Genomic DNA, 115,343 nt, shown 5'->3' on the forward strand with positions numbered 1-115,343 from the left:
TGAAATCATTAATAAAATCCATAATTTTTTCATTATTAATTCTCCTTAACTTTTGAGATTAAAGTTTCATCTGACAAATTTAAATTTAGTAAATGTTCGTATAAACCCATATTTACACGTTCACCATACGAACCATGATAATCTGAACCACCAGTAAGTAATAAGTTGTGTCGTTCAGCAATAGTAAGCACTTTTTTTATATCTTCTAATGTATGATCTGGATGATAAAGTTCAATGCCATCTACCCCTAACGCTATAGCTTCTTCGATTGCATCATAACTATCTAATTGTCCAGGATGTGCAATGACAGCAATGCCTTGATCTTGTTTAATTGCTCGAATTGCATCTTTGTAATCGATATATTCAATATCACCTGCAGCAGGTCCATCATTTTTGAATAATTTTCTATATAATTGTTTATATTCTGTCGAATTGTAATCAAAACCCGTGATTGCATCCATAATATGTTGCTTGTAGATGACAGTAGAATCTTGTGCAATATTGTTAACTTCCTCTAATTGAATATTTATGCCTGCACTCTGAAGTGCCTCAATTTGCTTGATAGAGTGTTCATGTCTCTTTTCTTGCAAAGGTTGCGTAATGGCACGTATATGAGGTGCATCCAAGTGATAATTGTAGCCAAGAACATGTACTTTCCTATTGCGTTTGAAATCAAAGGACGATATTTCAATGCCTGGTATTAAATTAATATTCAGTTCTTGTGCTTTTGCTTGTGCCAATGAATATGAATCTGTCGTGTCATGATCCACAATACTTAGCGTTTGAATGCGTTGTTCATGTGCTTTGTGAAGTAGTTCATTAATACTATCTGAACCGTCTGAAATGTGACTATGTACATGTAAATCTACTAATGCTTTAGCTGTCATTATACGAGCTCCCCTACTTCTTTCGTAGACATATCATAGACTTGATCACATAAATTTTCCATAAATTCTAAATCATGGAAGATACCAATCAATGTTGTACCATCCTGTTTTAATTTAGTGATTGCTTCTTTAACTTTTAACTTCGAAGCGTGGTCTAACGATGCTGTAGGTTCATCTAACAATAACAACCTTGGTGATTTTACAATGGCGCAAGCGATATTAAGTCTTAATTTTTCGCCTCCACTAAATGTATTGGGATAGTTATCCCAAAGTGCTTCAGGGATATCAAAATGACGTAACGTCTCTTTTGCTTTTTCAACTGCCTTGTCATAAGGTACAGACATTTCTAATAGCGATTGAACAACAAGTTCTAACGTTGTCGTCCTTGGCATTACTTTTAAAAATTGAGAAACATAACCAATTTCATATTTTCTTAATTGAATTAATTGGCGATCCGGAATTTGATGTAAATCTACTTCACCATCATCTTTGGACTGGTATAATATTTGACCAACTTGTGGTTGGTACGTTCCATATATACATTTCAATATCGTAGACTTCCCGCTACCACTTTTTCCTACGATGCCTAAGAATCCACCTTTTTCTACTTTGAAATTTATATTTTCAATCGCTTTTCGACGTTGATTTAAATGATGTATCTCAAAATATTTACCTAGGTTATTCACAGTTAACATTTACTGCACTCCTTCCATTCTATAATGATATTGACTAATTATTTTTCCATCGACAATACATTCTGTAATGACAGGATAATCTTCGTTGAATTGAATAATGTTTAAGTCGGCCTTCTTGCCAACTTCTATAGATCCAATCTCATCATCCATGTTCACTGCTTTTGCTGGATTAATCGTAATAAGTTTCATCACTTGTGGCAATGGATAACCTTCCACTCTATGCAATTTAAAAACAGAATATAATAATGATGCAGGATAGTAATCACTACAAAGGATAGAGGCACACCCTTCTTGTATTGCTTCTAGTGCACTTAAATTCCCTGAATGTGACCCACCTAATAACACGTTAGGTGCACCAACAGCAGTATACATACCCTTTTGATAGGCGTGTTTAGCAACCTCTAAAGTGATTGGAAATTCACATATTTGCATACCTAATTGATGATTGAAGTCCACCTTGTCAATTTGGTCATCATCATGTGAAGCAATACCAACGCCTTTTTCATGTGCTTTATTTATGAGTTCTTTCATATCTTCTTGCGTGATATGTGCTGTCGCTTGTTTTTCTTTTATTTTCACGTGTACTTCATCTGTACTCAATTTTTGATAACCCTTAATTGTGTCCACATATCCTTGAATATCACGGTATTGACCCTGTCCTGGTGTATGGTCCATAAAGCTTAATAAGTGGATGCTATCTTTTTTTAAATAATTAAGTAAACTAGACACTTGAGTTACAGATTCCACTTCAAAACGCGCATGTAATCTATGACGTATGAGTCGTTGCTCATTCCTTGTTTGATTAATTTCATCAATTAAACGACTTACATTTTCTGGGCGTCTAATTGGCTTATACTCTAAAATGTCTTCGTTATATATGGATAAAGAATGAAACATTGTCGTAATGCCTTGTGAACTTAAGATGCGCTCCGCTTCTCTGATACCTAATTTGATATCCATAAGTGATGTAGGTCTAGGCGCTGTTAAATTTTCAATGTAATCTGAATGAATATCTATAAATCCTGGTGTAACATAACCACCTTTAGCATCGATAACTTCGAATGTATCAGGTAAACTCGTAATATTTTCAATAGGAATGATGTCAGCAATACGTTGACCTTGAATTACTAATGCTGAATCACTCACAATTTTATTTTCACACACTAAATGACAATTTTTGATAACTCGCACAATTTTTCACCTCTTATAAAATTGAATACACAAGTTGTTGCGTATATTCGTGTTTTGGATCTTCTAATATTTGATCAGTCACACCATGTTCAATGACTTCGCCATTCAGCATGACTAATGTCCGATCACACAACATTCTTATAATCGCTAGGTCATGTGATACCACAATCATGCTTACTTGCATTTCCCTTTGAATCGCTTTAATCAATTCAAGAACATCTGCTTGCACTGACAAATCAAGACCAGTTGTCACTTCATCTAACAATAAAATAGGTGGATAATTAGATAATGCTTTAGCTATTTGTACACGTTGTTGCATACCTCCTGAAAAGTGAATCGGCGGATCATATTTACGGTTTAGTGGTATCTTCACTTTTCCCAGGAAATAATCTCCGCGCTCTGTCATCTCTTTAACATTCCTAGAGCCGCTAGCAATTAACTTTTCTGCTATATTACTGATTGACGAAAAATTAATTTTCAAACCATGAATTGGGTTTTGGTATACCATACCGAGCATTTCGTTTTTGATTTGTCCTTGCTTCTGGCTAGATACTGAAAAAACATCTTGCTCACCCTCTTCAAAGTTCGAGATATAACACTGACCTTGTGTTTGATGCTGATCAAAGTACAACATTTTCATCACCGTACTTTTACCACTACCACTTTCACCAACAATACCCAGTATTTCTCCTTTGTTCACATCGAAAGAAACATCTCTACACGCATATACGGATTGGCACGAGGGGCATACATTTTTATGTAAATGCTCTGTATGACCGATACAATCATCGCAACCATCACCAAAGACTTTCGTTAAATTTTCAACTTGCATCACAACATCTTTATTTTTTATCATTTAGATATTGCCTCCTCTTTGTTTAACTGCTCTAACATATAACTTGTATCGTTAGTGATGTAATATGTTTCGTCTGTATCTTCATCAACCAATTCATCCATATAAACTTCTGTGAGACCTGAAGTACGGCACTCCTTATCTTCAAATGACTCTATTTCAAATGGATAATCATCAAACGCTAATGATTCTACTTTGGTAAATGGTGGCACAGCGTATATTTTCTTTTCACGGCCTGCCCCAAGTAAAATCAATCCTTCATTTTGATTCATTTTTGGGTTATCAAAACGGGGAATCGGACTTGGTGCCATAACGTAACGATCTTCAACTAGGACCGGATAGTCTGCGTTCCCTGTTACATGACCATGTTTCATGATTTCTTCAAAAAGTTTTAGCCAAGCACCACTGTATTCTTTATTAGCATGTAATAATTTAGTTTTACGTTCTGATGGCTCTACAGGTCGTAACGGTTCAGGTAGCGGGACTTGTAATACAAGTATTTGTCCTTCTTTTAATGGTACTTCTGGTATACGATGTCGAGACTGTATGACAGTCGCCTCAGCAGTATGTATCGTATCAGTAACCTGCGTGGTATTTTGAATTAATTTTTTAATATTTACTGCGTTCACCGAATCATCTGATCCTTGGTCAATGACTTTCAATATATCTTCACGACCGATAAGAGAAAGTGTTAATTGTAGGCCGCCTGTGCCCCAACCTCTTGCAATAGGGAGTTCTCTAGAAGCAAAAGTAACTTGGTATCCTGGAATGGCAACAGCTTTCAATGTTTTTCTTCTAATTTCTTTTTTGGAATGCTCGTCTAAAAATGCAAAGTTTTGTTTCACGATCCTCCACCCCTTTTTGTTTGTCTCACTCTGTCTAATACAGATTGGAATGTCACATAATGTGGTAACTTCAAATGTGAAATAAAGCCTGTAGACTCTACTGAATCGATATGTAACAATACAAATTCATCATCACATGTAGCAGCGTCACCTTCTGGATGACTTAAACTATAATCTAATACACTCATAGCAATCGCCTTTGTCTCATTTTGACCAAAAGTAATACCATAACCAATATTAAATTCTTGCTCTACATGCCCATCTTCGTTTTTTTGTGACTTAGATACAGGCATAAATGCTTCGACTTCCGTTAACTCAATGTCACCGACAAAGTACGCATCTTCATCTTCAAATGGTTGAATATAAACAGGTTGTTGGCCTACTCTACATTCTCCAATATTAGGATGTGCCGTATTACCGTACCCTCGTATTTCTGCATAGCCAAGTGATGTCACTGCACCCGTTTGCCCACGAGTTAAAGCTTGTAGTCTCTCACTTCTCGAACTTGGAAATTCTATGGTTTTTTTAGTAATATCATCAGGTTCGTCATTACATTCCGGTTCTTTAGTGAATAATCCTTCATCTTCTAAATAATCAATGACTTTAGGTAAAGCATTTAATGGGTAATTTATTGTGTTTGTCGTTGTATGTTGTTTGTATTGATTTGGCTTACCTTCCGTATCTGCCACCGCTATAGAGTCATCAAGTAAACGATGAGTGAAGTCAGGAGAAGCGCCAAGAATCTGCCCACCTGGGATATCTTTGAAACTTGCTGAAACTCTGCGTTCCACAAACATATTTCTCGTATTAGTCACTGTTGAATAATGTAATCTTGGCAATGTAGATCGATGTGCACGTAATAAAAACACCGCTTCTTCCATATTGCCACTTGATTGTTTAATGGCTAGTGCTGCAAGCTTTCTATCATATAGGCTTGCCTCAGACATAATCTGGTTAATATGTTGTGACATCGTTAGTAGAATATCTTCCACAGTTAAGCGGTCACTATCATAATTTGTTTTTTGTTTGTATTGTTCAATAGAAGCTTCAATTGCTTGTTGTCCACCTTTTACCGCAACGTAACCCATTACTTCAGCACCTCCACATTTGTAGTTCTCGGAATAAATACAATATGATTATCTTTATCACAAATAATGAAGTCTACACCCATCGGAAATTCTTCGCACATTTGCGTTCTTTGTTCGATTATTTCAGGGCTAATAGATAATTGTAAGTCCGTGTGATGTTTTATACCTGGACCAGTTAACCTATATAAATATCCAGATCCAATACTTTCTATTTCAATCATCAATGTAGATGATTTTTCAGGAGATAATAACGTACCTTTATTCAATTGTAATAATTGTGCTGTAGATAACAATGTTTCTGTCGTAATCACAAAATCACTCTCAGCGATGATATTTGTTCTATGCGCACCAGTAATCGCACTGATTACTTTGCTTTCTTGATCATTTTCCAAGTAAAATGCGATTTCGTTATCAAATAATGTGTTCGTTGTAGCTATCAAAGCATCACTATATGATGTCTCGTTAATCGTTTCATCACGAAATGTTTCTATTTTTCCTGGATGACTGCTCAAATCTAATAACATTCTATACATTTGCTGGGTAGCTAATATTGTGTCGCTTATCACGTGTATGTCCTCCTATTCGTTCATCATGCTGAAATCCACTTTAGTTTCAAGCAGTGCTTGTGTTTTGATTTGTTCAACTTCTGTTTGAATATTTTCTAATTCCGTTAAAATATCTGCTAACTCTTGTTGGAAATATTCTTTTTTCATACATAAATCAATAAAGCTCATCGCTTCACTGAATTGCATATCTTCACCTTTTACTACACCTAACCCAATATGTTCATCTTTTTTTATTTTCGTTTCTGTAATTAATACTTCACCTAGGTAAAACAAACTATTTTCAGCATGTTCTCTCACTTTCACCATTGTTAAACCTGTTTTTGCTTCTGAAATGATTTGAAAGTCGAAAGAATCTTGATGCTTGTTATAAAATGACACTGCTTCTGCTCTGCCATATCTAATAAATAATGATGTCCATATTTTTTTATTCATCTGTCTGCCTCCCTTACATATTTAATGTTAACTTGTTGCCAAGCCAGTGAACTTTAAGTGTTTGTAAAAATTGTAAAAAAAATAAACCAATTAAAAATTGGTTTATTCGTTATTTAATGATATTTTGTGTTTAAATAAGTCGCTTCTATATTTAATTTTTATTTTTTCTAATGTAATTCCTGTGTCTTGATCCACCGTTTCCGTGTCATACATAATCAATGGCACAAGTTCATTACATTCTAAATACGCTTGTTCACTTATAGTTGGAAAGTTTGTATGTAAAACCATTTCCTCTGCTTTTAAATTTACATGGCCTTTACTTTTAAAATATTTGAATACAGATTGTATTGTTTGGGCCTTTTCACTGATATCTGGAAAAAGATCTGTACGAATATAAGAAATATGAATTGCAGAAGGCAAACCATATACCACTCTTACTCTAGCGATAACAAATATTCTAGTATCTTCTGAACAATTAAGTGCTACTTGATATTTCTTTTGCGTTATTTCATCTGCATAATCTGCAAAAATAACTCTCGTCTCATAAGGTATGCCTTGCAAAGCCATTTTTTCCGAAAAACTTTTTTTATCAAAAATTTCTAATTCAATTGCCGGTAAGCTATCTTTCATAAATCTGCCGACGCCTTGTTTACTATTTAATTGGCCCATTTTTTCCATTTGGACTAATGCAGCACGAATATCTATACGCTTGATGTTAAATTGATCTGCTAATTCATTTTCACTAGGTATTTTTTCTCCCGCTTTTAATCCTAGTTTCAAAAATTCTTTGTGAATTAAACCTCTAATTTCCGCCTCTTTAGATACTTTAAATTCATCAAAATTCATAACGTTCCCCCTAACTGTAAAATACATATTAATACAGTTATAAAATCCTATATTTTAATATCAATAATTGGTATGATTTTACTACAAAAATAAGGCACTTCGTATAATAAAATTACTTCGCTATAATATAAAATACGCTGTGCCTTATATATAAAAATTATATCATGCCTCAATTACCGCTTCCAATAGAATCAGATGGGCGGTCTACAATAAAAATTCCTCTACTTTTCATTTTGACTAGTTACTGTATTTTCATAAAGCCATTCCCTAAGACGTCTCGCACATCATGAATAACAAGAAAAGCATTTTCGTCATGAGCGTTAACGATTTTCTTAATTCTTGATAATTGGTTTTGCGGTACGACGACGTAAAGCACATTCGTCTCTTTTCGTTCATAGCCACCGACACCATTTAATAATGTTGAACCTCTACCTGTTTCTTTATTAATATCCGTACTAATTTCATTATTATAATTCGAAATAATTGTAATTGCTTTTTTAGGATTAAAACCTTCTATTACAAATGCCATACTTTTCTCAACTATAAAGAGCATAACAATGGTATATAGAACATTTTGCACGGGAAGAACGATCAAGAAAGATAACACAATGATTGAATCAAGAATAAACAACGCTTGAGAAGTTTTGATTTCAGTGTATTTATTTATAATTTTAGCAATAACGGAAGTGCCACCTAATGTACTGCGCGCTGATATTACAAGTCCACTGCCGACACCAATTAGCACGCCAGAAAACACTGTATTTATAAAATCAGATTCAAGATGCATATTAAACGCTTCAGTTAGTCCTAAAAATGCTGAACTCGAAATTACTGTAATCAATGTATAAACTGCGGTCGTTTTACTTAAATACTTCCAACCTACCGCAATTAATATCATATTTATAATTAGAGAGGTAATTGCCGGTGATAAACCTAACGTATATTTTAGGTTTAGCGAAATACCTACTGTACCGCCTTCTCCCAAATTAGCAGCTATTACAAACGCATTGATTCCTATACCTATAAGAAATGTTCCTAAAATACAGAAACATATATTTTTAAAATGGATTTTGTATAACATCCCAATAACACCTCTTTCTTTTAATTTGAAAACCACTCATTCCTACTGTTTTATTTCATTTATATTGATCGACTAGACAGCACGACATAAAAAGAAACTTTTCAGTTATTAACCAAAAAGTTTCGAAAGATATAATTTTTATTATTTTTTTAGCACAAGTATATATAATAGTAGAAAAGGTCATTTATTTCAATTGAATAAGGTTAATTTGTTTTATAAATTGTAATTGGATCCGTTGCTTTTATTATTTATTAGAACTAGCGTTGAATTAAAAAGACAAATCAAACAATGTCACTCGTCAGATTTGTCTTTTATATACATATATAAACTGCGAATTGCTTAAAACGCATTCTGATTGAGCCATTGTCCGCCATCCATAGTCATGCAAGCGCCATTGATATAGTCAGCATCATCTGAGAATAAAAATTTAGCCAATCCTGCAATTTCTTCAGGTTGACCCATTCTACCGACTGGCACACTGTCAAGTGTTTGTTGACGTGCCTCTTCAGATAGACTTAATTTTCCTGCACCACCCGTATTTTCAATTGGTCCAGGCGCAATGGCATTAACTGTAATACCGTATTTAGAGCCCCATTCCACTGCAAGTGTTCTCGTCATTGCAAGGACGCCAGCTTTCGCACTTGCAGAATGAATAACGCCCGGTCCAGATCTCCAAGCATACGTCGCAACCATGTTCAAAATACGTCCTTTCTGACCCTTTTCAATCCATTCTTTACCTACTGCTTGTGTGCAATACCACGTACCATTTAATACAATATCTACAACTGAATTCCACGCATTAATTGATAAATCTTCTGCAGGGCAAATAAAATTCCCCGCTGCATTATTCACAAGACCGTCTATCTGTCCAAATGTTTTTATCGTCTCATCTACTGTATATTGCACGCGCTCTGGATCACGCACATCCATGTCTATACATAGTACTTGACCTTCATATTGTTCAATTTCCTTTTTAGCAACTTCAAGTCGTTCTATTGAGCGACCAGTTATGACTACTTTGGCCCCTTCTTCAGCAAATCGTTTAGCCATTGCTTTGCCCATGCCACTACTACCGCCCGTTATCATCATCACTTTGTCCTTCATTTACATTCTCCTTTAAAAAGCTTGATATAATACGATTCAAATAAATTAGTAAGCGCTTACATATTATTGTACATTAATTTTACTGTTTTAGTAAATTATCTTATTTTTGTTTTAAAATGAGTAATTAATAATATTAGAATGTAGTCTGTTGAAAATTTGAAAAGGAGTGAGACAGAAATCTAAAATTATTAAAAAATGTATATAGTTATCAGTCAGTTCCTGCCAATATAACAATTGAGCCCGAGACATGCATGTCTCAGACTCTTCAAAATGTTATTATTTATATTGTACAAAATAATAGTATAAATATTTTACTATAGCCACAAACATTAATAGTGTCCCTAGTGCCACAAAAAACAATCCAAATTCGACTAAAAACCATGGTTCCCGTAATATGCCATCTTGATTGACATGACTAGATAAAACAGTAAATAAACCTCCCATTAAAATTCCAAAAATCATGCAGAAAACACTTGAAAAAAATAATTTTTTACTCATAATCTGTAGATAACCTCCTAAATTTATTAGACAATTAACTGCCTTCTTTCAAGTTTTTATTATCAAATATAGAATTAATTAATAAAAGAAAGCATCACTAGACATTTCTATTTAGAGTGACAGTATGTCTTGCATGAGGTGTAAAGTGTTGCTAGCAATCGCATAACAACAACTTCCATGAAGAAGATCACTATATAGAGATTGGAGGAAAGGTTGTATGGATTTTGGAAATCAAATTAAAACGATTAGAAAAGAACGTCAACTCACACAAGAACAACTTTCCAAACAGCTTAATGTATCCAGACAAACAGTATCAGCTTGGGAAAACAATAGATATTTACCAGATATAGAAATGATTGTGCATATCGCTAAAACATTCCATTTGTCACTTGATGATTTAATCTTAGGCGATGACATTATTAAAGATAAACTCGTTAATGATGGAAAAAGTATCAAACGCATACGTCTAAGTATTGTAAGTATGATTCTATTATTGATTGGTATTACCTGTGCGATACTTTTCTTAGTCATACCCTCTTACGTTTTACAAGACGGTATACTCCATGAGCCTTGGTTCCTTGTACCACTTGGGTTGTATACGCTGATAGGCGGCCTCATCGTAGGACTTATCAATTTAATTTTAATATTCATGAGTCACTACAAACATTCTCGTTGTTAATCATAGCGAGAGTGACACTTTATATTTAAATCAAGGTTACGCTGAGATATCGAATATATAAATGTATCTACTTTTATATATTCGATTAACCTATTTTCATAACAACATATAAAAGAACGGCAAACAATTTTTGTTTGCCGTTCTTTTAGGGTACAGACAGAGTCTGTGACTCTTTGGGCAGTTTTTTGTGCACGCTTTACGCGGGCGCTGCCTCAGCCTGTAGTCTTCAGCTAGTGCTTTTCCCGCAAGCGTCGGCACAAAACACTACTATTTTTATAATAATATAATACCATCAATTATTTATTATCATTCATTGTTTCAACTTATATAAAGGGAAATATTTTCTATAAAAACAACAACTATTTCACTTTAAACGCAGTCATTGATTTCTCTAAATGAGATTTCATAGCATTTACAATAGCTTTCTCATCTTTGTGTGAAAGTGCATTCATTATCTCATTATGTTCATCAATAACTTCAATCATTCTTCCTTGGCTTTTTAATCCTTGCGTTCCAATAAGAATCGATAAGTCATGTTGTACATTATAACTCTTCAGAAATAACTCAAACTGTATAATTTCCATTAAATAGGTATGGAAACTTTTGTCTAATGACATAAATGTATAATAATCATCATTTTGAGCTGCTTTAATTTGTTTTTCAATAATAGCTTTTAAATCACGGATGTGGTCTTCATCTATTATTTGTACAATAAAAGGTACACAAGCAATCTCCAGTGATTCTCTTAACAAGAAAATTTGATCAATTTCATGGTTAGTAAATGTATTTACTTTATAACCTTTTCTCGGTTTAAAAATCATAAGTTGTTCCAACACTAGTTCATTTATTGCTTCCCTAACCGGTGTACGAGAGACATCTAGTAAATTAGATAATTCAACTTCAGTAATAAATTGGTCAAGTGGTAATTCATTATTAAATAATGAACGCTTAACTTGATCATATATTTCTTGTTTTATTGAATTTCTATTAACTTTTTTTAAAGAATCATACATCCTTGAACCTCCTAGAGAATTTATTTAAATAACGAAACTGGGTAAGTAATTAACCATGGCATGTAAGTAACAATTATTAATATTACAATTAGAATAGCTAATTGTGGTGTAACTGATTTAATAATTTTTTTAATATGCACTTTACTTATAGATGATACTACAAATAAACAAACTCCTACTGGTGGCGTTATCATCCCTATAGATAAATTCACAGCCATTACTACACCGAAATGGATAGGGTCTATATCTGTTGCCAGAATTAATGGTAAGAATATAGGCGTAAAAATAGTAACTGCACTTATCGTATCTATAAATGTACCTGCTATTAATAATACAATATTTATTACGAGTAATAGTAAGATTGGATTATCTGCAAAAACGCCTAACATGGACTGTAGTTGTTCTGGAACATTATTGAAGGAAACAAACCAAATAAATATTGCGGCACTTCCTATTAAGAATATGATACCAACAGAAGTCTTAGTACTACTAATTAATGCTTCATACAATTTCTTGAAATTCAACTCTCTATAGACAACACTACTTATTATTATGGCATATAAAACTGCAATCACACCAGATTCTGTAGCGGTAAATAAACCACTAACAATACCACCTATAATAATTGCTGGCATTAATAATGCCAAAATAGCATCTTTAAATCCTAAGAGTATATCTTTTAAAGGTGGAAAACTATCCATAGATTTATATCCTTCTTTTTTACCTACAAAGTAACTATAAATCATTAATCCAATCCCCATTAAAATACCAGGAACAACTCCTCCAATAAATAAATCACTTATAGATTGGTTTGCCATAACACCAAATAAAATAAATATAATACTGGGAGGTATAATTGGCCCCACAGTTGCAGCCGAAGCAACTAATGATGCAGAAAAACCTTCATCATATCCTTCTTTTTTCATTAAGGGTAACAACATGCCACCTATTGCAGCTGCTGCAGCTATCGCTGTACCTGTTAACGCAGCAAAAAACACGCTCGAAATTATAACAACCATTGCTAAACCACCAGGCAATGGTCCAATAAGCAGTTTAGAGAATTCAACGATTCTTTTAGACATACCGCCTTTTGACATTATTTCTCCAGCTAATACAAATAGAGGTATAGCTAAAAGTGAGAAATTATTTATACCAAAATACATTTTCCTAGGTATAATTTCTAAAAATTCTACGCCGGTCCATCCAATTCCTATAATAGATACAGTCATTAAAGAAAATGCAATTGGCATTCTGATAATTATAAGTATAAATAACAATATAATTAGAAGTAATATCATGATTTATCACCTGTCTTCCAAGTAAAATAAATCATCAATATGAAACATATTGGCATTGGTATATACATAATCCATCTGCCAATTGGCATAGACGTCATAACTTGCCCCGCGCTTATACTTAAATATACTTGTAAAATACTATAATAAAAAATTATTAATAGTACGATTGTAATAACACTTTTCACAAAATAATCTAGTGCTTTTTCTAATTTTTCAGGTAACTTTTCAAATAAATCAACTTGTAAATGCTCTTGATTATACATTAATACTACTGCTCCAAATAAAATACTGTACACAAAAAACAACATTAAAAGTTCTTGTGACCAAAAAATTGAAGTTTTAAAAACAAAACGTGTAAGAAGCTGCAAGAATATAGTCAAGATCGATAAAATCATAAAAACGGTCATTAGGTGAGTAAGAACGGTTATAAATTTCTTTTCTATTATATTTAATTTATTCATATTTATCCCCCTTATTCGCTAAATTGGTGAATTATGGATTTAGGTACTTGATCATTGATTTCTGACTGTACATCACTAGTATTCTTTTTAAACTCATCTCGATTTACTTCAGTAATAACCATGCCCTCGTCTTTTAGTTGTTTTTTTATTTTTTGTTCTTGGTCCGCAATATATTTACGTTGATATTTCGTTGATTCATCAATACTTTCATTAACTATTTTCTTCTCTTGCTCAGAAAGGTTCTTATAATAATCTTGATTCATTAGTACAACTGCAGGTGTGTAAGTATGATTTGTTAAAGAAATATATTTTTGTACTTCAAATAGTTTTTGAGATGCAATTGTTGGTAACGGGTTTTCTTGTCCATCTACAACGCCTTGATCTAATGCTGAATATAATTCACTAAAGCTAATCGGTGTGGGTATTGCATCTAAAGCTTTTAAATGCTCATTCCATACTTTTGCAGATTGCACTCTTAGCTTAAGATTTTTCATATCTTCAGGCTGCTTTATTTCCCTTTTATTATTCGTAAAATGCCTAAACCCAACTTCCCAATACCCGAGACCTTTCATATCTTTAGATTGCGCTAATTTCAGTAAATCTTTTCCTGGTTTGCCATCGAGTTTAGAATACACATCTTCTTTATTTTCAAATAAATAAGGTATACCAAATATGTTCATTTCTGGCATTGTATTTGACAAGCTACTATCAGCTGCCACAGTAGTCATTTGGATTGAGCCAGTCATGGTTTGATCTACTAACTCATCTTCATTACCCAAGCTTCCATTTCCATAGACATTAACTTTTAACTCACCTTGAGATTTCTTTTCAACTAATTCTTTGAATTTTTGTGAAGCTATATTATATTGGTGTGTATCTGCACCAGTGTGTGCTAAACGTATCGTTTTTACTTCTTCATCTTTAGTTTTATCCTCACCACTTTGACAACCGCTTAATATTAAAACTATTAATAAAGAAAATGAAATAAATCTTTTCATAAAATATCATCCCCTTAAAGGCTCATTAAGAATATAAATCTATTCTTCTATTTCTAAATACGGGTATACTTTCACGTATTTCATGAACGAGCTCCACATCTACTTCTGCAAAAATTGTACTTTCACTTTCTCCTACTTCTCTAATAACGTTTCCTCTCGGATCCACGATCATAGAGTGTCCCGCATATGTCGTTTTGCCGTCACTTCCACATGAATTACAAGCTATAACATATACCGCATTCTCAATTGCTCTAGCAATATTTAAGTGCCTCCACTGATATAATCTTGAATCTGGCCATTCTGCAACAACAAATATCACTTTAGCTCCATTTACTGCCATTTGGCGTGTTGATTCAGGAAATCTTAAATCGTAGCAAATAATGCCTCCCATATCTATATCCGTTAATTTGAAAGGTTGTGGTAAAAATTGTCCCCCCGCCATGAATTTTGGCTCGTCTAGCATTGGAACCAAATGAATTTTATCGTAATCATAAATGAGTTCACCGTTCTTATTAAAAACAACCAATGTATTATAAACTTCACCTTGTTTTTTATTCGAAACTGATCCTGCAACAATGTTCACATTATATTCTTTAGCTAAATTTGAGATGAATTTTATAGTTAATTTAAGATTATCGTCAGCTTTATCATTTAAATTTTCTAAATCGTAGCCGTTATTCCACATTTCTGGTAGTACAACAATGCTTGTAGTTTTTAGCAATTCCTCACTAAATAATTGCGCTATTTTATTTTTGTTTTTTTCGAAATTACCTAAAGCAACATTAAATTGAAATAATTGGACGTTGATCATAGTTTTTTCACCTCATATTCTAATCTAATAGATTTGTTATTAGATGGATCTACTAACTCAGCTTTAAACGCATTAGGATATTTAAATCCTCTAACCAATGGAACTGTACCGCAATAAACAACAGCATTTTTTAAATGAGCACCATCTTTATTTAACGAATCTATTAAATCTTTATAAGGTAAAATACTGCTCACTTTATCTTCTTGATATAATTCCCAATCCCCATCTACGAATACGAATGACCTTAGCTCTAATTCATCCCAGTGTTCGTGCACATCAGCAAAATTCCATACAGTGCTTGCAATTGGCTTTGCACACAATTGTTTAGACTTATGAATACTCACAGTTTCTAGTTCACGATCAGTGTGATCACTACCAAGCGTCACATAGCGCTTATCACCATTAAATATAATAACAATTTCTGCTTCTCCACTAGATTTATCACCAATAATTGAAATGGAATTATTTTGTCTAAATAGTAAAGGATCTAAAGGATAAATTTCAGGTACTGAATTAGGTTCAGGTACCCCTAGTTCTTTTAATTCAGCTATATGCTCCTTTGTCTTTTCAATATTTCTTCCTGAATATCCAATGCAGTAAGCATTCTCAAAACTTAAATCTACTTCTTCATAACCTAATTTAAATTTCATATTCACACCCCTTTTAATGTATACATTATACAGTGTACATTAAAAGAGTGAATATTTACAATATTTTTATAATTTTAATCTCAAAAATATTATCTAGTCATCACTAAATAAACAAAATTTCTTCTTACTTACGAAAATTAGCTATAAAAACATTACAAAATATGATAAGTTCTTAAATTTTATGTAAATATAGCCTCAAGCAAAAATATAAATGATACATTGATATCGAAATACGATATCGATTTCCGATATATTGATTAGAGAGGATGGATAAATGTGGAATCAAAATTAGAAAGACGTATGTTTTTAGGATTTATTTATATTCACATATTGCATCATGCGAGTGAACATCCTGTCTATGGCAGTTGGATGATTGAGGAGCTTCAAGAACATGGTTATACGATGAGTGCTGGTACGTTGTATCCCCTCCTACATAGCATGGAAGACGAAGGATTACTCGTTAGTGAGAAAAATGTTGTAGCAGGCAAACAACGCAAGAACTATACCATCACTTCTTTTGGCAAAGAAATGTTAGCAAAAAGCCAACAAAAATTAAAAGAGCTTGTTGGCGAAGTATAATTTATAAACTGGGAGGTTACGCTAATGAAATATCTTGAAGTCTTTTTGGTCGCGCTAAGATTAGGTTGTACGTCTTTTGGTGGGCCAACAGCACATCTCGGTTACTTCTACGATGAATACGTCAAACGTAGGAAGTGGCTCACAGAACAGCAATATACAAATTTAGTCGCGTTGTGTCAGTTTTTACCTGGTCCTGCAAGTAGCCAAGTAGGTTTTGGTATCGGTATAACGAAGGCAGGTTTACTTGGTGGTGTCATTTCATTTATTGGCTTTACATTGCCTTCAGTTATTGTATTAATGCTATGTGCCACGCTGCTCCTTGCTTACAGCAATGATTTAGGTTGGACGCATGGCTTGAAATTAGTCGCAGTGGCCATCGTGCTGAATGCCATTATTGGCATGGGTAAGAAGCTTTTGCCTGATGTAAAAACAAAGCTCCTTGCGCTATTCACTTTAGTTATGGCAATCACAGTAATTCATCCTATGTCACAATTAGGTGCATTAATTATCGTGGCGTTGGCTGGATTATTACTCTTTAAAGAAAATGATGAAAGTAAGCCCTCAATAAAAATATTCAATATTCCTAAAATAATTGGTGTCATTGCACTTACACTGTTTTTCAGTTTTTTATTAATTTTACCTATTATTAATTACTTCACAGCTAATTCATGGGTAAGTATGATTGATCATTTTTATCGTTCAGGTGCACTTGTTTTTGGCGGTGGCCATGTTGTTTTACCATTATTAGAACAGGCATTTGTCGCAACGGATATGATCAGTGCGAACGACTTTTTAACAGGATACGCTTTAACACAGGCAGTGCCGGGTCCATTATTTACCTTTGCCACATATATCGGTACCGTAATGTCTGGCATTCCAGGTGGTATTGTCGCAACAATCGCTATTTTCTTACCTGCCTTTTTACTATTAATTGGCGTTTTACCATTTTGGGAACACGTGCAGGCGAATCGCTATGCTAAATCAATGTTAAAAGCGGTCAGTGCGGGTGTAGTTGGTATTCTAATCGCAGCACTGTATGATCCTATTTTTACATCATCCGTAAATTCACATATGGATTTCGCATTTGCTGCTATATTATTTGTATTGCTAGCCTACTGTAAAGCTCCGTCATGGTTAATTGTAATTTTAGGTTTAGTGCTTGGCATAACGTTTTATTAAATTGATACTTTGTACTGTGTATGGCCAAAGTACAGCATATTCATCATCTCGAAAATGAAATCTTAAGAAACATCGATGTTCGCGATTATAAAGCAATTATTTTAGACAAAGAACAGTCATAAGATATAAAAAACTGAGGTGCGTCGTATAATACGCATCTCAGTTTTTCATTCTATATTCATAATTATTTCCTAGGACATAATTATGGTATTATTCTTCGCTACCAAAAGGCACATACTTAACTTTTATATCTTCTGGCAAACCTTCATATTTATTGAATAGAGTTTTATATTTATCGCTGGTTGGTGTTGCATGATGTAAATAATGTTCAAACGGTAGTTTCTCCATCGTATAGAAATCCTTATCTGGATCTGTTTTTACTTCTTGTTTCAAATTTGAGATTCGCGTCTCATTTTGATAAAAAACGTAGCAAAAACCACTTAAATAAACAAAACCAAACATGATCGCCATCCCCACAACTATATTACGCCACAACGTCTGTATGACGTTGAGCTGAACAAACAATATAAGCAAAATGATGCTATAGATTACATACACCGTATAAAAATTTCTTGGACCGAGTGGTGATACAATGACTAAAGGTGCACATACAAGTAGAGTTGAGGCTAGGAGTAGATATAATGTATAACGTATTTCCTTTTGCCCTATCACTATATGTATTGCATAAATCATTGCACTTAAAAATACAATACAAATCAAAGTATTGAGCAGATTTGCTATTGCGATTGAATGGAAATTTTGTAATGCGAATTGTTTATATATGAAAAAGTAATAAATAGGCAAGATCAATAAACCAGTAACTGTCAGCCATATTTTTATCTTGGATAAGCTATGTAGTGCTGTACTTCGATATAACATAACTAACACAACAGCAATAATCATAGATATAATCACAATTTGATTGAAAAAGACCCAATCTGGGATTGTCGTAGTCACCGTATGGAATATTTTATCGAATAATCCTGTTTCACTCGATATATTCTGATAACTGCTGCCCTCAAAAAATATTTTACGATAATTTGGGTTTAAAAACATGATTACTGTGCCAGACACAGATAATAATAAACCAACTATAAATTTAGGGTTTATTTGTCGATAAAGTAATAAGTTCAAACCTAGAGCTATCACTAAAATCATACTATTAAAGAGCGTTGTATTTTCCATAAAAAACTGCCCAATAAAACAAATAATATAAAACACAATATTATTTACAGGTGTAAGCCCTCTTCGTTCGAATAAAACTGTAACAATGAACCATAAAATGTATAGTACACACAATGTTGCTGGGACATAATTATAAAAGCCTGCAAACCATCCATAAGTTTGTTTGTATATCTCACTTGGTATCGTAACCATAAGTATGAAAGCTATTAAATAATATATTGGTTGTTTCGTATTATGAGTAAAACGAACAATGATATATATCATTACCGTGCTAATCAACGCGTAAGATATCCATCTAAACCAATCTAAACGGACTGCTATCGTTTCTAAAATATTACCCAAATAGCGACCATTTAAATTCGCATATTTTTCCTGCCACATTTGCACACCATATTGACTATACCAATCCCAATCATCATGAGTTAACGGTAAAAAGAACGCCATAAAATAGTAAAATAAAAATAGTACAGTAACTATCAGGTACATCTTGTTCAAATTAAATGATTTCATATTAATTTACCTCATGTTTGTTTAAATTCGTCTTATGTATAATAAATAACGGTCTCTGTTTCACTTCATAATAAATTCTACCTATATATTCTCCAATAATACCTAAAGAAGTCAGTTGCACACCACCTAGGAACAACACTGCAAAAATAGTAGTGAAATAGCCAGGCGTGGACACACCATAACTCAATGTATAAATTAAATTGAAAGCAATATAGAGAAAGCTCATCAAACAACTGGACATTCCTAAATAAATAATAATACGTAACGGTCTATTATTAAAGGAAATCAATCCATCTATACCATAATTTAACAATGAACTAAATGACCATTTAGACTCTCCTTCTTCACGTTGAACATTTTGATATTCAATGACTTTAGGCTCAAAGCCAATCCATGCAAATAATCCTTTTGAAAATCGATTGTATTCCCCTAATTTCACAACTTCTTTAACGGCACGCTGACTCAGTAACCTGAAATCTCCTATGCCATCCTTTAAGGTAACATCTACCATTTTATTAATCATTAAATAATACATTTTAGACAGATGCTTACGTAACCAACGTTCCCCAGTTCTATCCCTTTTAGCCACCACTTGATCTTCACCATTCCTAAAATCTACAATCATTTGTGGAATTAATGACGGCGGGTGCTGTAAATCTCCGTCTATGATTATTAACGCCTCAGCTTCCGTACTTGCTTCCAACCCTGCATACATCGCAGACTCTTTACCAAAATTTCGTGAAAAAGAAATGTATTTCACTCTACTATCCAATTCAGATAACTGTTGAATTATTGCTAATGTTTCGTCTCTACTGCCATCATCTACAAAAAGCAGTTCATATGTATAACCGTTAATATAACTATCATGTTGCATAATTTCTGTTAATTTATCATAGGTTTGTTTAATTACAAACTCTTCATTAAAGCATGGTATCAATATTCTAATCATTAAAACAGCGCACCTCTTTGAAATATATTTATATAAAATATCTTATATACAGTATTATACAATATAACAAATCAGAATGTATCAACTATTTTCTACATTCTGATTTTATCGAGTGCGCTATGTGTATTACAGTGCTCATTTCATTTGCAATATCATTGATACTTTATATATTTAACCATCGTAAAATCAAATAACTTCTTGTGTAATAATTTGATATTCAATTTATTTATGTCATTTTAAGGGTAAATGTTAATATAAAATATTCGTGAATCAGAAAAGGAGGATCTTTTTGTCACATATAACAATTAAACCTGCCTACCCTGAATTACAAGAAGGTGGGTATTTTAACCTATTAGCAATTGATGATATGGCCAAAGTCTTTTTCAATACAGAGGATGAATCTAAACTTGAACAAGGCATGCAAAGTTTATGGCGTCAAAATAGCAGTCGCTTTAGCTATAACAACACGATGATTGCTTTTGTAGATGGTCAACCCGCTGGTGCTATCTCTTGTCTACCTTACGATACACTTGAAAGTCAGACACTATCCACTGTCGAACAGATAGTAAAAATACAGAAACTGCAAATTGTGCCACAGTTCATCAATAACTTTAAAGCAATAGTCGCTTTGGTTAATTTAGATGAAGGTAGTTCTGGAGAATATCATGTAAGCATGCTTGCTACACTCTCTCAATTTAGAGTTATGGGTATAGGCAAAAAACTGCTCGCTTACGCTGAACAACTTGCTCTAAATAAAGGCTATAATACTATTTCACTAACGGTAGAAATTAATAATACTTCTGCTCAACGCTTGTACGAGAAACAAGGTTACGATTATGTGGGTGAAACTGGCGAAGGCGGTATTAAGGTATATAAAATGCGTAAATATCTTGGTTAATAATTACCTGGTAAAATATGAAAAACACGCACTTCTTTTACATACGAAGCGCGTGCTTTATTGTTATTTCTAGACGCCCGGCATTGTTCCGACAGACAACCCGATGACTAACCCTACTAATGTATACGGTTTTAGTATGAATGTTTCATGTAAAACATTTATGGTTTTGTAGTGTCTTCTTTATTAATACGTACACTATCAATGGGTTCTCCTAGCTCTTCTGAACCTTGAGGCACATGGTATGTTAGGACTTCAATATATGAATCTTTTATATTTACTTTACTAAATGTAGGCTTGTTGTCTTGAATCGATTTCGCAGCATAATCTTTTTCACCATCGAGCTCATAAAATTTACTGCCACTCGAAGAATTTAAAGTAATGTAAACTGTGCCATCTGGATTTGTATAAGATTGCGGTGCTCCACCATTTTCATCCCACTGTACTTGTGGGTCTTTACCTTTCATGATATGCGAACGACTATAAGAATGATCATGACCACCTAAGACAAGATCAACATTATATTTTTCCATCAAAGGCGCAATGTGATTACGTCTATTTTTAGTTGCTAGCGTGTCTGAATGTTTACCTGCAGAATATGGATTGCGGTGTGTTAAACCAACAATCCATTTAGGATCCTGATCCTTTGTATCTTTGATTGCGCGTTGTAACGTTTCTTCATGACCTTTAAAATCTAAGCTTTCCGAATTCAAACTTACAAACAAAGTATCATTATGAGTGTAGTAAAAATTGGAACTTGCTAAGTTTTTTCCATCATCTTGTAAATTTGGTAAATTGAAATGTTGCGAAAAGGCTTTGTTCGCTCTATCGTGATTTCCTAATGTAGGTACAACTGTAAAATTCTCCATACCTTGTGCTTCAATAAAGCCACTATAAGCCTTTTCATCCCAAGGTTCATTAACTTGATCACCTAAACTCAATAAGAAGTCAGGATCTTTGTTTAATTTATCCATTTGATTTACTGTGTTTTGCCATCCTGCATTATCTTCTTCCAAATTACCTGAAGCACCTAACTGTGAATCAGCTACTGCAATAAAGTTAGTTTCGCCATTGTTATTAGTATCAAATCGACGTATTGCTGATTTCTCTCCAGTGTCACCGTTATAAAAACGATACATATATTCTCTATTTTCTTCTAAATTGGATAGTGTAGCTTGTGTATAATTCATATCTGGTACATCTTTATTTAAAAATAAGTCCGTATTATCCCCCTGATGCGTTTGTCCTTCAATACGTCTCGAATTAGAAAAGTCTCCCGCTTTGTTTGCTTCTGCAATTTCCACATAACCTTGTTCATCTGATTCATGGTGCCAAGTGAGATTTTTTTCTGAATTATCTGCGCCAATTGTTAAAATTGGATAGCGATGTTTATTTGATTGTTGCATTTGAGCCTCTTGTTGAGATTCGTTAGCTGATTTTTCAGTATTGTTTTGAGATGGCTGTGCCGTTTCATCTAATGATTGTTCAGTTTCTTCCGTTTCAGTATTTGTTGCTTTCGCTGATTGGTCCATCTTTGTATTAGTCTTTTGAGAATCCTGTTGTTCTGTAGATTTATTAGGTGATTGATCTAAACTTTTTTCTATAGTTGTATTATTAGTATTTTAATTTATTACTTTTGTTTCTTCTTGTTCAGTATTTCCTGGGTTATGATTTGATGCTATATACTCATTGGAATCAGTTGTGTTTTCAGTATGCTTTTTGTTTATTTTCTGGCCTTGTTCTTCATTTTGAGTCTCTTGATCAGTAATATTTTGCTCATTTTGTTTTTGCTGTGCTTGATTTTCATCTGATGGATTTATGCTCGTCTGTCCATTTTGTTTTACTGCATCTATGTTATTTTTAGATTCATCATTTGTTTTTGTTGTGTCTTCAGAAGGAATGTTTTTATCTTCTGTCGACGTTATATTTTGTTGTATGTTGTCATCTTTATTTACCGATTGTTCAACATTATGTATTTGCTCGTTTGTCTCTCCTGAGGTGTTAGCATGTGCATTTGAAGATGCAATTATAAATCCTGCAACTGATAGACTAAATAATATACCCGATGACTTTTTCTTCATAAAACCTATCCACTCCCAGTTTAGTTATGTGTTTATTAATACTATTCACTCCCTTCAATTTATCAAAATAGTATTAATTCAAAATTAAATAGAAGTAAATGTTTATGTGGAATGCTTATTTAGACCAGGTTATTTGCTATTCTTTTAAATTTTGGTTATAGTATTTTTAAATAGAATAGTTCTCTTATTAAGAGCGAGTGGAGGGATTTGGCCCTGTGAAACTCCAGCAACAGCTCTAACGAGCGATGTGCTAACTCCAACAGTTCCTTTTATGGACTGAAAGATGAGAAGATGTGCGGAAGCTCTTCTTATCTAAGAAGGGCTATTTTATTTGTAAAAAATGAAAAGGTGGTATTTTTTATGAAATCATTGCACGAATTATTCACGGAACTCGACTATTGGGAAAACTACAAACCAGTCAATATGCCTAGTAGTATGAACAAAGCACAACATGTTCAATTACTCAAAAGACAGATTGTTAACCGTATCGATATTTATAAGTATAAAGACGTTATATTAGAAAATGAAAGCTAATATTCACTTCACAAAAAGCCCCTCGTCATAAATAATGAGGGGCTTTATATATACTAAACAAAGCATTAGATGATTCTAATATTACTAAACCACAAGTAAGCAACATTTTTATTTTGTGATTGTCATATAGTAAACATAAAATACAATAAGAACTATAAAACACATGACACATAATCTATATGCCACCCATTCATTATAATCGATCGTTAATCTCGCTAACACACTGAACATTGTGGCTAACACCAATCACACCACAAATAAATACACTATGTTATTAATCTTATTTTTAGAAACTTTGTGAGATTCTATTGACGCTATAATTTTAATGTTTTTCGTTTTTATAATATAAAAAGATAAAATCAACGACGTTACAAAACAAAGTAAACTAATAATAATGTCTAAATTCATTAATTAAATTAACCTCCTTGCTATTAATTTGATTATCAATTTGCAGGGATGATAAATTCACCAACATCAGTCCTCTGTTAATCTAAATATAGCATTCAATTGACAACACGTTAATGTTCATTTATTAATCTTACACGTACAATTATTATAATTTATTTTCAAAATAAAAAAGAGATTAAACAACTTATGGTTGCTTAACCTCAAATATATTTCTTTTCCACTTTCACTTTAAAACTGCATTTATTTATATTCTTCTATCAAGTTCTTATAATGCTCACTCAACGCTTTGTTTTCGGTTTCTTTAAATTGTTGGTCTGGGCGTAAGTTGGGATCTTTACCAGTATGGTCTTTCGGTGCGAAGCCTGATGCTAAAGTGACATCTTCTTGACCTTCAAATTCGTATTCGTAGACCTTACCCTCTTCTGTGAAAATGTATTTTGTCACTGGCTTACTTAAATCTGCAACTTCCTTATAACCTTCTACATTAGAAAGGTCTTCCGCTTCTTCATCAAAGCCTGATTCGCCATCTTTAGGTGTATAGGCAACAGCGCCAGTTACAGCATGTAAATCGAATGCTTCAGGTCCAGGTTTGCCTGTATTATTGATTTGAATTTCTCCCTTTTCCGTACCCGCATACCAATCACCATCAGAAATACTACTTGTACTAAAATAACGATTGGAGACTGCCTTACCGTCTTCTTTTTTATCTTCAGCTAACCAATCTATCATTTCTTCTTTTATTTTCTTCTGCTCTTTATCAGAAATTTGAGTCTTATTTGATGCTTCTTTTTTACTAGACTCTTGCGCTACTGCTTCTTTTCCAGTCGATTTATCTGTCTCAGCTTTTTCATTACTACAACCTATAAGTAATGCTGTACAAATAGATATTATTGATAAAGCTTTAATATATTGTTTCATAAAACAAGTCTCCTTTTTCAAAGGAAAACCGATATACCTAAGCTATAAAATTAATTACAGCTTAGGTATCGGTTTTAATTATATTTAATCTTTTTGAATACCAAATTCATCTACTAATTCTACGCTACGTTGTTCACCTTTACTGATGTCACCGCGCAGTTGATAAATTTTAACTTTCAATTGATCGCCTTCAACTTCATATACTGAGAAGTTCTGAGCTGATGAATCTCTGTTATTTTCGTGTTTATCTTCAAATGCATCTGTTTCTTGTGGTTGTTCACCTAGTTTGAATAGACTGTTGTAATGATCTAAATCTTTCTGAGTTAACCAGCTTAATTCTGGTCTTACTTTTTTAATATGCTCTAATGAGCGATCATAAATGCTGTCATATTCTTTCGTACCGCCAGTGTTAGGTAATACATAAACTGAACCATCTGGATCGTCATAATATTTCACGCCATCTTCGCCAACAAATTGTTCTGTATCTTCTTTCTTCGCATTCACAAAACTATTTTTCGTTGATGTGTGTTCTAATGGATGTGTACGTGATAACACGTGGTCGTGACCTTGTAATACTAAGTCAACGTCAAGATCATCAATTTCTTTTGTTAATTCATCTCTTACTTTCTTCACATCTTCATCTGAAAGTGCATGATATGATTTAGAATACATTGGTTTGTGTAAGTTTAAAACAACCCATTTTGCCCCATTGTCTCGCGCCTGTTTAATATCTTTCTTAATCCATTCCATCTGTTCATCACCGATGGCTTTTTCATCTGGATTGTCTTTTGATTTCTTATTGTCGTTCGTATTCGCTACTACCATGTGTGCCCCATTATAATCAAATGAATAGTACGAACCGCCATTAACAGCGTCATTTTCTTTTGGTACGTTCATGTGTTCATTGAATTTATTCAATAATTTTTTGTCTTCTTCATTCAATGCATACTCATCATGGTTACCTGGTGCTGCAGCAACTGGTAATGACATAAATGATGGTCTAGATTGTTTATATAAATCTTTCCATTCATCTTCAACTTCAGCAGTTTCTACAAAGTCCCCTGTATGCAGTGCGAAGTTAGGATCACCTGCTGTTTGAATTGCATTTTTCAATGTATCAGCCCCAAATGCTGCTTCATTTCTTACGTTCTCATTCCAAAAAGCATTTTGTGTATCTGTATATTGTACAAAGCTAAATGGATCGCCTTTATCACCGGAAGTCTTGAATTTACCTATTTCACTTTTCTTCCCGCTTTCACTACCAACTTTGTAGTAATATTGCGTATTCGGTTTTAAATCTTTAGCGTGTGCTTTGTATGTATATTCTTTTTCTTTAATTAAATCTGTTTTGCCATGCTTGTCGCCACTCGTCCATTCAGGGCCACCTGCATTTTCATCAGTATAATAACCATTTACTTTAGATTTACCATTTTTTTCAATAGGTTCGCCTTCATCATCTTTGGCAACATCTTTATAGATGATATTGCCATCTTTATCTCTTTCAAGATACTTAGAGTCTACTTTTTTAGGTTTAGCATCAAATGATTTTGCGTCTTTAAAATCTTTAGATTCTGAAACCCATACTTTAGAATCTTTGAACTTATCTGTGGTATACCAACTAAAACCCATTTCTGATTTGGTGTCACCTTTAAAATTTGTGATTACACGGTTAGGGTTGTTGTTCTCTGGAACCTCGGCTACTTTAGGTTTTTTATCCAGTAATTCAATATCACCGCTTTTTTCGCCTTCTGTTGCACTACCTGAACCACTTGCTTCAGCTGTTGGTGTTGAAACTGTAGTAAATACTAAAGCTAGACTCATTACAGTACTTACAGCAATAGAACGATACTTATATGCCATCACACGTACCCCCCAATAGGAATTTTTAATGTTTCATTCACTATTTTAGCAATGTAGTATTAATTTAAAGTTAATGCTATATGGATTTTGTAAATTTTAAATTACTATTTGAAATCATTAAAATATAAAATCCAATATTTTTAAGATTATTTAAATTTCCGGATAAATATTTTGGATTGCTGTATATAATGCGTCAGAAAAATCATACATGGTAGATGTCCAATTGTCAGTATTTGTTCTAGAAACAGCACTCAGGTCTCCATTCTTGAAAAATGCTTCTCTTAAAGCTCTCGTTAATTCGAGTTGAATACCTGTGCTATTCTCTTCACTATTTATAAAATTGTTGTCACTCAACCCTCCTATATTTTCTGGAGGCGTTTCTACCACAAAACCGTATCTTTCAAGTTGATTTTGAATTTCATCTTTTAATGTAGATTTTAACCCGCCTAAATAAACAATTTCTTCATCACCTTGAGCACCATGAATTGCAATTGTTGCTTTACGATCTTTAATCATATGATTCAATGTTGGGTCATCATAACGTGTGGAAGTAACGTGTAATTGTGAATTATTAGATGGTCGAATACCTTCAAAAGAGAAGTAGTCGTAATCACCTTCATTAGCTAATAATTTTGTTAATTCTGAAGTACCTTGTTCTATACCACCACCATGAGCTGCTACCACAAGCACTTCACTGCCATTATCTTTAGTCTCTTTTTTCCAATCTACGTTTTCTACTGTGTCATTTTCCAATTCGGTCATTGAATTATAATAGTCAGTGGTGTTTGTCTCAACTGCTACATTACTAGAATATTTAACTTCGTTTGTTAATGATGCCGACATTTTATTAATTGTTGTTTTAGATTGGTTTGTGGACAATGTTACGGTATTGGGTGTAGTTGTATTTGTTTTCATAGATGCTGACTCAGTTGGTGAGACAGATGATATGGGCGCTCTTCTCGTTTTAATTGCTGTTGCGTTTTGAGTTGATGATTCCGCTGTAGCCCTTGTGTTGTTTGTTTCTGTTGTTGTTTGTGCAGTTGACGCTGACGATTTAGATTTTGGGCTTACAGTTTCTGAGCTTGAGTGAGATTGTTTTATCGGTTTGGGTGGTATTTTAGTTTTTGATGTCATGGGAGCATTTGTAGTTTTAAAATTTAATGTGTCCTCTGGTTTTTTCGCAGTTGTTTCATCATAATCTAATCCGCTCATTATAGGTTGATTAGATGTAGAAGTTAATTTTTTTGTAGTCTCTTGGGGTTGTTCTGTTGGTTTTTCGATTCCTGTTTGTTTTTTGATCTCTATTGGATTTTCGATTTCAGTTTGGTTTTTGGCCTCTGTTGGGTTTTCAATTTCAGTTTGGTTTTTGGCCTCTGTTGCGTTTTCGATTTCTGCTTGCGTTGCTGTAGTCTGGATTTCGCTCTTCGTTGATCTACTCGCATGTGCCTGTTCATTTTTTAAATTGATTACGCTTAAAGTTATTGCCACAGTCACAATTCCAAAAGTCACTTTACTTACTGAAAAGGTACGAAATCTAAAAACATTGTTCATGTGTATTCCCCTTAATAAATATTTATTTTAGTATAATCATAACCAATAATTCTATAAAAGCAATATTTTATTATATACCATGCAACACTTGTGTTTATCATTAGAATTTAAAAATTAAATATATATAATACCAACCACACAATATTGGTATGCGTCTATATTACTTTGTCTTTCTCTCAACATCCAACTCAATCGTGAATTGTGGTTTTTTCTTTTTTAAATAAATAATCACCATTTCTAACAGAAGCTAGGCAATCAACCCGGCGACGTTGAGCTTCGAATACGTTGGGTGCATCAAGCACGATAAAGTTAGCTGGCTTACCTTCATTTAAACCATAAACTCCCTCAATCTGCATTAATTTGGCGCCATTATAAGTAATTAAATCAAAATTACGTGGGAAATCTTCCTCACGCATTAATTGAGTAGCATGTAGACCATTGTCTAAAATATTCATTAAGTTACCTGAACCTGCTGGGTACCATAAATCAACAATCGAGTCTTGACCAAATGCTACGTTAATATTGTTATCTACGAATTCCTTAACGCGTGTTAAGCCACGACGTTTAGGATAGCCATCTTGTCTGCCTTGTAAGTATAAATTTTCAGTAGGACAAGATACAAAGTTCAAGCCAGATTGATGAAATAACCCCATCATACGGAATGCATAAGCATCATCTGTTGAACCAAATGAGCATGTATGAGAGGCAGTCGTTGATTGACCATAGCCTTGTTTCATCGCTTCAGCATTTAATATCTCTAAATAACGTGCTTCAACATCATCTGTTTCATCACAGTGCACATCAATTAATTTATTGTATTTAATAGCTAGACGTACGATTTCTTTAACCGCCTTTGTGCCATCTTCAGGGCTCCATTCATTATGAGGTATGCCTCCGACACAATCTGCACCTAATTGTAATGCTGCTTCCACCAAGTCACGACCTGTTTGGCCTTTTTCTTCAAAAGAGTACATACCATTTTGTGGAAAGGCAACAACTTGTATCGTGATATTATCTTTGAGTTCATCGCGTACTTCAATCGCTGCTTTAATACCTGTTAAATTAGGATCTGTACAGTCCGTTTGAGCTCGAATATATTGTGTACCATAGCCTGCCACATCGTTAACTGCCTGTCGCATGCGTGATTTCATTTCTTCTTTAGTTGTACCTTTTTTATAATCATTCCATAAATCAATCGCTTCGAATAATGTACCTGATTCGTTTTTTATTTGTGGATCTTGACCAGTAAAATAATAATCTAAGTGTAAATGAGCGTCTACATATGGGGGTAATACTAGCGCACCCTCTAAATCAATTACTTCATCGGCTTCGCCAAAGTTGTTTCCAAAAGATGAAAACTTGCCGTCTTCTACTAAAATCTCGGATGCATAATCGTGTTTATATATTGTTGCATTAATAAATTTTTTAAACATTTATAAAACCTCCTCCATCTATATTTACCATAACTACAAAATGAAATGTTAATCGACCCATTGCAAATGAGATTAAATCGAAATCAGTCACAAAAAGCACTTCCATATATTTGTTTATGGAAGTGCTTTATTTTTAAATTCGTTTCACTTTAATCTCATATTGTACTTACAAGATATAACTATCTGTCACCTTTTAATTCTCTTTCTTTTAATACATAACTTAATAAATCTAACATGACACGTGCTGCAGTTTGACCTGTCATGCCAGTTTGGTCATACATCGGAGCTACTTCAACTAAATCAAATCCAATAACTTCATTATGTTTAGCTACTGCTTTTAACAGCTCGTTCACTTCATCATATAATAAACCTCCAGGAGAAGGAGTCCCTGTTCCGGGAGCTATTGATGGATCTATACCATCTATATCAATTGTGATATACAACTTCTCTCCTTTAGGAATGAGTTCTGCCAATTTTTCTGGTCCTTTTTCTCGCATTTTTTTAGGAGATAAAATTGTTGCACCATATTCATGTGCTGCATCAACATCTTCTTTTAAACTACTACTAATACCACGAATACCAAATTGATAAATATTTTTCACATGGTCCATTTCAGATAATCTTCTAATACAACTACCATGACCATATCTTTGGCCAGATCTGTGATCAGCCCAGTCTAAGTGTGCATCAATTTGTAAAACATGGAAAGGTCCCAATGCTTCAAGTCCTTTACCTGTTGCAGCTGTTATTGAATGATCTCCTCCAATAATTACAGGCATAGCATCTTGTTCAACAATTTTACTTAAAGTTGCTTCTGTATTTTCATGACTTTGCATAAGATCGCCATGTACAATATCTACATCACCTACGTCAAAGACTTTCCACTTTGGTCCTAAATAAGTAATGTCATTTTCGATATCGTAAGCTCCGTCTAATCCAAAACTATATAAAGTTGAACCTTCCCTAACTCCTCTTGGTCCCATTCTTGCGCCTGATTTCCATTGCGTTCCCATATCATTAGGTACGCCGATAACTGCGACATCAGCTTTAAGCTCTTTTAATTTTTCAATACTCTCACAAACTGGATATTTTCCAAAAGTGCAAATACCTGTAAACGGTAGATTAAGAGTTTGTTTTTCTTCTGGATTCATCATATTAAATTCCCCCTGTTTTTAATTATTAAGTCCATCTCGTTTTCAATGATTTTTCACACATTGTTAACATCAAAATGATAATTGAAACTATTCCAAATAATAATGGTGTTAGCATGCCAAGTGCTCCTGCTAAATGCTCATTATTAAATAATACTGAAAATGAACTATAGATAGCTGTAGATATTGCAATTCCAAAAGAATAACCTAATGAACTGGCCATTTTATAAATACCTGAACCAATACCGACTTTATCATCACTCACATGTTCTAATAGCGTATCTATAGAAGGCGTTGCATATAATCCAATACCAATACCTGCAATTAGAAATCCTATAAATACAACAATGAGGTAAGGAAGATTAGGTAAAAATGTTAATGCTCCAAAACTCATACCAACACTTGCAATAATAATCGAGAAAAACATCGGTTTACTTGGCCCCATTTTCTGATGCATTTTTTCTCCTACTCTAATCATTAATAGGAGTGCAACAATATTACCAAGTGTTAACAATCCTGTTTCAAAAGCAGTAAATCCTCTACCAATTTGAATATAAGTATTAGCAACAACAATTGTTCCTGCTATACCATTCTGTAAAAAATTGGTTAAAACTGCACCAGTAAATGGTTTTGATTTAAACAATTCAAAATCAATAAATTGATGCGATTTTGTTTTTTCGTAAAATATAAATACTAACGTTAATAGGATAGAACCAATAAATAATGTAACTATAGTAAAACTTGTCCAACCCAAATCTTGCCCTTGCGTCACGATGACATTAATAGCGAGCAAGGTAAACACGAAAATTACAAAACCGACAATATCAAATTTTTCTTTGTTTACTTTTGATACTTTTGTTTCTTCAATATTTTTCAATAAAAACATGGCGATCATAGCAACGACAATTGATAGTATAAATATCATACGCCAATCATAGTAAGTTGCTATTAATCCTCCAACAAATGTCGTTACGCCGCCCCCACCCCACGAGCCAAATGACCAATAACTTAAAGCTCTTTGACGCTCACTTTTTTCAAATGTTGTTTTAATTAAAGCTAGAGTCGCCGGCATGATTAAAGCAGCTGACAGGCCTTGAAGCGCTCTTGCAAAAATTAATAAGATAGGTTCTCTAGCAACTATGACTAATAATGAGCCAATGATGCTGATAATCAAACCAACATAAGTTATTTTCTTTCTCCCAATTCTGTCTGCTATACCGCCACCAACTACAATGAATAATCCACAAAACAATGAAGTTAGACTCGTGGAAATATTCAAAACACCTGTTGAAACTTTTAGGTCTTTTTGCATGGTTGGAATGATATTAATCATTGATTGTGCAAAAAGCCAAAAAGTCAATATTGCCAAAACCATTCCTAAAATATACATATCGGTCTGTCTTTTAGTTTTCATGGCAATCCCCCTTTATTTGAAGGTAACTTCAAATTAGTTGAAGTTTAGCACCATGATTAGAGCTCCGCAAATATATTTCTGAATAATCTGATAAATTAAAAATGAAATGAATTCACAATAAATAGCACTACAATAACCTTTATGTTCCTCGAATAACTTTAAGATGTTACCCTGTATAAAATTTATTTATGAGTTCATTTATTTTTTTATATCCTTTCAAAAAATAAAGCGATAAGTAGATAACTACTTATCGCTACTTTCATCTAATGTAAAATAACACTTACAAAAATTAATGAAGTTAATAATATCAGAATTTAATGCTTCTTCTCGATATAACAACCAAGTACTTCTTGTAATACACTCACCATTTTTAAACTTCAAATCTTTTGTGTAAAAAGTATCTTCATCTAAGATACAAGATCGTGGAACAATTGAATATCCCATACCTATTTGAACAAATTTTTTACATATTTCAATCTTATCAACTTGGGAAATATTCCTAGCATATGTATCATAACGTTCCTCCCACCATTCATTAATTGATTTAGAAATAGAGTTTTCTAATTCTATGTAGGTATTATAATTTTGGTGTGATTTATAAACTATACGATACTGTTCATGTAATTTTTTTAGGTTTATTGGTTTTTTACTAATAATTGTTAATGGATCTTGCTTTAACAACATTTTCTTTCCATGCCAATCGTATTCACCAGTTAATATCCCAATATCTATATCATGATTTTCCAATTGTTCTAGTATCTCAATACTCCATCCGCTCGTCATATTCATATATACTTCTGGATGATCTTGAGAATACTGCTTTATTAATTCTGGCATGGTATAAATTGCAAAGTTTGTATTTGCGCCTAATTTTAAATTACCTTTTAATTCTTCATGTATTTCATTAATACTTGATTTTAAATTTTGAATCTCAGATAATACTTTATTTGAAAATTTAACTAAGTGCTCACCTTCAGCTGTAAAATTAAATTCATTTCCCACTTTATTAATAATTTTAATACCAAACTCTTTCTCAATTTTCTTTATTCTATACGATAATGATGGTTGGGACATAAATAATTTATTTGCTGCTTTAGTAAAACTTTGTTCTTCGTTGAGTAACGACAATATTTTATAATCATCATCTTGCACATGAAAACCTCCCATTTTCAAATCATTACACATCATTCTACAGTATTATTACACTATTTTCTCTTGCTAGATAACTCACTAAAATCATTAATCCTAATTCAAGATATTCAAAAAGAATTTATTTGGTATTTTCCATTACCATTATCCAGATTAAACTTAATATTAATTTACCCTATCTTAACAGTCCCTTTGAATTAGCTTTGTTACAATATAATTAAAATTGAAATTTAAAGGGGAATGGTTTTGAAGAAATTAACTTGGTCATTTATCACATCTATGGCATTAGCAACTACAGTCATAGCACCTAGCACGCTTCACGCAACAACGACAGAAAAGGATGCACAAGAAACTAAAGATGATTCAACAAAAAGTTTAGCGATTCACGATATCCAAGGCGAAGGTCATCAATCACCTTATGATGGCAAAAAAGTAAATAACATAGAAGGCATTGTTACATATCAATATGAATTAAATGGTGGCAAGTATTTACATATTGAAACACCTGACGATAAAAAGGATAATAATCCAAATACATCTGAAGGTCTTATCATTTATACTGGGAATCAAAATTATGATGCTCAAAAAGGTGACTTAGTTAAAGTTACAGGCACTGTCGATGAATATTACATCGATGGTTATGGGGATAAACAAGAAACTGACTTACCAGTAACTCAAATAAATGCACGTGACGATAAAGGTGGCAACATAGCTATTGAAGAAAGTAACCAAAAATTGCCCGACCCGTATGTGATTGATAAAGTACCAAGCAATATTTCCGCAAATGATCACTTTCAGACATTTGATCGTGAGCAATATGCAATTGACTACTGGGAATCACTAGAAGGTATGCGTGTTGAAGTTGGCGACGTCAGAAGTGTTGGTCCACAAGAACACGGCGACCTTTTCACTGTCTTAGACGACGAACCTGCTGAAACAAACAATAGCGGTGTACGTTTAAAAGAAAATGATCAGCATGGTGAACGTATTCCTTTTAAAATGTATGATAATAATGAAGCACGTGATTTTGATGTAGCAACAGGTGATAAATTTAAAGGTCCGATTATTGGTCATGTGAATTATGGATTTCAAAACTACAAATTAAATGTAGATTTAGATGACATGAAAAAAGCACATGTCGAGGGCGACACTGAGCCAAAACCAACTTCCATTGAACCAAGTAATCAAAAGCTCAATGTTGCATCTTATAATTTAGAAAATTTCTCTAATAATTCATCATCTACCACAGAGGATAAAGCAGATAAAATTGCAAATGGTATCACAGAACATATGAAGAATCCTGATATTATTGGGGTGACTGAAGTACAAGATAATGACGGACCAAAAGAAGGCGGACCAGAAGCTAATAAGTCTTATGAACGTTTAATTAAAGATATTGAAGAAGCTGGCGGGCCAAAGTATAAATATTTAAATATCGACCCTTCAATGAATGAAGACGGCGGACAGCCTGATGCGAATATCCGTGTTGGTTTCTTATATAATCCTAAGCGTGTTCAATTTGATAAATCTATTGAGTCTGGGGACGCCGACACAGCAATCTCATATAAAGATGGCGACTTAACATTAAATCCAGGTCGCATTGATCCGAATAATCCTGCCTTTGATGATTCAAGAAAACCATTGGCTGCTCAATTTAAATTCCATGGAGAACAAGTCATCGTATTAGCGAATCATTGGAATTCTAAAAACGGTGATACGCCCCTATTCGGTAGTCAACAACCACCCGTATTAGAAAGTGAAAATCAGCGTGTGGAAATTGCGAAATCAGTCGGACGATTTGTAGAACAAGTCCAAAAAGACAATCCTAATGCGAATATTGTATCCGTTGGCGATTACAATGATTTCCAATGGTCAAAACCATTAAAAGCATTGGAAAGCTTTAATATGAGCAATATGATTTACGATTTACCTGAAAGCGAACGTTATTCATATAACTATCAAGGTAATTCACAGGCACTTGATCATATATTCGTTTCAAATAATTTGAAAAACCATACAGAACTGGATCCAATTCATGTAAACAGTGATTTCACTGATATGTCAGGCCGTGCAAGTGACCACGATCCACTATTAGCTCAAATTGATTTAAAACAAGCAAAGAAAGATAAAAAAACTAAATAGGCACAAAAAATCGACAAAATCATAAGACTTTGTCGACAGAATGGAACGAGGATGCCATGCATCACTCGTTCTTTTTCTATTTATAATAAGACGTCATTGCTCAACTAAATATACTTTTTCAGAGTAACAACGTACGCTATCCATTTTTTCATCTAAAAATTTATTCCATTTTACATTTCTGTTTAGCTCACTGTGTTCATTTAAAATTGCTAATGGCACTTGCAAGTTAAGACAACGACCAGAAATATTAAAACGCGTGACACCTGCTGGGACAGTTTCTCCTCTATTGACGATTGTTTCGATTTCTTGAAAATGAAGCGGCTGGTATTTCATCAAAATATGTTGGCTAGGTACGCAAGTATTATCACTCTGTGCCATACGTTCCACATCATAAGTTTGACTATAACTCGCCACGACTTTAGCCCATGCGTCTAATTTCTGTTCTCTTAAATCTTCTACATATAAATATTGTTCGTCATAGCCTTTGCACATTGTAATAAATGGTGTGGTATTTTTAATTTCAGTCGTCCATGGCAAACTTTTATCTTGTTGCAAATGTTCCCACCACTGACCAATAGGCACTTTATGGTTCCATGTACTAATTGAGTATTGTGTCTCATTAATATCTTGCACTGGTACAACATAACATCCAAGAGCCTTAAGACTCGTAAAACGATGCACACCATCGATTACCATATATCTACCTGATTGTGTTTGTGTAACTAACACTGGATGTCTCATAATTTGATCCGCTTCAATGCTCTGCTTTGTTTTTTCTAAACGCTTCGGCTCAAATGTTTCATGTAAGTCTATTTGTTCAACTGGTACAAGTTTTAGTGCTTTATACATATGTTCCATTTTAGTCCTCCTTATTGATCAGATAAATAGATAAATGTCGGATGTGGATGACTTAAAAAATCATGGTGAGAAATAGACCAACCATAAGCGCCAGCGTAATTAAATATTACGACATCCCCAGTTCTTACAGATTTTACTGGTGTTTCTTTTGAGAAAAGATCTTTGGGCGTACAGAGTTGACCAACGAATGTCACCTTTTCATTTGCAACTTCCATACGTTCAAAATGATAAGGATTATGGTCAATATGACATATTTCACAAGGATGATTGTGTTGCCATGATACTGGCAGTCTGAATTGCTGCGTGCCCCCTTTTAAAATAGCGTAATAGGCACTATGCACTTGCTTGATATCAATGACTTCAGTCGCATAGTAACCAATATGCGCAACTAAATAACGACCACACTCAAAGTTCAGCGTAACGTCATTCATCTCTTCTTCATTAATCACGTCTTTAAAGCCCTCAACAAATTTCTGCCATTCAAATTGTTGGTTTAAGTCTGCATAATTGACTCCGATACCTCCACCGATATTGATATGTTTCAGTGGAAATTGAAAAGCCTCTGCCCATACTTTGGCTTTGTGAAAATAGAGTCGCATGACATCTAAATGTAACTCTGCATCTAAGTTATTTGAAATAGAGTGAAAATGAAATCCTTCTAAGTTGATATGAGGTAGTTCAAGTGCCACTTTGATTGCTTGTTCGACTTCATTTTCTGATATACCAAATTGTGTTGGTCGTCCTGCCATGTGTAACGTCGCATTGGGAAAAGGTCCTGATAAATTCACACGTAATAAGACATCCATCTGTTCGTTTTTGGTATCTAGGATAGCGTTTAACCTTTTTAATTCATATATACTTTCCACATGAATACGTTGAATGCCTTGCTCGATTGCAAATGCTAATTCTTCGTCAGTTTTTCCTGGACCACCAAAAATAATACGTTTCGCTTTTTTATGTGTTAACGCTTTTTGTATTTCACCTTGAGAAGCGACTTCAAATCCAGCAACAGATTCGCTCATCGTTGCTAAAATTTCATCTTCACTATTGGCTTTCATCGCATAATACATCTCACAGTTCTCTGGTAAGGACGAAACGATTTTATGCACATGCTGACGTAATGCGTTTAAATCATAAATATAATGACAAACAGGTACGCCACTTTGCTTTATCTCTTTAATTTTGTCGGATATTTGTGTCACGTTCTGCCCCTCCTTTAAATGAGGTTAGTTCTGATTTTAAATTTCGGTATAACTTGCCACGATCGTCTCCGAGTACAAACGTATTAACACCACGTTGTGCCCATTTATCTTGTTGTTCTTTATTTCTTGGCAAAGCACAAAAGTGTTTATGATATGTGTTTGTCACATCATGTATATAACCTAATGCTGATTGTACGACCTCACTGCTCGTTTCCCATGGCATGCCAAACGATTGAGATAAATCGGCAGCACCTTCAATAATCATGTCTAAGCCTTCAACTTGTACAATTTCTTCTATGGCACTGATGCCTTCTTGATCTTCAATCATAGCCATGACAATAATTTTGTCGTTTGCGTCCGCCATATAATCCGTTAAAGGAATTTCACCAAACTTGGCCATACGTCCACCATTTAAACTGCGCATGCCTTGAGGATAATAACGACTTAATTCCACAATATGTTCTACTGTCGCTTTATCTTTAACGTGTGGGATAATAATACCTCTTGCGCCCATGTCCAACACTTTGATAATATCTCGATCAATCGCTTGTGTGACCCTGACAATGGGGGTGATTTGCGCTGCTTCAGCTGCACGAATTAAATGTTCTAACTTTTCATCGTTAATGGCAGCATGTTCAGTATCTATAATTACAAAATCGTAACCACTTGCTGCGATAATTTCAATAACAAGTGGATTCGGAATCGAATTGAAAATGCCATAGACTTGCGCCTCTTGTGCTAATTTATCTTTGAGGGATAACGTCATCATGATGAATCACTCCTAACGGGTTACTTACGTGATGTATTCTTATTTCCGTATCCTCTAATAATCTTCTTGTCGTTAATTTTTCTACTTGTATCGTTTTTTCAAACAAATCAAAGTGTTCATAATTAGGTAAGTTAGGATGCATTTGACGATACTGTTCAATTTCTTCGTATATATACATCCATTGTTCGTGTTCGCTCAAATGATAGTGACGTTCAAAGAACATAATAATTTCAGAAATGTTAATAAAGAAAAATGCGTCTAAAGCAAAATCTCTAACTAGCTCCACGTCTTCTGTTTCAATAAATGAATTACGATTTATTTTCTTATGTTCTTCTGGAGTGTCTTTTAATTGAGGATTTTGTGCATCGGTACTCAGTAATGAACGTTTAAAGCGAACACCGTCATGGAAATCTTTAATTGCTACACGAGTTGGCCAACCATCATCATGAATGAGCATCATGTTTTGCGCATGTGATTCAAGCGCAATCCCATGGTAATAAAGCATATGGATAATCGGTTGCACTGCTACTTTGATAAATTGTCGAACCCAAGCTTCTACACCATATTGTGTAATCCATCGCTGAATAAGTGGATTTTGTTGTTGGTCCAAACTATAAATCGCATTAAATGGTATCGCATCTTCCGTTTCAGTTAAATAACTGTGTAAGTTCTCTCGCCATATAACAGATACTGCACCATAAATGGCTTCACGTTTTGATTCAGATAAATTGTCATTAAGATATGACATACCTAATATTTCACCTAAAAATACAGTTTTTAAATTTTCATTTAGATAGCTATCTTGTTCATGAATATACTTTAACCAATCTGTAATTTGCGCTGCGTTTTCAATCGTATGTGGCGCTAATACGCGTTTAGTGGACGTATTCGTAATGCTTAAAGGCACTTTAATATAATATTTAGACGTGTCTACAGGTGATAAAGTACGAATCGATTGTTGCGGTGTATAGTATTCTTCCGATTCACCTAGTAATATAAGCTCACCATTCATCCATTGTTCAGCAAGTTCATTCGCAATAATGTGATCAAATTGCCAAGGATGCACAGGCAACCATTCATAGTCATCTAATGATTTGTCTAACGCTATTAGCACTTTTTTAAACTGCTGCACAACTTCCTCACCTAATTGTTGTTGAAGTAAGTGCTGCAATTCAATATTTTTAGAGACAGTCTGTTCAATATATTGTTTTGGAATTGCGAGCCACTTCAGTGTGAATGTTGGCTGAAAATCAGGACCATATTGCAGGTTATCTACAAGCGTAAAGCCGAGACGTGATTTATAACTTGGGTGATAGGGATGGCCTTCCATCGCATAAGATTCAAGTGCATCGAACGTTAATTTAACACTACCCGCAGTCATCTCTTTATGTCGCATAGCTTGTCTATCTTTTAGTTCCGTTTGTAGTAATTCATTAATAAACGCCTCAACTTTTTCACTATTTTTATCAAATGTATATATGACTTCTCGTAACATTGTGGCGTAATCAACCGTTATGTCCATATCACCATCGTCTGTAATTCGCCATATAGGTGACGTGAGCTCTAGCCTTTGAAAGCTGTCTAATTCTCTCACTTCAGTACGATAGGTGACGTTGTCCGCTTCAATCGTTACAGTCGAAGTATCACCTTGGTGTGTTACCTCATATCGCACAACATCTTCATATATAATAGAAGTTACAAGTTGATTCATAATGCGTTGTTTTACTTGTTGCTCAATATTGTGCATCATGTTGTCGTGCCTCCTCTTCCATAAACATTGGGTTCGGTATATTGGTATAAAGTGGATTATCGCCACAATCTTTTATTTTGCTCATAAAGTTCGCTTTTGCTGAAAATGTTGGGCTTTCGTATAGGTCATCTATATAGACTTTCATTTGTGTTGATGTGCTTGTGTCTTGAGACCAATCCAATAATTTTTTACGGACTGTTTGCCATAACGTCGTTTCACTGCCCACACGTTTTCCCATTGTAGCGACCAAATGTCCTAAATGGTTTACAATAATGTAGTATTTAAATCGATGCCAGGCCGCTTCATTACTATAAACAACTGGGCTATCACTTCGTACTATATTGGGGACAATCTGTGCACGTTTTGCGATATCTTCTGCTATACATACGCCTTCTAAATCTCTGACGTAACATACTTCCGGATGACCATCTGTAAATTCAATTAAAGTATTTTGTACATGTGCTTCTAAACTAATGCCAGTTTCAGATAGTAATTCAAGCATTGGATATAAGGTAATGTCTAAGTACGCACTTAACCATTCTTCATCTGACAAACCACTTTGAGCAATTATGTCCCCTAACTTCGAATCCGGCTCATGTGGCATCGTTTCAAATAGACTGGCTAACACGTGAATTTGTTTCTCCGAGTGATAATCTTCAATACCTTCACGCACGATCATTGCAGTGTTTGCTAATAAATCAAAAGCACCGCCTTCAGACGTGTATTTCAATGCACGATAACCTTCTTCAAACATCAGTTTGAAATGTTTTGTTTCATAATCTGGTTTTATCGACGCGATTACACTTGCAGCATCAATCGTTCGTTCTACTTGTTCATAATCATTCGTTCTTACGAAGTTTGTGATTTTGACATTTATCGGTAATTTCAAGTAAATGTTAAGTTTTTTTGAAAATACCGTGCGAACAGAAGACGTCGGATAGACATCATATCCGCTGACACCGATATCTTTAATTAAGCCGTCATGCATCCATTGTTTAAACTTAGCGTTGTCTTTTAATACGGTCATTTGATATGGGTGCATGGGTAATAATGTATAACCTGCTTCTATGTCAGTTATATCTAACTGTGCCAACTGTAATACTAATTCATTTACTACTGTGGCTCTGCCTTCCACATATCGCTCAAGCATGATAGAACGGTCAACTTGTATGTAATACAGTTGAAATTGTGCGTGACACTCCGGCGCATAATTCAATAAATCTTCTTCGCTAAAGCCGACAGAACTTTTGGGCGTTGGATGAAACGGATGTCCTAAATAAAGGGACTGTTCCGAAATAATATAATCATCTTCAGTTTGTTGTTGTTGCGCACGTGTTAAATAAAGTGCTGTGCGTTTTACACTATTATTAATATCTTGATAAATCCGTTGTAGTATTACTTTTAATCCACTTGTGTCTTCATCTTCAGTTTGTTGAGCCAGCATCTCAAACAAGCGTTCTATCACTTCCATTGGTGCTAACTGTGAAGATGTGCCATTGTCTTGTACACACATCACTGGGTGGTATGAGTGATGTCCCATTGCCGACCAATAATTAAATTTACCTATTAACGTTTTATATGGCCCGAGTATGAGGTGCCACATGTTTTGCTCTGGTTGCGCGTTATACAAATTTTGTTCTCTAAAATATACATTCAATATACGTTCTACAGCTGCATGTTCAGCTGTTTCAATATTCTGATTACTTTGCACGTTTATTATTCAACTCCCATACATTCATTGTTAATTTATAATCTTTCACAGCATTTAATTGCGAAGATAATAAGACAACGCAACTGCTTATAAATATGCCGCCCATCACGATAAACGTAATCGTAGGGTTATAGCTACTTGTAATCACAGCGCCTAGCATACTGCCTGCAACTTGCCCTATAACTAACATACTGTTAGTGGAACCAACGAAAGTTCCTTTTAAATCTTGGTGGCATGCCTTAACAACGACATACATCACACTTTGAATTAATGCACTATATGTGAATCCTTGTATCACTCTAAAGATGATTAACATCCACAGTGTACTGGACAGACCTTGGAATATGACACTTAAACCACAAATGAGCGCAGTGATTAAATAGACATATTTGACATAGTTTTTATCATTTAAGCTTCCCCATAATGGTGCACTTAAAATAGAAGCAGTCCAAAATGCAGATTGAACGAGACCAACTGCTGCTTTATCATCTAAAAAGGTCTGGTTTACGCCAGTTGTTAAAGGCGCAAGTGCGGTCATCATTCCATACATTGCCAGATTGGCAAGCATACCAACAATAATGAAACGGCATGTCACTTGAGAACATAGTAAACATTTAAACGATTGTCTTACACCACAACGAATAGGTTCTGGTTTACTACTATTATGCTGATGTGTGGTTTCTATAAGTAATTTAATGCCCACTGCACAGACAATAAAGGTCAAAATGGCAATCACTAATAATAACGACTGAAAGCCAACAATACTTGCTGCTACGCCGCCAATGAGTGGTCCTACTAGAGAGCCTGCACTAATGGAACTTTGCAATTTCCCAAGTACTTTACCACGCATTTTTTCAGGTGCTTCGCTCGTCGCAAATGCATTAGAAGCATCTACGACACCGCCAAATAAACCTTGTAATAATCTGACTAACACAAACTGCAGTGGCGTCGTACAGAGTGACATCAATAATAAACAAACTGCTAGACCTAATAATGCACGTAGTACCATCCATTTCCGGCTTATTCTATCGCCAAGTTTGCCCCACATCGGTGACGAAATCATCGTTGTGACAGCAGGTGCTGCAATCGCAATCCCACTCCATAATTGAATTTCGGTAACAGATAAATCCTTAAGTGATGCAATATAGATTGGCAACAAAGGAACCAGTACGGTCAGCCCCGCTATAGAAATAAACTGGCTCAACCATAATATGCGAAAGTTCCTATACCAAATCGCTTCATTGTTCATGACGCATCATTGGGTTTGGTATCGTCCCAATACTGGATGGCATACTACCGCCACCTGATTCTTGTTGATGTAACAGGGGCAAGAGTACGCGTTTAAAAGGCCACGTTTGCTTCTCGAACAAAATATGTTGCACTTGTGCTTTATCCGCTTTCGAACAATCCATTTGATGCACATGTTTTGAAAGCGATGATTTAATTTTATTCATTAAAACGAGTTCATCCAATCCAAAAACGTGATGCAGCATATCTACAATCGCATACAAATTCACTGATACTGCTAATGTTTGAAAATACGTAAAGAACGTTTCTATATCTTCATTAATTAATGTATTTGGAGAATTTTTGCTTATCGCATATTGTGGAATATCAATGTTATTTTCATGCATCCACCGTGGATAAATACGCACTGTATCATGATCTCTCAATATAAATTGATCCACATGTCCTTCTTTAAATAAAATTAAAATATTTTGTCCATGTACTTCTGGTAAGACACCATTTTTCATAAATTTAAGCATAATATGAAGAAATTGGTCTATCATCTCATCAAATAATGCTTCTAATTGCTGACTTTCCATTTGAGCTTGCTCTATGCCAAGAATATCTTCATATAATGTTGCATCATGTGCTGCTAATGCAGCCATCGATACCAGTTGTGACGATGGCTCTGCCACTTGCTTAGGATAACTTCTAATCTGTGTTGTGAGGTGGCCTATTTGATCTTGGAATATATCTTTGTCTGCATTAATAAATGATAACCACTGCTTTTCATTACACAGCCCTACCTTCGTTTGTAAAGTGCTGTCTTGATGAATAATTTGGTTTAATAATTGCTCTGCCTTTTCACCATTTAATAAGTAACGTGTCGGCGTTAATCTCAATGCACCTAACGACTGCATTGAAAACGGTACTTTAATATGTTGAAATGGGCGATGAATATCAATGAGCGAACGCATAGATGATGATGGCAGAAACGTGCCGAACTCATAATCTAGTGGCACAATAATATGCGCTGCGATTTCTGCTTGAAACATTTCGGGAATCACATGTGTCATTTGCCAAGGATGGACAGGAAATACCATATACTTTTCCAAAGATAAACCTGCTACCTCAAGGATGTGTGCTAATGTCTCCTCGTCTTCGATTGCCAATGCTTCATTGAGTAATCCTTCGTTTAAATACTCACTCTTTAAAATGTAATCACGATGTATCGCAACCGTTTTTAAAGAAAAAGTTTTAAAATATTCGGGTTGGTATTGTAAATAATCTTCTTTACCTAAACCTCGTTTTTCTTTAGCTAAAGGATGAAATGGACGATCCTTTAAACTCGCAAACTGTTCTGATTTTATAAAAAGATGCTCTGATAATGTTAATTCTTCTAATTGTGTTGTTAGCTGGTTCATCGCAACTTCAAGACCTTCTCGAAAACGTGCTGTATTCAACTCACGGCTCGACGGTGCATTCATTTCAACTAATATATCCCATAACGCTAAGGCATTGATCTCATGTTGTTGATCATTTTCTTTTACGAAGACAACCGTTCCTTTTAACCTATAGATATTTAAACCACTATGATAAACAGGTATATAGAGCGTCTTGTCTTCGTTGCCATATTTCAATGTTATATCTGAGGCATTTTGCAATGCTTCACTTTTTGTCAAAAGACCAAAGACATCTTCAAATAATAGACCATCCACTAGATCTCTTAAAATAGTAGTGTGCGCATGATTTTGTTGATGATTCGCTGTGACTTCTATCACTGAACGACACTCCTTAATATAGACTTAATGTTGTTCCGATTTGCTGTTGCTTAGCTTCTTTATAAATATAATAAGCGCTTGAAATATCTTCAATTGCCATGCCCATTGGATTTAATAAAATAATTTCATCATCATTTTCTCTTCCAGGTTTGGCACCCGTTAATAATTCTCCTAATTCAGCATGTAATGCCTCTCTACTAAAGCGACCTTCTAATACAAGTTGATTAATTGTCTTTTTCTCTCTATTTGCTTGCGACCAATCATCAACCAAGACTTTATCTGCTTGTGTAAAGACTTCTTTTTTAATATCCATAATTGAAATGTTGCTAATAAACGTGCCTTTTTGAATCCAGTCGTATTCAATATACGGTTTGTCCGTTACTGTACAAGTAATGACTACCTCTCCATTTTCAACCGCTTCTTTCGCTGTTTTAGCTTGAACAAAGTGAATATCTGGACGTGCTTCGGCCCATTTTTCAATAAAATTAGCGCTGGCTTTTTCAAATTGATCAAATACATATACTTGTTTAATATGATCAAATTGCTCTAACATACTTTGCAATTGTCTATCACCAATTAGACCACAGCCAATAATTGTTAATGCTTCAAATCCTTTTTTCGCTAATTTCTGAGTCGCAATGACCGAAACAGCCGCCGTTCTCATACTACTAATTAAGCTCGCTTCCATCACTGCAATGGGATAATTTGTTTCAGGATCATTCAAGATAATGACACCACTTGCACGTTCTATCTTACGTTCTGAAGGATTGTCATGTTTACTACCAATCCATTTAATGCCTGATACTGGGTCTTGACCGCCAATATGGCTTGGCATTGCAATGATACGATCTGCAATATGCCCCTCTTTACCATTTGCACGTAAATATGGCTTTAACGGTTGCACAAAATCTTGATTTGCGTGGGCTTTTAAGGCTTCGGTTAATGCATTTACATAAACTGCTGAATGATTACCTCCTGCTTGTTCAATATCTGATCTATTTAAATACAACATGTCTTTATTCATCGTGTTAGCGCTCCTCTTTTGTTTTTTACATCATCAAACCATTCATCTGAATAAACTAAATCTAAATAGCGATCCCCTCTGTCAGGTAAAATCGTCACAATCGTTTTATCTTTATCGATGGAATCAATGACTTTTTCAATCGCTGATATAATTGAACCTGTCGATCCACCAGCAAAAATGCCTTCATAACTAACTAAGCGTTTACATCCAAGTGCTGATTGGTAGTCATCCACATGGACAACTTGATCTATTTCTTCTTTGTTTAAAATTTCAGGTACTCTACTTGCGCCAATACCTGGTAATTCTCTATTGGTAGGTGTTTCACCGAAAATAACTGACCCTTTCGCATCCACAGCAATAATATGTGCATTCGGGTGATATTCTTTAATCTTTCTACTCATGCCCATAATACTGCCTGTCGTACTGACTGGAGCCACAAAATAATCAATTGGGGTTTCTATTTGCTCTACGATTTCTGCACCAGCACCATGATAATGTGCTTTCCAATTTAATTCATTTGCGTATTGATTAATCCAATATGCGTTGTCAGTTGAATCAAGTAATTCACGAACACGTTGAATGCGCGTCATTAAATACCCACCATTTTCATCCGCTTCGCTTACCATATCTATATTTGCACCATAACTTTTAATAATTTTTAAATTTGTTTCTGAAATTTTTGGGTCTACCACACATGTTAGTGTTAATCCTTTTATCTTAGCGATCATTGCTAGAGCTATACCTAAATTTCCTGAAGTACTCTCAATTAAATGTGTACCTTTAGTAATTATTCCTTTTTTAAAACCATCTTCAATTATGTATTGAGCTGGCCTATCTTTCATACTACCGCCTGGATTCATATATTCTAATTTTGCGTAAACCTTATGTTCCGGGAACAGTTGCTTGAGCTGTATCATTGGCGTTCCGCCTATACATGAAAGTAAAGAATCATGACAATGCTTAGGTTCTTGTCTCACTTAAATTCCTCCTAAAAATATGGTTATGGATAACACTACATCACTGATAACGATTATCATTATCAGTAAATTGTATTCTAGGTATCCTTTCCAAAAATGTCAAATCTTTATTTAATTTTTAAAAAAATTTAAAATTTTTGTTGACATATAGTTTGCTTTATAAGATATTAGAATTGATAATGATTATCAATTCGAGTTGGAGGTTTTAGGGAAATGAAACATTTAACAAAAGTATTCATTACTGTTTTAGTAGCCGTTATGGTGTTAGCAGCTTGTGGAAATGGGGAGTCCGAAAAGTCATCGGAGTCAAAAGAAGATAGTAAAACAACGAAGATTAAACATGCTATGGGGACCACTGAAATTAAAGGGAAACCAAAACGTGTCGTAACATTATATCAAGGCGCGACTGATGTATCTGTCGCACTAGGCGTCAAACCCGTCGGTGCCGTGGAATCTTGGACACAACAACCAAAGTATGATTACATAAAAGACGACCTAAAAGGTACAAAAATGGTAGGTCAAGAACCTTCACCAAACTTAGAAGAAATCTCTAAATTAAAACCAGATTTAATCATCGGCTCTAAAGTTAGAAACGAAAAGCAGTATGAACAACTTTCTAAAATCGCACCAACGATTACGCACGATACCGTGTATAAATTTGAAGATACAACGAAAATGATGGGTAAAGCACTCGGTAAAGAGCAAAAAGCTGACGAGTTATTGAAGAATTATGACGATAAAGTTGCACAATTCAAAGAAGATGCGAAAGCTAAATTTGGAGATCAATGGCCATTATCAGCTTCGGTTATCAACTTCAGACCAGATCATGCGCGTATTTATGCAAGTGGTTATGCTGGAGACATCCTACATGACTTAGGGTTCAAACGACCAGAAGCGCAACAAAAACAAGTTGATAAAGGTAAAGACATCATTCAATTAACATCCAAAGAAAGCATTCCACTTATGGATGCTGATCATATATTTATGTTCAAGTCTGACACTACTGATAAAGACGCAGAGTTAACTAAGAAAACAGAAGCAGATTGGACATCAAGTAATCAATGGAAAAACTTAAATGCAGTAAAAAATGATGAAGTATCAAAAAATGTAGATGAAATCACGTGGAACATGGCTGGTGGTTACACTTCATCACTTGAGCTCATTGATGATTTATACAAAAAATTAGATATTGAAAAACAATCTTAATCAATAAGGAGTTAACTCATGTTACTTAAACCGCGGTATAAATTAATGCTTTCTGGTTTATGCCTTATCGTTGTAACGATTTTAAGTTTAATAATTGGAAACACGCTTGTATCACTTTCACAGTTGGTACAAGCGTTGTTCCACTTTAATAGCAATAACGATATACATATTCTACTTGCCGAATCACGCGCATCAAGAACAATCATTGCTCTACTTACCGGCGCGGCGTTCTCTGTATCTGGTCTGCTTATGCAAGTATTAACACGTAATCCAATCGCTTCGCCTGGCCTGTTCGGTGTTAATTCAGGTGCCGTGTTCTTTGTGATTTGTGGCTTAACATTTTTTAAAGTGCAATCATTTGAAGCGCTCATAGCTATTTCATTTATCGGGGCAATTATTGTAACTGTTCTTGTCATTACACTTGGCATGTTTAAACAAGCGCAATTTTCACCCAAACGTGTGATATTGGCTGGTGCAGCGATTTCAGCATTATTCGGAGCATTTACACAAGGCATTTTAATTATGAACCAAAGCAATTTACAAAGTTTTCTCTTTTGGCTAAGTGGCTCTGTTGCTATGCGTAACGTGTGGGAAGTGCCTTGGGTTATTCCAATTATTATCGTGTTTCTGCTCATTGCCTTTGCGATGTCGTCACATATCAACATCTTAATGACGAGTGATGAAATTGCTTCTTCTCTCGGTCAAAAAGTCAAATTAACAAAAATGTTTATAGTATTAACTATTAGCGCACTTGCCGGTATTTCGGTCGCACTTGCAGGGTCTATTATGTTTATCGGCTTGATTGTACCGAATATTAGTAAAAAATTAATGCCAGCTAACTATAAATATTTGATACCATTCACTGCGGTTAGTGGCGCTATGTTAATGACGTTGTCCGATATTTTAGCTAGGACAATTATTCAACCACTCGAGCTTCCTATAGGTGTTATCACAGCAATCATCGGTTCAATCACACTTATTTATATTATTAGGAAAGGAATCCAACGTATATGAATGAGACAATCCATAAAAAAGATACCAAACGTCTAGTCATTGCTGTTCTCATATTGATTATTTTTTCAATACTGAGTTTAATGCTGGGGTCTACTTTTATATCGTTAAATAGTATCCTTTCTTATATTATTGATCCTATATCGAGCCCTGATCAATTCACTATCGAAGTGTTGCGATTGCCTAGAATTGTATTGGCGATTGTAGCTGGTGCAGCACTAGGCGTAAGTGGTTTGATTTTACAAAACGTACTTAAAAATCCTATCGCTTCTCCAGATATTATAGGTGTTACAGGAGGCGCAACATTTGGCGCAGTGGCATTTATTGCGTTTTTAGGTGATATCAGTGTCCATTGGTTACCGACGTTTTCGCTCACTGGTGCAGCCATTGTCATGATGATTCTTATTAGTTTTCAAAAAAAGGGTGATATCCAACCGACGACTTTAGTTATTATTGGTATCGCACTTCAGACATTGTTTATGGCACTTGTAAATGGCACGCTTGTACTTACAAAACAACTTGCTGCTTCTAAAGCTTATACTTGGCTTGTCGGTAGCTTATCTGGTGCTACATTTGAAAACAGTTTGATATTGGGATTATTTATACTATGCACTTTGCCATTGTTGATTATTGTGCTTCCGAGAATGAAAGTATCCGTAATGCACGATAATGTGGCCACGGGTTTAGGCGTAAAGGTTAATCAAACGCGACTCATTCAAATGGTTATCACAACGATACTTGCTGGTGCAGCGATTAGTTTCGTGGGTAATATTGGCTTTGTTGGTTTAATATCACCGCATATTGCCAAAGCTTTGATTAAAGGGAATTATTTAAAGCGTTTATTGATGTCAGCCGTCTTTGGCGCACTTTCAATCGTCATTGCTGATCTTATAGGCAGAACAATATTTCTACCAAAAGAAGTACCAGCCGGTGTTTTCATTGCTGCATTCGGCGCCCCATTCTTTATCTATTTATTACTGACAGTTAAAAAATTATAGTGTTATATTAAAGATAAAGTCTTCAACTTTGTTGGCAGCTTTTTGTACACGCTTTCCGAGGGCACAGCCTTAGCCTGTAGTCTTCGGCTGGTGCTTTATTAACTAGTCAGGAGCCGGCCCAAATCACTGCCATTTTCAAATAAAACAATCCAATTTATTTAATTTAAACAGTTCTGTAGTTTATAATATTAAATAAACCAATATATAAAATAGATAGCATGTTTAGTTTGTGAACTTGTTGAAGACAAATATTGTCTAGATAACAGAAGATCATTAATAGACCCTGAAACTTTAATGAAATTATTACTTATTCAAAGTCTATTTGTTACAAGACCAATGAATGAATATTCAAGGGGGTTTTTAAAATGAGAGAATTAGTAGGAAAATGTTCTGTCTGTCAAAAAGATATTTATTGTTTAAATGGTTTCTTGAATGGTGAATATAATGACAATCATTTGTATTGCTTTGCCTGTGCATCAAATGTTGAAAGATAATAATTTTTTATATTATAACAATTTAAATGGTACTAAGTTATAATTGTGTTATGTTCGTTAACACCAGGAGGTTAAATTATGCCATTAGGCTCAGCCATAGCTCTACTTTGTGCATTTTTTGTTATTTTCTTTTTACCATATATGGAGAAGAAAGATAAAAAGAAAAAGTGAAGTTCTGTTATAAAGATAAATTATGGAAATTCACTTATAAAAAAGCAGTCACAAATTTAATGATTTGTGACTGCTTTTTGAATTCATCTATACTTGTCAGATTTTGAAAAGTGCTGACATCCAAGGAATAGTATGATTGAGGATGCACACTATAAAATAGGTGGTCAAACACGTTCAATATCATAATTCTAAAACGCTATATTGCATTAGTGAGATAAACTTTTAACAAAGTTACTACTTTTGTACGCTTCTGTTAAAAGTTGTCCGTCGTTTGATACATAAAAATATTTTTCATCAAGTGTAGACACCTCTGTCGGGAAAAGCCAATACAGCTTACCTTTTTCAAAGGATTTGTCTTGTTTGATACATAAATATCTACATTCTGATATGCTCATATATTGCTGCCTCATTTCAAGATAGAAGTAGCCCTGTATTATTTAATAATCGTATTATTAAATACAAAACTAGGTTCTGCACCTAAAACGATAAGGAATATTTGTGAGTAAGCTACAAATTGGAATTTTAATATCATTTCATTAACATATTCGAATTCATTATTTTGTTTAACTTTTTCAACTTCTCGTTCATATAACTCCAAAACAGAGTCTCTAATTAAAATAGGTCTGTTATTTTGAATAATTTCATTGTTATTTGAAAACATGAGTAGCCCTAAATATTTATAATGAATACTTAATTGTCTTGTTAAACTTGCTATATATTCTAATTGTTCATATAAGTGAGGAGATTCTTCTCTCAAAGCTTTTAAATCTAATTTAAATTGTGTTAGTTCATCCATTTCATTAACCATTTTTATCACTTCTCCAATTCCCATGGTTTACTTAAATCAAGAGACTTAAGTAATGTTTTACTTTGTGCTCTTCTCGTTTTACGCACTTTTGCTCTTTCTTCACCATACATAAATAATGTTTTTTCATCTTTAGTCTGTGCTGTAATTTTAGGTACTTTAATTGATTTTTTGTTTTCATCTAAGGCTACAAAAGTAAGAAAAGCGATAGCAGCAATTTTTCTTTCTGCTGTAATCATATCTTCCGAAATAACCTTACAAAATATCTCCATAGATTTTTCTCCTGTATAAACTACAGAAGATTCTATACAAACTGAATCAGACTGAGTAATAGGGTGTAAAAATTCTACGCTATCTGTAGATGCTGTAACACATTCTTTAACTCTTGCATGTCTTCTAGCGGACAATGTTGCATTATTATCAATTTTTTTCATCAACACGCCACCAAATAACGTGTTGTAATTATTTAAATCATTAATTAAGACTTGATCGGTACTGACAATTTTACTATCGCTCGGATATTTATAATTTTCCATGAAAAACTCCCGTTCTATAATGTTTATGTCACAAATTATAGAACGGGAGCATATAAATAGAAAATATCCTTTTTTTATAAGGGCATAAATTCTGTGAATGGCCTTGTGTTTAATGATGTAATAAGTAATTTTCTTGTATGAATTTAATCCAATTTTTAGTTAATGAATCAACTATGATATCTTTTCTCCAAATAATGGCAAGCTCCCATTTCATTGAGGGTTCATTAATACTGATAGCTTTCAAATCTTCATCCAATAAATCAAGTATTCCTTCAGGTAGTATACAGATACCCATATTATTTATTAACATTTCTTCTATAAAGCTCCACTGGGTCGTTTCAAAAATAATATCAGGGTTAAAACCATAGTTTCTGCATGTATTTTTAATTTTATCGTTTAAGTAAAAATCAGAATTAAATAAAATAAATTCTTGATGTTCTAAATCTTCAATATCAATCGTATTTTTATCAGATAATGGATGATTTTTATGAACTACGAGTTTTAATTTTTCTTCTAAGAAAGTGAATGTACTGAAAATTTTATGATTCGTCGGTAAGACAGTAATACCCATATCCAAATCACCATAATATATATCATTTTCAATTTTCTTACTTCCATTTTCAAAAAGTTGAAACGTTACATTAGGATAAGAATCATGGAACTGAGAAATGAGTTTTATTAATCTTCTAATATTAATAATTGTAGGAATTCCTATTTTTAAATGCCCACTTTTCAATTCTAGAAGATTACTTAATTCATTAGGGATATTCTCATACATTTTTAGCATTTCTTTACATTGAAAAAAGAATGCCTCCCCTGCATCAGTTAAGTATATTTGGTTTTTATATCTATTAAATAATGTTACTTCTAATTCTTTTTCTAGTAATCTAATCGTATTACTAATTGTCGGCTGTGTAATGAAAAGTTTTGCTGCTGCTTTTGTCATACTTTTTTGGTTTACCACTTCAACAAAGTACTGCATATGTCTAAGTTCCAATAAAATCACACCTTCTTTTTATATTATGAGTGTAGTCTGCTATACTTCAATTATTTTTATATTTTATAAAGCTGAAACTTTTAGTGTTCTTGTTAATACTGATTTTAGCATGTATTGGAAATATAACACCAAGGTTTATTTTTATATCATGTTATTATTTCCGAGGAAATAGCTGAATCGCTATTTGTCATCATGATTTGATTAAAAAAAGACCGTTACCACATTTCGTGATAACGGTCTTTTTAAATATATAATAAATTCCAAGTTTTAATACTACGTTAAAAGTAAATATAAAATTATTTCACGACTCCTTTTGTAAGCATAATATTACCATATATAGCTGTTTCACCTGTTTGAATAATCGTATGACAGTTTTTAGATGTCTTATAAAAATCAAATCGCTCTATATAATTTATATCTTTTTCACTAATTAAGTTTTTATAATCTTTCCAAATATTTGGTTCTTGATCTTTTTCTACAGGAGACATTAATTGTACAGGGGTTTCTATATAATCATCTATAGGCATAAGCTCCATTATTGCAACTAATAATTCAGTTATATTCAATCCATCTGCACGCACTACTCTTTTACCGAATGTTTGCGCAGGATAATTTGCATCTGCCAGCAGTAATGTATCACCATGACCCATTTCCATTAAACTTTTAACTATATCTGGTGATAATATCTTAGGAATACGATTTAACATATACTAACCTCACTTACCATATTTTGGTCTTAATGCTACTAATTCATCGATACGTTCTTTGGGTAATTCACGTTCACCATCAATTGATCTAGTAATGAATGTTAATTTTGCAATATATTCTAATCTTTCCATATTTAGATACGCATTCATTAAAGTATCACCCCATGTTAACGCCCCATGACTTTCTAATAATACTGCTTCATAGTTATCAAAATATGGTTCAACAGAATCAGGTATTTCTTCTGTAGAGGGACATCCATATGCTGCTAATGGGATTTCAGGCATTGCTATTACTACTTCTGGCATAGTTGCCTTTTTAAGTACTTCTCCTTTAATAGCAAAACCAGTTGCATATGGGGGGTGTGCATGTACGACACCATTACATTTTTTCATTGCTTTGTAGCATCTCAAGTGCATTTTCATTTCAGATGATGGTAAAACACCTTCTTTAGCTTCTAATATATTACCCTCTAAATCCAATTTAACTATACTATCAGGAGTGATATAACCCTTACTTGTAGCTGTAGGAGTAGCCAGCACTTCATTTTCAGATAGCCTAGCTGATATATTTCCGTCATTTGCGGCAACAAAGTCTTTATTAAATAAATTTTCACCTATCTCACACATTTGTTCTCTTAACTTCTTCTCTTTTGTATCCATGGTTTTTTCCTCCATTTTCATTTTCTATCCAATAACGTTCTATTTCTTCGAGTGTTTTTCCTTTTGTTTCTATAGCTTTAAAGTGTATATAGAAAATTGCCACTAATGATAATAGTGCATAAATTAGAAATACGTTATTACCCATCCAAACTAAAAACATTGGGAATGTTAGTGAAAAGACAAAGTTTAAGCCATATTGAGCAAATGTAATAATGCCCATACCTAAAGCTCTAGCTCTTAATGGGAATATTTCTGGAATATAACTCCAAAATACAGGACCTAAGCCAATACCAAAAGAAAATACAAAAATGAATAAACTAATAATTGCTAACACCGCATTATCTCCAAAAAATGCCATTCCTAAACAAGAAGGTATTTGTCCAATCATTGAGTAAATTAATAAACTCTTTCTACCTAATCGATCTATCAAAGGTAATGAAATTAATGTACTTAAAACAAGAGCTATACCAACACCGTAATTAGCTATAATCGAAGCGTGTGAAATACCTACATGTTCAAATATTTCTGGAGCATAATAAATTGCGGCATTAATACCTGTAAACACTTGAAATATTGTCAATACAAATCCTAGCATCACTATAGGTCTGAATTTTTTAAATAAATCAGTGAATTTAGTAGATTGATGGTTTAAACTTAATTTAATATCTTGAATCTCATTTTCAACTTCTTCTTTGCTATATCTAACTTTAGACAAAACTTTTCTAGCTTTATCTATCTTGCCGTCGCGTACGAGCCAACGAGGACTTTGTGGAGATATAAACATACCTACTGCAAATATAAGCGCCGGTATAACACCTAAACCTAAAGTCCATCTCCATTCACCATTTGAAAAGTTAGCTGCACCTACCATATATGATGCAAGTATACCTATATTGACACTTAATTGATAAAGTGATGCCATAAAACCTCTTATTTTAGGTGGAGCTAATTCAGATAAATATATTAATCCATACATATTAGCAATGCCTGCTGCAATTCCGAGTATAAATCTAAAAATTAGTAACGTGCTTGTATTATCAGCAAGTGCACACCCAATAGAACCTATGATAAATATAATCCCGCCCCAAATGAGTAAATTACGACGCTCAATTTTCCGTTCGAATATAGTTGCTGCTATAATAGACGGCAATGCCCCTAGAAGTAAAAAGCTAACTACTAACCCTTTTTCTTGAGTATTCAAACCGAATTCTTTAGTAATTCCAGGTAACGCCAATGCAATCGCACCTGAATCATATCCATAAAGTAATCCTGCAAACCCTCCCAATACAGCAAAGACATAAACTATTTTAGGGATTTTACTTGATACATTTTGTTCCATAAAAGCCCCCCTTTTTTATAACATTTCTATCTTGTTAAATTGCTTCATTTCAATTGAATTAGAAATGATGTTAGGTATATCTGTATATTCAATTAAATTTAACGCAATGAGTTGACTTAAAATATTCCCAAATGAACTTGCTTCAATTGGTCCAGTCAATATATCTCTCTGCGTTTTTTGAGCTGTTAATTCACAAAGTAATTCATTCTGTATACCGCCTCCAACAATATGTATGTTAGAAAATTGTTTTTGAACCACATTTTCTAAATTAGTAATTACTTCTTTATATTTTTCAGCCAGACTATTAATAACAACTCTTACAAAATCACCTACTGAACTAGGTGGTATTTTATCTTGTTCAATAAAATGATTTTCAATAGTTTTATGCATATTACACTTATTCATAAACTCTTTTTTATCAACATCAATCGTTTCGTTAAATGACGACCGCTTAGCTTTTTCAACTAGTTTTTCATGGCTATACATTACACCGTTTTCTGCCCAATGCCTTTGGAGCTCTTGCAAAATCCACAAGCCATTAATATTTTTTATTAGTTTAGTTTTTCCATCTACTGTCCCTTCGTTAGTGAGTTCTAATTCAAATGCTTTTTTCTTCGTAATGGGTTCCTGAATTTTGACTCCCATAATTGACCATGTACCACATGATAAAAACACTGAATTCTCCCTTGTTACTAATAATGACGCCGCTGTGTCATGACCAGCACTAGTAATAACTTTAGTATTTTTATAAACTTCTTCGTTGAGTTTTGAGTTCTTAACCTCTCCTAAAATTTTTACGTTTTCAATCTCTTGCTTGAACCAATGTTTTGGAAAATTTAATGTATCAATTATTTTTCTGGACCATTCATGATCTTTGTTTAGCAAACCACTCGTACTAGCTATTGAATAGTTCGTTGCTTTTTCTTTTGTTAAAAAGTAACTAAACAAATCAGGCATAAATAATATTGTTACTGCCGCATCTCTTAACCAGGGATAACGTTTTAAATCTGCATATATTTGGACAATAGAATTAATCGTAGTTGGATAAACACCTGTTTCTTCGAACAACTCTCTTTTTGATAAAAGTTTATATATTTCATTTTCATACTTTTCTTTCTGTTCATTTCGATAATTACGAGGTAGCATTAATAAATCCCCATTTTCATCTAAATAACCATAATCAACGCCCCAAGTATCGACAGATACACTATCAACATGAACATTTTCTTTAGCTAATATTTTCATACCATTTTTTATTTCTTGGTATAATTTGGGAAAGTCCCAATAGAGAATCCCATTCATTTCTACAGGTGTATTAGCGAACCTGTATATTTCATTTAACTGGATGGTATTCTTATGAAATTCTCCTAACACCATTCTTCCTGAACTTGCTCCCAAATCAAATGCAATATGATTTGTTTTATTCATGGTTCTCACCTACTTATATAATGGTCCGAAATTTTTACACGCTCTAAAATCTGCTCCTTCTAATGACTCTGTTCCAAAAGCAGACCATACTTTAGGTCTGAATATGTCTGCTTCATCAATATTGTGCATATTAATTGGTATACGTAACATAGATGCTAAAGTTATTAATTCTTTACCAATATGTCCATAACTAATTGCTCCATGATTAGCACCCCAATTATTCATAACATCATAAACAGATTTAAATGCCCCTTTGCCTGTTAATCGAGGAGCAAACCATGTCGTTGGCCAACCTGGATCAGTACGTTGATCTAGTATTTGATGTACATCGCTAGATAAATCAACAGAATAACCTTCGACAATTTGTAATACTGGACCAAGTCCATCAACTAAATTTATACGGCTCATAGTCATCGGCATATTACCTTTTGTTAAGAAATTGGTTGAAAATCCACCACCTCGGAAGTATTCACGGTTTGCTGGTACTAATTTCGTATGTTCAATACAGGCATCTACTTCTTCATCTACAATATCCCAGTAGGGTTTCATAACTGGGTGTCCATCCTTTCTTTGTTGCCCTGTTCCATCCAATGTTGTTGAACCAGAATTAATAAGATGTAATACACCATTTTCAGCTTGTCCTTCTAATTTTTTTCCTGTAACACGTTCTACTGCTTCAGAACTCCAGTAAGTTCTTACATCAGAAAAAATTTGTGCTCGGTTTGTTAATAAATAATTAAATAACATGGACACACCATTCAAGCTATCATTTTCAGTGGCGAAAATATGTGGTGCTCTTTTGCCATTCCAATCAAAAGAAGTATTAAGTATCGTTTCTAAGAAATCACCATTAGGATAATAATCAGTCCATTGTCTTTGTCCTTGGAATCCTCCAACAATTGCATTGTGACCTTCTGCTTCTTCTTCAAATCCTAAGTCAGCTAATTTTTCGTTACCTATAAGTAAATCTTTACAAATAATCGTCATTTTTATAACAAATTCCATTTGCTCATTCTTAGCTTCTTCACTGATTGGATTTTCTTTTGAATAAATGTCTTCAGATACTTCGAATTTTTCTTTAGTCCATTTTAATGCTCTTTCAAACTCATAATTATCATATATACCCTCGTTCATTCTTCTAATAATTTCAACAGACTCAACCTGTTCATTACGCATACCTAAATACTTTTGAAAGAAGTCTTCATTTATCATGGAACCTGCAATACCCATTGCTACATTCCCTATAGAAAGGTAAGATTTATCCTGCATAATACCTTTAGCTAACGCGCCTCTACTGAACAATAAAATTTTGGATTTTACATCATTGGGGATGAAATCATCAGCAGCATCTTGTACATTTTCACCGTAAATACCAAATGCTGGAATTCCTTTTTGAGCATGCGCCGCTAAAACAGCAGCTAGGTAAACACCTCCTGGTCGTTCTGTTCCATTCAACCCCCATATAGCATGAGGTATGTCTACTCTCATATCCATTGTTTCTGAACCGTAACACCAACATGGCGTCACAGTGATAGTTCCGCAAATATTTTCTTTATCAAATTTTTCCTTACTTTTGCTAGCCTCAGAAACACCACCGATTGTAGTATCAGAAATAACACACTTTACAGGTTCTCCATTTGGATATTTTAAATTTTCTTGAATAAAAGCTTCTACAGATTTTGCCATATTCATAGTTTGCTCTTCTAAAGATTCTCTTACGCCTTTACGTCTTCCATCAATTGTCGGTCTAATTCCTATCTTTGGTAAATTATTAAACATATTTGACAGCCCCTTTTTCTTAAATTAACTACATCTTATGACAGCGCTACCAAAAAGTAAATAAAAAACAACATTTTAATTTTGATTTTTCTTTGTTTGTTTATTTTTAAGTATAATTTCTATATAATGTATACAAGGAGTTGTTTATAGTGAAAAAATTTCAAAGGTATCAAGAAATCATAAATATTCTGAACTCATACAGACATGTTGAAGTTAAAAATTTAGCTGAAACTTTTAATGTTACAGAAGAAACAATTAGAAGAGATTTAGAGCACTTAGAAGATCAAAATGTCCTCACAAGAACTCATGGAGGTGCAACTTTAGCTAGTAGAAATGATTTATCATATTACTATCGTTCTACTAAAAATTTAAAACTAAAAAAGACTATTGCTAATAAGGTTTTAAATTTACTAAAGGATAAAGAAACCATCATGGTAGATTCCAGTTCAACGGCATTAGAATCAATTAGGTTACTTTCAAGTAAAAGTTATTCTCCAAAAATAATAACAAATTCTGTGAATTTACTTTATGAATTTTCGGATACAAACTTAAGTTTAGTATCGACCGGAGGTAATCTAAATAAACATTCAGGTACCTTAGTAGGCGCTCAAGCAATAGAAACGATTAAAAATTACTATACTCAAGCTATTTTATTAAGTTGTAACACTATGAGTAATAATGGTTTTAGTGTAGGAGGAGAAGAAGAAGGATTAACTAAAAAAAGTATGCTTCAACAAGGAAGTTTGGTTATTATGCTTGTAGATTCCACGAAAATATTGAAAGATGTTACTGCATTTTTTAAATTTGCAGATTATAACCAGGTCGATATAATTGTTACAGATAATCCCACATTACCAGATGAGCTCATACCATTTATTGAACGCCATAAAATTAAGGTCATTTAATTTTATGGTATAGCTTATTTTATGAGATTTTCCTCTATGCAGTCATAATTATTAAGTTTCTCATTAAGATACCGAATGAAAATTATATTTTACTCATGAAAGTTATTAATAATTCTTAAGAATATATTTTTAATCCTACTATACTTATAACTTAAAAAGACCGTTACCACATTTCGTGATAACGGTCTTTTAATTTCTGAATTGCTGATTAATATGAGTGGAGTACCATAAACAAAAGCTACTCAAAGTTCAATTTAAAGTTAAATCTAATTTGTGTATCGTTGAGTCGATAAGCTTCATTTAATTCTGGACCACAACTATTAGAACCAATGCCACTTTGAGCATAATCAATATAGAGATACGTATAATCTTCAAGTTCTAATTGATCTTTATGTGTCGTATGCGTTAACTGATTTAATGAATAATGTATTGTATTAAAGCTGAACGCTTCCCCACTTGATATAAAAACAGCATTATGACCATTTGAAACTTTAACAAATGTAGTCTGATTATGACTTCCTGATTCTTGAGGTTTGATGTGGTTACTTCCATTATCTGTCACTGTCGTTTTGAAATAATCTAAATATGTTGCAACACCTTTATCTTGATAACTACTATAAGGTCCATTTCCATAATATTCGACTTGTTCATAGTCACTTGGTAATGTCATAGCTAAACCGAAACGTGGTAAAAATGGGGCTAATGTATCTTTCTCTAAATCATAATTTACATTAAGTGTACCATCGTTTTGAATCGTCCACGTAAGTGTCCCTGAAAGCACAGGGGGAACCGCTTCATTAATCAACGCAATGTCAAAAACAAGACTGACGTCACTATTATTTTCAACGATTTGGTAACCATGTACTTTCGTAATAATATCTTTATATCCAGCGTATGCCCAACCTTGCTTAACATTGATGTCATTATCTGTTGGTGCACGCCATAGGTTATTTTGTGTTTTCTGATTCATAATAATTATGCCATCATGCGCAACTGTTTTTAAACTCGCGTCTGTTTTATCAAAAATGTATACCCAATCATCAATAGCAACGTGAATTGTACGAGCCTCGTCTCTGCATGCTAATGATAATGGTTTGGAATTCTGATACGTCATTGATTGTTGCTGATATACGATTTGATCATATCCTAATTCAAAATGAGCGGAACGTAATGCATCTGCATCTTTTAATTTGTAGCGTAACATCACATCACTGAGTTCATTTATATTAACATAGTCACTTAAATCAATCTTTTGCGTCGTATGGGGTGCGAATTTAGTAAAAGGAACTTCAAACGTCTGACGCGTTCCATCTAAATATGTAGCAGTTGCCTCCACGCTTAAATAGTTTTCTATATGCGTGAAATCAAGTTGGTTACGTAATGTCAGTTTATAGTCATCCCGCTTTATTACTTTTAAAGGTCTATGTTCATATTTAAATTCATAATATCCTTCGTGAGGGATGCGGTCGGGAGAAACAATACCGTCTACACAGAAATTACCATCATGCAGACGTTCGCCGAAATCTCCACCATATCTAAATATTGGCTTACCCTCTTTCAAACCTGTCTGAATGCCGTGGTCACACCATTCCCATACGAACCCTCCAATAAAGCTATCGTATGCCTCAACGAGCTTCTGATAAGCATGAAGATCTCCAGGTGAATTTCCCATGGCATGCGCATATTCACACAAAATAAATGGTTTATCTAGATTCAGATTATTTAAATATGTCGTTTTAATTTCTTCTGGAGATGGATACATTCTACTAATCATTTCAACGTTAGATAAATCATAGTCTTTTGATTTATCACGATGTAATGTACCTTCATAATGAAGTGGTCGTGTAGTATCTAATACTTTCGCACATGCCAAGCCTTTAACCATATTAACCCCAAATCCAGATTCATTACCCATTGACCATGAAACAATTGAACTATAGTTTTTCAATGGGATTATTGACGCTTCAATGCGCTCGATAATTGCAGTTTGATATTTAGGGTCATCCGTAATGATATTAAAGTATTTAGTGTTCTCTTCACCATATAAACGAACTACGCCATGTGTTTCTAAATCCGCTTCACTCATGACATAAAAACCATATTGATCTGTTAATTCATAGAATAAAGGTGATTTCGGATAATGTGCAGTACGAATTGCATTAAAATTACCTTGTTTCATAAGTTTTAAATCTCTCATAAATTGAGCTTCATTTATCGTATATCCTGTTTTCGGATCACTATCATGATGATTCGTGCCACGTAATTTAATAGATTGCCCATTAATATAAAATTGATTATCTCTGATTTTAACTTCTCGAATACCAATTTTTTGTGTAATGGCTTCTTGTTCAGTTGTAATTACTAACGTATAAAGTACAGGACTTTCTGCTGACCATAATTGTGGTTTGTTAACTGTAAAGCTATACTGTTCCGAAGTTTGAGCACTGCTTACCAATTCGCCATCCGGGCCATATAAGTGTAGTTCAACTTGCTCTAATGCTTGTTTACGTGCTAAGTTCACGTCTATAGATGCCTTATGCAAATCATCATTCAAATGTGTTTCGATTTTAAAATCCTCTACACGTGATTGCGCTCGTTTTAAAATATAAACATCTCTAAAAATGCCTGAATGTCTGAACATATCTTGGTCTTCAAAATATGTGCCATCTGAATATTTTAATACAAGGACTTGTATCGTATTTTGTCCATCATACACAAATTTTGAAATATCAAATTCTGAAATAGCATGGGATATCTGGCTATAACCTACAAATTGATTATTTACCCATACATAAAATGCGCTATCTACACCTTCGAAATTCAAATGATAATCACTATGCAGCTCATATGAACTTAACTCAAAAGAACGTGTATAACGTCCGCATGGATTGTACCTCGGCACATACGGCGGATCAAATGGAATTGGATATTGTGTATTAAGATATTGTATTTGATCATAGCCATATAAATTCCATACTGACGGCACTGGCAATATATCCTTTTTAATCTGTTGAGGCAGGTTCAAACATGCTTCTAGAGAATTGAAATATTCAAAGTGCCAATCACCATTTAATAATGTCACATTTTTTGTATTATATCGTGTTTCTAAACGGTAGTCAGACTCCCCTCGTTGGTATGGTATATAAAATGCACGTCTTGGCATCAAGTTCACATGCTGAATCTCCATATTTTCATGAAATTGTTGTTCTAACATAAATTGACATCCTCTCTATTTAATATTCTCTCTATATTCTCTCTGACGTTTATATCGGAGTGTTTTCTCAATATCATTTAAGAAGTCACCTTTTAAGTGGAAGGCTCTATGATATAAAAATGCTGTTAAACTAACAAAAATCAACGGTGCGACAATAATCATGATACGCAGACCATTAACCGTGGCCTCTGATTGTGCCTCATTCGGTGTATAACCTAATACAGATAAGCCGATACCTACAATTAAAGCTGCAACCGCTTGTGATGCTTTAGTTAAAAATGTATTGGTAGAAGTGATCACACTCTCATTACGTTGGCCAAACTTCACTTCACCATAATCAATCACATCTGCAAGCGAAACTGTTGTAATACCAATCATAAATCCTGAACCTACACGTAACATACCTGCGCCTATAATAACTAAAATGGTACTTTGTGGCGCCACGAAACCTGACACTAAAATAATAACTAAACCAGTTATGATAAGCGTAATAGCTGTATTAAACGCTCTAGTTCTACCGACCCATTTAATAAAACGTGGTAAAAGTAGTAAACCAAGCATTTCACACAGTATCATTGAATTAAAAATTGAAAATAAATGTTCCGCATTCACTACATATTTAAAGTAATAAATGATAGAACCATTGAGCGTTTGTAGACATAAATTAAAAGTTAATAAAACACCCATGATGGCAAGTAATTCTTTGTTTTTAAATAAAATACGACCAATATCTTTAAAATTAACTTTAATACCTATTTGTTTTTCCATTTCATGATCTTCAGGTACTTTGAAGACTGTTACACCTATCGTAAAGATAAAAACAACACTACAGATTACGGCAAAAACAAAAATGCCTACCGAGTCACTACCACTACCAAAGACGTCTCCTAATTTATGTATAAAGAACAAACCAAAAGTACCTACAATAAATGCAGCTAAACTTGCGAAAAATCTAGGAATGACTGAAATCTCTTCACGTTCTCTAGGATTATGCGTCAAGTTCGGTAACCAAGACCAATACGGAATATCCATCATCGTATATGTCATTCCCCAGGAAATATACATAATCGATATATAAATATACATAGACGTTTGTGATAAATCTAAATTCGTAAACAGCAAGACTGTAACAATAGCATTAGCAAGCGTACCGATAACGAGCCACGTCTTGAACTTACCAAAGTTATTCCGCGTATTATCAACAATCATCCCCATAATCGGATCATTGATTGCATCCCAAATACGTGCAACAAAAAGCATAACTCCGACAAATGCAGGAGATAAACCTACAATATCTGTGATATAAAACATTAAGAAGAGACCAACAATATTAAATATGGCATCCTTCCCTATTGCGCCAAATCCAAATGCTAATTTTTGCTTTCCAGTTAAATATCTATCCATCTTATCCACCTCTAAAATTTCACTTTTTAAAGCGCTTACATATATGTTAATGTCATTTTATCAATTTAAAGTGCGTATAATGAATAGCATAATGATGATGTTGTATGGCAAAATGTTGCATTTTTTAATTATAATGTGATTATATAAGTTTAAAGAAGTACAATATGATGAATTGAGAGGTGTATTATGCAAGTTTTATGGAAGAAATTCAGCAAAAAGTTGATTGACGCTAATTTAGTAGAATGTGGTATTGAAGTTGGTGTGCCAAACGTAGGTTACAATTATACAGTTTCACAAACATCCGTAATACATATCGTGACTCATGGTGAAGGCATTTTTAAATATAATGGAAAAAGTTTTAATTTAAAAAAAGGCGATATGTTTTTAATAGAAAAAGGCATGGAAGTTGAATATAAGCCTTCATTTTCTAAACCTTGGACTTATTATTGGGTAGGTATTAGCGGTAAACAGATTCTAGATTATTTAGCACGCAGTTATATCGTTGATGATCACGTCATTATAGATAAAGACACTTCTGAAATTAAAAAAACGATTCATAATATCTGCAATCTCTCAAAAACGATTGAGTCTAGCAACTCACATGATATTTTAATCATGCAACATATATACCAATTAGTTTATATGCTTCAAGAACAGTTTCCTAAAAATTTCTCAGTTAACGTCAATATTGTTAACGAAGATATCCAAAAAGCAGTCGAATTTATCAATTCAAACTATCACAAGAATATTAGTGTCGTTGATGTTGCGCAATATGTTAATGTCACTCGCAGTCATTTATTCAAGCTGTTTAAGAAGAATTTAAATTGTTCTCCCAAAGCATACTTAACATATATCCGTATGTATCATGCATCTCAATTACTTATACATACGAATAATATGATATGTGAAGTTTCAAGTAAAGTTGGATATAAAGACCCTTTGTTATTTTCTAAAAATTTTACAAAGCACTTTGAAATTAGTGCGTCTGAATATCGAAAAAATTTTTCTTAGCTTAATATGTTTAAGTTCTTTGATATGTGGAAACATAGTAATATAACATTTTAAAGGAGGCGTTTATTTATGAGTAAGTTTGACGAGTATAAAGATCAAGCAACAGATAAAGCTAAAGATAAGGCCGACGAAATTAAAAATGACGATGAGAAAAAAGAAGAAGTGAAAGATCAAGCAACAGATAAAGCTAAAGACTTAAAAGATAAATTCTAATTTATGAAATATAAGAAAGACACTTCCACTTAGTAGCGGAAGTGTCTTTCTTATGCTTTTATATAAATGAACCGATTTTGAAAAGTGTTGCCGCCTGACGAAATAATATGACCCCTAACCAGATTATAAATCACCTGTTAGAAATTGTGCTTCACCGTTAAAGAAGCTCCAGTTTTCATCGGTATTTTCTACTAAACTAATCATAATATCTTCTTTACGAATCCCTACTTTTTCATGTAGCGTATTCACTAAATTTTTGTAGAACGTCGTTTTTTGTTCTTTTGTCCTCGGTCTTGAAACGATAGTAAATACAATCACGTCGTCCGTTCTTTCAACGCCTAAGCCTGTATCTAATATTTCCATTTCATAGTCCTCATGTTGATTCACAATTAAATATTTATCACCTTTTGGTGCTTGAAACGCATCTAACATCACGTTATATGTGATATCTAAAATACTTTTGATTTCCTCTTTTTCTCTACCTTTGATCATATCTAATTTAATTAATGGCATATAAATTCTCCTTTTAAAATAAGTTATTTATCTTTATTTGAATACCCGACTTTTAACGAAATATATACTACGACAAACATTCCTAGAAAACCATATAACCATATCGATAGCATCTCATTAACAAACATTAATTATTACCTTCTTCTACATTATATTTTTGATTATCTTTTGGCTTGATGATAAATGCAGCAATTGTAATTGTTGCGATACCGATAAATGTTGCTACTGCACCTGCTGACATTGTACTTGGAATAATACCACCGAAGTAAATGACTAAATATGACCCCAGTCCTACAAACATTGATATTTCTGCGGCTTTAGCTGGTGCTTTCTTCTTGGCGTATATGGCATGTAAGATAGGGCCTAATGTACCCGCTGCGATACCTGATATTCCAATCCACATAATGTCACTCATATGTTTTGGAGGTTGTAAGACAAGTAAAAATGATAATAAACCTACAATTGGTACACTGATTTTACTTATTTGAAATGCAATTCTATTCGCTTTTTCATCACTAATATTAATTATTTTTCTTTTAACTAAGAATTTCAAGAATATATCATTCGCAAATACTGTAGAAATAGATACAAATAATCCATCTGTTGTCGACATCGCTGCAGCTAAAATGACCACTCCAAAAAGTGCTACAATCACTGCAGGAAATGCCCAAATGATATAGTCAAGCAGTGCTAAGTCTGATGTTTCAACACTATTACCCAATGCGACACGAGCGAATATACCACCGAATAACACGAGTAGACAAAGCCCAGTAACAATAATATAAGTATTGATCATTTTTCCTAAATCTTTTTCATTTTTTAAACCTAATATTTTATTAAATAAATGTGGTGCAGAGGCAAACGCCCACTGTATGACGATTGCACCTAAAACCATGGCAAAAGAGTTGAAATGTACAGATTCTGGATTAAATACTTTAACTAAATTTTCATTTTGGTTAGATAAATTATTTGCGATACCAGAAAATGTACTTGTAATACTCCCTTTCCAAAAAATAACGATACCTGAGATAAATACACCAAGACCTGCAATCGCCATAATGATAACTTGTATCGCATCAGTATAAATGTCTGCAAGTGCACCACCAACGTATACGTATAGTACGACAATAACGGCTATAAAGACGAGTCCGCTAAAGTAAGACATACCAAGTAAATATTCAAAAATCCTTGCGCCTGCAACAAATTGACTGGCTATATAAAATATATTAAAGAGAAGGATAACGCCAGTACCTACACGCATAATATCGCTGTCGTAGAAATCTCCTAACCAATCTGGAAGGGATAAAGATTTTTGAGTTGTATTTAATTTCCTTACCTTTTTGGCAACCATTAAGACACCCGTGGGTCCACCGATAAACATAGCTAGAAATAGCCATAAGTTATTAAGACCCCATTCATAAGACCAACCTGGGTAACCTAAAAAGGTGGCTGCACTTAAGTATGTTGCTGCAAATGATAGTCCGAGCACTCTTGGCCCGATGTTGCCGCCACCAGTGGCAAAATCAGCGATATTTTTCATCTTTCGTGAGCTGATATAACCCACGATGACCATGACTATCATAAATAATATGAAGCCTATCCATGTATAGAGAGAAATTTCATCCATTGTTCTTTACTCCTTTTTTATTAATTTATATAAGAGTATTCGCTGCACTCTTGTTTTTTGCTGGATGATTTTCCTTTATTGTTTTTTGGTCTTTACCGAACATATTTTCACGAAGTGTTGTGCCTTCGTATTCTGTTCTATATAGACCTCTTTTTTGTAATTCAGGGATAACATGCTCAACAAATTCTTCAAATGTACCAGGTGAATAACTTTGAGCGATATTAAACCCAGCTGCCCCACCTTCAACTGTCCATGCTTCAAATTTATCAGCGACTTGCTCTTTCGTTCCAATAAATTTAGCTGTGCCATTGCCAAGTCCATGGTTTTTCACAGCTTCTCTGAGTGTCCATTTATGGTGTGGGTCTTTGGTATACATATTAAGATTGCCTTGCATCGCTTCCGTCTCAATATCTTCTATATACTGATCTGGGTCGTACTCTGAAAAATCAATTCCTGTATGTCCACTTAGCAATGATGCGGAACCTTCATAGCTGATATGTTCTGTTAATGCTTCATATTTTTGATAGGCTTCTTCTTCTGTTTCTCCGATAATTGGGAGTACCATAGGAAACACTAAAATATCTTCCTTACTTCTGCCATGCTTTTCAGCTCTTGTGTGTATATCATCTACATAGCGCTTCAATGATTCTACTGAAGTATGTTTTGTAAACACAGCTTCTGCATGTTTAGCAGCAAACGTTTTACCTTTTTCTGAAGCGCCTGCTTGGAATAATACAGGTGTTCTTTGAGGTGACGGTTCAACTAAATGAGGGCCAGGCACACTAAAGAATTCACCTTCATGGTTAATTTCATGCACTTTATCAGGATCTGCGTACGTATCAGTAGCTTTATCATTAATTACAGAGCCGTCTTCCCAGCTTTCCTCCCAAAGTTTATAAACGACTTGGAGAAATTCATCTGCTTTGTTATATCTTAAATCTTTTGGTAATCGTTCTTTCAACCCTAAGTTAATCGCTTCACTTTCTAAATAAGAAGTAACGACATTCCAACCTAAACGACCATTGGTTAAATGATCTAATGTAGATAATTGTCTGGCTAAACTATATGGTTGTGCATAGGTAGTAGAGATTGTTGGTGCAAAACCAATATGCTTTGTCACTGCAGCCATTGCAGAAATAATCGGTATGGGATCGTGCGCAGGCAGTTGGACTGCATGCTTAATTGCAGCATCACTCGATTGATTATAAACACTATATGTTCCTAAAACATCTGCAATAAATATAGAATCAAACTTACCTTTCTCTAAGGTCTGCGCAATATTTATCCAATAATCTAATTGATTATGATGTGCACCTTGGTCTTCGTTATGTTTCCATAATCCAGATGAATGTGGGGATGGTGAGTTTTGAACAAATCCATTAAAATGTATCTGCTTCTTCGGCATATATTTTTCCTCCTAAATGTAGTTTCGTTGTGCTTAATAGTGACTGTTGAGGAAATTTTAAAATTTAATTTAATATTTTTTGAATTACTTTAGCCATTTCCTAAGATGAAAATTCCCAATACATAGAATTTTCAGATAATATCTATGCTAGTAAATATAGCGAATATTACATACTTCGTCAACACCAAATCAGTAAATACTATAAGAATAGTCGGATTAAATCGGTAAAATCCTTTTGTTCATTTGAATCGGTTTATGAATGTGAATTAAACTAAGTGAAACTTAATCATTGGGGTATGAAAGAATTGGATGAGAATATAATAGATATACGTAAAGTAAAATCCAGGAAAAGATAATTCACCTATTTCATAATTTTAATGAACATATGACTGCAAGTGTCTATTTTCTAAATTACAGTAATTGAACACTGTGTTTAATTATTATATGTTTAACTTGCGATAAGAAATTATAGTGGATGGGAGTTAGATAAATATGAGTAATGAAGTATTAATAGTTGGCGCTGGTCCTAGTGGTTTAGCCATGGCGATTTCATTAAGTAATCAAGGGATTCCGTTTAAAATTATTGATAAAAATGAAGGTCCTGGAACCGCTTCACGTGCAATGGCTATACAGGCAAGAGTGCTTGAATTTTATCAGCAATTAGGTTTCGCAGATAAGATTGTAGAAAAAGGATTTTTAGTAGATACTATAAATTTATATAAAGATAATAAGGATGTTGCAAACATACCTGTAGGTAAAATAGGTGAAGGCATGAGCCCTTATCCATATGTTTTAACACTACCTCAAGACGTCCACGAAAGAATACTCGTTGATGTGTTAGAAAAACGAGGTGGACAAATTAGTTGGAAGCACGAACTATTAAGTTTTGATGATGATGGTGACGTTGTAACAACTACCATAAATACACCTGAGGGAGATATCACAAAAACATTTGCCTACATTTGTGGTTGTGACGGTGCCGGTAGTGTTGTTAGGAAGACGCTTAATATTGATTTCCCAGGCGGAACATACCGTCAAATGTTCTTCGTCGCTGATGTAGAAAATGATACTGCATTAAAAACGGCATCCATGGGCTTCTATGATAACTACTTTTGTTTAGGATTCCCTATTAGAACTACAGGACAACTACGTCTTATTGGTTTAATACCTGATGATCTTGTAGTAGAGGGTGACGGTCCTCAATCACTCACTCCTCTAATTCCGCATGTTGAACGTATCTTACCCATACAAATAAATAAAGTGAATTGGTATTCACCCTATCGTTCCCACCATCGTGTTGCTGAAAAATTCAGACTAGGCCGTGCTTTCTTATGTGGAGATGCTGGCCATATCCATAGTCCTGCTGGTGGTCAAGGTATGAATACAGGTATAAGTGATGCGCTTAATTTAGCTTGGAAACTTGGAGCAGTTCTAAAAGAAAAAGCCGCACCAAAATTACTAGATACCTACGAACCTGAACGTATCGAATTCGCTCAAAGGTTAGTGAATACGACAGACAAAGCTTTTCAAATCATGACCAATAGTCGTATGGTAAAAAATTTCGTCATCCCTTTCTTTGCACCTAAATTATTACGTTTTAACACTTTAAAACAATTAATATTTAAAACAATTTCTCAAACTAATTTAAACTATCGACATAGTGAATTAAGTAGCGGAGAATATGGTGACATTAAAGGTGGAGACCGCTTACCATGGGTGCATACAAGTAATATTGATAACTTTGAACCATTAAAATCTTATGATTGGCAACTTCACACGTATGGTAAAGTTACGCAAGAACTCAAACAACTCGCTTTTGAAACTGGTGTTCCGCTGTATGATGTACCTTGGAACAGATCAATCAATGCGAAAGGTATTAAAGAAAATTCAGTATTTCTAGTACGTCCAGATAGTTACGTATCCGTAGCTACAGGCCTCCAAAATTTAGAACCTATAAAAAGTATGGTTCATAATTATGATATTTATCGTTTAAATTAACTTAGATCTTGAAAATCATGTATCGGAAATGCATTACTGATTTGCTTTGCAAATCATTTCGAAGATGATTTTTAATTTGGTAAAGTAAACAAGAATCTCATTCATCAAATAAGATGAGTGAGTTTTTTTCGTACTAGTTCAAGAAATCAAAATTTATCGATATTTGTGTTTGCTAGTTACAATGGTATAAAATAAAAAAGAGATCATTAAGTAATATACATAAGAATTATGAACAATTGGACGCAATTAGTGCGGATATTCACACATTGTCAACTTTAAAAATAGAAAGGATACTTATTGAATAATGAATAAATTACAAAAAGATGGTTATTCAAGATATGATTTAATGAAAAGTTTAAATTATGAGGGTATTGAACAGGATTACAATGAAATATTAGAATACTTTGCTGGCTTACCTGAAGATGATTATGCCCCTAACCTTAATAGATATAGAAGATACTCTAGAGCAATCGTTTTACCTGGAACAGAAGATGTTTTTTGGCTCCCTACGATTGAAAGAAACGGCGTTGATTATTCTGCGTATTTTCAAGGGAAGTTTAATCCAGAACATTCTGGCTCATATAGAGAATTCCATTCTATTGATGAAAATATAAGAAGTAATAAATTGTTGAACGATATTATTATAGCCAATTATCATGAAACATTTTGGAACGAAGAAGATAAAATCTTACCGATTCATGTGGGTGTGCATTTCGTTAAATTGTATGTAGAAAATGACGGAGATAAGGCTGTTTCTTCTCCGAACTGTTTACATCAAGACGGAGAGCCGTTTACGTTTGCTCATTTAGTCGAAAGAAAAAATATTATTGGTGGAACAAATGCTATCGCTGTACCTGAAGCTGCTGGAAATGATCCCAAAGAAACTGATGAAAACAATATAATAGAAGTTTTTGAAATGGAAAACCCTTTAGAATCCTATGGCGTTTACGATCCTAATGTCAGTCATTATGTGAGTCCAGTTGAAAAAGGTTCAGAACAAGGCACAGGCCTTAGATCTGTTATATTAATTGATTACCAACAAACAGTCGTTGCAGATGTCGATGAATAATATTAAAACCCCCTGCTTTTATAAAAGCAGGGGGTTTATTTATGCTGAATCTTATTTTTAATAAAGTGAATACTTTAAGCTGTCGCGTAATCTTTTTTACCCAAGAATGTTACAAGTAATAACATAATTGTTGAAAGTGGTAACCCAATTAAGATTGGATGCAGACCAAACGGATGACCAAGTATTTGCCAAATTACTGCTGAGCCAAGTCCACTCCACATTGCGACGTTACCCGCAAGTTTGGTAGGTTTTTGCCAAAACAGACCGAAAATCACTGGCGCAAGCAATCCTGAAACTGTCATTGCAGTGCCTGTTACCATCAGATTTACTAATTCTGGAATCATAAGTGCTAATACTAAAGAAATAACAGCTACGATTAATACTGAAAGTTTACTATATAATAGCATTTTATGTTGATTATGACTTTTCACATTTGGTTTTATAATATCATTTGCTATAGATGAAGAACCTGCAATAAAGAAGGAATCCGCGCTAGATATTACCGCTGCTAATAAGACGATAATCATTATGAGTACTAATGGAAATGGGAACACTTCTTGAATGACATTATAATAAACTAATGGTGTTTCTGCTATGTCCAAATTCAAACCAAACTTAGCATAGACACCTATAAACACTGTCATTGCACCTAACGCTACTGCAATAATCATAGAAATACCATAACCATTTCTTGCAGTTTTCAAATCTTTAGCGGCCCAAATACGTTGCCACACATCTTGTCTGATAAATTGATAGAACGCTAATGTTAGCAGATAAATTAAGATTTCATTCGGTGTAATATTAAGGTAATTTAACATATCGCTTTGGTTTTGACTGCTTGCATTGGCTTGAATATCACTCCAACTACCTGAGTAATAGATAACCACAAAGAATAACACAATAACACCGATTGTAAGTATTGTTCCTTGAACAACGTCTTGCCAAACGACAGCTTTTAAGCCGCCTAGATATGTTTTTATAGTCAGCAAGATACATCCTATAATAATACCCGCTGTCATATTTAATCCTATTGTTAAATTCAAAATAGAAGCAATTGCAACAAACTGCATACCTGTCATCGCACAATATGCAAATAAGAAACTGATAACAGTTGGAATACGTGCTGATTCACCATAACGAAGCGCAGTATAATCACCGATTGTCACCATATTATGCTTTTCACCTAATAATCTAATACGTTTTAATAAAAAGAATGCAAGTACAATAACAGCGGCCATCATAGTGATATGAATCCACTGCTGTCCCATACCTAATGTATAACCATTCTCCATATAACCTAACAATGTCGCGCCGCCTACACCAGTGCTGACAAATGTTAAAATCAGTGGCCATAATGTTACCGTTCTACTTGCCATATTATAGTCATCATAAGTTTTAATTTTTCTTTGTATGTATACAGACATTGACAGTAAAAAAATAAAATAAATAATGATCGTAAATCCTAAAATTAATTGTTCACTACTATTAAACACTACACTATCCCCTTGTAAATATATTTTTCACAATGCCTTTAGTTTATCGTGACTGCTTACATGAATCAAACTATATTTTAAGTTTTTGTTGATGTCATTAGACTTTCTTAACCAAGTTGAATATAAAACATTGTCCCCCCCTCATCAGAATTTTTAGCTAACACGTAGATATTGTAAACTAATTATTTATTTTGATTTACATTTATATAGAAAGAGCTTTATTATAAACAAGAGAAACTAATAAAGCCTAATCAAATGAGGAGAATTAATATGAAATTAGCTGAAGATATTTTACAAGGGGAAACATTAACTAAAGATACACTACTAAAAATATATGAAGATTCTAACGTAGACACATTAGATTTATTAAACGAGGCTTACATATTAAGAAAACACTATTACGGTAAAAAAGTTAAATTAAACATGATTTTAAATGCAAAAAGTGGTATCTGTCCTGAAGATTGTGGTTATTGCGGTCAATCTAGGGATATGAAACAAAAGCAGCGCTATAGTTTAGTGCCAGAAGAACAAATCGTTAGTGGTGCCAAAGTAGCGCATGAAAACAATATAGGCACTTATTGTATTGTTATGAGCGGTAGAGGTCCAAGTAATAAAGAAATTGACCATATAAGTAGAACTGTAGAAGAAATAAAATCAAATCACCCACAGTTGAAAGTATGTGCATGTCTTGGATTAACCAATGATGAGCAAGCTAAAAAACTCAAGGCAGCTGGTGTCGATAGATATAACCATAATATAAATACAAGCGAAAACTACCATGAAACAGTTGTAACTACACATACTTATAAGGATAGAACCAATACTTTAGAAATTATGAAAGCAAACAATATTTCACCATGTTCTGGTGTCATTTGTGGTACGGGAGAATCAAATCAAGATATTATTGATATGGCGTTCGCCTTAAAAGAAATTGATGCCGATAGTATTCCTATTAATTTTTTACATCCTATTCAAGGCACAAAGTTCGGAGAAATGGATGAATTAACTCCTATGAAATGTTTAAGACTAATTGCTTTATTTAGACTCGTTAATCCATCTAAAGAAATTAGAATTGCTGGTGGTAGAGAGGTTAATTTACGTTCACTACAACCTTTAGCTTTGAAGGCTGCAAATTCAATATTTGTAGGAGACTATTTAATTACTGGAGGACAGCCAAATCAACTAGACTATAAAATGATTCAAGATTTAGGTTTTGAAATTGACTTTGGATACAATGAACTGCAAGGAGAATAAAACTTTATTTTAATAAAAAAAGACTGGGAATGAAATCAAAAATATGAAATTTGATTTCATCCCCAGTCTATAACTTTAAAATCCTTTAAAATCCTTTAAAATATTAACCTCAAATCTGTACGCTAACTTAGATCATGATACTTCTTAACCAATCAGCTCACTAAGTTTTTCCAAACTTCTAATCAAGACAAAGCAACACTATATAAAACAAACCACAATACTATAACAAAATAATCGTTTTCCTAATTGTTTGAATTTACATTAATATGGTATTATTTTTATGTAATAAAATATGCATAAAAATTAAGGAGGCTAATATGGAAGAATATTTACTGTTATTAGGAGCTGATCAATTCCTTAGAGAACGATCATATGCCGGTGGGAAATCAATAAGAGATTTTCAGATATGGACAGCAATAAAAGGTTCGAAATATAAATACAATGCTTATTTTGATTTTTGTATTGATGCAGACCCCTTAAGTTATGAGGATATAAAAAATGAAATAGACTATTATAAAACACAAGGTTATGAACCTAAATCTATAGTTCCTTTAAATGATTGGACACTTAAAGTAGCTAATAAGTTAAACAAAGACTACGGGTTGCCTTACCTTGATGATGAAGTCGTAGAAGCTTGTAGAAATAAACATCTAATGAAGGAAGTATTTGAAAAAGCTGATATCCCTACTCCAAAATCGAAACTTTTTGAAACTATTGAACAATTGAAAGAATTGATACAAACATTTGAGTTTCCCGTTATTATAAAACCTGTAGATTTTGGTGGTAGTGGCGGCGTTTACTTAGCTAATAATGAAGCAGAATGTAAGGAAGCTTATATGAAATCTCAAAAAGTTATGGCTGCTTATGCTGATTCTTTCAAAGTTTCTAAAAATACGTTTCTTATTGAAGCATTTATCGATAGCAACGAGGAAGTGTCTGTAGAAGTCTTATGTGGTGAAAACTTCTATGAAGTAATCACTGTCACAGAAAAATATTTATCTCCAAGACCTTGGTTTACTGAAATGGGGCACTTAGTTCCTAGCCACAGATATAAAGATGAAAATATTAAAAAACTAGCAATACAATCATGTAAATCTTTAGGAATTAATCGTGGGGTAGCTCACATAGAAATAAAAATCAAAGACAACAATCTATACGTCATTGAAGCCGCAGCTAGACCAGGCGGAGATGCTATTATGGATTTAGTTGAATCTTCTTACAGCATTAACCCCTATCAACTACATATTGCAATGTATATAAACAACAAACTCAAACCTCCATTCACATTTAGACCAAACAGCACATCAGCAATAGCTTTCATGAAGGCACAAAAAGGAAAAATAACAAATATCAATTTCCCAGATATATCAAAAGATACCGAAATTAAGCGTATCAGTTTATTAAAAAATATCGGTGATATCGTAAGTGATCCTGAAAACTGGAGCAGTCGTGATGGTTTAGTGCAATTTGGCTGGCCCGAGCTACCAACTACTAAAATATATAAACATATAAATAAAGCTAATGATTTAGCAAATAAAATTTTTGATAGTAGTGATGATTATAATGAATAATTACTTAATCATTACGGCTTTATATAGATTTATCTGTGGTGGATTAATTCTAGCGATTAACTGGGAATTAGCCAGTCCTGAATCTACAAGTGATTTAGCGATTTCAACTATTCTCTCATTCGTTCCTGCAATATTCGCTCCATTTTTAATCAATTTATTTTTTAAAAATTATTCAGGCAGTAACCTTACAAAATTATCTTTTTTAGGAATATTTTTTATAGTTATCGCTATCACCATGCTTTACCAAAACACGCTTTTATTAATACTTTTGAATTTTGCTTTATGGATTGTATTTTTTCTATTAGAAACAAGTTTAGAATTGTGGTTTTCTGAATTAGTAGAGAATAAAAATGAAGAATTTATTAATAAATATAGTTCTCTTTCAATGACAGTCAATCAAGTTGCTTTAATGATAGGACCTTTGTTTATTGCAGTAATTATGAAATTCATTGCTTTATTTTGGATTTTTTTAATATACGGGATAGTCTACTTCTTACTTCACTTAGGCATTAATAAAGTAAAATTGATGACACATGATGTTACCTGTGAAACTGCACATACTTCAAAGGAACCTGTAAAAATAGTTCATTACTTAGTTGGCATGCTTATGTGGCCAATATTAGGAACTATCAATTTTATGTTACCTACATTTACAGTATATAAAAATCGAGAGATACACGAAGTAGCATTATTAGATAGTGCTTTAGGCGTTGGTATGGCACTTATCGGTATTTTACTTAGTAAGTATCTGTCTTATAAATGGATGAATATCTTTTTAATTATAAGTATATCAATATCTGTTCTATGGTATTACTTCGAGGATACAATAATAATAAAACTGTTATTAATGCTATGCTTTGGTCTATCTTTTGGTGGTGCAAGAATCATATTCAGAAAAATAATCGTGACAGAATACGCAAGTCACACTGTAAAAAGTGTTTATTCCCTGGGAAATGCACTCGGCCTATCCATCCTTTCTGTTTGTATTTATCTAGGTATGTTGAATTTGGATTTTGTTTGGTTACCCTCATTCATTTTATTAACTATATTACTTATTTTACTTAAAACTCAATACCAAAAAGGAGATCTGTAGATGAAAACTCAAATAGTTAAATCATAAAATTGATTACATGAATAAAGAGGTCCTCAGATTTAACTATTTGAGTTTAATTTCAGGTGTCGTTAACTTCATAATATCGAAATTGAACAATTATGTTTTTTCTCTTTTTAGAATAAAATTCTTAACAAATTTATATTTTTTCTGGTCGTATTTCGCGTATGAGTAACTTAGCACACTAAATGTAGCTGCACCCAGCAAATTCACAAATAAATCTTTCATTGTGTCATGTATGCCAACATCAAGATAGCCACCATTAACAACATTTTCAACACGATTTCCCGACGCATCTCTACTCTCTATAACGGTTTTCTCAATATTATCAATGCGGTGTACAGTATTGTGCTCATTAGCCAAAGTTGCACTATTCACTTTTTGAACCACTCGATCTTTTTGCATGTCCATACCCATACCCTGATCAACTGTGTATTCAAAGAACTCCCACATCACACCAATCGTCATAGAAAAACAAAAAGTAACTATTGCAAGAAACAGTGGATTTAAATTGATTCCTTTCACATTTTTGTTAAGTAAAAATACCAGCGAAAATCCAATACCTGCAGCTAAAAATCCATTAATTGAATGAAGCATTGTGTCCCATAGCCTAAAATAACTGTAAAAATCTCCAAGTTCACCTAAAATTGTGGAACTAAAAATAAACAGAATAATAATAAATTCAAGTAAGTTAGGAATTTCAATTTTCAATAAATGTTCAGTAAGCTGTGGAATCATAAATAGAACAAGCGTCAAGACAAGAGTGAAAATCACATCCCATCTTTGGATAAATATCATTTCATTGATAAGGTTTAAAATAACAATTAAGCGTAAAATAACATATATGGTAATTACTTTTTTATTTGCCGTTTTCGTGCTACTTGTAAATATTTTTTTAAAACTATTCATAAACAACATTCTCCAATACTTATAGCGTATAACTTACAACCAATGAAATGATATGTAAGGAAGATTTCCCATCATCGCTTTCTTCAATTAAGCCATATATTTACATACTTTTTTATCTTTATACTCATAGCTTTGACATCATAATACTTATATTATTTCATAATAAGATTATGTGTCTTAAAAATATATAACACAGTAGCTGTTAATAAAGTTAGCGCGTTTCTTAAACTATAACATTACAAGGGACATAGAAACGAATAAGCTAACCTGTTAAAAGAAGATAGGTAGCAATTTCAAGCGAATCATCTTTTCTATTATTTTATAAGCAATTCATTTTTAGAGTTATTGTTTGATATGTTTCTACATATATTTTAAAAAATAATGCAAGTGCCAGGTCATACGTCATCTTAGTTTTTGTTATTAACAGCATTAATTGCATCAACAAGTGTATATCTAAAAGCATGCTTTTCCAATTTAGCTATTGTTTTAATTGTACTCCCTCCAGGAGAAGTCACCTCATCTTTCAATTCAGCTGTATGTTTATCAGAAGCTTGAGCTAATTTTGCAGCACCAATTAGCATTTCAGTAATAACTTCATAAGACAGCGCCCTATTCATACCATTTAACACAGCACCATCTGATAGCCCTTCAATGAAAACATCGACCATTGCCGGGCCACACCCTGAAAGTGTGCTAAATATACCTAATTCATTTTCGTTCACCTTAATAAGATTACCTAAAGGTTTAAAGACAAATTCAATCGATGCTTCATCAACATACTGATTATGCGCATAACCTAAAATACCCTGATTTATTTCTACAACAGTATTGGGTAATAAACTAACAATAGGCTGTTCTTCCGGAAAAACACCTTCCAATTCTTCGATAGTAAACGATGGTACGACAGAAACGATAATTGTATTTTTATTAGTTATCTCACTCAAGTTTTCCAAAATTTCTCTAGCGTCACTCTCGTTAACCATTAGAATGAGCATGTCACTTTTTTCTAAGTCATTATATGTGTGAATCACATTTGCATTTACACGCTCTGCAAGCATTTTTGCTTTATTACTTTTACCAGATTTGATATAAATTTCATTCATATTTAAGTGGTTTGATTTATAAAACCCTTTTATCATTGCCGATCCCATACTACCTGCACCAATAATTCCTATTTTCATATTTAAACGCCCCTTTTAAATGCTTAGTATTTAAAATCCTTGTTTCCTTCGTATTTTTAATTTATTAAATGAAAATTCACTCAAGAACGTTGAAGCAATCAGTATTATTCCTCCAATTATTTGTAAAGCTGTAAATTGTTCACGTAAAATAAGACTCGAGATAAAAATTGCGACTAATGGATCTATATAGCTTAATAATGCAATGTTTTGACCATTTAATTTTTCCATACCAGAAAAGAATAACCAAAAGCCAATACCAGTATTAACAATTCCTAAAAAGAGAATAAAAGGTATTGCAGCAATTTGTGTGTGAATTTCAAACCCACCATCAACCCCAAACACGAAGGGAAGTAAAATCAATGCTGTTATAGCTAATTGAAAAATGGTTAAATCCATACGGCTACCTTGTTTAACAAATTTATTAGTAAGCATTAAACAGGCATAACAACTCCCCGCAAGCATACTAATTAGAATTCCTAACACATCATTCGATCCAGGCTGTAGAAAACCGTTACTTAAAATAAATATCAGCCCGATAAGTGAAGCGATAATACATAACACACTTTTTTTACTCAATGCTTCTTTTAAAATGAATGGAGATAGTAGTAACACAATAATCGGACCAAAATAATAACCTAAAGTTGCATTCGCAATACTCGTATATTGATATGATTGGAATAAAAATACCCAGTTACCTGCTAATGCAAAACTAGAGATAATAATGAGCCATTTATAATACTTCAAAAATTTAAAATTTAGTTTTTTATTACGTATAATGTAAAACAACAATAAAAATGTACATCCAATAAAACTGCTGAGCATCGCTATTTCTACGGATGTTAAATTTATTTGTTTAATGATAAGGCCTATCGTTCCAAATATGACCATTGATGCTATGAACTGTATTAATGCTTTCATAATTGCATCCTTTTCAATACGTTTAATGTCATGGAAAAATCATTCCTCCTTCATTAATTAAATGTTAGCAAGGTATTGTGATTTGTGGAATAAGCGCTTAGTATAATGAGTATAAACTGTGAGTTAAAGGGTGGGATAGTATGGAAGTGGATTACTTAGAAGATTTATTTTCTGTAGTTGAATCTAAAAGTTATAATAAAGCTGCATTTGAAAGAAATATAAGCACACCTGGCATTAAGAAAAGAATTGCTCAAATAGAACAATATTTTGGCTATAAAATATTTGATGCAACACCAAGAGGCGTTAGTTTAACAAATGAAGGGTTAAAGTTATATGAAGGCCTTAAATCAGTAAAACAGCAAATTGATTATTTAAAAAACCAAGATACTGACGTTTTAAAAGTAGGTATTATTTCAAATTTCCCATTAGACAAATTGCATAAAATGAACAATCAAAATGAGCGTATCAGATTATTTCCAGCCAACAGTACAGAGGAATTAATAAATAATCTTCAACAACATAAATTAGACCTGGTAATAGGTGAACAAATTGAGTTACAAGAAGGTGTTTATTATGAATATTGGTTTGAAGAACCCTATGAACTTGTATTCTCTAAGCAACACGCATTAAATGAAATAAATCATATTGATGCAGAAGTCTTAGCTCAGCAACATTATTATTTATTAGAACCACCGGGTGATACATTTAATTTTAAAAATAATAATATCAATCCGCAAAAAATGGATTTATCCTACGTCAAAGATAGAGAATCAATTTTAAACTTTATAGCTACAAGCGAAAGTGTAGCCATCTGTCCACAGTCATATATGGAAAAGGTTAACAGCGATATGTATACTCACATTAAACTTCCAAACGCTTCGCGAACGATAGGTATTTACTCAAAAAAAGAAAAACACATAAATAACTTTCACAGTATCTTGAAAGAAAACACAAAATAAAACTATTATTTATAGTGCTTTGTTGCTTCCATTTATATTCTTTTGGAAATTCGTCATTAATATTAATGAGAAAAGAAGAGTCTGGGACAAAAACACATGTGTTATCCCCAAGCGTTATTTGGCAGTAGCTGACTGAATTGAAAATGCGCTTATATTAAGCTTTTTTCAGTTCGAGTCAGCTTTGCCGGGGTGGGACAACGAAACCTCATTTGAAAATTAGGTTTCTGTCCCACTCCCTTCAATCAATTTATTTAACTAATGAGTATGAGCCTGAGGGGCAATTTCACAGCTTCCCCCTGAACCATAATTATTAGGTTCTTTATTACCAGTGCTAACTAATATATATAAAGTATATAGTGCTATTACTCCAGCAACAACTGCACCAAATGCACCAGCTAATAATGAAGCACCAATCATGCCACCACTACCTGAGCTGGCAACTGCTAAAACACCTACAATAAATACAACAGTTGCCACCATCGCTATGAAACCACTGATATGCGAGACTATTGCAAGAACCATCGTACGATTTGTATCATGTAAACGCCTGACCATAACGGTAAATGAAGGAATAATAATTGCAATTGCGAAAACACTGCTTAATAAACCTGCTGATACTATTCCTAAAAGCGAAGATATTACGAAGTTAATCCAAAAAGGATGCCAAAAGTTAGGACGAGTAGATCTACCATTAATGTCCAAAAAACGCGTCCAAAATTCTTTATAACTTTGAATAACTTGATTTTGTGAATTGTTCATATAATTTCCCCTTTAGTTTGATAGTAATAGTATACGAAAATAAAGATGTATATAGCAAATAGCTTTAAAAATATGTATTAAATAATTAGCTTAAATTTTAAAAATTTTATTTTCTTTTTATTTATATAAAAATACCTATTATTAGTCAAACAGACGAGAAATTAGATATTATGGAGAAATTGATTAATAGATTATTAGTTATAGAACTTATAAAAATTATCAATTACCTATTTTGATGTAATATTTAAAAATAAAATTTATAAACCATAAAAAAGAACTGCACATCATCAACGACATACAGTTCTCATTATCTTAAATCTAATCAGACGATTCTTGTTTTTTACTTTGATTAACCATGAAAATAACTTCCTTGAGCATCAATCATTTAGAACCACAGGTCTGCGAGCAGTTCCATCGATTGTTTTCTTTTTTCTGGGTCATAAGTATAAGTCACAACGATGAGTTCATCCGCTTCGGTATCTTCCGTAAACTCTTCCAGTTTATTACGGACTGTTTCAGGTGAACCAACGGCTTTGATGCTAAACATACCTTCCATCATTTTTCTTTGCTCTTCTGACCCTAATTCGTCGGGATCGACAGGCGGCTGTAACTTACGCTGCTGACCGGTTTGCATATCTCTCATCATCTGAATCGTTGTTGTCCAAATTTTTTCTGCTTCCTCATCTGTTGGTGCTACAATGACATTAATTCCCGCCATGACATAAGGTTCATCAATCTGAGAAGTCGGCGCGTCAGTCTTGAAGGTAGAACGGTACATATCAATTTTTTGTTTATAATCGTCAGGCGTAAAATGCGTTGCAATAGAATATGGCAGTCCGAGCTGTCCAGCAATAGATGCACCATTTAAACTTGAGCCCAATACCCAAATTGGTATATTTGTACCTGTACCTACTGTTGAAGTTACAGGTACACTGTTGCCTAGCCCTTCGTCACTGAACCAGCCAATGAGGTCAAAAATAGAATTTGCAAAAGTCTGCGCATCACTATTAGAACGTGTAATCAGTTGAGATGTCTTTTGATCCGTCCCAGGTGCTCGTCCGAGCCCAAGATCAATTCTATCTGGATGAAGTTGTGCAGTCGTACCGAAGTTTTCAGCTAACTGCAACGGCGAATGGTTTGGCAACATAATACCGCCCGATCCAACACGAATGTTCTTTGTTCGTGCTGCAGCCATTGCAATCAGCTGTGATGTAGAACTCGATGCAAGGTTTTTCATATTATGATGCTCTGCAAACCAGAGTCTCTTGAACCCAAGATTATCTATAAGCTCTGCATTATCCATAGATGCTTCGATTGCTTCCCTGACTGTCTGATTTTCTGAAATGCCTACAAGTTCGAGGACACTTAATGGTATATGTTTTGTCATTTATTTAGTTCTCCTTTATAAACCTTATTGAATATTGATGGTTTTCTAATTTGATATAATGCCTACGCTTTTATATTTAATACATATATGAGTATTACACAATTAAAAAATACTCTGCTCATTCCATCATAAAACACCCGGCGATATAATGATAATTTACTGTTTATGGCGTGTAAGAGTTTAATGGAAAAACCATATAAATAGTATTTTCACCATTAAAGTTAAGTAGGCTTCATTATCCAGTTATTTCTCGGGAAATAAAAAAATGAAAACACTACTTTTTCGCAGTCTTTTCATCTTATTAAAGTTTTATAATCCACTAATAAAAACTCAATTTATTTTGCTTCGTAATAGTTTTCTCCAAGTATGTTCGAGATAGTGTATTTCGATTTGTCCAAGCCTTTCTCTATGAAATTTGGAACATCCTTTTCTTCGATATCGTACATTACTTCAATTTCTTTGGAAAATAAACTTGATTGTTCATTTAAATATAACGAGAACTTTGGCAATGGATTGGGTTTTATATTTTTAACAGCGTCTAATTTCTCTAGTGCATCTATATAAGTTTCTAGTGAGCGAGCCCCTACAATTTTTGTTCCTTGGTTATCTTTATTAACGATTACTATTGTTGGGAATCCACGTACGCCCAATTGACTCACTAAGTTAAAATCTTCCGCAAGTAGATTTTGTCCTATATCACTGTTTGCAATGTTTAAAATTGAGTCAACATCTATAGTATTGTCACCTTTATATAAATCTTCAACAATATGCTTAAGCACTGCTTTATCTGAAATATTTTTATTAAAAACAAAAACAGCTTCTCTAACTAATCTAGTAAATTTAATTGCAGCCGCAGGTGAATCTACATGTTGAATTGCTTTATAGAGTCTAGATACAGGAAATGAAGATTGAACAGGATCTATTTCCATTATTGTGCCATCAATAGGCATGCGTGAATAATTCCCTACTTCTTGCCAGTGTGGGGTAACATCTGCAGGCTTGTAGATACCATTCGCTGGATCTATAGGGCCATCGCCCCATGCTTCTAATAAGCCTCCCATAACCATTTGGAAATTAAATAAATGACCATATTGTACAAGTAATTTATTTAGCGTTGGTTCAAATGCCCAGCAGTGTGAACACATAGGATCTGTTACATAATACAAAGTTAAATTCGGTGCGCTCACATCAAAATTTATTGTTTCAAACTCATTTTCCTCACTTGGTTTACATATACCAGAATACATATCACATACCATATTTTTTTCCATAGCGATAACCTCCAAAGTTTAAATATAACTAATATAGCTTTATAATACGTATTAATAGCGATAATAAGTACCAACAATGGTATATTAATGTTGGATATTCAACACTAATGACAAAGTGTTGGGAGAAAATGAGGGAGTCAAATGCTAAAATCAAAAACAGACTTACGAGTTATTAAAACCAGAAAGTCAATTATGCAAGCATTTATTAAGCTTTCAGATGAAAAAGATTTTAAAAATATAACAGTAAAAGATATTACGGAAGAAGCACTCATTAATAGAGCAACATTCTATTATCACTTTAGTGATATCTACGATTTACTAGATAAAGTACTTGCTGAAGAATTATTGATTAATTTAAACTATGCATATTATGAGCAAAGTAAATTAAATGAGGCCACTATTTCTAATATTTTTAAAACAATCGCAGAGTTTCAATTATCGTTAAATAGAAGATGTCACAGAAGTTATCCAGAAACAATTGGCAACATTATACAAGAACACGTTGAAAGGGTTCTTTATAAATTATTGCTAGAGGTGAATTTCGAGGATGACGATACACGACATTTGGCTGCAACAATGCTAAGTGCAAGTATATATCGAGCTTCTGAAAAATGGTGTCAAAGTTATAGCGATATTCCTGCTGAAACCTATATCAATCGTGTGATTCCATTCATTCTTTCTGGCTTAATATCTCGTGACAAAGAATAAATGAAACGAGGCGCTTTAGATGGAAATTATAATTATTATATTACAAATTATTTTAGGCATATTTTTCATAATGACAGGTTCTAAAATATTATCCGGAGCCATGAAAGCTGATTTTTCGCGACTTGGTTACCCACCCATTTTCAATCAAATCACGGGCACATTTGAGCTGCTTGGTGGTTTAGCAATGCTAATCGGCATTTTCTATGGCATGTTCGCTTTCCTAGCTAGTATATTACTAGGCGCGACAATGTTAATAGGCGCGTTATCTCTCGTATTTTTAGGAAACGACCCTATTAAGAAGGCAATCCCAGCAATCGTATTATTCATTTTAAATTTAATCATATTTATCTACTATGTGATGTCAGACTTTGTATAATAACTACTGAAAGTCAATAACCCTCTTAGCGCGTTTGTATAGAAAACGTTAAGAGGGTTTTTCTTATTTTAATCAGTTTTCAAATTAATATTATTGAAGTCATGAATTACGATTGATCACATAAAATGCTTTATTCTTTTTCAAATAGCTTTCAATAAATTTAAACATATCTAAGTTTACCTCATTTAATTTCTCGTTCTTTAATGAGGATAAATATATTGAGGTATGAATTATCAAATCTGAATTGGAAATATAAGGTAACTCGAACTTTCTACACATGCTAACAGGAACAAAAGCAAAATTTTTTCGTTGTTTTACTATCGATGTGATAAAGGCATCATCAACATAAGTTGAATTATGGATATTCATATTCATTGTTATTAACTTACTTTTTGTTAGATTATTATAATCTTGATTATGAGAAGGAAACACAAAATTTTTGATAATGTCATTGTTATAAATAAAATCAAAGTTTGGACTATTATCAAATTGTTTAGGATACGTAATAACAATATCTTCATCAATAACAGGCTGACATTCAATTTTAGGGTGGTTTATTGGGATTGAGCTTAAAGCAAATTGAATATCATAATTAATCATTTTCTGAATAATCGCCCCCATTGTGTCAATTTCGCAATTAAACATATATTGTGGATTGTGCTTTATATACTCATCAAATATATATGAGATCAAACGACTATGAGAAGCTGTAAAACTAATAGTTTTATTTTTGGTTTGCTCATTTCTGTAAATTAATTCTTCCGCTTTGTTGAGCTCGTTAAAAATATTGTTTGCTGACTTCAACAAAATACTTCCATTATCAGTTAAAAATACATTTCTCCCTTTTTTATAGAATAACTCTACATTTAATTCTTGCTCTAATTTTTTTATCATCATACTTAAAGCAGGTTGACTAACCTTTAACTCATTAGCAGTTTTAGTATAATTTAAATTTTCTGCCACACGTTTAAAATACTTTAAATGTAATAATTCCACGTACTCACCTTCTAACTATAAGCTTAGGCTTATATATTCATCAATATTATATATTAGTGTATATGAATAATGGCATTTATAGTAGAGATTGAGGTGATTTTTAATGAATATAGCAATTTACGGAGCCGGATCATTAGGAACAATTATGGGAGCGTACTTATCTTCAACAAACGAAAACGTCGATCTCATTGATACCTATGATGAACATGTTAATACTTTAAACAGTCAAGGCGCTACTATAGAAGGAACAGACAATTTTCATATTTCGGTTAACGCGCTAAAACCTAATGAAATTAATCAACAGTATGATTTGATTTTATTATTAACAAAACAAACTTATAATAAAGATGTATTGCCAGTCATCAAAAATATTTTAAAAAATGACGGCATACTGTTATCTCTACAAAATGGAGTACCCGAAGAAGTTATTCAACAATATATTCCAAGAGAGAACATTGTTGCAGGATCAGTAGAATTTGGTGCTACTTTCAAAGCACCTGGCGTCTCAGAATTAACAACAGATTATAATGCGTTTAAAAATTATGCACTTCAAATTGGTGAATTAAATGGTGAAATCACATCTAGAGTTAAAACGTTAAAAAGTCTATTAGATTGTATTGGTAATGTCCATCTTTCTGATAACTTGTTAGGAACAAAGTGGTCTAAATTACTCATCAACAGTACTTTCAGCGGTCTATCAGCAGCATTAAATTGCACATACGGAGATATTTTAGACAATCCAGATGCCTTTGAAATAGCAAGACATGTAGTTGATGAATGTATCAAAGTAGGTCATGCCAATAATATAGAATTTGCTACTATAAGTGGCTACGATTTAACTGAATTTGAAAACCAAAAAAATGCAGAAAAACTAAACAAAATGATGCAACCTAGCAGAAAGCTAGCAGCCAGTATGTTACAGGATTTAAGAAAACAAAGACAAACTGAAATCAATTATATTAATGGCCTTGTAGTTGAGGTAGGAGAAAAGCACAATATATCTACTCCTTGTAACCAAAAAATTGTAGAAATTATTTCACAAGCTTCAAGTTCAAGTGAACTTCCGAAATTTGAACATTCATTACAATTGTTTAAAGTATTGGCATAATTATAGGAGGAGACTTATTATGAAAAAAGAAGATTTAAAAAATATAGTCACAACACCCGTTAATGCACCTGCATTCTCCCCAACTAACCCATTTTTTAAAAATAGAGAATACGTCGATGTAATGTATGAAACTGATATAGAAGCATTAAAACGTGTCGTTCCAGAACCTTTGGAAGTTACAAGTAATTTAATTAAATTTGAAATTATAAACATGCCTGATAGCACAGGCTTAGGTTCTTACATGGAAGCAGGTCAAGTTATACCGGTGGAATATAATGGAGAACAAGGCGAATATTATTTAAGTATGTATGTTAACAACCAAGCTGCAATTACATCCGGACGTGAAATTGCGGCATTTCCAAAAAAATCAGGACAACCTAATTTGTATATAGATAATGATGTGCTTGTAGGGACTTTAGATTATGGTTCTTTGCGTGTAGCTCAAACAACGATGGGTTACAAACACTTCCCTATGGATGCGGAAGAAGCCAAAAATATAATCGCTCAACCTCAATTTATGTTAAAACAAATGCGTGATTATAATGGAGAAGTTGAAAAGAGTGAATTAACACGTAGTCAAATTACTGACTTTCAAATACTAGAAGCCTATCGCTCACCAGTCAGATTACAATTATTTGAACATGTCATGGCACCACTCGCTGATTTTCCTGTGCGCAAGATAGTAGATGGGCAACATATTATTGCAAATCTATATTTAGGACGTCCAAAGCAAATTTATGATTATTTAAATTAATATGGAGGTATACTTGTTGTTAAAAAAGATAACTTTATTCTTTGGTGTCAGTATGCTAACTTTATATTCTTATGTGAGATTAAAAGAGAAGCGTAGTTTTAAAAGCTTTCTTTATGAGCTTGTCATTAGAAAAATAAAAATGAAAAAACCTTATTTAAGTGAAGAGAATGCTAAAAATGCAGTTAACAAAACGAAACACACAACTGCTGGAGCATTTAAAGGCACAGATTATAAATTTACGAATAATGTTCACATCAAAACTGTTCAAAACTCAAAGATTTATATAGTCAATGCGCAACCGAATCCACAGCAAAAAGTGATTTTATATGTACATGGTGGCGCTTGGTTTAAAGATCCTTTCAAAACGCATTTTGAGTTTGTAGATACACTTGCAACAGAATTAGATGCTAAAGTAATTATGCCAATTTATCCTAAAACACCACACGCCACATACAAAGAAACATTTAATTTACTTGAAGAAATTTATAAGAAAATGATAATAAATACCGATAATACGCATCAACTTATAATTATGGGAGACTCAGCAGGCGGACAGATTTCATTATCATTTGCTCAATATATTAAAAAACTAGGATTAACCCAACCTAGTCATATCATATTAATCTCACCCATTCTTGATGCTACGTTATCTAATCCTGAAGCTTATGTCTATGAAAAGAAAGACCCAATGTTAGCTACAGCAGGAAGTAAATATATTATCAATCTCTGGGCTGGAGATACTCCACTAACAGATTGGAGACTTTCACCAATGTTTGGAGATTTAGAAGGTTTAGGTCATATTACACTTTCAATTGGCACAAAAGAAGCGTTATACCCAGATGCGCTTAAATTCTCTAATATGCTTAATTCAAAAAACATAGCTCATGGCTTCTTACCTGGTTTCAATTTATATCATGTCCATACGATTCTAGACATACCAGAAAGAAAGCAATTTCTTAATAACGTAAAACAAATAATTAAGAATAAATAAAGAAGTGGGACAGAAATATCCCATTCTCAAATTAAAAATAAGCCACTTTCGTATAATAAATCTACTCCAACATAACTTTAAAATGAAGGGGCTTATGTATAAAAATTATAATATGAATCAGCTAACACTACCAATGGAAACTGAAATTTTGATCCCTAACAATGATATCGTACATGCAGTTAATCAAATTGCTGAAACAATTTCAGAAATAGAATACTACGGATACAAGAACCCAACATACTACAATCGAATTTCAAAAAATGAGAGTAAGGCTGATCAGTTTTTAATATGGATTTAAAATCCAAGAGCTTGCTCGATTTACTTCTCTCTACAACTATAAAAAAAGCTGTGAAAAAATCTTAGTATGTTTTATTTTATATACTAAACCAAAGTATAATTTTCAAAATCCTTACATTGTAGTATTCTTATGAGTCTTTCACTTTTAATCCACGATAACGATTAAGCGTTGCACAGAACTCCTGCTTTCTCGGTAAGGTTAAATTTCCTGGGTGCCCATTAAATGGAGAGAGTGCGTCTAGACCATGTTGCTCTATAAAATCATAGACCTTGTCAGCCGCTTGAGCTAAGTGTCTTGCTCATTTAATAGATGGTTTTGGTATTAATCAATCATGTCCGCTAAACACTGTGTTTAGCTGTTATCTACCAATTGTTCCAAACCTGTAATATCAATAAGTTCCTTACCATATAAAAGGGAATACAAACATTACTAAAACAGATACAATAATAATCAAATACAAAAGAGGAAGCATTATAATCAAATGCTTCCTCTTTTGGTTTATTGTTGCTTACTTATCTCCCATTGATAAGGGTCTGGTAAACTGCTCCAATCTTGCTCTATTTCATAACGATTTAACAAACATGCATCGAGTTCACGTTCAATTTTTTCAGTATCTAAATCTGTACCGATAATGACAAATTGTGTATTTCGGTCTCCATATTCAATATCCCATGTTTCTGCCACATCTGTTCTTTCTTGCAAAATCTGTCTTTGTTGTTCTAATGGCATCGCAGCTACCCAGTAAGTCACTGGACTAATGTTACAAGATGACCCAGCTTGTGATAATAAACAAGCGACTTCATTATATTGAGCGAACCACACGATACCTTTGGAACGCACAATATTATCTGACATATTTTCCAACCATGTATTAAAACGTTTCGCGTGAAACGGTAATCTTCTTGAATAAACAAAAGAACTAATACCATATTCTTCAGTTTCTGGTGTATGTGTCGCATGGCCACCTTCAGTTAATTCTTTAATCCATCCTGCAGAATCACTCGATTTTTCAAAATCAAAGCGTCCCGTATTTAAAATTTCGTTTAATGCTACCTCTGCATTCACCGTTTTAATTAATTTCGCTTCAGGTTGTAACTGTCTCAGTACATTTTCAAGTTTCTGTAATTCATCGTCAGGAACTAAATCTGTTTTATTCAATACCAGTACATCACAGAATTCAACTTGATCGATTAGTAAATCTGCAATCGTGCGTTCATCCGTCTCATCGGCACCTTGATCTCGGTCAATCAACAAGTCTTCGGAATTAATATCATTAGTGAATCGGTTCGCATCTACGACTGTCACCATTGTGTCTAACTGACATATCGATGTTAAATCAATGTCGAGTTCGTCATCTATGTATGAAAATGTTTGGGCAACGGGTACAGGTTCTGAAATACCTGTAGATTCAATAACAATATAATCTATATTTCCTTTGTGCACGAGGCGTTCCACTTCTTTTAATAAATCATCTCTCAAAGTACAACAGATACAGCCATTTGATAATTCAACGAGTTTTTCATCTGTTCTGGATAAGCCGCCGCCTTCTGCAACTAAATCTTTATCAATATTGACTTCACTCATATCATTTACAATAACTGCTATTTTACGTCCCTCTCGATTTTTTAAAATGTGATTGAGCAACGTAGTCTTCCCTGAACCTAAATAGCCACTTAAAACAGTTACCGGAATTTTACTCATTAGACTAACTCCCCTTTTATAAATCGTAATAATTACGTTTTATAATGTAACGTGAATTATAAGTAAAGTCAATATTATATTTTTAAGCGAATTTGCGTAAAATATAAACCTTAATATATTATCTACCTATTGATTAATTTTTCAATTAAACTTTCTATTTGTCCGTTAAATATACATAGATTGTTTCTTTCTATCTGTTCATTTTGGTTACTCGTATTTAGCCACACAGCCTGCATGTTAACATTGAGCGCACCACAAATATCATTTTTCCAAGAATCTCCTACAAATAAAGTTGCTTCAGGTGTAACATTTAGGGCTTTGGTAACTTTTAAAAATGCCTTAGCATCTGGTTTTTCTACACCTATTTCTTCAGATATAAATATATTATTCTTGAAGATAAAATCAAGATTTAAATTTTTAATTTTTTTAGTCTGTTCCCGAATTTTGCCATTAGTTAATATGGCAATATGTATATCTTTTTTTAAAGTTGCTAAAAGTTCATTCAATTTTGGGTTCATTTTTATATTTGATATTAATATATTGAAAAACATTTGAAAATATTCATTAGCATCTTTATGAGAAATATAAATACCAAAATCTTCTAGCGTTTTAATTAATCTTAATTCCCTTAGCTCATCTAACGAAATCAATCCAGCATCATGTTGTTTCCAAAAATAATCATCATAGGATCTATACAAAGGTATAAAATCATCATATTCAATTCCTTGAATGATTTTATAATTATCAAAGGCTTTTTTATTAGCGTCTCTCCATAGTTCATCAAAAGGAAACAAGGTGTTGTCCAAATCAAACATGATTAACTTTAAATCTTTATCCATGACTGCCCTCCCTTAATATAACTCGTTCAAAACTCTCGCTTACTGATATAATATAAATAATATCTTTTATATGAATTTTATCATAAAGTTTGCGTTTCAAAATACAAACTTTATGAACTGTACTTATTTTGTCTTTTTTGTTCGTATGTTACTTTTAATCTGGTTAATCAATATAATTGAAAATAAATTATGAAATTTAATGAGTACGAATAAGTATATAAAATTAAAAGTGCTAACAACGTTACATTTTGTTGTCAGCACTTTTAATATTTATTTAGCATCTTAGTTACTTATTAAAATCGTAGCATTATAAATCTATTAACTGTTTCATTTATTGTTCCTTTTTTCACTCTAAACTAATATTTTCCCTTCTTTTTTCGCAATATGCTTAACCGCTTCGGCGACTTGGTGAGCGACGTTTTTATCTAGCGCATTGGGAATGATGAAATCTGCTGCTAACTGATCTTCTCTTATTGAGCCAGCAATTGCTTTAGCTGCCGTTATTTTCATTTCTGTTGTAATATCACTTGATTGTGCATCTAACACGCCTCTAAATATTCCAGGAAACGCTAATAAATTATTGATTTGGTTAGGATAATCCGAACGTCCTGTTCCAATTATTGTAGCTCCAGCTTCTATTGCTTCTTCTGGATATATTTCTGGGGTAGGATTGGCTAATGCAAAAACAACCGGGTTATCATTCATTGACTGTACATGATCTTTTGTTAACGCTTGGGGACCTGATACACCAATAAATACATCTGCATTTTGAATGACATCATCCAATGTGCCTCTAGATCCTTCAGGATTTGTATATGTTGCAATGTCTTGTTGAGCGCCGTTCATCCACGTTTGTGATTTATTTAAGACACCTTCTAGACTGACCAGCGTAATATTATTATATCCTGCTTCTAATAATAACTTAGCAATCGCAATACCTGCAGAGCCTGCACCATTAATAATGATTTTTGTAGAATAGTTCTCTTTTTGAACAAATTTAAGTGCATTGATTAATGCTGCAAGCACAACTATTGCCGTTCCATGTTGATCATCATGAAATACTGGAATATCAAGTTCTTCAATTAATTTTTTCTCAATTTCAAAGCAACGTGGTGCAGATATATCTTCTAGATTAATTCCAGAAAAATTAGGTTCTAACGCTTTTATAATAGATATAATTTCTTCAGTATCTTTTGTATTTAATGAAATTGGAAATGCATCTACATTTGCCAGCTTTTTAAATAAAATACTTTTCCCTTCCATAACTGGTATAGCAGCTTTGGGTCCAATATCACCTAGTCCAAGTACAGCCGTACCATCCGTAACTACAGCAATCATATTACCTCGTGCTGTTAACGAATTTACTTTTGACTCATCTTCTGTAATCGCCTTACATACTTCAGATACACCAGGCGTGTATACGACACTCAAATCCTGTTCATCATTAACTTCTACTTTACTCGTAATCTCTATTTTTCCTGAATGTTCATGGTGTAAACTGATAGAATCTGTAGTTTCATTTCTTACTGACATATTTATTACCCCTTATTTAGTATTATGATTTAACTTAATATTTTCAACAAAAACGTGGCCATGATGACTGTTGATACGCCGCCTATTCTGGTAGCAACTTGTGCAAATGGCATAAGTGCCATACGTTTAGATGCTGACAATATAGCTACATCTCCTGTGCCACCTAGACCACTATGGCAACCCGTCACAATAGCGGCATCTACTGGATACATTTTCATTAATTTACCTACAAAATAACCAGAAACAATCATGGTTAATACGACTGATGCACATATCACAACATATGCTGGTGTTACAATTTTGACGACATCTTTTAAAGGTATGTACAACATTCCGAGACCTACCATTAATGGCCAAGTCAAACTTGTAGATACAAATTTATATAAATTATGTGCGCCATCTTCCATTTTATGTGGCATTACCTTCAAACATTTAATAATCGTTGCAAATAGAATCATAATAACTGGCCCTGGCATGCCTATGAATTTTTGACCAAGTGTACCGACAATAAAGAAACTACAAGCAATGAGTAAACCTGCTCCCATAAGTGAGAAATCAATTACTTTTTCTTTCTCTTCTTTATCATTACTCATTTCATCTATGTTTTCAGATTTAATTAATTTTCCATTTCCTGAAAGCTTTGTATGCTTTTCTCCTACACGCATCATTACACCTGCAGTAACAACCGCAAATATATTACCAATTACTGCTGCTGGAATCATTTGAGAAACGAACGATTCAGCTGATCCTCCCAATATAGATGAGTATGCAATTGACAACGGTAGAATACCTTCACCAATACCTCCACCAATAATAGGTACAACAATATAAAACAATGTATGCTTAATATCATAACCAAATAATAGACCGACTAATAAACCTGCAGATACTGCCAGAATAGTCCCCACTAATAAAGGTACAAACATACGTGTGAATCCTTGAATTAGCACTTTACTATTCATGCCTAAAATACTTCCAACAACTAAACAAGAAATATAGAAATATAAAAAGTTAGATGTCTTCATTAAACTCGTGACCGCTTCCATAGAAGATGTGTTAATAACATCTAAAAACACTAAAACAGATGGCACAAGTAATGCTAAAATAGCAGGTCCACCGATATCTTTTAAAATCGGCAATTTTTGACCAAGATCTCCTAGCAAGATACCCAAAATCATGATTACTGCAAATCCGCCAATCATATCTGTTGGTAATGTATTATATACGGACGCAGCTAATATAATTGCAGCTAGTATTAAGTAAAGTGGTAATGGCAACACACCCACTTTAATATTAACTAGCCTTCTTCCTAAACTTTTAAAGCTGCTCTCTATTGGTATCTCATCGTTAGTAAGCGCTTTCAAATTTGCTTTCGTATTCATTATTAACCCCCTTGTTACGTATAAACCTATTTTATTCATAGACGACATAAAATTATAGTTTATGAAATTTTAATAATCTTTTTGTAATTAAAAAAACCGAATTAAAAGGAATTTCATCCTTTTAATTCGGTGGCACTTCACTATAATTCTATATAACTATTTAAATACTGAAGATTATCCTTTTTGACCTTATAGAAATTGATGGGCCGACCTATACCATAATTTAAAGATTCCTCTAAAACTTCTATATCCGTTAAAAACTTTAAATATTTTCTTACAGAAACTCTCGAAATATTGACGTGCTTTGAGATGTCATCTGTAGAGAATTCATTTTCTTCAAAGTATTTCATTTTATCAATAATCACTTGTAACGTTCCTTCCGTCACGCCTTTTGGTAATTTCAACTCTGAATCACGCTCAACAATTTCCTTGTTGAGAAATTCAGCGTCAATATCAGTTTGATTAATGCTACTTGTTTTATTAAAAAATGTTAGTCCTTTTTTATACCTCAGCAATGATTGTTGAAAACGCTCAAAGTCGAAGGGCTTAATTAAATAATCAACAGCGCCGTAACGAAATGCAGTTTGAATATCCTCGACATCAGAAGCTGCTGTAATGAGAATTGCGTCTATTTTATAACCTTGCTCTCTTATATATTTAAGAAATGTTAGTCCATTTTCCTCAGGCATGTATATATCCAGCAATAATAAATCAATTTCTTTATTTTCTATATGTTTTATAGCTTCTTTAACATTTGAAGCAATATCAACTGAAGTTTGGTCATCTATTTTTTTAATAAATTGTTGATTTATTTGTGCAACCATTGGATCATCTTCAACAATTAAGATATTTAACATTTATAGTCCCCCCTTTTCTGAATAATTTATAACGACTGAAAATGTCACATTGCCTTCTACATTAGAAGCTACATTTATTTCCCCGTTAAGTTTCTCTACGCTTTGTTGAACAAGGTGCAACCCATAGCCTCTATGCTCCCCTTTAGAAGAGTAGCCTTTTTCAAAAATTTGATGCGCTAATTCACTTTTTAGCCCTAAACCTGAATCCACAATATCTATAATTAATGCGTTATTTATATATTTCAAATGTACATCGATTGTTTTCTCTCTAACAGGAGATGCTTTTAAAGAATCTATACTATTATCTATTAAGTTACCTATAATCGTAATCATTTCATGAGTAATATATGACTGCTTTGGTTCAGGAATCACTGTATGGCTGTTAATAGACAATTTAATATTCTGTTCTCTCGCCAAACTTAATTTGCCAATTAAGAAGCCAGCTAACACAGGATCTTTAATCTTCGACGTAATACTACCATTCTCTTGGCTGCCTAGTTCAACAATCTCATGTATATACTGTTTTAAATCCTCATAATGTTCCATTTGCAGCAGGCCAGAAATCACGTGCAACCTGTTACTAAACTCGTGTGACTGCGCACGTAATGTATCAGCATATGTCTTCACACCTACTAACTGTTCTGAAAGTTTGTTCACCTCTGTCTTGTCTCTAAATGTTGAAATTGCACCAACAATTTCATTATTTACAACCAGTGGCACTCTATTAACCAAGATCTTCACTCCATTAATATTTTGTTCCTTGTCCAATTCTGGTTTACCTAACTCGAGTACTTTTGGTAGTTGTGTAGACTCCATATAATCATCAATCTTCATGCCAATTGGATTGCCTTTTAAATTTGCCTTATTAAATATATCCATCGCTGATTTATTCACTAAATTAATCTTACCTTCTTTATCAACAGCAACGATACCTTCATGAACAGATTGCAACATCGTGTTCCTTTCTCCAAGTATCTTAGCAATATTCGACGGTTCTAAACCAAGTAAAATCTTCTTAATATATCTAGACAGTAAATATGCACCAATGGCACCGACAATAAGTCCAACAATTGACCCAATGATAATTTGCTTATTCCCATCTGCAAGTGCTTCAGAAACACTTTTCATCGGTACACCAACGGCAACTACTCCAACTTGCTTACCATCAGCATAAACAGGTGTAAATGACCTTAATGATTCACCGAGTGTCCCTTTAGAAATCGAAGCACTCTCTTTACCATGCAGTGCGTTTGTTTCATCGCCACCTTTAAAATGTTTACCAATTAACCTTTCATTAGGATGTGATTTTCGTATTCCATTCATATCCATCACAACAATAAAACTCACATCCGTTGATTGTTGTATTTCAGATACATATGTTTGTATTCTGTTATCATCGTCACCTTTTTTCAAAGTAGATTGAACAATATCAGACTGAGCAACCGTCTTACCAATTACTTCAGCCTTCTCTTCAGTTGTTTTATGTATAGTATCTTTAATTGTCTTACTAATCAATACACTTGTAATAAGTAATGAAAATAACACTACAATACATACCACAATAACGATCAATGTACTTAACTTTAGCCTCTGTTTCTTCAAAGCCCTAAACCGCCTTTAATTATTAAAATTTATACATATAATTATTAGAAATATATCATACTTTCTAGAATTAATTAGTATAAGTTTTAAATATGAAATTTAATAGAATAATAATATAATTTGAAAAAAGACCGTAAATACGCCCTTAAACAAGAGTTTATCTAAAGTATTGTGTGGGCTTAACTTTATGTTTTATTTGCTAAATTACGTTTTAAAACTTAAACTTAGCTTGAATGTTAGGAGAACGATTTTTAAATTTTTAATGGAGTGAAATGCATGAATGACAGGATTGAACAATTCAAAAATATCATTAATGATTCTCATAAAATCACGTTTTTTACAGGGGCAGGTGTATCTGTCGCAAGTGGCGTCCCAGATTTTCGTTCTATGGGTGGGTTATTTGATGAAATTTCAAAGGATGGCTACGCGCCTGAATATTTATTAAGTACGGATTATCTTCAAGATGACCCAGTAGGATTTGTTGATTTTTATCATAAACGTTTACTTATAGCTGATAAGCAACCGAACCTTGTTCATCAATGGATTGCTCAATTAGAACAAAACAAACGTTCATTAGGGGTTATTACCCAAAACATCGACGGTCTGCATTCTGATGCGGGTAGTCTTAATGTAGACGAACTGCATGGTACGTTAAATCAATTCTATTGTATTGACTGCCATAAGGAATATTTCAAAAATCATATTATGGAGCATCGTTTACGCGAGTGTAAAGCGTGTGGTAATCCCATTAGACCTGATATTGTACTTTATGGGGAATTATTAAATCAAAATACGATATATAATGCACTGGATAAAATAACAGAAGCTGATACTTTAGTCGTCTTAGGTTCATCACTCGTAGTCCAACCAGCAGCAGGACTTATTTCGAGCTTTCAAGGACAGAACCTAGTTATCATTAATAAAGACCCTACACCTTATGATAACCACGCAACTTTAGTCATTCATGACGACATGGTCAAAGTGGTTAACGAACTAGAATATGTAGAGTGAGTTATGTAGTGAAGTGAAAGCATTTATAAAAAAGAGAACGCGTTTTATAAGACGCGTTCTCCTTTGCATTTATTTTTAGATAAGTTATATTTCTATACCATTTCGTTGTATTACTTGTTTATACCAATCAAATGATTTTTTCTTTTTACGTGCTAAAGTGCCATTGCCAGCATTATCTTTATCAACATAAATCATACCATATCTTTTACTCATTTCACCCGTTGATGCTGATACTAAGTCAATAATCCCCCAACTAATATAACCTAGTAGTGGTACACCATCTTTAATCCCATCATACATCGCTTGGAAATGTTGTTGCATATAATCAATACGATAATCGTCTTGAATGGTTCCATCTACTTCTACTACATCTTTCGCACCTAAGCCATTTTCTACGACAAAAAGTGGCTTCTCAAATCTTTCATATATTTGGTTCATCGTAATTCTTAAACCAAGTGGATCAATAACCCATCCCCAATCACTCATTTTTAAGTAAGGATTTTTAGCAGAGACAATAATATTGCCTTCATTTTTTTCCACTCTTGAAATATCAGCAATAGATGTTCGAGATGCATAATAACTAAACGCTACAAAATCTACAGTTTCTTTCAATATTTCCTTATCGCTTTCAATATCAATATTAAGACCTTTAGCTTTAAAGAATGAATCCATATAATAAGGATATTTTCCTTTCGCTTGTACGTCTACAAAGAACGTATTGGTTCTCTCATCATTCATAGACTGCCAGACGTCTTCTGGGTTGCAACTATAAGGATAGAAACTGCCGCCTGCAATCATACAACCAATTTTCGCTTTTGGTGTGATGCGATGACAACTTTCGACAGCTCTTGCACTTGCGACTAACATGTAATGTGCTGCTTGATATAACACTTCTTCTTTATTTTCAGTTTCATCAAAGGTTAAGCCACCACCTGAAAATGGACTATGTAACACGACATTGATTTCATTAAATGGAATCCAGTAGTTCACATATGCTCCGAAGTGTTCAAAACAAGTTTCTGCAAATTTCACATATAAATTGATTGTTTCTCTATTTTTCCAACCATTGTATTGCTCAACGATGCCCATTGGAATATCAAAATGCGCAAGCGTTACGAGTAACTCCATATTATGCGCCTTACATGTTTTAAATAAATCAGTGTAATAATCGATACCAGATTGATTTGGTGTTTCTTCATTACCATTCGGATAAATTCTACTCCATGAAATAGATGTTCTAAACACTTTCAATCCCATTTCAGCAAGTAACGCAATATCCTCTTTGTAGCGATGATAAAAATCAATACCTGTATGACTTGGATAATATTCTGTATCACTTAATTTAGATTGTTTATTCCCTAGTTTTATCTCTTGTCGATTAGCGCCATGAGGGATTAAGTCTATATTACTTAATCCTCTGCCACCTATATCCCATGCACCCTCAGTTTGATTTGCTGCAATAGCACCACCCCAAAGAAAATCTTCTGGAAAAGTTTTTATAGTCATTTTTTAACCACTCCTAATATTGATGTGTGTGCTTCAACGTCTACGTTATCGAATGACGTAATTGAGTCATAATCTTCAGTATTTGTAATCACTAAAATTGTTGTAGGGTCATAACCCGCTTCAATAATTTCTGCTAAATCAAATGTTCCAATAACATCGCCAACATTCACATGATCCCCTTGTTCTATTGCAGATGTGAATGGTTTTCCTTCTAACTTCACAGTATCAATACCCACATGAATTAATACTTCAACACCCTCGTCACCTGTAATGCCAACAGCATGTTTTGTCGGGAAGACTGAAGTTACTGTACCGGTTACTGGTGCATAAATCTTGTTTCCTGTTGGTTCAATTGCAATACTCTTTCCAATCACCTCTCTACTGAATACATCATCTTGAACACTTGCAATCGGTTTGATTTCCCCTTCAATTGGGGATGCAATAGTAGTATTATCTTTCGTTCCTAAATCTAATAAGTCATCTTCTGATTCTGGTATATCTTCAAAACCAATCACTAACGTTAAAATGAATGAAAGCACAATTGATAAGACCATAACCACAATAATCCACAAAATACTCATAGGGTTGTCTTTATCTATAAATTGTACACTCGTAAACAATCCAGGTGCTGCCATAGAATGACTCGCAAGTCCTGCAAGTCCTGCAACTGCACCTGCTACAAATCCTGTTATAACTGATGCAATCATTGGACGTTTTAATCGAATGGCTACCCCATATAATGCAGGTTCAGTAATACCAGCAATAATTGCTGATGACGCTGCTGCCAAAGCTGTTTGACGTAATTCTCTATTCTTCGTTTTGAATGCTACTGCCATTGAAACCCCACCAAGAGATAAGTTTGCACCAATCTCAGATGGCATAACCATACCTTCTTTACCTGTTTCTGCAATTGTTTGAACGATTGTTGGTGTGAACACACGGTGCATACCTGTCATAACTAATAACGGCCATAACGCACCAACAATTGCTACTGCTAAGAAGCCTAATTGACCATGGACAAAGAATACAATTTGAGCTAGTCCTGTACCAATTAAAATACCAGCAGGTCCAACAATAATAATCGCTATAGGCGCTGCAATTAATAGGATTAACATTGGTTTTAAAAAGTTTTTCATGACAATTGGCGTAATATAATCCGCAAAATCTTCAATGTATTTCAGCAACCATGTCATGACAATTGCTGGAATAATGGTATACGTATATTTCACAGACATAACTGGAATAAATGCAAATGTGGCTTCTTTACCTTCAGCTGCTTTCTCCATAATCTCCATAAATACTGGATGGACCATGACCCCAGATACTGCCAATGCCAAGAATACATTACTGTTAAATTTCCTAGCGGCAGATACTGCAACAAGTATCGGTAAGAAGAAGAACGGTGCGTCACCAATCGTATTTAAAATATTAAATGTTGAACTTTCCTCTGATAACACACCCGTCATACTTAAAAGCATTGCTAATAACTTAATCATTGACCCACCAATGATAGCAGGGATTAATGGAGACATCGTACCAATGATTGCGTCTAAAATATTAATACCAACTTGTTTAATTGTTAATTTTTTCTTTTCAACAGGCTCGTTACTTTGATTATCCCCACTTACACCTAATTCTATTAACTCAGCATATGTTTTCGAAACGTTATTCCCAACGATAATTTGAAATTGTCCGCCTTGTTTACGTAAACCCATGACTCCATCCAAATTCTTTATAATTTCATCATTTGCCTTACTTTCATCCTTTAGCACAAATCTCAAACGTGTCATACAATGCGTTAAATTCTTAACATTACCACTACCGCCAATGTTTTTTAGTATTTCATCAGCCAGCCTTAGATTATTTGCCATTTCTATCACTCCCGCCTTATTTAGAACAAAAAAACGAGACCTAAACCACAAATAGATACACTTATCCCAAGATAAATTCATCTATTAATGGTTTAGGTCTCGCCTGCCGAACAGTCACAATCCTAAACAATTAATTGTTTATTTTGTTTTATTAACACTAAATATAGCACATAATCATTAATTGTCAACGCTTTCATTTCTAGAAATTAATCTTTGTATATGAATGGTTAAGTACAAGGCTTCGTCTTTTGTCATTTCATATTGATACTTTTTCATTAAAAATACTTCGATTTTCTTCACACACTTAAACGCATTTTTATACTTCTCTTTTACAATATCGTAAAGTTCAATTTCACTCGTATTGAGTGGGTTCTCCGACAGAATACGTTGTGCAAGAAACTTTAAATGTGTCACAAATCTGAAGTAAGTTAAGCTTTCTTCATCAAAATCTAATCTAAAGTGATACTTCACTAAACTTAAAATGTTCTGTACCATTTCAGTTACTTGATTATAATCTGCTAAGTTATTATGCTCTGCATTTAACAAATGAATTGCGATAAAACCCGCTTCATCTTCTGGTAATTTAGCGCCTGCAATTTCTTCAATCCAGTCCAAGCCACGCATCCCAATCTCATACTCAGTTGGATAGAACTTTTTTATTTCCCATAATAAGCCATTTTTTATTGCCATACCTTCTTGTTGACGCTCAATCGCAAAGTTAATATGATCAGTGAGTGCAACATAAATCGTATCACTTAACTCTTTATGATATTCGATTTTTGCAACTTCAATAATCTTCTCAACTGCTTGCACAACCTCAATTGGCACTTCAATTAATAACGTTTTGAAACGGTCTGATATTTCTTGGTTACTTAAATCAAAAATTTTATCAATCTTTGATTCTTCTACAATATCCCCTTCTTGTTTCTGAAACCCAATCCCTTTACCCATAACAACATGTTCCTGGTTGTTTTGAGTGACACTGATAACATTATTATTTATGATTTTATTTATTTTCATATGACACCCCTTAATGTAGTATATTGTGCCATATCGGTAGAATGAATATCAACTCTGTAAACGCTATGACCACTGTGCCATTTTCTATTATCAAATTAATATCTTTATTAAACGACCGAATTGGATGTTCAGTCATAATTTCATGGGAAGTCATATTCATTGACCTAAAGTATACTTTAAGGTCTATTATGAACAATGAAGAATATCAATAGAAATATTCTGAAGTACGAATAATGGAGGAATTAATATATGTTAAATGTTAAAGCTAGAGCTGTAAATAGTCCAGATTCTGATTTTTATGCTACGGAAATTAAAAGACGTGATCTTGATACAAACGATGTTTTGATAGAAATTAAATATGCAGGCATATGCCATTCTGATATTCATACTGCACATGGAGAATGGGGACCTGTTAATTATCCATTAGTGCCAGGTCATGAAATCGCAGGAATTGTTAAAGAAGTCGGTTCTGAAGTCAGCAAATATCAAATAGATGACCGTGTCGGCGTAGGTTGCATGGTAGACTCTTGTGGAGAATGTGTTCATTGTCAAAATGGCGAAGAACAATACTGTCTAAAAGGAAACGTCGGTACATATGCAGGTACAGACAGATATGGTGAACCAACTCAAGGTGGATACTCAACACATATCGTAGTACATGAAGATTTTGTATTACGTATTCCTGATAATATTGGTTTAGATGCTGCTGCACCTTTACTTTGTGCTGGCATTACGACTTATTCACCTTTAAATCATTGGAATGCAAATGAAGATAAAAAGGTAGCAGTTATAGGTATGGGTGGACTTGGACACATGGCTGTTCAAATTGCACATGCTATGGGTGCTGAAGTAACTGTATTATCAAGAACATTAAACAAAGAAGAAGATGGTTTGAAATTAGGTGCTTCACATTATTATGCAACAAGTGATGAATCAACGTTTGAAACACTTGCAAGCTCATTTGATTTAATTATTAATACAGTAAGTGCTAATCTGAAATTGGATGATTACCTTAAATTATTAGCGTTAGACGGCACCATCGTTAATGTTGGGGCACCCGCAGAGCCTATATCATTACATGTAGCAAATTTAATTGGTCATCGTAGATCATTTGCTGGTTCAGCTATTGGCGGTATAAGAGAAACTCAGGAAATGTTAGATTTCTGTTCAAAACACAACATTGAACCTCAAATCGAATTAATTTCAGCTGATCAAATTGATGATGCCTATAAGAGAGTGTTAGCTTCAGATGTTAAATATCGCTTTGTAATTGATACAAGTACTATGTAATATTTTTGAAAGGGAGTGGGACAGAAATCTAATTTTTCTAATAAAATTTCGTCGTCCCACCCCGGCACAGCTGACTAGAACTGAAAAAAGCTTGATATAAGCGCATTTTCAATTCAGTCAGCCACTGCCAATATAAAAAATGACAGATATTCTTGTAATCATCATGACCACGGCGGAAAAGTCACACCAAATGGAGATATTTTTATAAATTTTGTCTAATTGTTATTTTTCTTCGGGCGGACTTAGAATTGATTTGAGTGATTTTTATTCCATTCCATAAAATATTCATATTCTTGAGTTTCTTCTTCAAAATCTTTAGATATAATTTCAAAATTATGTTTTAGATAAAATTTAGTAGCTCTAACATTCTTCTCATATACATATAACTTCAGCATATTATAATCAGTTTTTAATTTTTGCAGGAACAACTTTCCTATACCTTTATTACGATAACTAGCATTGATAAAAATCCCTGCAATATAATTTTCATATAATCCAGCAAACCCAACTATTTGATTATTCTCGTAGTACACATAAATGGTTGAATCAGGAAACATCTTTTTTACTCTATCTAGATTTCCAATCCAATAATCACGATTTATAAAACTATGAGCATCTAAATTCGAATTTAGCCAAATATTTGAAATCATTTCTTTTGATTCAGAGTCTAACATGGCTAGTTTTTTTATCATTAACAATGCTCCCTTCAATTAAATCATCTTATTATTTTCCACATCTTCTAAGATTATTTTAAAATCAAACATTCCTTTTTAAACGACTATTTTCATTATAACTAAGTAAAAACAAACCATTTGCTAGTATGAAAATCAAAGCTATTATCACATACAGTGTGTGTAGTGATATGGTCTCCAATAATAATGAAGCTGAATAACCAGCAATTGGTATAGTACCCCAAGTAAATAAATATATAGTAGAATTTACTTTACCTCTTATGTTTTCAGGAACAATTTCATATTGAACTGTGGTTCTTAAAACACTTCCAAAACTTCTACAGAGATATCCTAAAAATACACCTAAGAAAAATAAATATGATTTTGAAATAAGTAATAAAAATGGAATACTTAAAATGAGGTTTACTACTCCTATTGATTTTTCAAAGCTAAACTTTTTAATCATTATATTAGGAAGTACCGAGCCAACTATAGCTCCAAATGAAAGCAATCCTATTATAATTCCTGCTAATTTATTACTTAACTCTAAATATCTTACTAAGTATAAAACCATGGTATTTGTAAGTATTGTCATTGAAAAATTAATCCCCATTGTAACGATGATTATCAAAATGAGTTTTCTATTTTTAAAAATATATTTTAACGAATTGAAATTAATATTGTCACTATTCTGATTAACATCTTTTTTATACGAATTTACATCCAATCTTCTTAATTTGTAAGTATAAATTAAGAGGTTTAGCATCTGCAAAAACAGCAATATAAACATAGCTACAGTTATACTATTAGTTAACGTAAAAGTTATTATTGGAGATATAAAATTAACTACTGATCTAACTAATTGAACTAAACTATTAATAGAAGTTAAATCTTCATTAAAATAATCTGGAATTAAAACGCTAGTATTAATTTCTAAGACACTTGAAGATAAACTCATTACAACAATAATAATAAATACAATCGCAAAGTCATTCATGTTACGCAGTACAGTGAAAATAAAAATCAAATTAAACATGATATAGACTAAATATGTGAATATGGGGACTGTCACACTAGAAAATTCATCAATAAGATAGCCTGAGAATTTACTAAATATGATAAAGCCTATTGAGTAAGTTGAGGTGAGGAACACTATTTTAGAATCAGAGAATTGCCACGACGTTATACCGATCAGTGGTATGAGATAAATAATCATGTCATTTATCAATAATCGATTAAATTCAGTAAAGATAAAGTTATTGCGCATTTTTCAACTTTCTCGAATACATAGTCTTAGAATGTAACTTTTCGAAAAACTTTATTATATCTTTATATAGAATCTTTGAGTCTATACTCAAACGCTTATAAAGACCGGCAGCAACCTCATCAATAGCTTCATTATTTTGTTCTTTCATAATTAATCTACTCATGCTTCTTAACATGTTATCCCCTCTTTTAACACGAAGTAAAATTACAATTTTATTTTATATCGATTTGTGTTGTTCATCAACAATATTATAATTTTAATTTCTATTGAATGAGCAACTCCCTTCATAAAAAAACACTTTCGTTTGAATTCAACGAAAGTGTTTAAATTTAATTCTATCTTTATCATCTATAACATAAAATGAAGATAAAAGACCTAATAGTTATCTCTATTCAAAATTTAATTTCCAATTATATAGTAATTAATTTCAAGAATAATGCACAGAATGCTTATCTTTATTTTATTGAAGTAGCTACTTTATTAACTAAATCATTCAGGTTATTTATATTATTAACTCCTATTTCATTTAACCAATCTTTCGCTTTTTCATTTCCTTCACTATAACCCTCAGTAGCACCACCCCATGTGGCTCTTCCGCATAACACACCGTTAAAAGTAGAATCGGACTCACTAGCAAATCTTAGTGTTTCTTGGAATAACTCCGGTGCCACACCAGCGCTTAAGAATATAAAAGGGAGTTGGGTTGCATTTGATTGTTCTTTAAAATAACTACTTGCTTCTTTTTGAGTATACACACTTTCATTCGTAGTGTAACCTCCCACATAATTCATATTAACAGGCACTTCGACTTTCAAAATATCTACATTAAACCTTGATTCACTATACTTTTTCATCGCGTTTATAACCTTTTTAGGTTTAACTTTAGCAAATTCACTGCCTTTTTCATTACCAATTGTATCGTCGTAAGTTAAAATTTCTAAGAAAAATGGAATGTCTTCCCCTACACATTCACTTCCTACACGTTCAACAAACGCTTCTTTTTGAGTATTGATATTCTCTGATTCATCAACATCCACATATATTAACAATTTAATTGCATCAGCGCCTTGTTCCTTAAGTTTTTTCACTGAACAGTTCGGCACAAGGTCTGGGAGTCTTCCACCCTCTTGCTTATCATAACCTGTTTGCTCATATGCTAATATTAACCCGCAAGATCTATCTCGTTTTTGCGCAGCACTGAGACCATATTCAGGATCGAGTAATATACTGGATGCAAAAGGCGTCAAAGATTCCGAAACAATACTTTTGAAACCTGAAATTGATTTATCTGACGCAGAAGAACCTAGCATTCTTTTTAAAGCTCCTCTTTGATCAATCGCTAATGCCGTAATAATACCTTTTTCATTAGTTAATTTGTTTAAACTTTTCATTATGATATGCCTCCTTGGATTAATTCAGATATTTTAACTTCAGATTTCGCATTTTTTAATTCTTTAATATAGTTTTCATCTATAAGTTTTCTAGATAATTGAGATAAAATTTTCAGATGTTTACCTTCATTATTTTTAGGAACTAAAATGCTAATAATAAAATCAGTGTTTTGATTATCTAATGATGGCCATTCAATACCATTATTTAATTGAACAATGATTAATTTGGCAGAAAAAATGTGTCCACTAGCAACGTGAGGTATGGCTATCCCATTTTCCATTCCAGTACTGCTCTCTTCTTCACGTTTTTTCAACCCTTCTAAAACCTTTTCTGATTCATTTGATATTTCCAATTGAACTGCTTTATTGGCAATGTATTTTAATATTTCTTCTTTAGTTTCTATGTTTTTATTTAAAAAAACTTGTTCTGGTTTTATTATGTCCTCTTGGGTTTGACCAACCTGTTCTTCATCAATCGTATTTTCATTACTCTTTTTTTTGTTTTTGAGTATATGTCTTTTTTGTTCCAGAGACATCAATAGTCCTGAAACCAAAGCTCCAATAACTATGGCAATAATCCAAAATATTGGGTGTGTAACCACAGGTAACACTATAAAACCACCATGAGGCGCAGGTACTTCTACTTTTAATAAGTAAGTTAAAATAGCAGCAATTGCAGACCCCATCATTAATATCGGTATAATAGTTAGTGGTCTCTTCGCAGCAAATGGGATAGCCCCTTCAGTAATATGTGTTGAACCAAGTAAGAAGTTCACGTACCCCGCGCTTTTTTCTGAGTTCTCATAATATTTTTTCCCAAATATGACTGAAAACCCTGTGGCTAGGGGTGGCACAATACATGCAGCTGAAACCCCAGCCATAAACAAGAAATTGCCTTGGGCTAATAATGCTGTTCCTGTTACATATGCAGCTTTATTGATTGGACCACCCATATCAGCAGCACACATTATACCTACAATAAGACCTAGTAAAATAGGGCTTGAATTTTGGAATCCCGATAAGAAATCCATCATTGCTTTATTAATAATTTCCATTGGTACTGACAGGTACCACATAATAAATCCAGCAATAAAAATTCCTAGAACGGGTAACAGAAAAATTGATTTTAAGCCATCTAATGATTGTGGTAATTTCTTTAATAATTTTTGGAGTAATATAATTACACCACCCGCTAAAAACCCTGAAACGATACCACCTAAAAATCCAGTTCCATTATGGTCCGCAATCATACCTGCTATGAAACCAATCACTAGCCCTGGTCTATTTCCTATTGATTGTGCAATGTATGCACTCAAAATAGGTACCATCAATCCCATAGCCAATCCACCAATAGTATTCATTTGTTCTGCAAAAACATTATATTGATCTGATTTCGGATCAGCTGAATAAATACCAAACATAAATGATACGGCTGTCATTACACCACCTGCTACGATAATTGGTAGCATATGTGAGACCCCGTTCATCAAATGAACATATATCTGATGCCAAAAATTAGTTTCCTGTTTTTCTTCTATTGAATTATAATTTTGTTGCTTATTTCCTTGATAAGTACTAACATCACCGCTTATAGCTTTATCTAATAACAAGTTTGGTTGTTTAATCCCTTTAGATACAGAAACATTAATAATTTTCTTGCCAGAAAAACGATGTATGTCTACATTTTTATCTGCAGCAATGATGATCACTTCTGCATCATCAATTTCTTTTTGCGTAAATTGATTTTCTACGCCTTTTTGACCATGTGTTTCTACTTTAATTGTTACACCCTTTTCATCTGCTGCTTTTTCCAAAGCTTCAGCAGCCATAAAGGTATGTGCTATACCAGTTGGACACCCTGTTACACCTAAAAATTGATATTTCATAATTAGCCCCCTTATTTAGTAACGCTAATATCATTAACAGTAATTTTATTCATTAACTCAGTTATATCGCAAAGATCACTCAATCCTGATTTGAAAGCTGTAGACGATCCCACTGCAACAGCTTTTTTAATTGATTCTTTTGTATTTACTTTATTAATATATGATTCATAAAAACTTGCTAGCATTGCATCTCCAGAACCAGCGGTATTGATGACATCCCCTTTAGGAGCCTTACAATACAATGCTTCATCACTATTTATAAAATATGCTCCATCGCCACCTACAGAAACTAATACATTTTGACAACCATCTTGTATCAATGATTTTCCTGCTTTAACAATATCTGCTTCATAGCTCATATTTAATTCTGGAAATAATTTTTGTAACTCATCATCGTTTGGTTTAATTAAGTAGGGTTTAAAGGACATGAGTTCTTTAAGTATTGGATGACTAATATCTAAAACTAAATTAAAATGTTTTAAACTTGATAACTTGGCAATTTCAAATAAAATATCACCATCTAAGCCTTGTGGTAAACTTCCAGAAACAAATAAAGTATCTTCAGGATTAAGTAACTTTATTTTTGAAATTAATTCCTTTGATTTTTCCCTACTAATATTAGGACCACTATTAACAATTTTATATTCACCTTGATTAGACATTAAAAACACATTGATTCTTGTATTATCCCTAACCCTTACAAAATCAGTAGAAATTCCCATTTTCAAAAGTTCATCGTCGATAAATTTTCCACTAAACCCTCCTAAAAATCCCGTTGCTACAGAATCCTCATTTAATTTTTTGAGCATAATTGATATGTTTACTCCCTTGCCATTAGGCTGTACCTCATCATAAATACTACGATTAACAACATCTGGCTGAAAGTCTTTCATTTGAACAAACATATCGATAGCTGGATTCAATGTGCATGTATAAATCATTTTTCTACACCCCATTTATTCTTTCTTATATTGTGGCATCTATTAACATGAAAATGTTTACACATTTTGTGATATAGTAAAATTATTATGAAAATCTTTTCTTATGGAGGTTAATTTTGAATTTTCAACAAAAAGTCCAATATCATTACGATAAATTAAGTGAGAGTGATAAATATTTAGTAGAATATATTGAAAATAATTACTCAGAAATTATGGACATTTCTATAATAAAATTAAGTGAAAATGCTAATATATCAACTTCTACAATTGTTAGATGCATGAAGAAGTTAGATTATAAGGGATTTACAGATTTCAAATATCAAATTGCTTCTGAAGACGCTAATAAATTTTCTGAGCCGTTAAAACACTTGGAACGTATTGATTCTCAAATCCAAGCCGCCATTGTTAAAAATCAAGAAGAAGTTGATAAAACAATACGTTATCTGAATTACACCATTATTGAAGACGCCATATCGGCAATTAAATATAGTAAAAAAATTTCTATTTTAGCAAGAGGATTTTCAGAACATATCTCTAATGAAATGACTATTAAATTACAACTTTTAAATAAACATACGGAAGAACATAACGATCCTAATATTATTAAAATTAAGGCAGAATCATTTAACCAAGACGATTTAGTGATTTTCATTTCTTTAAATGGTGAGACAGAAGAACTTATTAAAGCTGCCAAATTATGTAAAAAGAACAATGTAAAGACGATATGTTTAACAACAAACAAAGATAGTCGTCTTTATAATTTATGTGACATCAATTTATTAGGTTTTAAATCAGATAAAACTTATATCCCTACTTATGAAGTACGTTCTCGATTGCCTTTACAAGTGTTATCTCGAGTTCTTCTTGATGCGTATACGATAAGAAATTGAGATGTCTAATATATTTCATAGAAAAAACACTTTCGTTGAATTCATTTTAGTATGAATTCAACGAAAGTGTTTTTTCTTATTCTCATATTTGGGGGTCAGTTCAGTCATAGTGAAAGATTTTTATATTTAATTGAAAATAATTATTATTGTGCAAGCATACTTTATCAAGTTTAGATGAGTTGAAATATAAAATATTATTATTTTGTATACGCTTCTACATATCGGTTGATAATATAATTTTTAACACTCATTATTTGATTTTTTTAATTTATTACTTCTTTTAAAACTATCTTTCTCCGACACATAACTGATTGAACTAATTAACTTTGTAACATGCTATATTTTCTTCAAAAATTCTTGTTCGGCTTTCTTCATTTTTTCTGAAAAATCTTTGTAATCTTTAACTTTCTTAGGGATAGAGAGACCAAGTTTAATTACTTTTATATCACCACGCATTTGCACATTATTTTCATATTTGAGTCCCTGATTTAAGTACAATACTTGGTAATTATTTTCATAATTATTGGGATAGAAATAGTAAGCAATTTTAGCATCAAACCTAAACATATAAGCTAATACTTGAAGAAAGTCTTTATTCCCAATGTTTTGAATAGGCTTATATTTAGCATCTCCGATCACTCGATTTCCATAATTACGTCCAATAAAATCTGGATAAACTAACCCTATTTTCGAACCATCTTCTCTACTAAATAACCTTTGTGCACCACTGCCCGACTTATTTTGAGGATGATAAAAATCTATATCGATCAATGTATGAATGTATTCTTCCCATAACCATGCACCATCAAATAGGATTCCATGAATTTTCTCCATGCCGCTTCCAATATAGTGCTTATGTTGTTGTAAAATAATTAAGCAAAGTTTCTGTAATTCTCTATATTCCTTAAAATATGCATGTCGGATAGGCCGCTTATTATTTAGCGTTACCACTTTATTCTTATCCATATGATTGTAGCTCATAGTAGCCTCACGAATTTTTTTCACTTCAGTTCTCACATTACTTAATATACCTACTCCTTCTTTTCTTTTTTTAATAAATTCAATTGTATGTCTAATTAACTGAAGAATGTAGTTATCATATGAAAATTCTCTCTGTGAATAAGCAATATTTCCTATAAAAGGTGTGTTTTTTTTGATATGTTTTTGAATATCGATAGTACCTTTTAAATTATCATTGTTATATTCATTTCTGACATATACTTTGAACAATCCTTTGCGCATAGCTTTCTTTAAATAATACGGAAAAATAAAAATAAATAGATCAATAATTTCATTGTCCTGATCAATTATTGTATTTAAATCAATAACATATGGTATTTTCAAAACATTTTCAATTAGATATTGGAAAAAATAATCCTTTTGTCCTTCTGAAAAACGTGATTCAATCACTAAATTCTCTTGGTCACAACCTAAAAACCCCATAATATTACTAGAACGATACTCTTCATCTTCTTTTTTAAGTATCATTTGATCGTCAGTTATTCCTTCCTGCTCTTTTAAACTATTAGGAAAAACAAATATGCCTGCGTCCTCTAGTTCAGATACTGTCTTATCTAATATTGAAGAAATTACATTTGGAATTTCGCTAAAATCACTAACCAACATGGATGAATTGTCTTTAATTTTAAGCATTTTCATCCACAGAATCCAGTTCTAAATGCGAGTTATTATAAGCCACTCTAAACGATTCCATAATCTCTTCTTCATTAAACATTCCTCTAATATAGTCTGACAGCAAAGGCTCTAAAAAGTCTTCCCATAATTCTTCAAAGTTTATTTCTTTTAATTTTAAGAAATAAGCAGCACCTATATGATAGTTATTATCCAATTCATCTACTTGTGAAATTGCATGATTAAGGTTAGTCATACTGACAATAGCTTCCTCTTTTTTATCACCCAATACTTCTAGCATTTCAATATTTTCATTTGCTTTAATTTCAATAAATCTAAATCTACGTCTCATAGCAAAATCAAAAGTATCTACTGAGCGATCGATATCGTTCATTGTTCCTATAATATATACATTATCAGGGATATAAAATTTATTCCCCTCAGATTCCATATTCGAATACTGTGTTTTTACAGCTCCAGTTATTCCTCTATAGCTAGGATCAATTGAAAAAAATAATTCTCCAAATATCTTTGATATTTCTCCTCTATTTATTTCATCAATTACAAATACAAATTTCTTTTCATTCTCACTATTGACGTATTCAATGTAATCTTCATATTTTTCTTCAAATTCAGCCGAAGAACCATTGTTTTGATCACTTATAGCTTTTTCACAAAACGTTTTGAAGATTCCAGGTTTTAAATTAAATCCCATATTTCCATCATGAGATATAACAGGCCTGATCCCTTCGACAAAATCTGTATAATCGTAATTTGGGTGAAATTGCACGAACTCAAATTGTTTTGAAGACTCTAGGTTTTCGTTAGATGTCCCAATTATCTTAGACGCTATCGCTTTAGCTAGATAGCTCTTACCTGTTCCAGGAGCACCTCTTAGTATAATATTTTTAGAATTTAATAATTTATCAGTTATCTCTTTCACGATTCCACTTTCTAACATTAGATCCACCTCGGCTTTATAACTCATATAATCTTCATAAAATTGTTTGAAATATTCGTTCGGTGGATTATTTGAAAATAAATCCATATCCTCAATATTATAACTTTGTCCTGTTTCTTGTTCTTTAAGATCTATTTCATCCCACAATGTAAATCTAGCGGTTGTCATTTTATAATTTTCAAAAGTTGTTCTAATATTTGCCCATCTCGTATTAGAAAATTCATAACATATATATGGAATTTTACCACTGCCATTACCGTTTTTCCTTCCATATTGACCACTATTAAATAAGTGGACATGAAAATATACACCATCCATTTGCACA

Annotated in this window: 107 protein-coding genes, 2 pseudogenes and 1 riboswitch (2 of these 110 running past the window's edge); of the genes and pseudogenes, 29 read left to right on the forward strand and 80 right to left on the reverse strand. The window is 33.2% G+C overall.

The annotated features are described in order from the left end of the window. From M4L39_RS00520 to M4L39_RS00580, 13 genes are all read right to left on the reverse strand, one after another. Positions 1 to 33 carry the 5' end (the start) of a PhnD/SsuA/transferrin family substrate-binding protein gene (locus M4L39_RS00520; RefSeq protein WP_277580232.1) on the reverse strand. 1,020 nt of this gene lie to the left of the window's left edge, so only the first 33 of its 1,053 coding nucleotides appear in the window; its start codon is at positions 31 to 33; its stop codon lies beyond the left edge, outside the window. Positions 34 to 35: 2 nt separating this feature from the next. Beyond that, the gene (locus tag M4L39_RS00525; RefSeq protein WP_277580233.1) at positions 36 to 887 is read right to left on the reverse strand and encodes a PHP domain-containing protein; all 852 of its coding nucleotides are present in this window, start codon (positions 885 to 887) and stop codon (positions 36 to 38) included. Then, positions 887 to 1,582, reverse strand: coding sequence for a phosphonate C-P lyase system protein PhnL (locus M4L39_RS00530; RefSeq protein ID WP_277580234.1), 696 nt, complete (start codon positions 1,580 to 1,582; stop codon positions 887 to 889). The genes M4L39_RS00525 and M4L39_RS00530 overlap by 1 nt, the downstream gene beginning before the upstream one ends. Beyond that, on the reverse strand, positions 1,583 to 2,773 hold the full coding sequence (phnM, locus tag M4L39_RS00535; RefSeq protein ID WP_277580235.1) for a phosphonate metabolism protein PhnM: 1,191 nt from the start codon (positions 2,771 to 2,773) through the stop codon (positions 1,583 to 1,585). Between the two features lie 13 nt (positions 2,774 to 2,786). After that, positions 2,787 to 3,629: an ATP-binding cassette domain-containing protein gene (locus M4L39_RS00540; RefSeq protein ID WP_277580236.1), complete on the reverse strand. Its 843-nt coding sequence runs from the start codon at positions 3,627 to 3,629 to the stop codon at positions 2,787 to 2,789. Further along, on the reverse strand, positions 3,626 to 4,471 hold the full coding sequence (locus M4L39_RS00545; protein WP_277580237.1) for an alpha-D-ribose 1-methylphosphonate 5-phosphate C-P-lyase PhnJ: 846 nt from the start codon (positions 4,469 to 4,471) through the stop codon (positions 3,626 to 3,628). Before M4L39_RS00545 ends, M4L39_RS00540 begins: the two co-directional genes overlap by 4 nt. Next, the gene (locus M4L39_RS00550; protein ID WP_277580238.1) at positions 4,468 to 5,559 is read right to left on the reverse strand and encodes a carbon-phosphorus lyase complex subunit PhnI; all 1,092 of its coding nucleotides are present in this window, start codon (positions 5,557 to 5,559) and stop codon (positions 4,468 to 4,470) included. The genes M4L39_RS00545 and M4L39_RS00550 overlap by 4 nt, the downstream gene beginning before the upstream one ends. Next, entirely contained in the window at positions 5,559 to 6,125 is a 567-nt protein-coding gene (gene phnH, locus M4L39_RS00555; RefSeq protein ID WP_277580239.1) for a phosphonate C-P lyase system protein PhnH, read from the reverse strand. Before phnH ends, M4L39_RS00550 begins: the two co-directional genes overlap by 1 nt. A 12-nt stretch (positions 6,126 to 6,137) precedes the next feature. Then, positions 6,138 to 6,557, reverse strand: coding sequence for a phosphonate C-P lyase system protein PhnG (locus M4L39_RS00560; protein ID WP_277580240.1), 420 nt, complete (start codon positions 6,555 to 6,557; stop codon positions 6,138 to 6,140). Positions 6,558 to 6,659: 102 nt separating this feature from the next. Next, entirely contained in the window at positions 6,660 to 7,403 is a 744-nt protein-coding gene (locus M4L39_RS00565) for a GntR family transcriptional regulator (protein WP_277580241.1), read from the reverse strand. 241 nt (positions 7,404 to 7,644) lie between these two features. Then, positions 7,645 to 8,484, reverse strand: a complete 840-nt coding sequence (locus tag M4L39_RS00570) for a YitT family protein (RefSeq protein ID WP_277580242.1) — start codon at positions 8,482 to 8,484, stop codon at positions 7,645 to 7,647. 339 nt (positions 8,485 to 8,823) lie between these two features. Continuing rightward, the gene (gene fadH, locus M4L39_RS00575) at positions 8,824 to 9,588 is read right to left on the reverse strand and encodes a 2,4-dienoyl-CoA reductase (RefSeq protein WP_277580243.1); all 765 of its coding nucleotides are present in this window, start codon (positions 9,586 to 9,588) and stop codon (positions 8,824 to 8,826) included. A gap of 276 nt (positions 9,589 to 9,864) precedes the next feature. Beyond that, on the reverse strand, positions 9,865 to 10,086 hold the full coding sequence (locus M4L39_RS00580) for a DUF3955 domain-containing protein (RefSeq protein WP_277580244.1): 222 nt from the start codon (positions 10,084 to 10,086) through the stop codon (positions 9,865 to 9,867). Positions 10,087 to 10,303: 217 nt separating this feature from the next. Between M4L39_RS00580 and M4L39_RS00585 the strand changes: the two genes are divergently transcribed. Then, positions 10,304 to 10,765, forward strand: coding sequence for a helix-turn-helix domain-containing protein (locus M4L39_RS00585; protein WP_277580245.1), 462 nt, complete (start codon positions 10,304 to 10,306; stop codon positions 10,763 to 10,765). 359 nt (positions 10,766 to 11,124) lie between these two features. On the opposite strand, the gene M4L39_RS00590 is transcribed toward M4L39_RS00585, so the two are convergent. The 6 genes from M4L39_RS00590 to M4L39_RS00615 are packed head-to-tail and all read right to left on the reverse strand — an operon-like array spanning position 11,125 to position 15,996. Next, a complete protein-coding gene (locus M4L39_RS00590; RefSeq protein WP_277580246.1) occupies positions 11,125 to 11,778 on the reverse strand; it encodes a GntR family transcriptional regulator in 654 nt (217 codons plus the stop codon). A gap of 20 nt (positions 11,779 to 11,798) precedes the next feature. Further along, entirely contained in the window at positions 11,799 to 13,076 is a 1,278-nt protein-coding gene (locus tag M4L39_RS00595; protein WP_277580247.1) for a TRAP transporter large permease, read from the reverse strand. Then, a complete protein-coding gene (locus M4L39_RS00600; RefSeq protein ID WP_346818182.1) occupies positions 13,073 to 13,537 on the reverse strand; it encodes a TRAP transporter small permease in 465 nt (154 codons plus the stop codon). The genes M4L39_RS00595 and M4L39_RS00600 overlap by 4 nt, the downstream gene beginning before the upstream one ends. 11 nt (positions 13,538 to 13,548) lie before the next feature. Then, positions 13,549 to 14,535: a DctP family TRAP transporter solute-binding subunit gene (locus M4L39_RS00605; RefSeq protein ID WP_277580248.1), complete on the reverse strand. Its 987-nt coding sequence runs from the start codon at positions 14,533 to 14,535 to the stop codon at positions 13,549 to 13,551. Positions 14,536 to 14,560: 25 nt separating this feature from the next. Continuing rightward, positions 14,561 to 15,343, reverse strand: coding sequence for a carbon-nitrogen family hydrolase (locus tag M4L39_RS00610; protein WP_277580550.1), 783 nt, complete (start codon positions 15,341 to 15,343; stop codon positions 14,561 to 14,563). Continuing rightward, positions 15,343 to 15,996 (reverse strand): DUF2848 family protein, encoded by a 654-nt coding sequence (locus M4L39_RS00615; protein ID WP_277580249.1) that lies wholly within the window; start codon positions 15,994 to 15,996, stop codon positions 15,343 to 15,345. The genes M4L39_RS00610 and M4L39_RS00615 overlap by 1 nt, the downstream gene beginning before the upstream one ends. A 276-nt stretch (positions 15,997 to 16,272) precedes the next feature. Between M4L39_RS00615 and M4L39_RS00620 the strand changes: the two genes are divergently transcribed. Both M4L39_RS00620 and chrA read left to right on the forward strand, forming a co-directional pair. Then, a complete protein-coding gene (locus M4L39_RS00620) occupies positions 16,273 to 16,575 on the forward strand; it encodes a PadR family transcriptional regulator (RefSeq protein ID WP_277580250.1) in 303 nt (100 codons plus the stop codon). A gap of 24 nt (positions 16,576 to 16,599) precedes the next feature. Further along, positions 16,600 to 17,754 carry a chromate efflux transporter gene (chrA, locus tag M4L39_RS00625; protein ID WP_277580251.1) on the forward strand — a complete coding sequence of 385 codons (1,155 nt, stop codon included), beginning with the start codon at positions 16,600 to 16,602 and terminating at the stop codon, positions 17,752 to 17,754. 210 nt (positions 17,755 to 17,964) lie between these two features. Here the strand turns inward: chrA and M4L39_RS00630 are convergent, their stop codons facing one another. Next, positions 17,965 to 19,449, reverse strand: coding sequence for a DUF6056 family protein (locus M4L39_RS00630; RefSeq protein WP_277580252.1), 1,485 nt, complete (start codon positions 19,447 to 19,449; stop codon positions 17,965 to 17,967). A 1-nt stretch (position 19,450) separates the two neighbouring features. After that, positions 19,451 to 20,398 (reverse strand): glycosyltransferase family 2 protein, encoded by a 948-nt coding sequence (locus M4L39_RS00635; protein WP_277580253.1) that lies wholly within the window; start codon positions 20,396 to 20,398, stop codon positions 19,451 to 19,453. A gap of 289 nt (positions 20,399 to 20,687) precedes the next feature. On the opposite strand from M4L39_RS00635, the gene M4L39_RS00640 reads away from it, so the two are divergent. After that, the gene (locus M4L39_RS00640) at positions 20,688 to 21,296 is read left to right on the forward strand and encodes a GNAT family N-acetyltransferase (protein ID WP_277580254.1); all 609 of its coding nucleotides are present in this window, start codon (positions 20,688 to 20,690) and stop codon (positions 21,294 to 21,296) included. A gap of 158 nt (positions 21,297 to 21,454) precedes the next feature. Here the strand turns inward: M4L39_RS00640 and M4L39_RS00645 are convergent, their stop codons facing one another. Then, a complete protein-coding gene (locus M4L39_RS00645; RefSeq protein WP_277580255.1) occupies positions 21,455 to 22,825 on the reverse strand; it encodes a purple acid phosphatase family protein in 1,371 nt (456 codons plus the stop codon). A gap of 90 nt (positions 22,826 to 22,915) precedes the next feature. Next, positions 22,916 to 23,374 (reverse strand): hypothetical protein, encoded by a 459-nt coding sequence (locus M4L39_RS00650; RefSeq protein ID WP_277580256.1) that lies wholly within the window; start codon positions 23,372 to 23,374, stop codon positions 22,916 to 22,918. A 181-nt stretch (positions 23,375 to 23,555) separates the two neighbouring features. Beyond that, a riboswitch (SAM riboswitch) is annotated at positions 23,556 to 23,664 on the forward strand. Between the two features lie 70 nt (positions 23,665 to 23,734). Between M4L39_RS00650 and M4L39_RS00655 the strand changes: the two genes are divergently transcribed. Further along, complete coding sequence (locus tag M4L39_RS00655) at positions 23,735 to 23,908, forward strand: hypothetical protein (protein WP_277580257.1); 174 nt, start codon at positions 23,735 to 23,737, stop codon at positions 23,906 to 23,908. A gap of 648 nt (positions 23,909 to 24,556) precedes the next feature. On the opposite strand, the gene M4L39_RS00660 is transcribed toward M4L39_RS00655, so the two are convergent. The 7 genes from M4L39_RS00660 to M4L39_RS00690 all read right to left on the reverse strand — a co-directional run bounded on the left by M4L39_RS00660 (position 24,557) and on the right by M4L39_RS00690 (position 33,795). Continuing rightward, entirely contained in the window at positions 24,557 to 25,234 is a 678-nt protein-coding gene (locus M4L39_RS00660) for a hypothetical protein (RefSeq protein ID WP_277580258.1), read from the reverse strand. An 84-nt stretch (positions 25,235 to 25,318) separates the two neighbouring features. Next, the gene (locus M4L39_RS00665) at positions 25,319 to 27,094 is read right to left on the reverse strand and encodes a purple acid phosphatase family protein (RefSeq protein WP_277580259.1); all 1,776 of its coding nucleotides are present in this window, start codon (positions 27,092 to 27,094) and stop codon (positions 25,319 to 25,321) included. A gap of 150 nt (positions 27,095 to 27,244) precedes the next feature. After that, positions 27,245 to 28,645 carry a poly-gamma-glutamate hydrolase family protein gene (locus tag M4L39_RS00670; RefSeq protein ID WP_277580260.1) on the reverse strand — a complete coding sequence of 467 codons (1,401 nt, stop codon included), beginning with the start codon at positions 28,643 to 28,645 and terminating at the stop codon, positions 27,245 to 27,247. Positions 28,646 to 28,833: 188 nt separating this feature from the next. Further along, positions 28,834 to 30,078 carry an amidohydrolase family protein gene (locus tag M4L39_RS00675; protein WP_277580261.1) on the reverse strand — a complete coding sequence of 415 codons (1,245 nt, stop codon included), beginning with the start codon at positions 30,076 to 30,078 and terminating at the stop codon, positions 28,834 to 28,836. Between the two features lie 179 nt (positions 30,079 to 30,257). Beyond that, positions 30,258 to 31,232 carry an agmatinase gene (gene speB / locus M4L39_RS00680; RefSeq protein WP_277580262.1) on the reverse strand — a complete coding sequence of 325 codons (975 nt, stop codon included), beginning with the start codon at positions 31,230 to 31,232 and terminating at the stop codon, positions 30,258 to 30,260. Between the two features lie 25 nt (positions 31,233 to 31,257). Continuing rightward, positions 31,258 to 32,649, reverse strand: a complete 1,392-nt coding sequence (locus tag M4L39_RS00685; RefSeq protein ID WP_431197615.1) for an MFS transporter — start codon at positions 32,647 to 32,649, stop codon at positions 31,258 to 31,260. Between the two features lie 237 nt (positions 32,650 to 32,886). Continuing rightward, positions 32,887 to 33,795, reverse strand: a complete 909-nt coding sequence (locus tag M4L39_RS00690) for a LysR family transcriptional regulator (RefSeq protein ID WP_277580264.1) — start codon at positions 33,793 to 33,795, stop codon at positions 32,887 to 32,889. A gap of 237 nt (positions 33,796 to 34,032) precedes the next feature. Here M4L39_RS00690 and M4L39_RS00695 point away from each other — a divergent pair, with 237 nt between their 5' ends. Further along, positions 34,033 to 35,934, forward strand: coding sequence for an endonuclease/exonuclease/phosphatase family protein (locus M4L39_RS00695; protein ID WP_431197609.1), 1,902 nt, complete (start codon positions 34,033 to 34,035; stop codon positions 35,932 to 35,934). A 93-nt stretch (positions 35,935 to 36,027) separates the two neighbouring features. Here M4L39_RS00695 and sbnI read toward each other — a convergent pair whose 3' ends face one another. The 9 genes from sbnI to sbnA are packed head-to-tail and all read right to left on the reverse strand — an operon-like array spanning position 36,028 to position 47,233. Continuing rightward, the gene (gene sbnI / locus M4L39_RS00700) at positions 36,028 to 36,792 is read right to left on the reverse strand and encodes a bifunctional transcriptional regulator/O-phospho-L-serine synthase SbnI (protein ID WP_277580266.1); all 765 of its coding nucleotides are present in this window, start codon (positions 36,790 to 36,792) and stop codon (positions 36,028 to 36,030) included. Positions 36,793 to 36,803: 11 nt separating this feature from the next. Then, complete coding sequence (locus tag M4L39_RS00705) at positions 36,804 to 37,994, reverse strand: type III PLP-dependent enzyme (protein WP_277580267.1); 1,191 nt, start codon at positions 37,992 to 37,994, stop codon at positions 36,804 to 36,806. Next, a complete protein-coding gene (locus M4L39_RS00710) occupies positions 37,969 to 38,763 on the reverse strand; it encodes an HpcH/HpaI aldolase family protein (RefSeq protein WP_277580268.1) in 795 nt (264 codons plus the stop codon). The genes M4L39_RS00705 and M4L39_RS00710 overlap by 26 nt, the downstream gene beginning before the upstream one ends. Then, positions 38,738 to 40,510, reverse strand: a complete 1,773-nt coding sequence (sbnF, locus tag M4L39_RS00715; protein ID WP_277580551.1) for a staphyloferrin B biosynthesis protein SbnF — start codon at positions 40,508 to 40,510, stop codon at positions 38,738 to 38,740. The genes M4L39_RS00710 and sbnF overlap by 26 nt, the downstream gene beginning before the upstream one ends. After that, entirely contained in the window at positions 40,497 to 42,224 is a 1,728-nt protein-coding gene (locus M4L39_RS00720) for an IucA/IucC family protein (RefSeq protein WP_277580269.1), read from the reverse strand. Before M4L39_RS00720 ends, sbnF begins: the two co-directional genes overlap by 14 nt. Continuing rightward, positions 42,214 to 43,473 (reverse strand): MFS transporter, encoded by a 1,260-nt coding sequence (locus M4L39_RS00725; protein WP_277580270.1) that lies wholly within the window; start codon positions 43,471 to 43,473, stop codon positions 42,214 to 42,216. The genes M4L39_RS00720 and M4L39_RS00725 overlap by 11 nt, the downstream gene beginning before the upstream one ends. Next, entirely contained in the window at positions 43,463 to 45,232 is a 1,770-nt protein-coding gene (gene sbnC / locus M4L39_RS00730) for a staphyloferrin B biosynthesis protein SbnC (protein WP_277580271.1), read from the reverse strand. Before sbnC ends, M4L39_RS00725 begins: the two co-directional genes overlap by 11 nt. A 13-nt stretch (positions 45,233 to 45,245) precedes the next feature. After that, positions 45,246 to 46,256 carry a 2,3-diaminopropionate biosynthesis protein SbnB gene (gene sbnB, locus M4L39_RS00735; RefSeq protein WP_277580272.1) on the reverse strand — a complete coding sequence of 337 codons (1,011 nt, stop codon included), beginning with the start codon at positions 46,254 to 46,256 and terminating at the stop codon, positions 45,246 to 45,248. Beyond that, entirely contained in the window at positions 46,253 to 47,233 is a 981-nt protein-coding gene (sbnA, locus tag M4L39_RS00740) for a 2,3-diaminopropionate biosynthesis protein SbnA (RefSeq protein WP_277580273.1), read from the reverse strand. Before sbnA ends, sbnB begins: the two co-directional genes overlap by 4 nt. A 213-nt stretch (positions 47,234 to 47,446) precedes the next feature. Between sbnA and M4L39_RS00745 the strand changes: the two genes are divergently transcribed. The 5 genes from M4L39_RS00745 to M4L39_RS00765 all read left to right on the forward strand — a co-directional run bounded on the left by M4L39_RS00745 (position 47,447) and on the right by M4L39_RS00765 (position 51,113). After that, positions 47,447 to 48,439: an ABC transporter substrate-binding protein gene (locus tag M4L39_RS00745; protein WP_277580274.1), complete on the forward strand. Its 993-nt coding sequence runs from the start codon at positions 47,447 to 47,449 to the stop codon at positions 48,437 to 48,439. 18 nt (positions 48,440 to 48,457) lie between these two features. Next, positions 48,458 to 49,453: a FecCD family ABC transporter permease gene (locus M4L39_RS00750; RefSeq protein WP_277580275.1), complete on the forward strand. Its 996-nt coding sequence runs from the start codon at positions 48,458 to 48,460 to the stop codon at positions 49,451 to 49,453. Then, the gene (locus tag M4L39_RS00755; protein WP_277580276.1) at positions 49,450 to 50,448 is read left to right on the forward strand and encodes a FecCD family ABC transporter permease; all 999 of its coding nucleotides are present in this window, start codon (positions 49,450 to 49,452) and stop codon (positions 50,446 to 50,448) included. Before M4L39_RS00750 ends, M4L39_RS00755 begins: the two co-directional genes overlap by 4 nt. 365 nt (positions 50,449 to 50,813) lie before the next feature. Beyond that, entirely contained in the window at positions 50,814 to 50,942 is a 129-nt protein-coding gene (locus M4L39_RS00760) for a hypothetical protein (RefSeq protein WP_277580277.1), read from the forward strand. Between the two features lie 78 nt (positions 50,943 to 51,020). Next, a complete protein-coding gene (locus M4L39_RS00765) occupies positions 51,021 to 51,113 on the forward strand; it encodes a hypothetical protein (protein ID WP_056936087.1) in 93 nt (30 codons plus the stop codon). Between the two features lie 206 nt (positions 51,114 to 51,319). On the opposite strand, the gene M4L39_RS00770 is transcribed toward M4L39_RS00765, so the two are convergent. The 9 genes from M4L39_RS00770 to M4L39_RS00810 all read right to left on the reverse strand — a co-directional run bounded on the left by M4L39_RS00770 (position 51,320) and on the right by M4L39_RS00810 (position 59,364). Then, a complete protein-coding gene (locus M4L39_RS00770) occupies positions 51,320 to 51,508 on the reverse strand; it encodes a hypothetical protein (protein WP_057513683.1) in 189 nt (62 codons plus the stop codon). Between the two features lie 38 nt (positions 51,509 to 51,546). Continuing rightward, on the reverse strand, positions 51,547 to 51,921 hold the full coding sequence (locus M4L39_RS00775) for a hypothetical protein (protein ID WP_277580278.1): 375 nt from the start codon (positions 51,919 to 51,921) through the stop codon (positions 51,547 to 51,549). Between the two features lie 5 nt (positions 51,922 to 51,926). Next, on the reverse strand, positions 51,927 to 52,454 hold the full coding sequence (locus M4L39_RS00780; RefSeq protein WP_277580279.1) for an acyl-CoA thioesterase: 528 nt from the start codon (positions 52,452 to 52,454) through the stop codon (positions 51,927 to 51,929). A gap of 109 nt (positions 52,455 to 52,563) precedes the next feature. After that, a complete protein-coding gene (gene cidR, locus M4L39_RS00785; protein WP_277580280.1) occupies positions 52,564 to 53,451 on the reverse strand; it encodes a cidABC operon transcriptional activator CidR in 888 nt (295 codons plus the stop codon). A gap of 296 nt (positions 53,452 to 53,747) precedes the next feature. Then, complete coding sequence (locus M4L39_RS00790; protein ID WP_277580281.1) at positions 53,748 to 54,158, reverse strand: RbsD/FucU family protein; 411 nt, start codon at positions 54,156 to 54,158, stop codon at positions 53,748 to 53,750. Positions 54,159 to 54,167: 9 nt separating this feature from the next. Beyond that, entirely contained in the window at positions 54,168 to 54,818 is a 651-nt protein-coding gene (locus M4L39_RS00795) for a class II aldolase/adducin family protein (RefSeq protein WP_277580282.1), read from the reverse strand. Further along, on the reverse strand, positions 54,778 to 56,157 hold the full coding sequence (locus tag M4L39_RS00800; protein WP_277580283.1) for a sugar porter family MFS transporter: 1,380 nt from the start codon (positions 56,155 to 56,157) through the stop codon (positions 54,778 to 54,780). Before M4L39_RS00800 ends, M4L39_RS00795 begins: the two co-directional genes overlap by 41 nt. A 15-nt stretch (positions 56,158 to 56,172) precedes the next feature. After that, entirely contained in the window at positions 56,173 to 57,585 is a 1,413-nt protein-coding gene (locus tag M4L39_RS00805; protein WP_277580284.1) for a rhamnulokinase, read from the reverse strand. A 9-nt stretch (positions 57,586 to 57,594) separates the two neighbouring features. Further along, positions 57,595 to 59,364: an L-fucose isomerase gene (locus M4L39_RS00810; protein WP_277580285.1), complete on the reverse strand. Its 1,770-nt coding sequence runs from the start codon at positions 59,362 to 59,364 to the stop codon at positions 57,595 to 57,597. Between the two features lie 149 nt (positions 59,365 to 59,513). On the opposite strand from M4L39_RS00810, the gene M4L39_RS00815 reads away from it, so the two are divergent. Beyond that, positions 59,514 to 60,269 (forward strand): DeoR/GlpR family DNA-binding transcription regulator, encoded by a 756-nt coding sequence (locus M4L39_RS00815; protein ID WP_277580286.1) that lies wholly within the window; start codon positions 59,514 to 59,516, stop codon positions 60,267 to 60,269. A gap of 238 nt (positions 60,270 to 60,507) precedes the next feature. Here the strand turns inward: M4L39_RS00815 and M4L39_RS00820 are convergent, their stop codons facing one another. Both M4L39_RS00820 and melB read right to left on the reverse strand, forming a co-directional pair. Beyond that, positions 60,508 to 63,483, reverse strand: coding sequence for a glycoside hydrolase family 2 TIM barrel-domain containing protein (locus M4L39_RS00820; protein ID WP_277580287.1), 2,976 nt, complete (start codon positions 63,481 to 63,483; stop codon positions 60,508 to 60,510). A 15-nt stretch (positions 63,484 to 63,498) separates the two neighbouring features. After that, positions 63,499 to 64,887, reverse strand: coding sequence for a melibiose:sodium transporter MelB (melB, locus tag M4L39_RS00825; RefSeq protein WP_277580288.1), 1,389 nt, complete (start codon positions 64,885 to 64,887; stop codon positions 63,499 to 63,501). Positions 64,888 to 65,073: 186 nt separating this feature from the next. On the opposite strand from melB, the gene M4L39_RS00830 reads away from it, so the two are divergent. Together M4L39_RS00830 and M4L39_RS00835 are read left to right on the forward strand one after the other, a co-directional pair. Continuing rightward, positions 65,074 to 65,898, forward strand: coding sequence for an AraC family transcriptional regulator (locus M4L39_RS00830; protein WP_277580289.1), 825 nt, complete (start codon positions 65,074 to 65,076; stop codon positions 65,896 to 65,898). Positions 65,899 to 65,967: 69 nt separating this feature from the next. Continuing rightward, a complete protein-coding gene (locus tag M4L39_RS00835) occupies positions 65,968 to 66,111 on the forward strand; it encodes a hypothetical protein (RefSeq protein ID WP_277580290.1) in 144 nt (47 codons plus the stop codon). 123 nt (positions 66,112 to 66,234) lie between these two features. Here the strand turns inward: M4L39_RS00835 and M4L39_RS00840 are convergent, their stop codons facing one another. The 3 genes from M4L39_RS00840 to M4L39_RS00850 all read right to left on the reverse strand — a co-directional run bounded on the left by M4L39_RS00840 (position 66,235) and on the right by M4L39_RS00850 (position 69,656). Then, a complete protein-coding gene (locus M4L39_RS00840; protein WP_277580291.1) occupies positions 66,235 to 66,624 on the reverse strand; it encodes a tautomerase family protein in 390 nt (129 codons plus the stop codon). A 127-nt stretch (positions 66,625 to 66,751) separates the two neighbouring features. Further along, entirely contained in the window at positions 66,752 to 68,251 is a 1,500-nt protein-coding gene (locus tag M4L39_RS00845; protein ID WP_277580292.1) for a sodium:solute symporter family protein, read from the reverse strand. Positions 68,252 to 68,276: 25 nt separating this feature from the next. After that, positions 68,277 to 69,656 carry an LLM class flavin-dependent oxidoreductase gene (locus M4L39_RS00850; protein ID WP_277580293.1) on the reverse strand — a complete coding sequence of 460 codons (1,380 nt, stop codon included), beginning with the start codon at positions 69,654 to 69,656 and terminating at the stop codon, positions 68,277 to 68,279. Between the two features lie 492 nt (positions 69,657 to 70,148). Between M4L39_RS00850 and M4L39_RS00855 the strand changes: the two genes are divergently transcribed. Continuing rightward, the gene (locus tag M4L39_RS00855) at positions 70,149 to 71,654 is read left to right on the forward strand and encodes an FAD-dependent monooxygenase (RefSeq protein ID WP_277580294.1); all 1,506 of its coding nucleotides are present in this window, start codon (positions 70,149 to 70,151) and stop codon (positions 71,652 to 71,654) included. A gap of 304 nt (positions 71,655 to 71,958) precedes the next feature. Next, the gene (locus M4L39_RS00860; RefSeq protein ID WP_277580295.1) at positions 71,959 to 72,723 is read left to right on the forward strand and encodes a 2OG-Fe dioxygenase family protein; all 765 of its coding nucleotides are present in this window, start codon (positions 71,959 to 71,961) and stop codon (positions 72,721 to 72,723) included. A 74-nt stretch (positions 72,724 to 72,797) separates the two neighbouring features. On the opposite strand, the gene M4L39_RS00865 is transcribed toward M4L39_RS00860, so the two are convergent. After that, a complete protein-coding gene (locus M4L39_RS00865; RefSeq protein WP_277580296.1) occupies positions 72,798 to 74,216 on the reverse strand; it encodes a sodium:solute symporter family protein in 1,419 nt (472 codons plus the stop codon). Between the two features lie 270 nt (positions 74,217 to 74,486). On the opposite strand from M4L39_RS00865, the pseudogene bioB reads away from it, so the two are divergent. The 3 genes and pseudogenes from bioB to M4L39_RS00880 all read left to right on the forward strand — a co-directional run bounded on the left by bioB (position 74,487) and on the right by M4L39_RS00880 (position 78,134). Then, positions 74,487 to 75,483 (forward strand): annotated as a pseudogene (gene bioB / locus M4L39_RS00870) (biotin synthase BioB). Positions 75,484 to 75,787: 304 nt separating this feature from the next. Then, positions 75,788 to 77,041, forward strand: a complete 1,254-nt coding sequence (locus tag M4L39_RS00875) for an ATP-grasp domain-containing protein (RefSeq protein WP_277580297.1) — start codon at positions 75,788 to 75,790, stop codon at positions 77,039 to 77,041. After that, entirely contained in the window at positions 77,034 to 78,134 is a 1,101-nt protein-coding gene (locus M4L39_RS00880; RefSeq protein WP_277580298.1) for a hypothetical protein, read from the forward strand. Before M4L39_RS00875 ends, M4L39_RS00880 begins: the two co-directional genes overlap by 8 nt. Positions 78,135 to 78,251: 117 nt before the next feature. Here the strand turns inward: M4L39_RS00880 and M4L39_RS00885 are convergent, their stop codons facing one another. The 3 genes from M4L39_RS00885 to M4L39_RS00895 form a co-directional block, all read right to left on the reverse strand. Further along, positions 78,252 to 79,061: a hypothetical protein gene (locus tag M4L39_RS00885; protein WP_277580299.1), complete on the reverse strand. Its 810-nt coding sequence runs from the start codon at positions 79,059 to 79,061 to the stop codon at positions 78,252 to 78,254. Positions 79,062 to 79,468: 407 nt separating this feature from the next. Next, positions 79,469 to 80,242 (reverse strand): pyrroline-5-carboxylate reductase, encoded by a 774-nt coding sequence (proC, locus tag M4L39_RS00890; protein ID WP_277580300.1) that lies wholly within the window; start codon positions 80,240 to 80,242, stop codon positions 79,469 to 79,471. Positions 80,243 to 80,272: 30 nt separating this feature from the next. Beyond that, positions 80,273 to 81,160, reverse strand: a complete 888-nt coding sequence (locus M4L39_RS00895; RefSeq protein ID WP_277580301.1) for a DMT family transporter — start codon at positions 81,158 to 81,160, stop codon at positions 80,273 to 80,275. Positions 81,161 to 81,300: 140 nt separating this feature from the next. On the opposite strand from M4L39_RS00895, the gene M4L39_RS00900 reads away from it, so the two are divergent. Continuing rightward, entirely contained in the window at positions 81,301 to 82,119 is an 819-nt protein-coding gene (locus tag M4L39_RS00900; protein ID WP_277580302.1) for a LysR family transcriptional regulator, read from the forward strand. 255 nt (positions 82,120 to 82,374) lie between these two features. Here M4L39_RS00900 and M4L39_RS00905 read toward each other — a convergent pair whose 3' ends face one another. From M4L39_RS00905 to M4L39_RS00915, 3 genes are all read right to left on the reverse strand, one after another. Continuing rightward, the gene (locus M4L39_RS00905) at positions 82,375 to 82,878 is read right to left on the reverse strand and encodes a DUF805 domain-containing protein (RefSeq protein WP_277580303.1); all 504 of its coding nucleotides are present in this window, start codon (positions 82,876 to 82,878) and stop codon (positions 82,375 to 82,377) included. A 385-nt stretch (positions 82,879 to 83,263) separates the two neighbouring features. Further along, positions 83,264 to 84,265: an LLM class flavin-dependent oxidoreductase gene (locus M4L39_RS00910; RefSeq protein WP_277580304.1), complete on the reverse strand. Its 1,002-nt coding sequence runs from the start codon at positions 84,263 to 84,265 to the stop codon at positions 83,264 to 83,266. A 335-nt stretch (positions 84,266 to 84,600) separates the two neighbouring features. Beyond that, positions 84,601 to 85,536, reverse strand: a complete 936-nt coding sequence (locus M4L39_RS00915; protein ID WP_277580305.1) for a DsbA family protein — start codon at positions 85,534 to 85,536, stop codon at positions 84,601 to 84,603. A 141-nt stretch (positions 85,537 to 85,677) separates the two neighbouring features. Between M4L39_RS00915 and M4L39_RS00920 the strand changes: the two genes are divergently transcribed. Together M4L39_RS00920 and M4L39_RS00925 are read left to right on the forward strand one after the other, a co-directional pair. Next, positions 85,678 to 86,244, forward strand: a complete 567-nt coding sequence (locus M4L39_RS00920) for a TetR/AcrR family transcriptional regulator (RefSeq protein WP_277580306.1) — start codon at positions 85,678 to 85,680, stop codon at positions 86,242 to 86,244. Between the two features lie 19 nt (positions 86,245 to 86,263). Beyond that, on the forward strand, positions 86,264 to 86,620 hold the full coding sequence (locus tag M4L39_RS00925; RefSeq protein ID WP_277580307.1) for a DoxX family protein: 357 nt from the start codon (positions 86,264 to 86,266) through the stop codon (positions 86,618 to 86,620). A gap of 99 nt (positions 86,621 to 86,719) precedes the next feature. Here the strand turns inward: M4L39_RS00925 and M4L39_RS00930 are convergent, their stop codons facing one another. Next, positions 86,720 to 87,616, reverse strand: coding sequence for a LysR family transcriptional regulator (locus tag M4L39_RS00930; RefSeq protein ID WP_277580308.1), 897 nt, complete (start codon positions 87,614 to 87,616; stop codon positions 86,720 to 86,722). A gap of 103 nt (positions 87,617 to 87,719) precedes the next feature. Between M4L39_RS00930 and M4L39_RS00935 the strand changes: the two genes are divergently transcribed. From M4L39_RS00935 to M4L39_RS00950, 4 genes are all read left to right on the forward strand, one after another. Continuing rightward, entirely contained in the window at positions 87,720 to 88,724 is a 1,005-nt protein-coding gene (locus tag M4L39_RS00935; protein WP_277580309.1) for a ketopantoate reductase family protein, read from the forward strand. 19 nt (positions 88,725 to 88,743) lie between these two features. Continuing rightward, positions 88,744 to 89,478: an acetoacetate decarboxylase gene (locus M4L39_RS00940; protein ID WP_277580310.1), complete on the forward strand. Its 735-nt coding sequence runs from the start codon at positions 88,744 to 88,746 to the stop codon at positions 89,476 to 89,478. 16 nt (positions 89,479 to 89,494) lie between these two features. Next, the gene (locus tag M4L39_RS00945) at positions 89,495 to 90,469 is read left to right on the forward strand and encodes an alpha/beta hydrolase fold domain-containing protein (RefSeq protein WP_431197606.1); all 975 of its coding nucleotides are present in this window, start codon (positions 89,495 to 89,497) and stop codon (positions 90,467 to 90,469) included. Positions 90,470 to 90,581: 112 nt separating this feature from the next. Then, complete coding sequence (locus tag M4L39_RS00950) at positions 90,582 to 90,767, forward strand: hypothetical protein (protein ID WP_277580311.1); 186 nt, start codon at positions 90,582 to 90,584, stop codon at positions 90,765 to 90,767. Positions 90,768 to 90,894: 127 nt separating this feature from the next. On the opposite strand, the pseudogene M4L39_RS14555 reads toward M4L39_RS00950, so the two are convergent. The 7 genes and pseudogenes from M4L39_RS14555 to dcuS form a co-directional block, all read right to left on the reverse strand. Continuing rightward, positions 90,895 to 91,032 (reverse strand): annotated as a pseudogene (locus M4L39_RS14555) (hypothetical protein); the annotation flags it as partial. 233 nt (positions 91,033 to 91,265) lie between these two features. After that, positions 91,266 to 92,468: a GTP-binding protein gene (locus M4L39_RS00955; protein WP_277580312.1), complete on the reverse strand. Its 1,203-nt coding sequence runs from the start codon at positions 92,466 to 92,468 to the stop codon at positions 91,266 to 91,268. A 122-nt stretch (positions 92,469 to 92,590) separates the two neighbouring features. Continuing rightward, a complete protein-coding gene (locus M4L39_RS00960; RefSeq protein ID WP_277580313.1) occupies positions 92,591 to 93,307 on the reverse strand; it encodes an HAD family hydrolase in 717 nt (238 codons plus the stop codon). Between the two features lie 351 nt (positions 93,308 to 93,658). After that, a complete protein-coding gene (locus M4L39_RS00965) occupies positions 93,659 to 94,840 on the reverse strand; it encodes an NAD(P)-dependent malic enzyme (protein WP_277580314.1) in 1,182 nt (393 codons plus the stop codon). A gap of 29 nt (positions 94,841 to 94,869) precedes the next feature. Continuing rightward, the gene (locus tag M4L39_RS00970) at positions 94,870 to 96,222 is read right to left on the reverse strand and encodes a 2-hydroxycarboxylate transporter family protein (protein WP_277580315.1); all 1,353 of its coding nucleotides are present in this window, start codon (positions 96,220 to 96,222) and stop codon (positions 94,870 to 94,872) included. Between the two features lie 140 nt (positions 96,223 to 96,362). After that, entirely contained in the window at positions 96,363 to 97,079 is a 717-nt protein-coding gene (locus M4L39_RS00975; protein ID WP_277580316.1) for a response regulator, read from the reverse strand. After that, positions 97,080 to 98,681 (reverse strand): DcuS/MalK family sensor histidine kinase, encoded by a 1,602-nt coding sequence (dcuS, locus tag M4L39_RS00980; protein ID WP_277580317.1) that lies wholly within the window; start codon positions 98,679 to 98,681, stop codon positions 97,080 to 97,082. Positions 98,682 to 98,957: 276 nt separating this feature from the next. Between dcuS and M4L39_RS00985 the strand changes: the two genes are divergently transcribed. Beyond that, positions 98,958 to 99,692, forward strand: a complete 735-nt coding sequence (locus M4L39_RS00985; RefSeq protein WP_277580318.1) for an NAD-dependent protein deacylase — start codon at positions 98,958 to 98,960, stop codon at positions 99,690 to 99,692. 84 nt (positions 99,693 to 99,776) lie between these two features. Here M4L39_RS00985 and ascB read toward each other — a convergent pair whose 3' ends face one another. The 4 genes from ascB to M4L39_RS01005 all read right to left on the reverse strand — a co-directional run bounded on the left by ascB (position 99,777) and on the right by M4L39_RS01005 (position 104,249). Then, positions 99,777 to 101,198, reverse strand: a complete 1,422-nt coding sequence (ascB, locus tag M4L39_RS00990; RefSeq protein ID WP_277580319.1) for a 6-phospho-beta-glucosidase — start codon at positions 101,196 to 101,198, stop codon at positions 99,777 to 99,779. After that, positions 101,195 to 103,069, reverse strand: a complete 1,875-nt coding sequence (gene ascF / locus M4L39_RS00995; RefSeq protein WP_277580320.1) for a PTS cellobiose/arbutin/salicin transporter subunit IIBC — start codon at positions 103,067 to 103,069, stop codon at positions 101,195 to 101,197. Before ascF ends, ascB begins: the two co-directional genes overlap by 4 nt. 177 nt (positions 103,070 to 103,246) lie before the next feature. Beyond that, complete coding sequence (licT, locus tag M4L39_RS01000; RefSeq protein WP_277580321.1) at positions 103,247 to 104,089, reverse strand: BglG family transcription antiterminator LicT; 843 nt, start codon at positions 104,087 to 104,089, stop codon at positions 103,247 to 103,249. Positions 104,090 to 104,099: 10 nt separating this feature from the next. Next, positions 104,100 to 104,249 carry a hypothetical protein gene (locus M4L39_RS01005; protein WP_277580322.1) on the reverse strand — a complete coding sequence of 50 codons (150 nt, stop codon included), beginning with the start codon at positions 104,247 to 104,249 and terminating at the stop codon, positions 104,100 to 104,102. Between the two features lie 89 nt (positions 104,250 to 104,338). Here M4L39_RS01005 and M4L39_RS01010 point away from each other — a divergent pair, with 89 nt between their 5' ends. Continuing rightward, complete coding sequence (locus tag M4L39_RS01010; RefSeq protein WP_277580323.1) at positions 104,339 to 105,379, forward strand: NAD(P)-dependent alcohol dehydrogenase; 1,041 nt, start codon at positions 104,339 to 104,341, stop codon at positions 105,377 to 105,379. Between the two features lie 242 nt (positions 105,380 to 105,621). Here the strand turns inward: M4L39_RS01010 and M4L39_RS01015 are convergent, their stop codons facing one another. The 6 genes from M4L39_RS01015 to pfkB form a co-directional block, all read right to left on the reverse strand. Continuing rightward, positions 105,622 to 106,071, reverse strand: coding sequence for a GNAT family N-acetyltransferase (locus tag M4L39_RS01015; protein WP_277580324.1), 450 nt, complete (start codon positions 106,069 to 106,071; stop codon positions 105,622 to 105,624). Positions 106,072 to 106,135: 64 nt separating this feature from the next. Then, a complete protein-coding gene (locus M4L39_RS01020; RefSeq protein WP_277580325.1) occupies positions 106,136 to 107,317 on the reverse strand; it encodes an MFS transporter in 1,182 nt (393 codons plus the stop codon). Continuing rightward, positions 107,307 to 107,480, reverse strand: a complete 174-nt coding sequence (locus tag M4L39_RS01025) for a hypothetical protein (RefSeq protein WP_277580326.1) — start codon at positions 107,478 to 107,480, stop codon at positions 107,307 to 107,309. The genes M4L39_RS01020 and M4L39_RS01025 overlap by 11 nt, the downstream gene beginning before the upstream one ends. A gap of 292 nt (positions 107,481 to 107,772) precedes the next feature. Then, positions 107,773 to 108,708 carry a tagatose-bisphosphate aldolase gene (gene lacD / locus M4L39_RS01030; RefSeq protein ID WP_277580327.1) on the reverse strand — a complete coding sequence of 312 codons (936 nt, stop codon included), beginning with the start codon at positions 108,706 to 108,708 and terminating at the stop codon, positions 107,773 to 107,775. Next, positions 108,708 to 110,594, reverse strand: a complete 1,887-nt coding sequence (locus M4L39_RS01035; RefSeq protein WP_277580328.1) for a fructose-specific PTS transporter subunit EIIC — start codon at positions 110,592 to 110,594, stop codon at positions 108,708 to 108,710. Before M4L39_RS01035 ends, lacD begins: the two co-directional genes overlap by 1 nt. Positions 110,595 to 110,605: 11 nt before the next feature. Further along, a complete protein-coding gene (gene pfkB, locus M4L39_RS01040; RefSeq protein WP_346818183.1) occupies positions 110,606 to 111,550 on the reverse strand; it encodes a 1-phosphofructokinase in 945 nt (314 codons plus the stop codon). A 101-nt stretch (positions 111,551 to 111,651) separates the two neighbouring features. Here pfkB and M4L39_RS01045 point away from each other — a divergent pair, with 101 nt between their 5' ends. After that, entirely contained in the window at positions 111,652 to 112,425 is a 774-nt protein-coding gene (locus tag M4L39_RS01045; protein ID WP_277580330.1) for a MurR/RpiR family transcriptional regulator, read from the forward strand. 336 nt (positions 112,426 to 112,761) lie between these two features. Here M4L39_RS01045 and M4L39_RS01050 read toward each other — a convergent pair whose 3' ends face one another. Together M4L39_RS01050 and M4L39_RS01055 are read right to left on the reverse strand one after the other, a co-directional pair. Further along, positions 112,762 to 114,078, reverse strand: coding sequence for a 5-methylcytosine restriction system specificity protein McrC (locus M4L39_RS01050; protein WP_277580331.1), 1,317 nt, complete (start codon positions 114,076 to 114,078; stop codon positions 112,762 to 112,764). Further along, positions 114,071 to 115,343, reverse strand: the 3' portion of a protein-coding gene (locus tag M4L39_RS01055; RefSeq protein ID WP_277580332.1) for an MrcB family domain-containing protein. Its footprint extends 764 nt past the window's final position; only the last 1,273 of its 2,037 coding nucleotides appear in the window; its start codon lies beyond the right edge, outside the window; it ends in the stop codon at positions 114,071 to 114,073. The genes M4L39_RS01050 and M4L39_RS01055 overlap by 8 nt, the downstream gene beginning before the upstream one ends.

The sequence above is a fragment of the Staphylococcus equorum genome (assembly GCF_029531845.1).
Lineage (GTDB): Bacteria > Bacillota > Bacilli > Staphylococcales > Staphylococcaceae > Staphylococcus > Staphylococcus equorum_C.

What these genes read in the sequence shown, in the direction of transcription:
- M4L39_RS00525 (WP_277580233.1), bottom strand. Translation starts at nt 887, where the DNA reads ATGACAGCTAAAGCATTAGTAGATTTACATGTACATAGTCACATTTCA.
- M4L39_RS00530 (WP_277580234.1), bottom strand. Translation starts at nt 1,582, where the DNA reads ATGTTAACTGTGAATAACCTAGGTAAATATTTTGAGATACATCATTTA.
- M4L39_RS00540 (WP_277580236.1), bottom strand. Translation starts at nt 3,629, where the DNA reads ATGATAAAAAATAAAGATGTTGTGATGCAAGTTGAAAATTTAACGAAA.
- M4L39_RS00550 (WP_277580238.1), bottom strand. Translation starts at nt 5,559, where the DNA reads ATGGGTTACGTTGCGGTAAAAGGTGGACAACAAGCAATTGAAGCTTCT.
- M4L39_RS00560 (WP_277580240.1), bottom strand. Translation starts at nt 6,557, where the DNA reads ATGAATAAAAAAATATGGACATCATTATTTATTAGATATGGCAGAGCA.
- M4L39_RS00565 (WP_277580241.1), bottom strand. Translation starts at nt 7,403, where the DNA reads ATGAATTTTGATGAATTTAAAGTATCTAAAGAGGCGGAAATTAGAGGT.
- M4L39_RS00570 (WP_277580242.1), bottom strand. Translation starts at nt 8,484, where the DNA reads ATGTTATACAAAATCCATTTTAAAAATATATGTTTCTGTATTTTAGGA.
- fadH (WP_277580243.1), bottom strand. Translation starts at nt 9,588, where the DNA reads ATGAAGGACAAAGTGATGATGATAACGGGCGGTAGTAGTGGCATGGGC.
- M4L39_RS00580 (WP_277580244.1), bottom strand. Translation starts at nt 10,086, where the DNA reads ATGAGTAAAAAATTATTTTTTTCAAGTGTTTTCTGCATGATTTTTGGA.
- M4L39_RS00585 (WP_277580245.1), top strand. Translation starts at nt 10,304, where the DNA reads ATGGATTTTGGAAATCAAATTAAAACGATTAGAAAAGAACGTCAACTC.
- M4L39_RS00590 (WP_277580246.1), bottom strand. Translation starts at nt 11,778, where the DNA reads ATGTATGATTCTTTAAAAAAAGTTAATAGAAATTCAATAAAACAAGAA.
- M4L39_RS00595 (WP_277580247.1), bottom strand. Translation starts at nt 13,076, where the DNA reads ATGATATTACTTCTAATTATATTGTTATTTATACTTATAATTATCAGA.
- M4L39_RS00600 (WP_346818182.1), bottom strand. Translation starts at nt 13,537, where the DNA reads ATGAATAAATTAAATATAATAGAAAAGAAATTTATAACCGTTCTTACT.
- M4L39_RS00605 (WP_277580248.1), bottom strand. Translation starts at nt 14,535, where the DNA reads ATGAAAAGATTTATTTCATTTTCTTTATTAATAGTTTTAATATTAAGC.
- M4L39_RS00615 (WP_277580249.1), bottom strand. Translation starts at nt 15,996, where the DNA reads ATGAAATTTAAATTAGGTTATGAAGAAGTAGATTTAAGTTTTGAGAAT.
- chrA (WP_277580251.1), top strand. Translation starts at nt 16,600, where the DNA reads ATGAAATATCTTGAAGTCTTTTTGGTCGCGCTAAGATTAGGTTGTACG.
- M4L39_RS00630 (WP_277580252.1), bottom strand. Translation starts at nt 19,449, where the DNA reads ATGAAATCATTTAATTTGAACAAGATGTACCTGATAGTTACTGTACTA.
- M4L39_RS00635 (WP_277580253.1), bottom strand. Translation starts at nt 20,398, where the DNA reads ATGATTAGAATATTGATACCATGCTTTAATGAAGAGTTTGTAATTAAA.
- M4L39_RS00645 (WP_277580255.1), bottom strand. Translation starts at nt 22,825, where the DNA reads ATGGACCAATCAGCGAAAGCAACAAATACTGAAACGGAAGAAACTGAA.
- M4L39_RS00650 (WP_277580256.1), bottom strand. Translation starts at nt 23,374, where the DNA reads ATGAAGAAAAAGTCATCGGGTATATTATTTAGTCTATCAGTTGCAGGA.
- M4L39_RS00655 (WP_277580257.1), top strand. Translation starts at nt 23,735, where the DNA reads ATGAAATCATTGCACGAATTATTCACGGAACTCGACTATTGGGAAAAC.
- M4L39_RS00660 (WP_277580258.1), bottom strand. Translation starts at nt 25,234, where the DNA reads ATGAAACAATATATTAAAGCTTTATCAATAATATCTATTTGTACAGCA.
- M4L39_RS00665 (WP_277580259.1), bottom strand. Translation starts at nt 27,094, where the DNA reads ATGGCATATAAGTATCGTTCTATTGCTGTAAGTACTGTAATGAGTCTA.
- M4L39_RS00670 (WP_277580260.1), bottom strand. Translation starts at nt 28,645, where the DNA reads ATGAACAATGTTTTTAGATTTCGTACCTTTTCAGTAAGTAAAGTGACT.
- M4L39_RS00675 (WP_277580261.1), bottom strand. Translation starts at nt 30,078, where the DNA reads ATGTTTAAAAAATTTATTAATGCAACAATATATAAACACGATTATGCA.
- speB (WP_277580262.1), bottom strand. Translation starts at nt 31,232, where the DNA reads ATGATGAATCCAGAAGAAAAACAAACTCTTAATCTACCGTTTACAGGT.
- M4L39_RS00695 (WP_431197609.1), top strand. Translation starts at nt 34,033, where the DNA reads ATGGTTTTGAAGAAATTAACTTGGTCATTTATCACATCTATGGCATTA.
- sbnI (WP_277580266.1), bottom strand. Translation starts at nt 36,792, where the DNA reads ATGGAACATATGTATAAAGCACTAAAACTTGTACCAGTTGAACAAATA.
- M4L39_RS00710 (WP_277580268.1), bottom strand. Translation starts at nt 38,763, where the DNA reads ATGATGACGTTATCCCTCAAAGATAAATTAGCACAAGAGGCGCAAGTC.
- sbnF (WP_277580551.1), bottom strand. Translation starts at nt 40,510, where the DNA reads ATGCACAATATTGAGCAACAAGTAAAACAACGCATTATGAATCAACTT.
- M4L39_RS00725 (WP_277580270.1), bottom strand. Translation starts at nt 43,473, where the DNA reads ATGAACAATGAAGCGATTTGGTATAGGAACTTTCGCATATTATGGTTG.
- sbnB (WP_277580272.1), bottom strand. Translation starts at nt 46,256, where the DNA reads ATGAATAAAGACATGTTGTATTTAAATAGATCAGATATTGAACAAGCA.
- M4L39_RS00745 (WP_277580274.1), top strand. Translation starts at nt 47,447, where the DNA reads ATGAAACATTTAACAAAAGTATTCATTACTGTTTTAGTAGCCGTTATG.
- M4L39_RS00750 (WP_277580275.1), top strand. Translation starts at nt 48,458, where the DNA reads ATGTTACTTAAACCGCGGTATAAATTAATGCTTTCTGGTTTATGCCTT.
- M4L39_RS00755 (WP_277580276.1), top strand. Translation starts at nt 49,450, where the DNA reads ATGAATGAGACAATCCATAAAAAAGATACCAAACGTCTAGTCATTGCT.
- M4L39_RS00760 (WP_277580277.1), top strand. Translation starts at nt 50,814, where the DNA reads ATGAGAGAATTAGTAGGAAAATGTTCTGTCTGTCAAAAAGATATTTAT.
- M4L39_RS00765 (WP_056936087.1), top strand. Translation starts at nt 51,021, where the DNA reads ATGCCATTAGGCTCAGCCATAGCTCTACTTTGTGCATTTTTTGTTATT.
- M4L39_RS00770 (WP_057513683.1), bottom strand. Translation starts at nt 51,508, where the DNA reads ATGAGCATATCAGAATGTAGATATTTATGTATCAAACAAGACAAATCC.
- M4L39_RS00775 (WP_277580278.1), bottom strand. Translation starts at nt 51,921, where the DNA reads ATGGTTAATGAAATGGATGAACTAACACAATTTAAATTAGATTTAAAA.
- M4L39_RS00780 (WP_277580279.1), bottom strand. Translation starts at nt 52,454, where the DNA reads ATGGAAAATTATAAATATCCGAGCGATAGTAAAATTGTCAGTACCGAT.
- M4L39_RS00790 (WP_277580281.1), bottom strand. Translation starts at nt 54,158, where the DNA reads ATGTTAAATCGTATTCCTAAGATATTATCACCAGATATAGTTAAAAGT.
- M4L39_RS00795 (WP_277580282.1), bottom strand. Translation starts at nt 54,818, where the DNA reads ATGGATACAAAAGAGAAGAAGTTAAGAGAACAAATGTGTGAGATAGGT.
- M4L39_RS00800 (WP_277580283.1), bottom strand. Translation starts at nt 56,157, where the DNA reads ATGGAACAAAATGTATCAAGTAAAATCCCTAAAATAGTTTATGTCTTT.
- M4L39_RS00805 (WP_277580284.1), bottom strand. Translation starts at nt 57,585, where the DNA reads ATGAATAAAACAAATCATATTGCATTTGATTTGGGAGCAAGTTCAGGA.
- M4L39_RS00810 (WP_277580285.1), bottom strand. Translation starts at nt 59,364, where the DNA reads ATGTTTAATAATTTACCAAAGATAGGAATTAGACCGACAATTGATGGA.
- M4L39_RS00820 (WP_277580287.1), bottom strand. Translation starts at nt 63,483, where the DNA reads ATGTTAGAACAACAATTTCATGAAAATATGGAGATTCAGCATGTGAAC.
- melB (WP_277580288.1), bottom strand. Translation starts at nt 64,887, where the DNA reads ATGGATAGATATTTAACTGGAAAGCAAAAATTAGCATTTGGATTTGGC.
- M4L39_RS00830 (WP_277580289.1), top strand. Translation starts at nt 65,074, where the DNA reads ATGCAAGTTTTATGGAAGAAATTCAGCAAAAAGTTGATTGACGCTAAT.
- M4L39_RS00835 (WP_277580290.1), top strand. Translation starts at nt 65,968, where the DNA reads ATGAGTAAGTTTGACGAGTATAAAGATCAAGCAACAGATAAAGCTAAA.
- M4L39_RS00840 (WP_277580291.1), bottom strand. Translation starts at nt 66,624, where the DNA reads ATGCCATTAATTAAATTAGATATGATCAAAGGTAGAGAAAAAGAGGAA.
- M4L39_RS00845 (WP_277580292.1), bottom strand. Translation starts at nt 68,251, where the DNA reads ATGGATGAAATTTCTCTCTATACATGGATAGGCTTCATATTATTTATG.
- M4L39_RS00850 (WP_277580293.1), bottom strand. Translation starts at nt 69,656, where the DNA reads ATGCCGAAGAAGCAGATACATTTTAATGGATTTGTTCAAAACTCACCA.
- M4L39_RS00855 (WP_277580294.1), top strand. Translation starts at nt 70,149, where the DNA reads ATGAGTAATGAAGTATTAATAGTTGGCGCTGGTCCTAGTGGTTTAGCC.
- M4L39_RS00860 (WP_277580295.1), top strand. Translation starts at nt 71,959, where the DNA reads ATGAATAAATTACAAAAAGATGGTTATTCAAGATATGATTTAATGAAA.
- M4L39_RS00875 (WP_277580297.1), top strand. Translation starts at nt 75,788, where the DNA reads ATGGAAGAATATTTACTGTTATTAGGAGCTGATCAATTCCTTAGAGAA.
- M4L39_RS00880 (WP_277580298.1), top strand. Translation starts at nt 77,034, where the DNA reads ATGAATAATTACTTAATCATTACGGCTTTATATAGATTTATCTGTGGT.
- M4L39_RS00885 (WP_277580299.1), bottom strand. Translation starts at nt 79,061, where the DNA reads ATGAATAGTTTTAAAAAAATATTTACAAGTAGCACGAAAACGGCAAAT.
- proC (WP_277580300.1), bottom strand. Translation starts at nt 80,242, where the DNA reads ATGAAAATAGGAATTATTGGTGCAGGTAGTATGGGATCGGCAATGATA.
- M4L39_RS00895 (WP_277580301.1), bottom strand. Translation starts at nt 81,160, where the DNA reads ATGAAAGCATTAATACAGTTCATAGCATCAATGGTCATATTTGGAACG.
- M4L39_RS00900 (WP_277580302.1), top strand. Translation starts at nt 81,301, where the DNA reads ATGGAAGTGGATTACTTAGAAGATTTATTTTCTGTAGTTGAATCTAAA.
- M4L39_RS00905 (WP_277580303.1), bottom strand. Translation starts at nt 82,878, where the DNA reads ATGAACAATTCACAAAATCAAGTTATTCAAAGTTATAAAGAATTTTGG.
- M4L39_RS00910 (WP_277580304.1), bottom strand. Translation starts at nt 84,265, where the DNA reads ATGACAAAACATATACCATTAAGTGTCCTCGAACTTGTAGGCATTTCA.
- M4L39_RS00915 (WP_277580305.1), bottom strand. Translation starts at nt 85,536, where the DNA reads ATGGAAAAAAATATGGTATGTGATATGTATTCTGGTATATGTAAACCA.
- M4L39_RS00920 (WP_277580306.1), top strand. Translation starts at nt 85,678, where the DNA reads ATGCTAAAATCAAAAACAGACTTACGAGTTATTAAAACCAGAAAGTCA.
- M4L39_RS00925 (WP_277580307.1), top strand. Translation starts at nt 86,264, where the DNA reads ATGGAAATTATAATTATTATATTACAAATTATTTTAGGCATATTTTTC.
- M4L39_RS00935 (WP_277580309.1), top strand. Translation starts at nt 87,720, where the DNA reads ATGAATATAGCAATTTACGGAGCCGGATCATTAGGAACAATTATGGGA.
- M4L39_RS00940 (WP_277580310.1), top strand. Translation starts at nt 88,744, where the DNA reads ATGAAAAAAGAAGATTTAAAAAATATAGTCACAACACCCGTTAATGCA.
- M4L39_RS00950 (WP_277580311.1), top strand. Translation starts at nt 90,582, where the DNA reads ATGAATCAGCTAACACTACCAATGGAAACTGAAATTTTGATCCCTAAC.
- M4L39_RS00955 (WP_277580312.1), bottom strand. Translation starts at nt 92,468, where the DNA reads ATGAGTAAAATTCCGGTAACTGTTTTAAGTGGCTATTTAGGTTCAGGG.
- M4L39_RS00960 (WP_277580313.1), bottom strand. Translation starts at nt 93,307, where the DNA reads ATGGATAAAGATTTAAAGTTAATCATGTTTGATTTGGACAACACCTTG.
- M4L39_RS00965 (WP_277580314.1), bottom strand. Translation starts at nt 94,840, where the DNA reads ATGTCAGTAAGAAATGAAACTACAGATTCTATCAGTTTACACCATGAA.
- M4L39_RS00970 (WP_277580315.1), bottom strand. Translation starts at nt 96,222, where the DNA reads ATGAATACGAAAGCAAATTTGAAAGCGCTTACTAACGATGAGATACCA.
- M4L39_RS00975 (WP_277580316.1), bottom strand. Translation starts at nt 97,079, where the DNA reads ATGTTAAATATCTTAATTGTTGAAGATGATCCAATGGTTGCACAAATA.
- M4L39_RS00985 (WP_277580318.1), top strand. Translation starts at nt 98,958, where the DNA reads ATGAATGACAGGATTGAACAATTCAAAAATATCATTAATGATTCTCAT.
- ascB (WP_277580319.1), bottom strand. Translation starts at nt 101,198, where the DNA reads ATGACTATAAAAACTTTTCCAGAAGATTTTCTTTGGGGTGGTGCTATT.
- ascF (WP_277580320.1), bottom strand. Translation starts at nt 103,069, where the DNA reads ATGGCAAATAATCTAAGGCTGGCTGATGAAATACTAAAAAACATTGGC.
- licT (WP_277580321.1), bottom strand. Translation starts at nt 104,089, where the DNA reads ATGAAAATAAATAAAATCATAAATAATAATGTTATCAGTGTCACTCAA.
- M4L39_RS01005 (WP_277580322.1), bottom strand. Translation starts at nt 104,249, where the DNA reads ATGAATATGACTTCCCATGAAATTATGACTGAACATCCAATTCGGTCG.
- M4L39_RS01010 (WP_277580323.1), top strand. Translation starts at nt 104,339, where the DNA reads ATGTTAAATGTTAAAGCTAGAGCTGTAAATAGTCCAGATTCTGATTTT.
- M4L39_RS01015 (WP_277580324.1), bottom strand. Translation starts at nt 106,071, where the DNA reads ATGATAAAAAAACTAGCCATGTTAGACTCTGAATCAAAAGAAATGATT.
- M4L39_RS01020 (WP_277580325.1), bottom strand. Translation starts at nt 107,317, where the DNA reads ATGCGCAATAACTTTATCTTTACTGAATTTAATCGATTATTGATAAAT.
- M4L39_RS01025 (WP_277580326.1), bottom strand. Translation starts at nt 107,480, where the DNA reads ATGAGTAGATTAATTATGAAAGAACAAAATAATGAAGCTATTGATGAG.
- lacD (WP_277580327.1), bottom strand. Translation starts at nt 108,708, where the DNA reads ATGAAAAGTTTAAACAAATTAACTAATGAAAAAGGTATTATTACGGCA.
- M4L39_RS01035 (WP_277580328.1), bottom strand. Translation starts at nt 110,594, where the DNA reads ATGAAATATCAATTTTTAGGTGTAACAGGGTGTCCAACTGGTATAGCA.
- pfkB (WP_346818183.1), bottom strand. Translation starts at nt 111,550, where the DNA reads ATGGGGTGTAGAAAAATGATTTATACATGCACATTGAATCCAGCTATC.
- M4L39_RS01050 (WP_277580331.1), bottom strand. Translation starts at nt 114,078, where the DNA reads ATGCTTAAAATTAAAGACAATTCATCCATGTTGGTTAGTGATTTTAGC.